This is a genomic window from Bifidobacterium sp. MSTE12 (assembly GCF_000513015.1).
Classification (GTDB): domain Bacteria; phylum Actinomycetota; class Actinomycetes; order Actinomycetales; family Bifidobacteriaceae; genus Bifidobacterium; species Bifidobacterium dentium.
In genome coordinates this window covers 57,672-173,014 of the sequence record NZ_AZYA01000037.1, presented here as the reverse complement: position 1 = coordinate 173,014, position 115,343 = coordinate 57,672, and the positions used below count along the sequence as shown (strand labels likewise).

At 56.8% G+C, this 115,343-nt stretch carries 95 protein-coding genes, 1 tRNA gene, 1 pseudogene, 1 CRISPR repeat array and 1 riboswitch (2 of these 99 cut by a window edge); of the genes and pseudogenes, 67 read left to right on the top strand and 30 right to left on the bottom strand.

Annotated elements, in window-relative coordinates; all coding sequences use genetic code 11:
• Positions 1-1,398 carry the 3' portion of an ABC transporter ATP-binding protein gene (locus tag HMPREF1494_RS09460; protein ID WP_129879815.1) on the top strand. The gene continues 579 nt to the left of window position 1, outside the view, so the window shows 1,398 of its 1,977 coding nt (coding positions 580-1,977); its start codon lies beyond the left edge, outside the window; the stop codon is at positions 1,396-1,398.
• A 283-nt stretch (positions 1,399-1,681) separates the two neighbouring features.
• Here the strand turns inward: HMPREF1494_RS09460 and hxlB are convergent, their stop codons facing one another.
• The 3 genes from hxlB to HMPREF1494_RS09445 all read right to left on the bottom strand — a co-directional run bounded on the left by hxlB (position 1,682) and on the right by HMPREF1494_RS09445 (position 3,905).
• Positions 1,682-2,248: a 6-phospho-3-hexuloisomerase gene (gene hxlB, locus HMPREF1494_RS09455; RefSeq protein ID WP_003844998.1), complete on the bottom strand. Its 567-nt coding sequence runs from the start codon at positions 2,246-2,248 to the stop codon at positions 1,682-1,684.
• Between the two features lie 57 nt (positions 2,249-2,305).
• Complete coding sequence (locus HMPREF1494_RS09450) at positions 2,306-3,013, bottom strand: ribulose-phosphate 3-epimerase (protein WP_034522378.1); 708 nt, start codon at positions 3,011-3,013, stop codon at positions 2,306-2,308.
• Between the two features lie 139 nt (positions 3,014-3,152).
• Positions 3,153-3,905, bottom strand: a complete 753-nt coding sequence (locus HMPREF1494_RS09445; protein ID WP_034522377.1) for a DeoR/GlpR family DNA-binding transcription regulator — start codon at positions 3,903-3,905, stop codon at positions 3,153-3,155.
• 319 nt (positions 3,906-4,224) lie between these two features.
• On the opposite strand from HMPREF1494_RS09445, the gene HMPREF1494_RS09440 reads away from it, so the two are divergent.
• From HMPREF1494_RS09440 to HMPREF1494_RS09425, 4 genes are all read left to right on the top strand, one after another.
• Positions 4,225-4,914 (top strand): D-lyxose/D-mannose family sugar isomerase, encoded by a 690-nt coding sequence (locus tag HMPREF1494_RS09440; RefSeq protein ID WP_003841247.1) that lies wholly within the window; start codon positions 4,225-4,227, stop codon positions 4,912-4,914.
• Positions 4,915-4,994: 80 nt separating this feature from the next.
• A complete protein-coding gene (locus HMPREF1494_RS09435) occupies positions 4,995-5,897 on the top strand; it encodes a carbohydrate kinase family protein (RefSeq protein ID WP_034522374.1) in 903 nt (300 codons plus the stop codon).
• 1 nt (position 5,898) lies between these two features.
• Positions 5,899-6,966 carry an aldose 1-epimerase family protein gene (locus tag HMPREF1494_RS09430; RefSeq protein WP_034522372.1) on the top strand — a complete coding sequence of 356 codons (1,068 nt, stop codon included), beginning with the start codon at positions 5,899-5,901 and terminating at the stop codon, positions 6,964-6,966.
• A 188-nt stretch (positions 6,967-7,154) separates the two neighbouring features.
• Complete coding sequence (locus tag HMPREF1494_RS09425) at positions 7,155-8,591, top strand: sugar porter family MFS transporter (protein ID WP_034522371.1); 1,437 nt, start codon at positions 7,155-7,157, stop codon at positions 8,589-8,591.
• A 538-nt stretch (positions 8,592-9,129) separates the two neighbouring features.
• On the opposite strand, the gene HMPREF1494_RS09420 is transcribed toward HMPREF1494_RS09425, so the two are convergent.
• On the bottom strand, positions 9,130-10,122 hold the full coding sequence (locus tag HMPREF1494_RS09420; RefSeq protein ID WP_034522368.1) for an AraC family transcriptional regulator: 993 nt from the start codon (positions 10,120-10,122) through the stop codon (positions 9,130-9,132).
• Between the two features lie 156 nt (positions 10,123-10,278).
• Between HMPREF1494_RS09420 and HMPREF1494_RS09415 the strand changes: the two genes are divergently transcribed.
• A complete protein-coding gene (locus HMPREF1494_RS09415; RefSeq protein ID WP_003839249.1) occupies positions 10,279-11,514 on the top strand; it encodes an MFS transporter in 1,236 nt (411 codons plus the stop codon).
• A gap of 48 nt (positions 11,515-11,562) precedes the next feature.
• Positions 11,563-12,576 (top strand): LacI family DNA-binding transcriptional regulator, encoded by a 1,014-nt coding sequence (locus HMPREF1494_RS09410; protein WP_003841257.1) that lies wholly within the window; start codon positions 11,563-11,565, stop codon positions 12,574-12,576.
• 24 nt (positions 12,577-12,600) lie between these two features.
• Here the strand turns inward: HMPREF1494_RS09410 and HMPREF1494_RS09405 are convergent, their stop codons facing one another.
• A complete protein-coding gene (locus HMPREF1494_RS09405) occupies positions 12,601-15,711 on the bottom strand; it encodes a glycoside hydrolase family 2 TIM barrel-domain containing protein (RefSeq protein WP_034522366.1) in 3,111 nt (1,036 codons plus the stop codon).
• Between the two features lie 321 nt (positions 15,712-16,032).
• Between HMPREF1494_RS09405 and HMPREF1494_RS09400 the strand changes: the two genes are divergently transcribed.
• The 13 genes from HMPREF1494_RS09400 (at position 16,033) to HMPREF1494_RS09345 (ending at position 36,184) form a co-directional block, all read left to right on the top strand.
• Positions 16,033-17,487 (top strand): glycoside-pentoside-hexuronide (GPH):cation symporter, encoded by a 1,455-nt coding sequence (locus HMPREF1494_RS09400; protein WP_012902382.1) that lies wholly within the window; start codon positions 16,033-16,035, stop codon positions 17,485-17,487.
• 383 nt (positions 17,488-17,870) lie between these two features.
• Positions 17,871-21,197: a mupirocin-resistant isoleucine--tRNA ligase gene (gene ileS, locus HMPREF1494_RS09395; protein ID WP_034522364.1), complete on the top strand. Its 3,327-nt coding sequence runs from the start codon at positions 17,871-17,873 to the stop codon at positions 21,195-21,197.
• Positions 21,198-21,749: 552 nt separating this feature from the next.
• Entirely contained in the window at positions 21,750-22,922 is a 1,173-nt protein-coding gene (locus HMPREF1494_RS09390; RefSeq protein WP_034522361.1) for an ATP-binding protein, read from the top strand.
• 259 nt (positions 22,923-23,181) lie between these two features.
• Complete coding sequence (locus HMPREF1494_RS09385; protein WP_034522359.1) at positions 23,182-25,644, top strand: CRISPR-associated helicase/endonuclease Cas3; 2,463 nt, start codon at positions 23,182-23,184, stop codon at positions 25,642-25,644.
• 15 nt (positions 25,645-25,659) lie between these two features.
• Positions 25,660-26,370, top strand: coding sequence for a type I-C CRISPR-associated protein Cas5c (gene cas5c, locus HMPREF1494_RS09380; protein WP_034522356.1), 711 nt, complete (start codon positions 25,660-25,662; stop codon positions 26,368-26,370).
• Positions 26,367-28,259, top strand: coding sequence for a type I-C CRISPR-associated protein Cas8c/Csd1 (locus HMPREF1494_RS09375; RefSeq protein WP_231495398.1), 1,893 nt, complete (start codon positions 26,367-26,369; stop codon positions 28,257-28,259). Before cas5c ends, HMPREF1494_RS09375 begins: the two co-directional genes overlap by 4 nt.
• Before the next feature lie 33 nt (positions 28,260-28,292).
• A complete protein-coding gene (gene cas7c / locus HMPREF1494_RS09370) occupies positions 28,293-29,138 on the top strand; it encodes a type I-C CRISPR-associated protein Cas7/Csd2 (protein WP_034522353.1) in 846 nt (281 codons plus the stop codon).
• A gap of 35 nt (positions 29,139-29,173) precedes the next feature.
• Positions 29,174-29,851 (top strand): CRISPR-associated protein Cas4, encoded by a 678-nt coding sequence (gene cas4 / locus HMPREF1494_RS11350; protein WP_081724142.1) that lies wholly within the window; start codon positions 29,174-29,176, stop codon positions 29,849-29,851.
• A gap of 14 nt (positions 29,852-29,865) precedes the next feature.
• Entirely contained in the window at positions 29,866-30,897 is a 1,032-nt protein-coding gene (gene cas1c, locus HMPREF1494_RS09365) for a type I-C CRISPR-associated endonuclease Cas1c (protein ID WP_034522350.1), read from the top strand.
• A 6-nt stretch (positions 30,898-30,903) separates the two neighbouring features.
• A complete protein-coding gene (gene cas2 / locus HMPREF1494_RS09360) occupies positions 30,904-31,194 on the top strand; it encodes a CRISPR-associated endonuclease Cas2 (RefSeq protein WP_003839268.1) in 291 nt (96 codons plus the stop codon).
• 249 nt (positions 31,195-31,443) lie between these two features.
• Positions 31,444-35,077: a CRISPR direct-repeat array (repeat unit 33 nt; unit sequence GTCGCTCTCCTCACGGAGAGCGTGGATTGAAAT).
• Between the two features lie 80 nt (positions 35,078-35,157).
• Positions 35,158-35,574, top strand: a complete 417-nt coding sequence (locus HMPREF1494_RS09355; RefSeq protein WP_231495397.1) for a helix-turn-helix transcriptional regulator — start codon at positions 35,158-35,160, stop codon at positions 35,572-35,574.
• A 12-nt stretch (positions 35,575-35,586) separates the two neighbouring features.
• Positions 35,587-35,961: a hypothetical protein gene (locus tag HMPREF1494_RS09350; protein WP_051404753.1), complete on the top strand. Its 375-nt coding sequence runs from the start codon at positions 35,587-35,589 to the stop codon at positions 35,959-35,961.
• 19 nt (positions 35,962-35,980) lie between these two features.
• Positions 35,981-36,184, top strand: coding sequence for a helix-turn-helix transcriptional regulator (locus HMPREF1494_RS09345; RefSeq protein WP_034522345.1), 204 nt, complete (start codon positions 35,981-35,983; stop codon positions 36,182-36,184).
• Between the two features lie 187 nt (positions 36,185-36,371).
• Here the strand turns inward: HMPREF1494_RS09345 and HMPREF1494_RS09340 are convergent, their stop codons facing one another.
• Positions 36,372-36,986 carry an alpha/beta hydrolase gene (locus tag HMPREF1494_RS09340; RefSeq protein WP_034522343.1) on the bottom strand — a complete coding sequence of 205 codons (615 nt, stop codon included), beginning with the start codon at positions 36,984-36,986 and terminating at the stop codon, positions 36,372-36,374.
• 232 nt (positions 36,987-37,218) lie between these two features.
• Between HMPREF1494_RS09340 and HMPREF1494_RS09335 the strand changes: the two genes are divergently transcribed.
• Complete coding sequence (locus tag HMPREF1494_RS09335; protein WP_231495396.1) at positions 37,219-37,869, top strand: DNA-3-methyladenine glycosylase; 651 nt, start codon at positions 37,219-37,221, stop codon at positions 37,867-37,869.
• Positions 37,870-37,945: 76 nt separating this feature from the next.
• Here HMPREF1494_RS09335 and HMPREF1494_RS09330 read toward each other — a convergent pair whose 3' ends face one another.
• On the bottom strand, positions 37,946-38,794 hold the full coding sequence (locus HMPREF1494_RS09330) for a patatin-like phospholipase family protein (RefSeq protein ID WP_034522338.1): 849 nt from the start codon (positions 38,792-38,794) through the stop codon (positions 37,946-37,948).
• A 58-nt stretch (positions 38,795-38,852) separates the two neighbouring features.
• The gene (murI, locus tag HMPREF1494_RS09325) at positions 38,853-39,629 is read right to left on the bottom strand and encodes a glutamate racemase (RefSeq protein WP_034522336.1); all 777 of its coding nucleotides are present in this window, start codon (positions 39,627-39,629) and stop codon (positions 38,853-38,855) included.
• 63 nt (positions 39,630-39,692) lie between these two features.
• On the opposite strand from murI, the gene dapF reads away from it, so the two are divergent.
• On the top strand, positions 39,693-40,592 hold the full coding sequence (gene dapF / locus HMPREF1494_RS09320) for a diaminopimelate epimerase (RefSeq protein WP_034522334.1): 900 nt from the start codon (positions 39,693-39,695) through the stop codon (positions 40,590-40,592).
• 2 nt (positions 40,593-40,594) lie between these two features.
• Here dapF and HMPREF1494_RS09315 read toward each other — a convergent pair whose 3' ends face one another.
• Positions 40,595-41,224, bottom strand: a complete 630-nt coding sequence (locus tag HMPREF1494_RS09315; RefSeq protein ID WP_003841282.1) for a vitamin K epoxide reductase family protein — start codon at positions 41,222-41,224, stop codon at positions 40,595-40,597.
• Positions 41,225-41,308: 84 nt separating this feature from the next.
• Between HMPREF1494_RS09315 and HMPREF1494_RS09310 the strand changes: the two genes are divergently transcribed.
• A complete protein-coding gene (locus HMPREF1494_RS09310; RefSeq protein ID WP_034522331.1) occupies positions 41,309-42,244 on the top strand; it encodes a PHP domain-containing protein in 936 nt (311 codons plus the stop codon).
• A 1-nt stretch (position 42,245) separates the two neighbouring features.
• On the opposite strand, the gene HMPREF1494_RS09305 is transcribed toward HMPREF1494_RS09310, so the two are convergent.
• Both HMPREF1494_RS09305 and HMPREF1494_RS09300 read right to left on the bottom strand, forming a co-directional pair.
• Positions 42,246-42,470, bottom strand: a complete 225-nt coding sequence (locus HMPREF1494_RS09305) for a DUF3107 domain-containing protein (protein WP_003839297.1) — start codon at positions 42,468-42,470, stop codon at positions 42,246-42,248.
• 54 nt (positions 42,471-42,524) lie between these two features.
• A complete protein-coding gene (locus HMPREF1494_RS09300; protein ID WP_034522329.1) occupies positions 42,525-44,057 on the bottom strand; it encodes a phosphotransferase in 1,533 nt (510 codons plus the stop codon).
• Positions 44,058-44,169: 112 nt separating this feature from the next.
• On the opposite strand from HMPREF1494_RS09300, the gene HMPREF1494_RS09295 reads away from it, so the two are divergent.
• On the top strand, positions 44,170-45,678 hold the full coding sequence (locus tag HMPREF1494_RS09295) for an ATP-dependent helicase (protein ID WP_034522326.1): 1,509 nt from the start codon (positions 44,170-44,172) through the stop codon (positions 45,676-45,678).
• A 24-nt stretch (positions 45,679-45,702) separates the two neighbouring features.
• Here the strand turns inward: HMPREF1494_RS09295 and HMPREF1494_RS09290 are convergent, their stop codons facing one another.
• Positions 45,703-47,205: a zinc-dependent metalloprotease gene (locus HMPREF1494_RS09290; RefSeq protein ID WP_034522477.1), complete on the bottom strand. Its 1,503-nt coding sequence runs from the start codon at positions 47,203-47,205 to the stop codon at positions 45,703-45,705.
• A 60-nt stretch (positions 47,206-47,265) separates the two neighbouring features.
• On the opposite strand from HMPREF1494_RS09290, the gene HMPREF1494_RS09285 reads away from it, so the two are divergent.
• Together HMPREF1494_RS09285 and HMPREF1494_RS09280 are read left to right on the top strand one after the other, a co-directional pair.
• Positions 47,266-48,135 (top strand): YlbL family protein, encoded by an 870-nt coding sequence (locus tag HMPREF1494_RS09285; protein ID WP_003839302.1) that lies wholly within the window; start codon positions 47,266-47,268, stop codon positions 48,133-48,135.
• A gap of 100 nt (positions 48,136-48,235) precedes the next feature.
• Complete coding sequence (locus HMPREF1494_RS09280; RefSeq protein WP_003839303.1) at positions 48,236-48,661, top strand: DUF3052 domain-containing protein; 426 nt, start codon at positions 48,236-48,238, stop codon at positions 48,659-48,661.
• Between the two features lie 236 nt (positions 48,662-48,897).
• Here HMPREF1494_RS09280 and HMPREF1494_RS09275 read toward each other — a convergent pair whose 3' ends face one another.
• On the bottom strand, positions 48,898-49,188 hold the full coding sequence (locus HMPREF1494_RS09275; protein WP_003839304.1) for a hypothetical protein: 291 nt from the start codon (positions 49,186-49,188) through the stop codon (positions 48,898-48,900).
• 188 nt (positions 49,189-49,376) lie between these two features.
• Here HMPREF1494_RS09275 and HMPREF1494_RS09270 point away from each other — a divergent pair, with 188 nt between their 5' ends.
• The 6 genes from HMPREF1494_RS09270 (at position 49,377) to HMPREF1494_RS09240 (ending at position 57,314) form a co-directional block, all read left to right on the top strand.
• Positions 49,377-49,757: a winged helix-turn-helix transcriptional regulator gene (locus HMPREF1494_RS09270; RefSeq protein ID WP_003839305.1), complete on the top strand. Its 381-nt coding sequence runs from the start codon at positions 49,377-49,379 to the stop codon at positions 49,755-49,757.
• A 259-nt stretch (positions 49,758-50,016) separates the two neighbouring features.
• On the top strand, positions 50,017-50,640 hold the full coding sequence (locus HMPREF1494_RS09265) for a replication initiator (RefSeq protein WP_129879785.1): 624 nt from the start codon (positions 50,017-50,019) through the stop codon (positions 50,638-50,640).
• Positions 50,641-51,449: 809 nt separating this feature from the next.
• The gene (locus HMPREF1494_RS09255) at positions 51,450-52,118 is read left to right on the top strand and encodes a hypothetical protein (RefSeq protein ID WP_034522322.1); all 669 of its coding nucleotides are present in this window, start codon (positions 51,450-51,452) and stop codon (positions 52,116-52,118) included.
• Positions 52,111-53,631 (top strand): Eco57I restriction-modification methylase domain-containing protein, encoded by a 1,521-nt coding sequence (locus HMPREF1494_RS09250; RefSeq protein WP_034522320.1) that lies wholly within the window; start codon positions 52,111-52,113, stop codon positions 53,629-53,631. The genes HMPREF1494_RS09255 and HMPREF1494_RS09250 overlap by 8 nt, the downstream gene beginning before the upstream one ends.
• A gap of 2 nt (positions 53,632-53,633) precedes the next feature.
• Positions 53,634-56,138: a DEAD/DEAH box helicase gene (locus HMPREF1494_RS09245; RefSeq protein ID WP_034522318.1), complete on the top strand. Its 2,505-nt coding sequence runs from the start codon at positions 53,634-53,636 to the stop codon at positions 56,136-56,138.
• Positions 56,139-56,141: 3 nt separating this feature from the next.
• Complete coding sequence (locus tag HMPREF1494_RS09240) at positions 56,142-57,314, top strand: hypothetical protein (RefSeq protein WP_231495395.1); 1,173 nt, start codon at positions 56,142-56,144, stop codon at positions 57,312-57,314.
• A 170-nt stretch (positions 57,315-57,484) separates the two neighbouring features.
• Here HMPREF1494_RS09240 and HMPREF1494_RS09235 read toward each other — a convergent pair whose 3' ends face one another.
• Complete coding sequence (locus HMPREF1494_RS09235; protein WP_034522315.1) at positions 57,485-58,261, bottom strand: hypothetical protein; 777 nt, start codon at positions 58,259-58,261, stop codon at positions 57,485-57,487.
• A 95-nt stretch (positions 58,262-58,356) separates the two neighbouring features.
• Here HMPREF1494_RS09235 and HMPREF1494_RS11340 point away from each other — a divergent pair, with 95 nt between their 5' ends.
• Positions 58,357-58,542, top strand: a complete 186-nt coding sequence (locus tag HMPREF1494_RS11340) for a tyrosine-type recombinase/integrase (protein ID WP_081724140.1) — start codon at positions 58,357-58,359, stop codon at positions 58,540-58,542.
• Between the two features lie 122 nt (positions 58,543-58,664).
• On the opposite strand, the gene HMPREF1494_RS09230 is transcribed toward HMPREF1494_RS11340, so the two are convergent.
• Positions 58,665-58,738: transfer RNA gene (locus HMPREF1494_RS09230), tRNA-Val, on the bottom strand.
• Positions 58,739-58,925: 187 nt separating this feature from the next.
• Between HMPREF1494_RS09230 and HMPREF1494_RS09225 the strand changes: the two genes are divergently transcribed.
• The 7 genes from HMPREF1494_RS09225 to HMPREF1494_RS09195 all read left to right on the top strand — a co-directional run bounded on the left by HMPREF1494_RS09225 (position 58,926) and on the right by HMPREF1494_RS09195 (position 67,367).
• Complete coding sequence (locus tag HMPREF1494_RS09225) at positions 58,926-60,350, top strand: DivIVA domain-containing protein (RefSeq protein ID WP_034522313.1); 1,425 nt, start codon at positions 58,926-58,928, stop codon at positions 60,348-60,350.
• Between the two features lie 67 nt (positions 60,351-60,417).
• Positions 60,418-61,596: a 1-deoxy-D-xylulose-5-phosphate reductoisomerase gene (dxr, locus tag HMPREF1494_RS09220; protein WP_034522311.1), complete on the top strand. Its 1,179-nt coding sequence runs from the start codon at positions 60,418-60,420 to the stop codon at positions 61,594-61,596.
• Between the two features lie 66 nt (positions 61,597-61,662).
• Positions 61,663-62,850 (top strand): flavodoxin-dependent (E)-4-hydroxy-3-methylbut-2-enyl-diphosphate synthase, encoded by a 1,188-nt coding sequence (ispG, locus tag HMPREF1494_RS09215; RefSeq protein ID WP_034522302.1) that lies wholly within the window; start codon positions 61,663-61,665, stop codon positions 62,848-62,850.
• Between the two features lie 26 nt (positions 62,851-62,876).
• Positions 62,877-64,580: an alpha/beta hydrolase family protein gene (locus HMPREF1494_RS09210; protein WP_034522301.1), complete on the top strand. Its 1,704-nt coding sequence runs from the start codon at positions 62,877-62,879 to the stop codon at positions 64,578-64,580.
• 61 nt (positions 64,581-64,641) lie between these two features.
• On the top strand, positions 64,642-65,370 hold the full coding sequence (recO, locus tag HMPREF1494_RS09205; RefSeq protein ID WP_003839314.1) for a DNA repair protein RecO: 729 nt from the start codon (positions 64,642-64,644) through the stop codon (positions 65,368-65,370).
• Positions 65,371-65,375: 5 nt separating this feature from the next.
• Entirely contained in the window at positions 65,376-66,167 is a 792-nt protein-coding gene (locus HMPREF1494_RS09200; protein ID WP_003839315.1) for an isoprenyl transferase, read from the top strand.
• Between the two features lie 252 nt (positions 66,168-66,419).
• Positions 66,420-67,367: a type IV toxin-antitoxin system AbiEi family antitoxin domain-containing protein gene (locus tag HMPREF1494_RS09195; RefSeq protein ID WP_230454348.1), complete on the top strand. Its 948-nt coding sequence runs from the start codon at positions 66,420-66,422 to the stop codon at positions 67,365-67,367.
• Positions 67,368-67,512: 145 nt separating this feature from the next.
• Here the strand turns inward: HMPREF1494_RS09195 and HMPREF1494_RS09190 are convergent, their stop codons facing one another.
• From HMPREF1494_RS09190 to HMPREF1494_RS09175, 4 genes are all read right to left on the bottom strand, one after another.
• On the bottom strand, positions 67,513-68,781 hold the full coding sequence (locus tag HMPREF1494_RS09190) for a nucleoside hydrolase (protein ID WP_034522472.1): 1,269 nt from the start codon (positions 68,779-68,781) through the stop codon (positions 67,513-67,515).
• Positions 68,782-68,890: 109 nt separating this feature from the next.
• The gene (locus tag HMPREF1494_RS09185; RefSeq protein ID WP_034522298.1) at positions 68,891-69,967 is read right to left on the bottom strand and encodes an ABC transporter substrate-binding protein; all 1,077 of its coding nucleotides are present in this window, start codon (positions 69,965-69,967) and stop codon (positions 68,891-68,893) included.
• 243 nt (positions 69,968-70,210) lie between these two features.
• The gene (locus tag HMPREF1494_RS09180) at positions 70,211-70,984 is read right to left on the bottom strand and encodes an ABC transporter permease (RefSeq protein ID WP_129879813.1); all 774 of its coding nucleotides are present in this window, start codon (positions 70,982-70,984) and stop codon (positions 70,211-70,213) included.
• Positions 70,985-71,352: 368 nt separating this feature from the next.
• Positions 71,353-72,678: a serpin family protein gene (locus HMPREF1494_RS09175; protein WP_034522293.1), complete on the bottom strand. Its 1,326-nt coding sequence runs from the start codon at positions 72,676-72,678 to the stop codon at positions 71,353-71,355.
• Positions 72,679-72,890: 212 nt separating this feature from the next.
• Between HMPREF1494_RS09175 and HMPREF1494_RS09170 the strand changes: the two genes are divergently transcribed.
• Both HMPREF1494_RS09170 and HMPREF1494_RS09165 read left to right on the top strand, forming a co-directional pair.
• Positions 72,891-73,604 (top strand): response regulator transcription factor, encoded by a 714-nt coding sequence (locus tag HMPREF1494_RS09170; protein WP_003841299.1) that lies wholly within the window; start codon positions 72,891-72,893, stop codon positions 73,602-73,604.
• Positions 73,604-74,854: a histidine kinase gene (locus HMPREF1494_RS09165; protein WP_231495394.1), complete on the top strand. Its 1,251-nt coding sequence runs from the start codon at positions 73,604-73,606 to the stop codon at positions 74,852-74,854. The genes HMPREF1494_RS09170 and HMPREF1494_RS09165 overlap by 1 nt, the downstream gene beginning before the upstream one ends.
• A gap of 36 nt (positions 74,855-74,890) precedes the next feature.
• On the opposite strand, the gene HMPREF1494_RS09160 is transcribed toward HMPREF1494_RS09165, so the two are convergent.
• The 7 genes from HMPREF1494_RS09160 to HMPREF1494_RS09130 form a co-directional block, all read right to left on the bottom strand.
• Positions 74,891-76,447 carry a glycoside hydrolase family 32 protein gene (locus tag HMPREF1494_RS09160; protein ID WP_003841301.1) on the bottom strand — a complete coding sequence of 519 codons (1,557 nt, stop codon included), beginning with the start codon at positions 76,445-76,447 and terminating at the stop codon, positions 74,891-74,893.
• A gap of 129 nt (positions 76,448-76,576) precedes the next feature.
• Complete coding sequence (locus tag HMPREF1494_RS09155) at positions 76,577-77,902, bottom strand: MFS transporter (RefSeq protein ID WP_003841302.1); 1,326 nt, start codon at positions 77,900-77,902, stop codon at positions 76,577-76,579.
• 280 nt (positions 77,903-78,182) lie between these two features.
• Positions 78,183-79,226, bottom strand: a complete 1,044-nt coding sequence (locus tag HMPREF1494_RS09150; protein WP_003841303.1) for a LacI family DNA-binding transcriptional regulator — start codon at positions 79,224-79,226, stop codon at positions 78,183-78,185.
• Between the two features lie 75 nt (positions 79,227-79,301).
• On the bottom strand, positions 79,302-79,676 hold the full coding sequence (locus HMPREF1494_RS09145) for a thiamine-binding protein (protein ID WP_003844599.1): 375 nt from the start codon (positions 79,674-79,676) through the stop codon (positions 79,302-79,304).
• Between the two features lie 66 nt (positions 79,677-79,742).
• Positions 79,743-80,585 carry a bifunctional hydroxymethylpyrimidine kinase/phosphomethylpyrimidine kinase gene (thiD, locus tag HMPREF1494_RS09140; RefSeq protein ID WP_034522289.1) on the bottom strand — a complete coding sequence of 281 codons (843 nt, stop codon included), beginning with the start codon at positions 80,583-80,585 and terminating at the stop codon, positions 79,743-79,745.
• 87 nt (positions 80,586-80,672) lie between these two features.
• The gene (gene thiC / locus HMPREF1494_RS09135) at positions 80,673-83,240 is read right to left on the bottom strand and encodes a phosphomethylpyrimidine synthase ThiC (RefSeq protein ID WP_034522286.1); all 2,568 of its coding nucleotides are present in this window, start codon (positions 83,238-83,240) and stop codon (positions 80,673-80,675) included.
• A 171-nt stretch (positions 83,241-83,411) separates the two neighbouring features.
• Entirely contained in the window at positions 83,412-84,320 is a 909-nt protein-coding gene (locus tag HMPREF1494_RS09130) for a hydroxyethylthiazole kinase (protein WP_034522283.1), read from the bottom strand.
• A riboswitch (TPP riboswitch) is annotated at positions 84,312-84,424 on the bottom strand. Its footprint overlaps the gene before it by 9 nt.
• A gap of 43 nt (positions 84,425-84,467) precedes the next feature.
• Between HMPREF1494_RS09130 and HMPREF1494_RS11920 the strand changes: the two are divergent.
• The 9 genes and pseudogenes from HMPREF1494_RS11920 to HMPREF1494_RS09085 form a co-directional block, all read left to right on the top strand.
• Positions 84,468-84,542: pseudogene (locus tag HMPREF1494_RS11920) on the top strand (aldo/keto reductase); the annotation flags it as partial.
• 232 nt (positions 84,543-84,774) lie between these two features.
• Positions 84,775-86,250, top strand: a complete 1,476-nt coding sequence (locus HMPREF1494_RS09120) for a glycine--tRNA ligase (protein WP_003844600.1) — start codon at positions 84,775-84,777, stop codon at positions 86,248-86,250.
• A 9-nt stretch (positions 86,251-86,259) separates the two neighbouring features.
• Complete coding sequence (dusB, locus tag HMPREF1494_RS09115) at positions 86,260-87,489, top strand: tRNA dihydrouridine synthase DusB (RefSeq protein ID WP_003839352.1); 1,230 nt, start codon at positions 86,260-86,262, stop codon at positions 87,487-87,489.
• Positions 87,490-87,637: 148 nt separating this feature from the next.
• Positions 87,638-88,882, top strand: a complete 1,245-nt coding sequence (ftsZ, locus tag HMPREF1494_RS09110) for a cell division protein FtsZ (RefSeq protein WP_034522280.1) — start codon at positions 87,638-87,640, stop codon at positions 88,880-88,882.
• Positions 88,883-88,912: 30 nt separating this feature from the next.
• On the top strand, positions 88,913-89,398 hold the full coding sequence (locus HMPREF1494_RS09105) for a cell division protein SepF (RefSeq protein ID WP_003839355.1): 486 nt from the start codon (positions 88,913-88,915) through the stop codon (positions 89,396-89,398).
• A 114-nt stretch (positions 89,399-89,512) separates the two neighbouring features.
• On the top strand, positions 89,513-89,794 hold the full coding sequence (locus HMPREF1494_RS09100) for a YggT family protein (protein WP_003839357.1): 282 nt from the start codon (positions 89,513-89,515) through the stop codon (positions 89,792-89,794).
• Positions 89,795-89,901: 107 nt separating this feature from the next.
• On the top strand, positions 89,902-91,368 hold the full coding sequence (locus HMPREF1494_RS09095) for a DivIVA domain-containing protein (RefSeq protein WP_003839359.1): 1,467 nt from the start codon (positions 89,902-89,904) through the stop codon (positions 91,366-91,368).
• Positions 91,369-91,389: 21 nt separating this feature from the next.
• The gene (locus HMPREF1494_RS09090; RefSeq protein WP_003839360.1) at positions 91,390-91,917 is read left to right on the top strand and encodes a signal peptidase II; all 528 of its coding nucleotides are present in this window, start codon (positions 91,390-91,392) and stop codon (positions 91,915-91,917) included.
• Positions 91,914-92,852: an RluA family pseudouridine synthase gene (locus tag HMPREF1494_RS09085; RefSeq protein ID WP_034522277.1), complete on the top strand. Its 939-nt coding sequence runs from the start codon at positions 91,914-91,916 to the stop codon at positions 92,850-92,852. Before HMPREF1494_RS09090 ends, HMPREF1494_RS09085 begins: the two co-directional genes overlap by 4 nt.
• Here the strand turns inward: HMPREF1494_RS09085 and HMPREF1494_RS09080 are convergent.
• Positions 92,822-93,061, bottom strand: a complete 240-nt coding sequence (locus tag HMPREF1494_RS09080; RefSeq protein WP_003841315.1) for a hypothetical protein — start codon at positions 93,059-93,061, stop codon at positions 92,822-92,824. The two genes, HMPREF1494_RS09085 and HMPREF1494_RS09080, sit on opposite strands and share 31 nt — an antisense overlap.
• A 250-nt stretch (positions 93,062-93,311) precedes the next feature.
• Here HMPREF1494_RS09080 and dnaE point away from each other — a divergent pair, with 250 nt between their 5' ends.
• Positions 93,312-96,899 (top strand): DNA polymerase III subunit alpha, encoded by a 3,588-nt coding sequence (gene dnaE / locus HMPREF1494_RS09075; RefSeq protein ID WP_034522263.1) that lies wholly within the window; start codon positions 93,312-93,314, stop codon positions 96,897-96,899.
• A 6-nt stretch (positions 96,900-96,905) separates the two neighbouring features.
• Here dnaE and HMPREF1494_RS09070 read toward each other — a convergent pair whose 3' ends face one another.
• Positions 96,906-98,306, bottom strand: a complete 1,401-nt coding sequence (locus tag HMPREF1494_RS09070) for an MFS transporter (RefSeq protein ID WP_034522260.1) — start codon at positions 98,304-98,306, stop codon at positions 96,906-96,908.
• A 216-nt stretch (positions 98,307-98,522) separates the two neighbouring features.
• On the opposite strand from HMPREF1494_RS09070, the gene hisD reads away from it, so the two are divergent.
• From hisD to priA, 6 genes are all read left to right on the top strand, one after another.
• Positions 98,523-99,923, top strand: a complete 1,401-nt coding sequence (gene hisD / locus HMPREF1494_RS09065; protein ID WP_033489041.1) for a histidinol dehydrogenase — start codon at positions 98,523-98,525, stop codon at positions 99,921-99,923.
• Entirely contained in the window at positions 99,920-101,095 is a 1,176-nt protein-coding gene (locus tag HMPREF1494_RS09060; RefSeq protein ID WP_034522258.1) for a histidinol-phosphate transaminase, read from the top strand. The genes hisD and HMPREF1494_RS09060 overlap by 4 nt, the downstream gene beginning before the upstream one ends.
• Before the next feature lie 26 nt (positions 101,096-101,121).
• Entirely contained in the window at positions 101,122-101,721 is a 600-nt protein-coding gene (gene hisB / locus HMPREF1494_RS09055; RefSeq protein WP_003841318.1) for an imidazoleglycerol-phosphate dehydratase HisB, read from the top strand.
• Positions 101,721-102,413, top strand: a complete 693-nt coding sequence (locus tag HMPREF1494_RS09050; protein ID WP_003839373.1) for a hypothetical protein — start codon at positions 101,721-101,723, stop codon at positions 102,411-102,413. Before hisB ends, HMPREF1494_RS09050 begins: the two co-directional genes overlap by 1 nt.
• Positions 102,414-102,454: 41 nt before the next feature.
• Complete coding sequence (gene hisH, locus HMPREF1494_RS09045; protein ID WP_003844594.1) at positions 102,455-103,102, top strand: imidazole glycerol phosphate synthase subunit HisH; 648 nt, start codon at positions 102,455-102,457, stop codon at positions 103,100-103,102.
• A gap of 85 nt (positions 103,103-103,187) precedes the next feature.
• On the top strand, positions 103,188-103,913 hold the full coding sequence (priA, locus tag HMPREF1494_RS09040; RefSeq protein WP_034522255.1) for a bifunctional 1-(5-phosphoribosyl)-5-((5-phosphoribosylamino)methylideneamino)imidazole-4-carboxamide isomerase/phosphoribosylanthranilate isomerase PriA: 726 nt from the start codon (positions 103,188-103,190) through the stop codon (positions 103,911-103,913).
• 17 nt (positions 103,914-103,930) lie between these two features.
• On the opposite strand, the gene eccB is transcribed toward priA, so the two are convergent.
• Positions 103,931-106,468 carry a type VII secretion protein EccB gene (eccB, locus tag HMPREF1494_RS09035; RefSeq protein WP_034522252.1) on the bottom strand — a complete coding sequence of 846 codons (2,538 nt, stop codon included), beginning with the start codon at positions 106,466-106,468 and terminating at the stop codon, positions 103,931-103,933.
• A gap of 34 nt (positions 106,469-106,502) precedes the next feature.
• Complete coding sequence (locus HMPREF1494_RS09030; protein WP_231495393.1) at positions 106,503-107,912, bottom strand: EsaB/YukD family protein; 1,410 nt, start codon at positions 107,910-107,912, stop codon at positions 106,503-106,505.
• Between the two features lie 431 nt (positions 107,913-108,343).
• Between HMPREF1494_RS09030 and HMPREF1494_RS09025 the strand changes: the two genes are divergently transcribed.
• The 9 genes from HMPREF1494_RS09025 to HMPREF1494_RS08985 all read left to right on the top strand — a co-directional run.
• Positions 108,344-108,655, top strand: coding sequence for a WXG100 family type VII secretion target (locus HMPREF1494_RS09025; protein WP_003839382.1), 312 nt, complete (start codon positions 108,344-108,346; stop codon positions 108,653-108,655).
• A gap of 39 nt (positions 108,656-108,694) precedes the next feature.
• The gene (locus HMPREF1494_RS09020) at positions 108,695-108,982 is read left to right on the top strand and encodes a WXG100 family type VII secretion target (RefSeq protein WP_034522248.1); all 288 of its coding nucleotides are present in this window, start codon (positions 108,695-108,697) and stop codon (positions 108,980-108,982) included.
• Between the two features lie 104 nt (positions 108,983-109,086).
• Positions 109,087-109,518, top strand: coding sequence for a hypothetical protein (locus HMPREF1494_RS09015; RefSeq protein WP_003841327.1), 432 nt, complete (start codon positions 109,087-109,089; stop codon positions 109,516-109,518).
• Between the two features lie 49 nt (positions 109,519-109,567).
• On the top strand, positions 109,568-111,205 hold the full coding sequence (locus HMPREF1494_RS09010; RefSeq protein WP_051404751.1) for a S8/S53 family peptidase: 1,638 nt from the start codon (positions 109,568-109,570) through the stop codon (positions 111,203-111,205).
• 51 nt (positions 111,206-111,256) lie between these two features.
• Complete coding sequence (locus HMPREF1494_RS09005; RefSeq protein WP_034522246.1) at positions 111,257-112,693, top strand: hypothetical protein; 1,437 nt, start codon at positions 111,257-111,259, stop codon at positions 112,691-112,693.
• Positions 112,694-112,731: 38 nt separating this feature from the next.
• Positions 112,732-113,850: a hypothetical protein gene (locus tag HMPREF1494_RS09000; protein ID WP_034522243.1), complete on the top strand. Its 1,119-nt coding sequence runs from the start codon at positions 112,732-112,734 to the stop codon at positions 113,848-113,850.
• A 17-nt stretch (positions 113,851-113,867) separates the two neighbouring features.
• Positions 113,868-114,731: a hypothetical protein gene (locus HMPREF1494_RS08995; protein WP_003839391.1), complete on the top strand. Its 864-nt coding sequence runs from the start codon at positions 113,868-113,870 to the stop codon at positions 114,729-114,731.
• A 59-nt stretch (positions 114,732-114,790) separates the two neighbouring features.
• Positions 114,791-115,207, top strand: a complete 417-nt coding sequence (locus HMPREF1494_RS08990) for a hypothetical protein (RefSeq protein ID WP_003839393.1) — start codon at positions 114,791-114,793, stop codon at positions 115,205-115,207.
• Positions 115,194-115,343 carry the 5' end (the start) of a hypothetical protein gene (locus HMPREF1494_RS08985; protein ID WP_231495392.1) on the top strand. The gene runs 1,056 nt beyond the window's last position, so only the first 150 of its 1,206 coding nucleotides appear in the window; the start codon lies at positions 115,194-115,196; the stop codon falls past the right edge of the window. Before HMPREF1494_RS08990 ends, HMPREF1494_RS08985 begins: the two co-directional genes overlap by 14 nt.

Genomic DNA, 115,343 nt, shown 5'->3' with positions numbered 1-115,343 from the left:
TACTTCGTCAAGCAGCAGATCGAAATCGGCGACGTGAACGCATTCGTGGAGGAATCCGTCAACGGGCAGAAGGTCATCAAGGTCTTCAACCATGAGGATGCCACGCAAAAGGACTTCGATGAAAAGAACGAGCGACTGTTCGAAGCCTCCGCCGAAGCGAACACATGGGGCAACGTGACCATGCCGATCGTGGGCAACATGGGCTACATGCTGTATATCCTGCTTGCCGTTCTCGGTGGGGTCATGGCGCTGTCGGGCGTCGGCAACTTCGGCCTGTCCGGATTCGGTACGCTCACCTTGGGTACGCTGATTTCATTGCTGACCCTGTCCCGAGCCTTCATCAATCCGCTCGGACAGGTCTCCATGCAGTTCAACATGGTGATGATGGCGCTCGCCGGCGCATCCCGCATCTTCCAGCTTATGGACGAAAAGCCGGAAGACGATGGCGGTTCCGTGACGCTCGTCAACGTGGAGCTCGCCTCCGACGGTCGCACCATGACCGAAGTCGATCACGAAACCGGTCACTGGGCTTGGAAGCGTGAGGAAGGCGATGACGGCACCCGTTCGCTCAAGGCCGCACATGCGTTGAGTCCGCGCGCCGCGGAAGTGGCGATGAAGGCTCGCGAAAACGCGATCACCTCGCCGGATGGTCGCTTGACCCTGCTGCAGGGCGACGTGCGCTTTACCGACGTGACCTTCGGGTATAACCCCGACAAGCCGGTGCTGCACGACATCACCTGGTTTGCGAAACCCGGTCAGAAAGTCGCCTTGGTCGGCGCGACCGGTGCCGGCAAGACCACGGTGACCAACCTGATCAATCGCTTCTATGACATTCAGGAAGGCATGATCCTGTACGACGGTATCTCCGTCAAGGGCATCCGCAAGCCGGATCTGCGCCGTTCCCTCGGCATCGTGCTGCAGGATGTGAATCTGTTCACCGGTACCGTGATGGACAACATACGGTACGGACGACTCGACGCCACCGATGAGGAATGCATCGAAGCCGCACGCCTGACCAATGCCGACGGCTTCATCCGCATGTTGCCGAATGGATACCAGACCGTGCTCGAGGGTGATGGTTCCGGCCTGTCGCAGGGCCAGCGCCAGCTGATCTCCATCGCACGTGCCGCCGTGGCCGATCCGCCGGCGATGATTCTCGATGAGGCGACCTCGTCCATCGATACCCGTACCGAGGAAGTGGTGCAGGCCGGCATGGACAACCTCATGAAGGGGCGTACCGTGTTCGTGATCGCTCACCGACTGTCCACCGTGCGCAATTCCGATGTGATCATGGTGCTCGATCACGGTCGCATCATCGAGCGCGGCTCGCATGATGAGCTTATTGCGCTCAAGGGCGAGTACTACCAGCTGTACACGGGAGCCGTGGAACTGGAGTAGGAACCGCAATGAAATGGCTGTGACCGCCGAGTGTGGTCACAGCCATTTTGCGTTTGGGACTTGCTTATGTTATTGGTTGCGAGGTTCTGCTTGTTGGATAACGGGCTGATTCTCGCAGGCTAGGACCTTTCCCCGGGTGATTTGGGGCCGTGGCTGTTGGGTAACCATTCGGTTCTCGCAGATTCGGCCCTTTTTAGTGCCGGTTTGAGGCCCTGCCTGTTGGGTAATACGCCGGTTCTCGCGGATTAGAGCCCCCTGGCAACAACCCAAGTCAACAACAAAACTACTCAAGGTTGGCGTGGAACTCCCACAGGGAATCAAGGTCGATGCCTTGTTTGCGCACCAGGCTCATGGCGATCGCGTCGCCGACCAGCAGCAGCGACTGCTCGAACAGGCTGGTCATCGGCTGCTCGCTCGGCTTGGTGCCCGAACCCGGTTTCCCGGCGGCTGGCACATGTACGAACAGGTCGGTGTACTCCTTCATCGGGCAATCCTCGACGATGCCGATACGGGCCACTTTCGCACCGAACGACTTGGCTTTGCCTGCGATGAACAGGGGGAATCCGGTCTTGCCGGAACCGGAGCCGACGATGAGCAGGTCCTTGTCGCAGATGGCCGGCTCGGTAATCTGACCGACCATCACGGTGTCGATGCCGAGGTGTGCGAGTCTCTTGGCGATGGCCTCGAGGGCGAGCTCGACACGGCCGACGCCCACGAAGAACACTTTGCGTGCGCCGGTGATCAGATCGGTCAGTTGGTCGATCTGGGTCTCGTCGACGTTGCCCAGTACGTCGGAAAGTTCGTTGATGATGATGCGTTCACATTCGTGGAAAGAGGTTGCGGTGGTCATGATGGTCTCCTTACGTGTGATGTGGGGATTGTGGAATTGAATGTCGTGCAAGGCCGGTTAGCGCATGCGTACCTTTTCGCCGGTGGATTCCTCGTAGGCCGCCATGGTCATGTGCCAGGCCTCTTCGATGTCGGGAGAGCGTTTGAAGATGCCGGTGTTGCCAAGCACGAAGGTGTCGGCGCCGACCTCGCGCATGCGCTTGAAATTCTTCTCATTGCATGATCCGTCGATCTGGATCTCATAGTTCAGTCCGTGCGCGTCGCGGAACTGTGCCAGACGCTCGATCTTCTTCAGTGTTTCGGGAATCAGTGGTTCGCCGGAATAGCCGATTTCCACCGTCATGACGGTCACGAGGTCGATGCGTTCCAGCAGATTCTCCATTTCGGAGAACGAGGTGAGCGGATTGACCGCAATGCCGGCGCCGCAACCATTTTCGCGAACGATGCGTAGCGTACGGAAGGCGTGTGCGCCCAGTGATTCGACATGCGGAGTCAACATGGTGGCCCCTGCGGCGACCAGTTGATCGATCCAATGGTCGATGTCGGTGACCATCATGTGCACTTCCTTGCGCAGCGCGCACAGTGGCATCATCTGCTCGATCCAGGTGGTGCACAGGCCCATGCTGGGGGAGAAGTGGCCGTCCATGATGTCGACATGGTAGGAATCGGCATAGTTGTTCAGCACCTCGACCTGTGCGGCGGGGTTACGGAAATCGCTGCAATACAGCGAAATGGCGAAATGCGGATCGCTGAATGGTGCGGTCATGATGATGTGCTCCTTGTCAATCGTTGACAAAAGTCCGTTGATGTTTGGGGTATTTGGGTGTGTTTGCCCAGAGATGCGACATTGCCGCATCTTGAGGTGTGTGAGAGGTTGGCTCCGGATTATCCGAAGGAATTGCGAATCAGCGGATGATGCGCAATGAGACTCCCATGGCGATGAGTGCGTCGGCGCACTCCGGAGTGCCTTCCGTCACGATGACGTCCAGCGCGTTGCAGTCAGCGATTTTGTAAGTGGAGACATGTCCGAATTTTTCCGGGGTGATTAGGCTCATCACCTTGGTTCCGGCTTGGATCAGCGCACGCTTGGTCTCGGCGGATTCCAGATATGGCGTGGTGATGCCGTGCGAAGGATCGATCGACGAGACGCCGAGCAGTACCAGATCGCAATGCAGTTGCTGCAGCATCGCCAGTGCTGCCGAACCGACGGTTTCCTTGGATTTGTGGTGAATGGTGCCGGTAAGCATATTCACCTCGACGTTGTCGTAGTCGGACATCCATAGGGCCACGGCCGGGCTGTTGGTGATGATGGTTCCCGCGTAGTCGCGTGGAAACGCTTGCGCGGCCAGATAGTTGGTGGAACCACCGTCAATGAAGATGACGCGGTTTTCGGAGATTTCGTTCATCGCCGCCGCTGCCAGCTTCGTTTTGACGTCCTTGCCCAGATCGACTCGATTCTCGAATCGGCTGAGCTCGGTATCCGGTTTCATCGCGCCTCCGTGCACGCGTTGCACCAGTCCTCGGTCATCCAGTTCCTGCAGATCCTTGCGCAAGGTGGCTTCGGTGACGCCAAGCTCCTTGGCGTAATCGGTGACGACGACGCGGCCGTTGGCGTCGATCTTCCTCAAGATCTGCTCTTGGCGTTCGGCTTTCATCATCGTGCAGGCTCCTTGTCGTGTACTGCTGGACCGAGTGTTGTCATCCATCTTAGCAATCACTTTTCGATATTTATCGTTATGGCGGAAAAATCATTTCGTTTCCTTTCGTTTCGTGTTGACAACTATCGTAACCTTGTGTTATGTTGTTGTCAACAGGCAAAACGAAAGAAATCGCAAGTAAAACGAAATCAATCGAAAATGCTTGTTGTTGAGAACGACACGCCGAAAGGCGAACCGCTCGAAAACGAAAAAATACGCCACAATCGAAAATAACAACGGACGCGTAAACGTCACAGTGTATGACAAAGGAGTTTTCGCCATGAAGCGTTCTGAAGTCAATGCGGTCATCAAGCAGTTCGAGGCCCTGCTCGACCAGTACAAGTTCCGGATTCCGCCATACCTGAGCTTCACTCCGGAGGAGTGGGCCGAAAAGGGTCACGAATGGGATGAGATCCGTGATAACGCCCTGGGCTGGGATATCACCGATTACGGTGAAGGTGACTTCGAGCACAAGGGCTTGGCTCTGATCACCTTGCGCAATGGCAATGTGAAGGATCCAAAGTACACCAAGGTGTACGCCGAGAAGATCATGATGAGCATGCCAGGCCAGGTCTCCCCGATGCATTTCCACTGGAACAAGATGGAAGACATCATCGTGCGCGGTGGCGGCACCGCGGTGTTCCACCTGTACAACGCCGACCCGGAGACCGAAGAGAAACTCGACACCCCAGTGCTGGTGTGCCGTGACGGCCGCCGCTACTACGTACCGGCAGGAGAACCGATCGAACTCAACGAGGGCGAATCCCTGACCTTCTATCCGTACACCTATCACGAGTACTACATCAAGGAGGACTCCGTCCCGACCCTCGTGGGCGAGGTGTCCATGTGCAACGACGACAACACCGACAACCGCTTCTACGCGCCGCTCGGCCGCTTCCCGAAGATCGAAGAGGACGAGCCGGCCTATCGTCTGCTCTGCAACGAGTATCCGGCAGCCAAGGAAGACTGAGCTCCCCCATCATTACTGCAGAGGTGCGGCAGCATTGCCGTACCTCTGGCTCAACTCACCCAAAAACAAGGACATCCGCAATGAACGCGCAATCCAAATCCGTGCTCACCATGGGCGAATTGCTGTGGGACATGCTTCCCGACGGCAAGAAGCCGGGCGGCGCGCCAGCCAACTTCGTATACCATGCCGCTCAGAATGGCGTGAAAGCCACCGCCGTCACCGCCGTTGGCGACGATGAACTCGGTCGTGAACTGGTGCAGCTGCTCACCGAACGCGGCGTCAACGTGGCCGCGCAAACCAACGAATACGCAACCGGCATCACCGCCGTCTCCTTGGATGAGAACGGCGTCCCCTCCTATGATGTGGTGCGCGATCGCGCATGGGACCACATCGCCTTCACCGATCAGGTACGCACACTGGTCGAGAATGCCGACGCCATCTGCTACGGCAGCATCGCGGCCCGCGAACCGCACGGTACGCGCGACGCAATCTATGCGATGATCGATGCCGCCGGGCCCGACACCGTGCGCTTCTTCGACATCAACATCCGTTCCGGCTTCGCCGACCATGACGTGCTCGAACGCATGCTGAACGGCGCGACGATTCTCAAGATCAATGATGAAGAACTACCGATCGTGGCGCGACTCTTTGGCATCGACGAACCGGAGTTCAAGGTGCCGTCGCAAACCGAATGCGTCAAGGCCATCAAGGAGATGTTCGATCTCGACGTGGTGATCCTCACCGCCGGCGATTCCTACAGTCTGGTGATGGACGACGAGACCATCTCGATGCTGCCGACGCCGAAGGTCGAGGTCGCCGACACCGTCGGCGCCGGCGATTCCTTCTCCGGAGCGTTCCTCGCATACTGGTTGCGCGGATTCAGCCTGCGTGCCGCTCATGAGCGTGCGATAGAGGTGTCGGCGTTCGTATGCACCCAGCAAGGTGCATGGCCGGAATATCCAGCCCAATTGCAGGAGGACTGAGATGAAGCGTTCCGATATGCTCGCCCACGTCGGCAGCATGCAACAGGCCGCCTATGTTCGTCCGATCGAATACCAGGAAGGTCGTACGCACGGCCTGAAGGCGGTCGAAGTCAAGAACGGGCCACTGCGCTTCATGTCGATGGCCGACAAGGCGCTCGATGTGGCACTGTTCGAATATAAAGGCGAGAATCTCACATTCCTGTCGAAGCCGGGGCTGAACGGTCGCAACCAATTCGACACCAATGGCCAGGAAGCGTTGCGCTCCATCATGGGAGGTTTGTTCTTCACCTGCGGTTTCGAGAACATCTGTGGCCCGTACTCTACGCCGGAAGGCTCGCGATATCCGGCAGGCGACTACCCGATGCATGGCCGTATTCGCACCACGCCAGCCGAACATGTAAGCTCCGACGCCTACTGGGATGGCGACGATTATGTGCTCGAAGTGTCCGGTGAAATGCGTGAGGCGGAGCTATTCGGCGAGAACATGGTGCTACGCCGCCGCATCCGTTCCGTGTACGGCAAGCCGTCTATCACGGTCGAGGATGAGGTGACCAACGAGTCGTTCCGTGAGGAGCCGCTCATGTGGATGTACCACTGCAACTTTGGCTGGCCGTTGCTGGCCGAAGGTGCGCAGGTGGTCATTCCGAGCCGTGGCGCAACCCCGCGTGATGACACCACCGCGGCCGACGTCACGCCATGGAATGAGATCGGTGCGCCCGAAGCCAACAAGCCGGAAAGCGTGTACATCCACGAACTGGCGGCCGATGCGGACGGCGGAAGCTTCGCCGCTGTCGTCAACCGTAAGCTCGGCCTGGGTGTGGTCATCGATTTCAATGTGGCCGATTTCCCGCATTTCATGGAGTGGAAGTCGATGGGTTCCGGTGATTATGTGGTCGGTCTCGAACCCTCGAATTCCAAGGTGTATGGCCGCGGTTGGCATGAGGAACGTGACAATCTGCATATGCTTGCCGCGCAATCCTGCGAACGCAAGACCGTCACCTTCACCGTGCTCGACGGCGTCGAGGCCATCGATGCATTACTGGCCCGTCGCGATGCCCTTCTCTCATAACGAGAGGCAGCGTTACCAATGCTTGCCGGTCTGAACGGGTTTGGATCTCTCTATTGCTCCGTTTGAACCCCGGATACCCCGTTCGGCCGGCATCTCCTCCTCCGATGGGGGAGAATCCCCGAAGGGGGGTATGGGAAGACCCGTCTTCCCATACAATCGCACTATCTTTCAAGGAAGAAGGACCTATCATGTCTTCAGCTGAAGCGAATGTGGCAAAACCGACCACGCTGAGTGAATCAACCATTAAAGCCCACAAATCCGTAGCCCGTCGGCTTGCGCTGATCGCGGCACTCGGCGGTCTGCTCTACGGCTATGACTCCGCCGTCATCAACGGTGCGACCAACGCCATCAAAACCGAATTCGCCACAGGCGACGCGTTGCTCGGTCTTGCCGTTGGATCCGCGCTGATTTCCGGAGGTATCGGTGCGTTGCTTGCCGGTCGTATCGCCGACAAGATCGGCCGCGTGCCGATGATGAAGATCGCCGCCGTGCTGTTTCTGATCTGCTCGATTGGCTGCGCCATCGTGCCGAACATCTTCGTACTGGTCGCCTTCCGTGTATTCGGTGGTTTTGCGGCAGGCGTTGCGGCCATGGTGGCTCCGGTCTACATTGCGGAAATCGCGCCCACCGACGAGCGTGGTGTGCTTGGAGCGTTCCAGCAGCTGGGCATCGTTATTGGCATCTTCATCTCGTTGCTTGTCAACGCGCTGCTCGTGCACATCTCCGGTGGCGCCAGCGTGTTCATGGGGCCGCTCGAAACCTGGCAGTGGATGTTCCTGTGCATGGCCGTGCCATCCGTGCTGTACTTCCTGCTTGCATTGACCATTCCCGAATCGCCGCGTTACTTGGTGGCACAGCATCGTGACGAAGAGGCGGCCGTCGTGCTAGGCCGTATCGGCACCGACCCGGCTCCGATTTCCGACCAGATCGGTCGCATCCGCTATTCCATCGGCATCGACCACAAGCCGTCGTTCCGCGACCTCATCACTCCGGTCGGCCGTTTGAAGCCGATCGTGTGGGTGGCTATCGGCTTCATGATTCTCAACCAGTTCACCGGCATCAACGTCATTTTCTACTATTCCAACACTTTGTGGGGTGCGGTCGGCTTCACCGAGAAGGACTCCTTCACCATCACTGCCATCACGTCGTTGATCAACATCGCCGCGACCATCGGCGGCACGTTCCTGATCGATCGCGTCGGCCGCCGTCCGATGCTATTGGTCGGGTCCATCGGCATGCTCATCACCCAAGGCGGTCTGGCACTGCTCTTCGGTACCGCACCCATGGTCAACGGTGCGCCGCAACTCGCCGGCTTCACTGGTCCGCTTGCCCTTGTGTGCGCCAATGGATTCGTGATTGCGTTCGGCCTGACCTGGGGTACCGTCTCGTGGGCCATGCTCGCCGAAATGTTCCCGAACTCCATGCGTTCCGCCGGCATGTCCGTCGGTACCGCGGTGCAGTATACGTCGAACTTCATCGTCACGGTAAGCTTCCCGGTGTTGTTGGCCTTCAACGTCGGCCTGATTTATGGACTGTTCGCCTTCTTCGCCTTCGTGTCTTTCTTCTTCGTGCTGAAGTTCATGAAGGAGACCAAGGGCGTTGCCCTAGAGGATATGGAAGGCTGATTGCCTGCTCGAGCATCAGGTAGCGTGCTGGCGGCGTTGTGTTGGTTCCTGGCCATGGTCACAACGCCGCCGTGACGTTGTGGTGTGAGTAACGGGCGGTTCCTCGCGGATTGCGGCCGTTTTGTGTCCTGGTTGGGGCTGTGGTCGTTGGGTAACGGGTTGGTTCTCGCAGGTTAGGACCTTTTCCCGGGTGATTTGGGGCCGTGGCTGTTGGGTAACCATTCGGTTCTCGCAGATTCGGCCCTTTTCGGTACCGATTTGAGGCTCTGCCTGTTGAGTGGCACGTTGGTTCTCGCAGCCTGCATCCCATGCTGAACTGTTTGAGGGCACGCCTATTGGATAACGGGCACGCCCCTCTAACCCCGCTTGGAACCTTGCCGGCTGATGCCACCCTTATGACCGGTGGCCTTGAATGGTTTCGTGAATCCTTTGCCTCGGAAGCTCTGCGGGGCAAAGGATTGCTGCTTATCCGGCTTTGGCCAGGTCGACTTATGGAATTGCGCATGCATAAAGGGATATTGTATTTGACGGTCGCCCGTCAGTGCGCTCGCCGCCACTGTTGCGGAGTGAGCCCCGCACGCTTGCGAAATACGCGGATGAAGTAACTGGGCGTCGAAAAACCGCAGGCACGGGCCACTTCGGTCACGTCGGAAGCGGTGCCGGAAAGCATGTGCATGGCCTGCTCGATGCGGTAATCGGTCAGGTATTCATTTGGCGTGCGATTCACATACTCGCGAAATACGATGCAGCATTGGCTGCGGCTCATGGTACCCGCCGCCGCGATGTCGGCCAATGTGATTCGTTCCGGGAAACGCTGATGAATGAAGCCGGTCATGGTCAACGCACTCATCAAATCACGATTATTGGCGGGGGAGTGCGATGCCGAATGATTTGAGGATGGTGATTGCCGGTCCTGTGCCGGCTCCGGTCGTCCGGTCGTCGGATGACCAGACGCTTTCGCCATGCTCTCCCGAACCAACGCCAAAGCCGCCCCGCACAATTGGATCGCCGTTCCAATCGCCTGAATCGTATCGGACTGCGGATTGGCGGCTTCGTCGGCATTCGGCACGTTGAACCGCACGGTATCGTCAATCAGTTGCAGAATGCGCCGATGCCGTGAATCAGTATGATCCAACAGCATGTAATCCGGTGCATCAGGCCCGCACAGCATGTCCAGTTCGGCGCTCGCCGGTCGCCATAATGATTCGAACAGCGAAGGATTCACTACGGCCGCCGGGTAATGGCATTCCTCGCGGGTCGGTGAGAATCCGTAATGCAACCGATTCGAATTGACGAACAGTCCGTCGCCGGTCGGAATGTCGACGATCGCGCCGTTGACGAAGTATTTCATCGACCCGGTGAGCGCATGTACGAACTCCAGGTCGCGATGCCAGTGACAGGCCATGCTGAAGTCGAAGCGGGAGAGCGCATCATTGCGTGTATACAGCGGCAGATCAGGCTGATTGTAGTAGATGCGTTCGGAAAGATCCGAGAATACCGCCAAAGGCTGTAACGGTTGACATTGTTTCATCCGTTCTCGCTTTCGATGGATTTTCCGTTCAATGCAATACGATTTTGCTATTTACAAACGATTCAATGATATCGCATCGTGTGTTCTGAATGCTGATAAATATTACTCTTTTCATGTAAAGAAGAAGATTTTCTACATTGATGGAGAGATACGAATATGGCATCACACCGCTTGTTCACGCTTCCCGTGGCCATTCTGGTCTTTCAGAGTTTTCTGCTCGGTACCAGCGAATTCATCATCGTGGGCGTACTTCCCGACATTGCCTCCGATCTCAACATTGCCGTGACCATGGTGGGTAATCTTGTGGCTATCTTCGCGTTCGTGTATGCGCCGCTCACACCGATTGGCGCCGCGATCTGTTCGAAATTCCAGCGATTCCGTGCACTGATCGCATTGTTGCTTGTATTTCTTGCCGGCAATGTGATCTGCACCTTTGCCGTGAACTATCCGATGCTGCTGCTTGCTCGCGTGGTCACCGCCTCCGTTTCGGGAGTGCTTGTGGCGGTGGCGCTCACCTTCGGACCGGACGTCACGAGTCGTGAAAACCAGCCGAGATACATGTCGTGGGTGTTCTCCGGATTTTCCATCGCCTCCGTGTTCGGCATGCCGATGGGTACGTGGATTGCGGGGTTGGCGGGTTGGCGTACCAGTTTCGTCGTCATCGACGTGTTGACGGTAGTCATGATCGGCGTCATGTTCGTGGTGTTGCCGAAGCGTTCCGTGCCTTCGCAGGTGGGTATTCTCGGCCAATTCAAGCTGTTCTCCGACCGTCGAATCATCCTCGGCGTGCTCACTGTGGTGTTCGGCCTCGCCTCGAGCTATGTGTGGTACACCTACCTGACACCCATGTTTACCAACGAATTGCATGTGCCGGCGGCCTATGTGAGCGTCGCGCTCGTGGCGTTCGGCGCTTGTTGCCTGTGGAGCAACCTGTACAGCGGCAAGCTCGCCACGCGTGGCACCGGCATTTGGCCGCTCGTCGGCATGAGCAAGGCCTACGCATTGCAGTTCGTGTGCATGCTGCTACTTCCCTTTGCCACGGCGAACGCGATGCTTGGATCGGTGTTGCTGGTGGTTCTGGGTCTTACGATCTATCTGCAGAACTCGCCTTCGCAGGTGCTGTATTCATATGTGGCCGAAACCGGCTATCCCGGCTGCGGCACGCTTGCCTCGTCGTTGAACTCCACGTCCTGCAACCTCGGTATTGCGCTCGGTTCCGCAGTTGGTGGCGTGGCCTACGATGCCGCCGGATTGCGTTGGCTCGGTCCTGTCGGTGCCGTGTTCGCCGCATTGGCGGTACTGATGACGGTATTGTTGAAAGTCAATGACGGACGGCGTGCGATAAGATCGCACGATAGGGTGCACTTGATTACCAATCTGATAGGAAGATGAGGTACCCTGATTCGGTAAAGCTTTTACTTCACCGAATGAGGAACATCGATGGCGACCATCAAGGAAATCGCAAGACGGACGGGATTCTCGCAAGCTACGGTATCTCGGTTGCTGAATGGAGATCCCACATTATCCGTCCGCGAGGAGACGCGTCGCAAGATCATTCAGGTCAGCGAGGAACTTGGCTACAGCATGCAGACCAAACGCATCGTGATTCCGCATGAGGTGGCCTTGCTTGACAACGAGGAATCCAATGAGGCGTTGCGTGATTCCTATTTCACTGATCTGCGTGCGGCACTCGAACGCAATGCTGGGCAGCAGCGTATGGAACTGACCGTGTTCCGCAATCTTGACGATATGATTGCCGAAAGTAGCGGATTTGACGGCTTTATGTCGATCGGTGCCGACCGGATCGTCGAAGAGGATCTGGAACGGTTGCATGATGCCATGCCGTATGGCGTGTTCATCGACGTGAATCCAGCGCCGGGTCTGTTTGATTCCGTACAGCCTGATCTGCAGCAGACCGTGCATGATGCCGTTGCGGCTTGTGCGGCGAAGGGAATGAAACGTGTCGGGTTCATTGGCGGCAAAGGCTGCCTGATGAACTTCTATGAGCTGGACGAAGAGAATCGCGCCACCTATTTTCGGCGTGAAGTCAAGCGTTTCGGATTGGACGCCGAGGGTCTGATCTATTCGGATGGCCTGTTTACCGTGGAGAACGGCCGCAGGCTTGGCGAACGGTTCGTGCACGATCACAACGGTGCGCTGCCGGACGCGGTGATCATCGCCGCCGATGTGATTGCGGTCGGCGTATTGCAGGCCTTCAATGCCTCCGGAGTGCTTGTGCCGCGCGACATCAGCGTGATCAGCATCAACAACCAGATGATTGCCCAGCTTACGTCACCGCCTTTGAGCACATTCGCCATCGACCAGAGCGAGCTTGCCCGCGTGGCGATCCTGACTTTGGCGGATGCCATCGCGGGCAAGCGAACCATCCGCCAGCACGCCTATCTGTCGACCTCGTTGGTCGTACGTGACAGCTTCGTGCCGGCGGAACGGTGACTTTCAGCCGTTGTGATGCCGTATTCAGAACAGCTCCAGCATCACATCAAGCGTGAGCGGTCGATCGGCCGGTAGCTGGAACCGCTCATGCACCGGTGCGCCCCACGAATCGTCGCCGCCGACGCCCATCTGCGCTGCAAGCAGACGCAGGAACATGTGACGTGGGGTTGGCAGCTCCTCCTGATGGGTCGCCTCTTCCAGCATCAACGTGCTGTAGGGCAGCAGGCTTGCCGCGAAGTGTTCGTCGCCGGCTTGGCTCACACGCATGCCGTGGCCATGGCGGTCGGTCACCTCAATCCAGCGCAGCCCCTCATGATTGCCGGTTTCCTGCGGCACCAGATACGGTGCGTTGTCTGCTTCGGCAGTGCTCTCGAACACGCCGAGCTTGGCGCCGTGCAGGCGGTCACGATAGGTTTCGGCCGGTCCCAGACCGTAGAAGCGCAGGTTCGAATACTCGACCGGCAGCATCCATTCCATGCCGAACGCCGGTAGCGAAGCCGCTTCGATACCGCCCGGATAGGTGAGGGTCAGATGGATTCGCCCGTCTTCCAGCAGCTCGTAGCGTGCGGTGACCTTCGTGCGTTGCGTGATTGCCAGTTCATACGTGTACGTGCCGACGATCGTATTGCCATCACGGACGATTTCGGTACCGACCGTCTTGGCGTAACGGCCGGCAGCGAACCATTGTGCACGGTCGAAGCCGGAGGCATTGCCGCGGTCGTTGTCGGTCAGAGGACGGAACGTCAGCAGGCTCGGCTTGCGCGAAAGCATTTCATGGCCATCGCGGGTGAAGGAGACGAGTCCTCCCTGTGCCTTGGATAGCAATGCCTCGCGGCCGCCCGCCTTCACGCCGGCGTTCCAGCGTCCGTCGGTGACCGTCACATCATGCGTGTGGCCGTCGGTCACCGCGGCGGCATCGGTGTCGGCGGCATCGTTGAAGACCTGCACATGCTGCCCGAACGTCAGCTCGAATCCGGCCGGAGCCCAGGCGGTGGCCTCGGCCAGCCGCTGATCGACCTCGTACGTCACCTCGATCGAACCATTCGGCAGCTCCTCGTCGCAACGGCTCGCCATCAGATCGGACGCGGCAGGGAATGCAATGTCGAAACGTTCGCTCGCACCGGCCGCCACGTCGAAGCGATAGTCAGCCTGCCAGCGCTCCTCGCCGTTGACCAGCATACGCGCCGTAAATACGTAGTCGGCGGTGGAGACGAACAGATTCTCATTGCGGATCGTCACACCGTGCGCATCCGGCTTGATGTTCACGTTCGCATACAATTGCTTGACTTCCTGCGCCTTGGGGGAGGCAGTGCGGTCCGCGAAGATGATGCCGTCGCCGGAGAATTCGTAATCGTTCGGACGATCGTCCCAGTCGCCACCATACGTCAGGCGTTCGGTGCCGTCCGGCAGACGCTGGAAAAGCGCCTGGTCGATGTAATCCCAGATGAAGCCGCCCTGATACTGCTCGTAACGTTCCAGTTCGGTGTACAGATGCATGCCGCCGACGGAGTTACCCATGGCATGCATGTATTCGCACGAGATATATGGTTTCTTCGGATTGGCTTCGAGATATTCCGCAATTTCCGCCGGCTTGGCATACATGCGGCTTTCCATGTCGGAAATGTCATCGAACTGACGGTTCCAGAACACGCCCTCGTAATGCACCGGACGCAGCGGATCGTTGGCGTGCGCGAAATCGCTCATCGCCTTGAACACCGTACCTGCATACGATTCGTTGCCCAACGACCAGATCACCACGGCCGGATGATTGTAGTCGCGGCGCATCATCGACTCGATGCGGTCCACGCATGCTTCCTGCCATTCGGATTTGCTGCCCGGCACGTTGGTGTCCGGCGTGACCGGGTCGCTCGGTGCGGTCCATGAACCATGCGTCTCGATATTGGTTTCGTCGATCATGTAGATGCCATACTCATCGCACAGCTCGTACCAGCGTTCTTGATTCGGATAGTGTGAGGTGCGCACGGCGTTGATGTTGTGCTGCTTGAAGAACGTGATGTCGTACAGCATGTCTTCCTCGTTCACCGCGCGGCCACGGCGGGCGTCGAACTCATGACGGTTCACGCCTTTGAACATGATGCGCTTGCCGTTGAGCTTCATCACGCCGTTTTCGATGGCGAAATGCCGGAAGCCGATGCGCTCGCGGCTGACTTCGATCACTGTGCCGTCCGCACCGTACAGCGTCAGGTCGAGCGTGTATAGATTCGGCTCTTCCGCACTCCACGGCTTGATGTTCGCGATTACGGCTTCCGTGGTGATCATTTCGTTTACCGGCAGTTGTTCGGACTGCCATGCGATGGTGCCATCGGTTCCGTACAGTGTTGCGACGGCCTTGGAAGCAGCGTCCGCATTGCTGATGGATGCGACGAAGGCGAGCGTCGCATCGCCGGTCGTGGCGTCGAAATCGGGGTCGATTTTCCAATCGCGTACGTGTGCGGCGGGGATGGCGGTGAGTTCGACGCTGCGATACAGTCCGTGCAGGCGCCAGAAGTCCTGGTCTTCGAGCCATGCTGCGCTACTGAATTCGAAGCATGCGACGGCAAGGGTGTTGTGGCCTTCCTGAATGGCATCGGTCACGTCGAATTCACTCGGTGTGAAGGAATCTTCGGCGTAGCCGATGAATGTACCGTTCAGCCACACGTAGATGGCGGTGGATGCGGCGTGGAAGGTGAGCGTGATCTGACGGTTTTCGCGGATGGCACGGGTCACGGATGCGGACGGCGTGAATTCCCTGCGGTACAGCGCCACGTGGTTGTGCTGCGGAATGTTCGGCTGCTGAGGATCCTCATGGCCGTCCCATGGGTATTGCACGTTGACGTATTGCGGTTTCAGCAAGCCCTTGGTTTCCAGATTCGATGGCACTTCGATGGATGAGAATCCGGATTCGGTGCATTGGGTCTGGGCGAAGTCGCTGGGGAATCCGGCTTCGGACATGTCGACGACCTTGACCTGCCATTGGCCATCAAGCCGTTGTTTGAGTCCGGTCGGCTCACCGGCGAGTGGCTTATGGTCGTAGCAATGGTGGCTGGAATGTGCCGGAAGGCGGTTGACCGCGAAAACGGTAGGATCGGTCAGCCACGATTCCTGTGCTTCGGTTGAGGAAAAGATATGCGACATGATCTGCCTGCTCTCTTTCTATAGTGTCACGGCTCTGTGCGAAGGATGTAAAATCCTTTACTGATAAATAGTAACTTTCGTTATCAAAACTCGCAAGTACGTACGTCATATGCGTGGCGTGGTGTGTTCATGTTTGCTTTGATGGTCGAATCAATCGTTGAACACACATGATATGTGGCATTTTCTATCATTATCGAACAAAATGCGACACGCCGGCGAAGTGTAATGATTAGTATCACATTTTACTTAACGAGGGTTAAGGCATATACTGATGCATGAGTCGAAGGAAGACTGCACGGAAACTTCTAAGGAGAAGTAACGATGGAAGAAACCCTCACCGTGGATAAGCAGGGCTCAAACCTGAAATCCCGTATGGCATATGCATTCGGCAACGTTGGCCAGTCTGCGTTCTACAACGCCCTGAGCACATACTTCATCGTGTATGTGACCAGCTCGCTGTTCGCAGGTGTCGACAAAGGCATCGCCACCAAACTCATCGGCATCATCACCAGCCTCGTCGTGATCATCCGCATCGCGGAGATCTTCATCGATCCGCTGCTGGGCAACATCATCGACAACACCAACACCAAGTGGGGCCGTTTCAAGCCGTGGCAGCTCATCGGAGGTACGGTCTCCGCATTGCTGCTCGTCGTGGTGTACACCGGCCTGTTCGGTCTGGTCAATGTCAACACCACTTGGTTCATCGTGCTGTTCGTGGTGGTGTTCATCGTGCTTGACGTGTTCTACTCGTTGCGCGACATCTCATACTGGGGTATGATCCCGGCGCTGTCGAACGACTCCCATGAGCGTTCCACCTATACCGCACTCGGCTCTTTCGGCGGTTCCATCGGCTACAACGGCCTGACCATCATCGTCATCCCGATCGTCACCTACTTCAGCTTCGTGTTCACCGGTAACCGGACGGAAAGCCAGAGTGGTTGGACCTGCTTCGCCATCATCGTGGCCATTCTCGGCATCCTGACCGTATGCTCCGTGGCGTTCGGCACCAAGGAAAGCTCCAGCACGCTGCGTGCCAACGCCGAGGAGAACGGCGGCCCGCTCGCCGCGTTCAAGGCCCTTGCCCAGAACGACCAGTTGCTGTGGGTCGCCCTGAGCTACCTGCTGTACGCCATCGCTAACGTAGCCACCACCGGCGTGCTCATGTACCTGTTCAAGTACATCCTCAACAATTCCAACGCGTACTCCATCGTGGGCGTCATCCCGGTCATCACTGGTCTGATCATGGCTCCGGCATACCCGGTCCTCAACAAGCGCATTCCGCGCCGCTACCTGTATCTCGGCGGTATGGCGCTCATGATCATAGGCTATCTGCTGTTCATCATCGGCTCGTCCAGCCTGCCGATGGTCACCGTCGGACTGGTCTTCTTCTACCTGCCGCAGACCTTCATCCAGATGACCGCCATCCTGTCCCTGACCGACTCCATCGAATACGGCCAGCTGAAGAACGGCAAGCGCAACGAGGCCGTGACCCTGTCCGTGCGCCCGATGCTCGACAAGATTGCGGGTGCCTGCTCCAACGGCATCGTCGGCTTCGTGGCTGTGGCCGCCGGCATGATCGGCAACGCCACTGCCGCCGATATGACCGCCTCCAACATCCATACCTTCCAGATTTGCGCCTTCTATGTGCCGCTGGCCGTGATCGTGCTGAGCCTGCTCGTCTTTCTTTTCAAGGTGAAGATCAGCGAAAAGATGCACGATGACATCGTCAGGCAGCTCGAATCGCAGCTCGCGCAGGGGGAGCCGTCTGAGTCCTGATCGCAACCGGTATGCGATTCGTGGGTTGAGGGAGCCGCATGGTGGACGCCGTGCGGCTCTTTCCGTATGCAACGTTCATACGGCGTGCTAGGCTGAACTGCTGAAACGTATAGCAGTGATCCGTTATCAGCGGGGAGCTTCCGGAAGAACGGCGGCGATTGCAGGGGGCGTAAGTCCGTACAGTGCAATCGCAGGCTTAGTAGAACCGGCGGGATCGGCCCGAACAGCCGAACGCAAGCGGTCGCAATCGCACTGTGCAGTATGCAGGGGATGGCGGCAAGCGAGGTGGTACCGCGGTGGCGGACGTGCGGCAATCGTGCGTAAGTCGTCGTCCTCGTAGGTAGTTAAGAAGAACAGGAAACCTGCCAAACGAGGAGCATACGGTGAGCGAAACCACCAATCATGTGTATCCGAAGGCTGCTGCCGGTGAGCAGAGCGCCAACGTTGCGCCGAACCCCAGCTTCCCGAAGCTGGAGGAGTCCGTGCTTGACTATTGGGAGAAGGACGATACCTTCGCCAAGTCCGTCGAGCGTCGTCCATCCGGAGATCACAGCCAGAATGAATTCGTTTTCTTCGACGGTCCGCCGTTCGCCAATGGTCTGCCGCATTATGGCCATCTGCTGACCGGCTATGCCAAGGATGTGATTCCGCGCTACCAGACCATGAAGGGCCGCAAGGTCAACCGCGTGTTCGGCTGGGATACGCACGGTCTGCCGGCTGAGCTCGAGGCACAGAAGGAACTGGGCATCGACTCCGTCGACCAGATCAAGGAAATCGGCATCGACAAGTTCAACGACGCCTGCCGTGCCTCCGTGCTCAAGTACACCAATGAGTGGAAGGACTACGTGCACCGTCAGGCGCGCTGGGTCGATTTCGAGCATGGCTACAAGACCCTGAACATTCCGTACATGGAATCCGTGATGTGGGCCTTCAAGCAGCTGTATGACAAGGGCTTGGCCTATCAGGGCTACCGTGTGCTGCCGTATTGCCCGAAGGATCAGACGCCGCTTTCCGCACACGAGCTGCGTATGGACGCCGACGTGTACCAGGACCGTCAGGACACCACCGTGTCCGTGGCCGTGAAGCTGCGCGACGAGGAAGACGCCTACGCCGTATTCTGGACCACCACCCCGTGGACCGTTCCGACCAACTTCGCCATCGTGGTCGGCGCCGACATCGACTATGTCGAAGTACGTCCGACCGAAGGCAGGTTCGCCGGCAAGAAATTCTATCTGGGCAAGCCGCTGCTCGGCTCCTATGCCAAGGAGCTTGGCGAGAACTATGAGATCGTGCGCGAGCTCAAGGGTGCCGAGATGGAGGGTTGGCGCTACTATCCGGTCTTCCCGTATTTCGCTGGCGACGAGCATGCCGCCGAGGGTCAGGTTCCGGGGCCGGAAGGCTATCAGATTTTCACCGCCGATTACGTCGATACCGTCGAAGGTACGGGCCTCGTGCATCAGGCTCCGTACGGCGAGGACGATATGAACACGCTCAATGCCAAGGGCATCAAGAGTGTGGACGTGCTTGACGCGGGCTGTAAGTTCACGTCGCTGTGCCCGGATTACGAGGGTCAGTATGTGTTCGATGCGAATCTGCCGATTCTACGTAACCTGCGTGCAGGCGATGGTCCGCTGGCCCGTGTGCCGGAGGACCAGCGCGCGATTCTCTTCCAGGAGAAGAGCTACGTGCACTCCTATCCGCACTGCTGGCGTTGCGCCACCCCGCTGATCTACAAGCCGGTGAGCTCTTGGTTCGTGTCCGTGACCAAGATCAAGGACCGTCTGCTCGAGCTCAACCAGCAGATCAACTGGATTCCGGACAACGTGAAGGATGGGCAGTTCGGCAAGTGGCTTGCCAATGCCCGCGACTGGTCCATCTCTCGTAACCGTTTCTGGGGTTCGCCGATTCCGGTGTGGGTATCCGACGATCCGAAGTATCCGCGCGTCGACGTATATGGCTCGCTTGAGGAGTTGAAGGCCGACTTCGGTGATTATCCGCGCGATCATGAAGGCAATGTCAACATGCATCGCCCGTATATCGACGAACTGACCCGCGTCAACCCGGACGATCCGACCGGCAAGAGCCACATGCGCCGCATCACCGACGTAATGGACTGCTGGTTCGAATCCGGTTCCATGAGCTTCGCCCAGTACCACTATCCGTTCGAGAACAAGGAAACCTTCGAACAGCACTTCCCGTGTGACTACATCGTGGAATACATCGGCCAGACCCGTGGCTGGTTCTATGTGCTGCACATCATGGCCACAGCCCTGTTCGACAAGCCGGCATACAAGAACGTGATCTGCCACGGCATTGTGCTCGGTTCCGACGGTCAGAAGATGTCGAAGCATCTGCGCAACTATCCGGATGTGAACGGCGTGTTCAACGACTTCGGTTCCGACGCTATGCGTTGGTTCCTCATGAGTTCGCCGATCCTGCGTGGCGGCAACCTCATCGTGACCGCCGACGGCATCCGCGATACCGTACGTCAGGTGATGCTGCCGGTGTGGAGCTCCTACTATTTCTTCACCCTGTATGCCAACGCGGCCAATGGCGGTGCCGGTTTCGACGCTCGTTCGCTGCGTGCCGACGAGGTTGCCGCCTTGCCGGAAATGGATCGTTACCTGCTGGCCCGCACCCGCCGTCTGATCGAGAAGACCCAGGCTGCGCTGGATGACTTCCTGATTTCCGACGCCTGCGAAGCTGTGTCCGATTTCATCGACATGCTCACCAACTGGTACATTCGCAACAATCGCGACCGCTTCTGGAACGAGGACGAGAACGCGTTCAATACGCTGTACACCGTGCTTGAGGCATTCATGCGCGTAATCGCCCCGCTTGCTCCGATGGAGGCCGAAGCCGTGTGGCGTGGCCTGACCGGCGGCGAGTCCGTGCATCTGGCCGATTGGCCGTTCCTGGCTGATCCGACTTCTGACGAGGCGACCGAACTTGGTCGCGTGCTGGTGGATGATCCGGCCTTGGTCGATGCTATGGAGAAGGTACGCGAGGTCGTTTCCAGCACGCTGTCCATGCGTAAGGCGAAGCAGATTCGCGTGCGCCAGCCGCTTTCCAAGCTGACTGTGATCGTCTCCGATCCGGATGCCGTTGCTGCCTACGCCGAAATCCTGAAGTCCGAGCTCAACGTCAAGGATGTCGAGCTGTGCACGCTTGAGGATGCCGAATCCCGCGGCCTGAAGATCATCAACGAGCTGCGCGTGAACGCCCGAGTCGCAGGTAAGCGCCTGCGCAAGGACGTGCAGTTCGCCATCAAGGCTTCCAAGTCCGGTGCCTGGCATGTCGATGCTTCTGGCGTACCGGTGTGCGAGACTCCGAACGGCGAGATTGCACTGGAAGAGGGTGAATATGAGCTGATCAACAGCGTGGAGGAGAAGAACGCCGAAGAGGCCGCCAGCTCCGTGTCCGCTGCGTTGCCGACCGGTGGTTTCGTGATTCTCGACACCGAGCTGAATGACGACCTGATTGCCGAAGGCTATGCTCGCGACGTGATCCGTGCCGTGCAGGATGCCCGCAAGGCTGCCGATCTGGAGATCTCCGACCGTATTGCGTTGAAGTTGACCGTTCCGGCGGGTGACGTGGCGAAGGTCGAGCAATTCAAGGACCTTGTGGCTTCCGAAACGCTTGCCACCTCCTTCGAGGTTGTGGCCGGCGCCGAGGGCTCCGAGTTGGCAGTTGAGGTTGCCAAGGCCTGAGCCGGGCTGTGAGGTTTATAACCTCATAATCTAGGCGGTGAGCCGTGTTCCGTGTGGGCGCGACTTGCCGCCTTTCGCATAGGGGCTTCCCATGTATGTATTTGCCGTCTATCTGCATGCCTGTTGGCTGGATTTGTGATTATTCAAACGTGCGGCTACAGTTATGCATTGGCTTTAAGCCCTACGACTTGATTTGTGTTCCGTGCGCATGTTCGGTCATGCATGCGGGAGCAGATCGTTGAGCGAATGGTTCTCAGTACCATCCATGTGAGTCAAGCACACATATGAGAAGCAGTCGCACTGCCGGAAGACGTGGACTATTGCGGATTAATTTCCGTAGTATCCGCCCTTCCGGTTTTCTTTTGTAGATTCTGTTTTTTTGTTGTGGGAACGTTCGGCGAGGTCTGGCATGCGTTGCGGCTCAGTAGGAATTGCATAATAGGAATGGTATAGATTGTAAAGTAGGAAAAGGAAAAATCGTAAAGTAGGAATGGTAGAATTTGTAAAGTAGCAAAACGAAGAATAGTAGGCTAGTGCACTGGAGGGGTTGGAATGTCCATGATTTCAAGAGGTCTGGAACAGGAGCTGCTGCAATCTGCCAGAGAGATGCCAGTACTTACTCTTACAGGGCCGAGGCAGAGTGGCAAGACCACGTTGGTGCGGGCATGTTTCCCTGATTATGAGTATGTGACGTTGGAGAATCCGGATGTACGTAGGGAATTCATGGACGATCCACGATATTTCCTGAAAAGATATTCGAATCACATCATCTTCGACGAAGCGCAGCGAACGCCGGAATTGTTCTCCTATCTGCAGGAGGCCGTTGACCGAACGAACGAACCCGGGCAGTTTGTGTTGACGGGTTCGCAAAACTTCCTGTTAATGAATACTATTTCGCAGACTCTTGCCGGACGGGTGGCGGTACGGTACCTGTTGCCTCTTGCGTATTCGGAACTATTGGAATCAAACGAGACTTGCGATGCCGCGAATTGGATTTTCAAAGGCGGATATCCGCGTTTATACGACGGAGATATCCGAATCGCCAATTTCTATGGCGACTACCTTTCGACATATGTGGAACGGGATGTGCGTAACGAATTAGGTGTGCGCAAGATTGCGGGTTTCGACCGTTTCGTGCATTATGCCGCGCACCAATGCGGAAAGTCATTTAATGCGACGAGTTTTGCTGAAGCATGCGGCATCAGCAGACTGACTGCCAATGATTGGATGTCGGTACTGGAGTCGAGTTTCATTGCGTTCCGTATGTTGCCGTATTACAAGAATTACGGCAAGCAGTTGGTAAAAGCGCCGAAGATGTATTTCTACGATACGGGACTTGCTGCGAATCTGATTGGCTTAGATGCTGCGGACGATTTGCGCAATGGTGAGATGTGGGGAAATATGTTCGAGAACGCCGTTGCGGTGGAGATTGTGAAGCAGTATTACATGCGAGGCAGTGAGCCTAAACTCTACTACTGGCGCGATAATAAGGGTTTGGAGATTGATTTCATTGTCGAAAAAGGTGGTAAGCCTCAATACGTAATCGAGGTGAAGGCCTCCAGTACCTACGACGTGCACGCATGGGCCAACATCGATAAGCTGGCTGACGTCATGGAGGTCGATACGAATCACAGAATTTTGGTATATGGAGGCGAGGAACGGTTCGAGACACGGCATGGGCGTGTTCTGCGACTATGCGATCTATCTGAATTGATGGATGTCTAGCTTCTGCGACTAGACGGCTAGAAGCTTGTTCCGCGATCGTTAGATATGGTCGTGGAACAAGCTCCTTTAATGGTCCCGCACATCAGACACCATTTCAATCCACGTTCATTGCGAACGACTATGGGTGTAAGACCCGTTATTCAGCATACCTGATTCCAAGAATCAAAGAAAAAATTCGGTGTATGATGAGCGGATACTTCAAAAGCTATGCTACACTGAGGATAGCAATTCAGTACATTGCCGATCAAAGGAGCATCGCATGAACTCGAAACAATTGCTTGCACGCAAAGACGCGACTGGAGCTGTACAAACTCTCCGTGATCATTTGCACGGCGCGGGAAAACTGGCGAGAGACTTCGAAGAAGAATTCTCTGCGATATCGTACACTGCTGCTTTGTTGCATGACATCGGAAAAGCTTCAGAAGATTTTCAGGAATATCTGTTATCTGCAAAGGGACATCGCGGTTCTGTAATTCATGCATGGCAGGGAGCTTTTTTAGTTGATGATGCATGTGCCTTATCTTCTGAAAAATCGGCTGCTGAGCAGGCGGTACAAGAGATCACTAGGGAGATACTTGAACTTGCCATTGCTAAACATCATGGTGAGTTGCCGGACTGTTTAGATGTGGATGGACTCTCGACTTTTTTTGACGGTCTTGCTACGGATCGGAAGAATGAAATCAGATTCTCGTATCAAGAAGTTAAGGACAGAATCTCGTATCTTGACCTTGATATTGCTGGTAATTATGACAAAAGTATCAGGGATGTCGAGCATTTCATGCAGAAATTTAATATGGGAGGCATAGCAAATTCAGATAGCTTTTATTTCTATCTTGGGTTATTTGCCAAATATGTGTACTCTCGATTAATTGATGCAGATAGATTAGATGCTGCTTGTTTTGAAGAACGGAGAACATACAGATCCAAATCGATTGATTGGTCATCTTTGATCGATCGTTTCGAAAAGAATATAAGAAAGTTTGATCATACCTCTGAAATCAATAAGATTCGTAATCGAATTTCCGAGCAATGCCGCTTGGAGGGGAAACGAAGTACTGGAATTTATAGATTAGCTGTTCCAACAGGTGGAGGTAAGACACTGGCCTCACTTAATTTTGCTTTACATCATGCAATAGAGACCAATAAAAGACGAATCATATATGTAATTCCATACCTGTCGATTACTTCGCAGACCGTGAAGGTTTTTCGTGAGATTCTCGAGCTGGATGAGGATGATACTGAAACACTACTCGAACACTATTCATCCGCAGGTGGAAGAAAGGATGATGATACATTTACCAATACACAATCCGAATTTGACCAAGAAGAGGATGACGAACAGAATGCAAAAAGAAAACTTGCTACCGAACGTTGGGACAGTCAAATCATTGTGACTACCATGGTCAGATTCTTAGAAACAGTAATGTCCTCTAAGAGTGGCGATCTCCGGAGATTCCACAACATGGCGGATAGCATTATCATATTCGATGAAATTCAATCGCTACCTACGAACGCTATCAATCTTTTCAATGAAGTAGTAAGTTTTCTTTCTAAAATTCTGGGCTCGACTATAGTGCTTTGTTCGGCTACGCAACCGCTTCTTGAACGGACCAGTAGAAAAAACCTATTGTTGGCGGATTGTCCGAATCTTATTGATGATTCTCAAGAATATTTCGAGAAGCTGAGACGTACATGCGTAGTTGCTGCAACAGAAATGAAAAACTGTGACGAGTTAGCTGAAATAATTTATGAGAAGGCAAAGGAAAACGGCAATTGCTTAGCTATTGTTAATCTTAAATCTGAGGCGAGAATAATATATCAGTGTCTTAAAACATTGAATGGAGACAATCACTTTAAAATTATTCATTTGAGTACTTCAATGTGTGGTCAGCATAGGACAGATAAGCTTGAACTCGTCCGGCAATTGACTAGTATCGATAAAGGAACGCCAGTAATTTGCATAAGTACACAGCTTATTGAGGCGGGAGTAGATGTTTCGTTTTCTTGCGTTATTCGTGCCATGGCAGGCCTCGATAGCATTCTACAAGCTGCTGGTCGTTGCAATCGAAATGGCGAGTCAAAATCGCCGAAAAAAGTTTATGTATTTGGAATCAAGGATGAGAAAGGGCTGAGTTATTTACCTGATATCAAAATGGGAAAGGAGATTACCGAGCGAATGGTTCGGGAGCATCCTGACGAAGATCTTCTTTCCAATGAAATGCTGTTGGAATATTACCAGCTGTTCTTCGAAGGCATACAATCCGGTAACGATAATGGATTTGGAATTATGGATTATCCAATTCCAGGAAAGCAGAACCTATATGCGTACGATTTACTTTCCTGTAATCGTGCAGCAAGAGGTCAGTATGTCAATAGCTCGGGGACGCAATACTTGAAGGTATATGCTCAAGCATTTAAAACTGTTGGGAATCGATTCCGTGTCATTCCCAATCAGAATCATAATGTCGTGGTACATTATGGACGTGTAGAGAAGCACATGGAGCGACTTTCAAGGGGGAATTTAAGAGAGCAATTTGCGGCGCTTCGACAGTTGCAAGATTACTCGGTGTCATTATTTGATAATGAGTACCGCAGTCTGGATGAGCGAGGAGCAATTACTCTGGAAAATGAGGATTTTGGTATCTACATGTTGAACAAAGATTATTACAAGGAAGAATATGGTGTTGTGACGGAGACAGAGATGTCTTTACTCTACATCTGAAAGTGAGCATTTCTTATGAAGAAATATAAAAATTCCATTGAATATGAGGTTTCAGGGTCGTATGCCCTATTCTCGGAGGCAGTGACTAGGATTGGTGGTGAAAAATACTCCTACCAAGTACCTACCTATCAGGCATTAAAGGGCATGACGGAAAGCATCTACTGGAAGCCTACAATTACATGGGTCATTGATGCAGTTCGCGTGATGAATAAAATACAGACTGAAGGAAAAGGAATCCGTCCAATCAAGATGAGCGGAGGAAACGACCTATCCTATTACACATATCTCAAAGATGTGAGATATCAAGTTTTAGCTCATTTTGAGTGGAACGAACAGAGACCGGATCTTACCGATGATCGAGATGAGAACAAACATTATCAAATTGCGCAACGTTCAGTAAATCAAGGTGGACGCAGGGATGTATTTCTTGGAACCAGAGAATGCCAAGGATATGTGGAACCTTGTGCGTTCGGCGAAAATATCGGATTTTATGATGATTACGGACAATGGAATCTTGGTTATATGTTCCATGGGTTCACTTATCCGGATGAGAATCCAAAACATGATTTGGTGGCGAGGTTCTGGGCTCCGACAATGAGGAACGGAGTCATTGAATTCGATCGTCCCGATTCGGCAAATCTTGATTGCCGGATTATCCGCGAGAATCAAACGGTTAAATCATTTAAGAGTGGCGAAAACTTCAGAATACTGGAAGGAGATGAATGATGAGTCTGTGGTCCAGCTTACTTGAGACGTATGATGAAGTACAGAACGCTTCGGGGCGTGGACATCAAGGCTACGGCAATGGCGATGAGGCGAAAAAAATCCTATTACCGCTTGATCATATGTCTATGCCTGGCCAGTTGCGTGTGATTCTGAAATCCGATGGCTGTCTTGAGAGTATAAAAAAGGAAGCAGTTGCATGGACAATGATTATTCCTTGTACCGAGGAATCGATGGGAAGAACCAGTAAACCTGTTCCTCACCCATTATGTGATCAGCTGCAATATGTGGATAAAGTCTGCGATGCTAAGAGAACTTGTATGTATCTGGACCAACTTGCAAAATGGAAAGGCGATGACGAGAAATTAAATGCGATTTACCGGTATGTATCTGAGCATAGTATTAGCAAAGATGCGATACAATACGGTATACAGTTGACCGGTAAAGACGAGAAAATTGGTGTATGTTTCGAGGTCGAGATACCTGGGAAAGCGTGTCGCCCGGTTGCCGATGATCCAGAAATTAGGAATCGATGGATTGAATTCCAGCAGAGAGAGCATGCTTGGGCTGGTACCGATATCTTTGGGAGAGATTTTTACTCACAGGCTTCAAACTATCCTAAGAACATCGTCAGCACTGCGGGAAACGCGAAACTCATCTCGGCAAATGACAATACGAATTTCACTTATAGAGGGCGTTTTGGGAATAGGGATGAGGCATTGAGAATTGACTCGGAGACTTCTCAAAAGATTCATTCCACACTGCGTTGGCTTGTAAACAACCATGCAACGATTACGGATACGCAAGCCATCATCATCTGGGCGGTAAAGAAACCTGAAGAGAACGTAGTGAATCCCGAGCTAAATTTCGCTGAGACTCTTAGCCATATGCTGTTGAATAGCGAATCAGAACAACATGATGTGGTGCAAGATGCGCTTATAGCAACAGATATGAACTACGCGAAGAGATTTCGTGCGTTACTGCGGGGGTATGGCAGTCCGGATTTTTTGCAGAAGCATGCAAACAAGATGGCGATAGTCATTCTTGATGCTGCGACATCCGGACGACTAAGTGTTACGTTCTATCGTGAATTACGAGAAAACGAGTATCTTGAAAACATTTTAAAATGGCATACGGATACAGCGTGGCCTTTGACTTATTTTGAACGAAATCAAAATGGAGACAAAACATCCTTCAAACGAACCCCTTATATAGGGGCACCGTCTTTCGTCGATATCATCAATTGCACATACGATGCTTCAGATCGTAGTAGCAAGAGCTACAAAAGATATGCTAAATACATGAAGAAGAGGCTTATCGAATGTATGTTCGGTGATCGAGCTCTACCTATTTCGATTTTAAACGCTGCATTCCATAAAGTAACTAGACCGATAAGCTATAACGAAGGCGATTTAGTCTGGGAGCGTGATTTTGAAATTGCATGCAGTCTGTGGAAGAAGCATTTCAATGATGAAGCAAAGAGGCATCATGATAGTAAGGAGGTATCCATGGAATTGAATTTGGAGCGAAAGGATCGTGACTATTTATATGGTCGACTTTTAGCTCTGGCTGATTATTTTGAGCGGGGTGTGCTACTGAAACAGCAAGTAGATCGTCCTACAAATGCGGTGAAGTTGATGAGCAACTTTATCGCAAAACCATATTCAACATGGGGAGCCTTATGGAAACAATTGATCCCGTATTTGAAGACCATGAATGGAGCTGAATGGTTCCAGTCCGGAATCGATGATGTTATGGCTCTTTTTGAGGAGGGTGATTTTGAGGATAATAAGACACTGTCTCCTCTATTCCTCTTGGGATATTCTTCTCAGCGCCGCTCTTTGAGAAACCCAACACGACTGCACAAAGACGAATCAGATAAGCAGAACTAAGAATTAAAACTATACAGATTAAGGAAGAAAAACATGACTAACTTGAAAAACAAGATTGATTTCGCAGTGGTTTTCTCTGCAGAGAACGCGAATCCTAATGGTGATCCGTTGAATGGGAATCGCCCCCGTACTACGTCGGATGGCTTTGGTGAGGTTTCTGATGTGGCCTTGAAGCGTAAGATTCGTAATCGCTTGCAGGATGCTGGAGAATCTATTTTTGTACAGATGGATGAGCGTTCTGATGATGGGGCCAAGTCTCTGTCTGAACGCTTTAATACCTACCTGAAGACCCTATCGAAAGATGAGCAAAAAACAAAGGATATTGTTTTTCACAAAGTCTGTGAACACTGGTTGGATGTTCGGGCTTTCGGACAGGTCTTTGCGTTCAAGAAAGCTAAAGATGTCGACGAGGTTTCTCTTAGTGTACGAGGTCCGGTGTCGATCCAACCGGCTTTCTCTACTCTGCCTATAGCCATCGATGATGTGCAGATTACGAAGTCTGTGAACAGCGAGACGACGGATACGGGTAAGAAATCATCAGATACTATGGGCATGAAGTATCGTGTTTCTGGGCGTGCCGTATATACAACATTTGGGAGCATCAGTCCTCAGCTGGCGGAAAGAACTGGCTTCTCTGAGGAAGATGCACGAAAGATTAAGGAAGCATTGATTTCCTTATTTGAGAATGATGAAAGTTCAGCGCGGCCTTCAGGTTCGATGGAAGTAACTAACGTCGTCTGGTTCGAACACAACTGCAAGGGTGGACAATATTCCTCTGCTAAAGTTCATCGTGCTATTTCTGTGGATTCTGCCGGCGAAATCAGTGTTGACGAGAGTGCTATTCCTGGGCTTCACTTTGAAATCATCGAAGGTCGTTAACCCTAAAGACTGCTTAGAGAAGATGAGAGATTGCCATGACAAGACCAGCTGAATATCCGGAAGAAGATTGGCTGGCCTTGTCTGGCCTACAGCATTTTGCTTTTTGCAAGCGGCAGTGGGCTCTGATTCATATCGAGCAGCTATGGTCGGAAAATTATCTGACCACAGCTGGGCAGCTTGAGCATTCTCGTGTGCACGATTATGAGTCTTCTGAGAGTCGTGGAGACTTGTTAATTATGCGAGATTTGCGAGTATTCTCGAGATCTCTCGGAATCACTGGTGCTTGCGATGTTGTGGAGTTCCATAGGGCTGCAAATGGAATTAAATTGCACGGAAGGGATGGTTTATGGGACCCGTATCCCGTTGAATATAAGCATGGAAAACCTAAGACAAATGATGCTGATCGGTTACAGCTGTGTGCCGAGGCGATGTGCTTGGAGGAAATGCTTGCGTGCACGATTCAAGAAGGTGCTTTGTTTTATCAACGGATAAAACGGCGGGAGAGGATTCCTCTTAATGACGAATTGCGGAATATGGTAAAGAAAGATTTTTTACAGATGCATGACTTGTTTGCTCGTGCTCATACGCCACAAGTGAGACCTACAAAGGCATGCTCAGCATGCTCCTTGCGAAATTGGTGTTTACCCGAGTTAACAAAAACTAGGTCTGCGCAGAAATATATTGATCTCCAAATTAACGGTATGAATTCCTGAATCGAGGCATTGCGATGAAACAGCTTCTCAACACATTATTCGTAATGACCGAAGATGCATACTTAGCACTGGAAAATGACAATGTGGCTGTGCACCAAGAAGATGTGATTCTGGCGAAAATACCGCTTCGTTCCATTGAATCAATACTGTGCTTTTCATATAAGGGAGCATCTCCATCACTTATGGGACGTTGTGGAGAGATGGGCGTTAGCATGTCCTTCTATTCACCAAGAGGGCATTATTATTGTTCAATCATGGGGGAGAAGAATCGTAATGTTCTGTTGAGGAGAGAACAATTCCGTCGAGCAGATAATGAGATGGATGCTCTCCCTGTTGCTAAATCATTTATCATTGGCAAGATTTTTAATGCAAAGTGGGTGCTAGAACGAACGAAACGGGATCATGCTTTGCGAGTGAATGTGGAACGGATTTCTCAGCAAAGTAATCGACTGACACAACAGCTACCAGAAATCCGTCAATGCGATTCCATGGATGCACTGCGTGGCCTAGAGGGGATGGCGGCGAAAGAGTATTTTTATGCTTTTGATGATTTAATTTTGAGAAATAAAGATAACTTTTTCTTTGAGGGGAGAACAAGAAGACCGCCACTTGATCGAATGAATGCATTGTTGTCATTCATTTATTCCGTACTTACCAGTGATTGCTGTGCTGCACTACAGGGAGTGGGACTGGATCCTTACGTGGGTTTTATGCATGTCGATCGGCCCGGACGTGCATCACTTGCCCTAGATTTAGTGGAGGAGTTCCGTCCGGTGATAGCTGATAGATTCGCTTTGACTCTGGTCAATACTGGTGCAATACAGATGAAAGACTTTGAAGAACGCGAAAATGGAAGCGTGTTCCTCTCAGAAACAGGAAGAAAGGCAGTGCTTGGTGCTTGGCAAAGAAAGAAAGCCGAACAAATTGTTCATCCGTATCTACAGGAAAAAATTTCTTGGGGTCTGGTTCCCTATGTACAGGCGCTTTTATTAGCGCGCTTCTTACGCGGGGACATAGATGCTTATCCACCATTTATGTGGAAGTGATAAGACATGATGGTGGTCGTGGCATATGATGTCAATACTGAGACAACTGCGGGGAAGAGACGGTTGCGTAACGTTGCGAAGACATGTATGAAATATGGGCAACGGGTGCAGAATAGCGTATTCGAGTGCTCGGTCACTTCATCGGATTATCTAACTTTAGTAAATGAAGTGATGAAAATCATGGATCAAGAAAAAGATAGCCTGCGCTTATATAAATTAGGGACAAAATATTCTGAGAAGATTGAACATTATGGTGTACAGCGGCATCTTCCTGTAGATGATGTGATGATGATTTAGACGCCGAGGCCTGTCGTTGTGCGAAGTGGAAGCTCTCATCGAATAAGGCAAGCTTCGCACCTGGATGGAACTTGGAATCGAAAAGTAAGTCGATTTTCCTTGGCTGTTTGATAATTTCAGAGAGAAGAATCGTTATTATTTTTTGGTAGAGTGATTAGAATAACGGGTTTTGACTTCAAACCCTGCTACTCTTGAACTTGTACGAAGGATAGATGTTCCACAATGTGAAACATGCTGTCCATCTGTGCAGTCGCTCTCCTCACGGAGAGCGTGGATTGAAATGTATTGAGAATATCGTAGCTATTACTGATTTTGGTCGCTCTCCTCACGGAGAGCGTGGATTGAAATCTTGAACTGGCGTTGCAATTCCGCGATGTCGTCGGTCGCTCTCCTCACGGAGAGCGTGGATTGAAATTCGTCATCTGTCCGGCAAGCGTCGTGAAGACCGCGTCGCTCTCCTCACGGAGAGCGTGGATTGAAATCTCGCCGAAGAGAACTGGTTCCGTCCTTCGGGCGAGTCGCTCTCCTCACGGAGAGCGTGGATTGAAATCGCTTCGGGGCGGTGGAGCTTCAGCAGGGTCTCGTCGCTCTCCTCACGGAGAGCGTGGATTGAAATCTTTCCGGTATATGAAAAGAACCCCTGCAACGCGTGTCGCTCTCCTCACGGAGAGCGTGGATTGAAATTGTTATCGGCGCGGGAAAGCGCGAAAACCGGCGCGTCGCTCTCCTCACGGAGAGCGTGGATTGAAATACCGTGTAGGTCGCGGCATCCGGCGCGACGGCGAGTCGCTCTCCTCACGGAGAGCGTGGATTGAAATCAATACTCCATATGATGCTCGTATCTCGCTCCCGGTCGCTCTCCTCACGGAGAGCGTGGATTGAAATTCGTGAATACGTACTTTCACGTTATTGGCAACCGTCGCTCTCCTCACGGAGAGCGTGGATTGAAATACGTCCACCGGCTTGAACACGTTATCCAAGGAGGTCGCTCTCCTCACGGAGAGCGTGGATTGAAATATTGAGCACGTCGGCAGCGGTGAAATTGGACATGGTCGCTCTCCTCACGGAGAGCGTGGATTGAAATCATCCTCAGAATGCAGACGGTCGAAACGAAATGCGTCGCTCTCCTCACGGAGAGCGTGGATTGAAATTATGATGAAGTACATAAGGCCGTCGATAAGATGTGTCGCTCTCCTCACGGAGAGCGTGGATTGAAATAGCCACGAAGGTGACTTGGTAGCCAAACTGCTGGTCGCTCTCCTCACGGAGAGCGTGGATTGAAATTCCTGAATGGCCGCACCCAGATCGCCGAACATGCGTCGCTCTCCTCACGGAGAGCGTGGATTGAAATCAAGCAGTACCGTCAGAGCCTTGCCAGCCGGAAGGTCGCTCTCCTCACGGAGAGCGTGGATTGAAATATCGCCCGGAACGTCGCCCGAGTGCACATTCAGGTCGCTCTCCTCACGGAGAGCGTGGATTGAAATGATGGTCGGCATGGTGCAGCAGTTGGCGCCGTTGGTCGCTCTCCTCACGGAGAGCGTGGATTGAAATGATGCTACCGCACGCATGCTGACTTTCGACGCCAGTCGCTCTCCTCACGGAGAGCGTGGATTGAAATGTCGAAGAAGATTATGGAGACTTTTGGAAGCGCGTCGCTCTCCTCACGGAGAGCGTGGATTGAAATAACAGCAACGCCCCGCAAATCAACATGAGCGGCGTCGCTCTCCTCACGGAGAGCGTGGATTGAAATAAGGACAAGGTGCAGGCGAACTCCGACGCCATCGTCGCTCTCCTCACGGAGAGCGTGGATTGAAATTCCACCTGATACAGACGGATATACACGTCTGCAGTCGCTCTCCTCACGGAGAGCGTGGATTGAAATATCGAAGTAGACGCGGGTACCGAAAGCTTCGTCCGTCGCTCTCCTCACGGAGAGCGTGGATTGAAATTTCTAGGCATGGTCTGAGCAGTGCGGGGAATATGGTCGCTCTCCTCACGGAGAGCGTGGATTGAAATATTAAGCGCGACTAACGCACAACGAAGTCTTTTGTCGCTCTCCTCACGGAGAGCGTGGATTGAAATGTAATCAGATGGCGGAAATGCAAATACGCAAGGAGTCGCTCTCCTCACGGAGAGCGTGGATTGAAATCTCCAGATCTTCCGCAGAACCGACGACACCGACGGTCGCTCTCCTCACGGAGAGCGTGGATTGAAATAGCGAAGGACTCCGGACAATCCGCCACGCACGCGTCGCTCTCCTCACGGAGAGCGTGGATTGAAATTTCAGGATGTGCATGTGAGTCTCCTTAGTTTCTGTCGCTCTCCTCACGGAGAGCGTGGATTGAAATCACATAGGCGGCAGTCTCAGCATCATCGGGATAGGTCGCTCTCCTCACGGAGAGCGTGGATTGAAATAGGTCAACAGTCACCCGCACCCCCTCCATCGCAGGTCGCTCTCCTCACGGAGAGCGTGGATTGAAATCCCTTCTCCACGACGCCTTGACCCTCTACTCGAGTCGCTCTCCTCACGGAGAGCGTGGATTGAAATATCATCTGCTGTTGCCTTCCAATAAAATAAATGAGTCGCTCTCCTCACGGAGAGCGTGGATTGAAATAAGGTGTTGAGCGAAGCCGTGCGGTTGCGTTGCGTCGCTCTCCTCACGGAGAGCGTGGATTGAAATTTGACAAGGTACGTTTTGAAGACGCAGCCGATGAGTCGCTCTCCTCACGGAGAGCGTGGATTGAAATTTTTTTGAAAGGATAAGGCAATGAGCATTCCACTGTCGCTCTCCTCACGGAGAGCGTGGATTGAAATAAGATGATTGCGCATATATCGCCAAAAAAGCGAGTCGCTCTCCTCACGGAGAGCGTGGATTGAAATCTCTTCCAAGTGGCGTTTTATCGCAATGACCTGTGTCGCTCTCCTCACGGAGAGCGTGGATTGAAATTGGATCCCGAACTACGCCGCACAATATGCGGACCGTCGCTCTCCTCACGGAGAGCGTGGATTGAAATCGACTCTCACAATGGGACAAGAAGACACATGCTTGTCGCTCTCCTCACGGAGAGCGTGGATTGAAATAAAGCCATCCCCATTCACGGGGGTGGCTTTTTTGTCGCTCTCCTCACGGAGAGCGTGGATTGAAATTCTTTCTTACCGGGTACGGGAACGGGAACGGGGCGTCGCTCTCCTCACGGAGAGCGTGGATTGAAATGAGACGGCAACCGTCCGATATTTGCGTTGGGCGGTCGCTCTCCTCACGGAGAGCGTGGATTGAAATATATCGTCATTTTCAGTCCAACTGACCTATGTGGTCGCTCTCCTCACGGAGAGCGTGGATTGAAATCTCATCCAATGCCTCTTCGACCCGGATCGCGTAGTCGCTCTCCTCACGGAGAGCGTGGATTGAAATATGTGCCCAAGGGTCAACTGGCCATACGGGGTCGGTCGCTCTCCTCACGGAGAGCGTGGATTGAAATCGGACAGGTACCGGCATTTGAAGAAACTGCTCAGTCGCTCTCCTCACGGAGAGCGTGGATTGAAATAGCTTGATTTGTCGGTAGTCCGATAATCCAATAAGTCGCTCTCCTCACGGAGAGCGTGGATTGAAATTCATGTTCCATTGCCCTGAGGTTGAGGATAGCCCAGTCGCTCTCCTCACGGAGAGCGTGGATTGAAATATCGATCGCTATTGCGCCACGACGATCGACTTCTGTCGCTCTCCTCACGGAGAGCGTGGATTGAAATTCGAATTCGTCTACTCCGGTAGCCCGTGGGTGCCGGTCGCTCTCCTCACGGAGAGCGTGGATTGAAATAAACGAATACCGGAACCGACATCAATATCATCAGGTCGCTCTCCTCACGGAGAGCGTGGATTGAAATACGTTGGTCTGCCCGTTGAATCCCGACAGGGAGGTCGCTCTCCTCACGGAGAGTGAGATTAAAACATGATGGGAGCGGCCATGGGATTGCGTGAACGGCGTGAGCGTTGCGGGTTGACGTTGCTCCAGTTGGAAGCGTTGACCGGTATCGCCTTCACGCGGTTGAGCACGTTGGAGTGCAATGCGTCCGAGGCTCGCAACATGTATTTGGGTACGGCTCGGCGGATTGCCGACGCGTTGCATTGCAACGTGTTGGACTTGTATCCGGATGAGGATGCGTGGCGTGGCGGCGTGTCCGCCGGTGTGACCGGGTTGAGGAGGATTCGTCGGGAACGGCATTTGACGCAGCGGATGCTGTCAGCCTTGACGGGTATTCCCCAGCCTAATATTTCTTGGTTTGAGACCGGGTATCGTCCCGTGTCTCAGATGTATTTGGATACTGCGCGGCGCCTGTCGGAGGCGTTGCAATGCGACCCTGTTGATTTTCTAATTGATTGAAAGGATATTGTGATGAAGGCTGAGGTTGTTATTGTTACGAGGTTGGAGCGTCATGGCGGGACGATGCTTATTCCTGTTAGGGAGTTGGCTGGCCGGTGTGCGTCCGATTGGGTTGGTTTGGATGACGTGCGTTTCGCGTCGGCCGTGCTGCCTGATGAGGGTTTGCGTGCTGAGTTCGACCGATTGGTGGATGCGGATGAGGATTCGCAACAGGTGTGGGATTCGTTCTATGATCGTGTCCACGAGTTTGCGGCGTCGATGACGTTGGAACGGCTGGTGGACTGGTTCGTGGCGTTGCATGACCCGGCTACGATTCTGAATGTCCACTATGGTGTGGATGGTGTTGAATATCTTGACCCGGAATGCACTATCGGGGATGACGACTGATCTTGAAAGGAATTTCGTCATGGGTTTGAGGGAGTTACGGTTGAAGCGTGGCATGACGCAGCAGCAGCTGGCCGAAAAGCTGGGCGTTACGCAGCAGCATGTCGCCGCTTATGAGAATGGTGTCAATTCCATAAGCAATATGACGTTGGCTAAGGCGTTGCGTATGTGTGATGCCTTGCATGTGGCTAATCCTCGCAAACTGCTTGACGATGACGATAAGTAACGAAGCTTCGACATAAAACACATAAGGCGTAAGTATAATTTTAAATATTCTTGTCTACCACTTCCTTTTCTGTCCATTCCCCAAAGCTCTCTTTCTGCACTTAATTCCGGCGTCACCAGTTATGGCAATCCCAAACATGTACCGTGATTGTAAACAAGTACACGGCTTGCGGCATTCATACCCCCCCTCACAACCCCAGCCACTTACGCAAGTCAGCGATTTCGGCATCGTAGATGCCATGGCCCATGCCGGGATACTCGAAATACGTGAGATTGCCGGTCTGCTCGAGTTTGGCCCGTGCGGTGTGCTGGTCCGTGGCAGGAATCGTGCGATCCTCACGTCCGTAACACAATGCGAACCGTGTGCGGCCGGTAACGGTTGCAGAGCCTTCTTCACCTTTGAACGACGGGCTCATCAGTATCGCGGCGTCAAACAAATCGGGGTGTTCCAACACCATGCGGTACGACAGATAGCCGCCTTGCGAAAAACCGATCAACACTTTACGGAACCGTACGTACGAGGGCGAGCGCAGTAGTTCAATGACGGCGTCGCCAACATCATGGCATTCGCGGCGGCGTTCTTCCGTGGAGCAGCCGTCGGGGTACCAATGATTGTTGCCGATGAACGGTCTGCTGTATGTGCCGCGGAATGACATGTAGTTCGGTTCATGGTCGGAGCCGTCGTAGAGTGCTTCGATGATGCGGATCATTTCGGTTTCGTCGTTGCCGAAACCGTGGAATCCTAGGAACAGCAGGTTGTCGTCACTGCCGAAATCGATGTTCGTCACCGTTCTTATGCGCATATGCGTCTCCCTTGATTCTGAAGATTCCTGATACCATCAGCTTATATGCAGGCCAATGGATGGCGTTCCAACGAATGGCAGTCCAACCGTTACGCATGCGGTCGGCGTAATCGTAGCGCCCGACCTATCATAAAAGCTGTTTCACCACGCGAGGCCGTTCTACGGCAATGCAAAACGTATGAACAAGCGTACGAAAAAACATGCGGAAAGGCGGTGCTGCATGAGGAAGTGTATGGCGTCACAGGATTTCCCGAATGACATATTGTCCGGTTCGGCCGATGAGGCGGCCATTGGATTGCTTGGCTGTCTGTTGATCCGTGAATTCGATGATGGCGGTATTGCGGCCGCCCGCATCGTGGAGACGGAGGCCTACGATCAGAACGATCCGGCAAGTCACGCCTTTCACGGCAGAAGCGAACGCAATGCGGCGCTGTTCGGCCCTTCCGGACGCGCATACGTCTATATCTCCTATGGCATGCATCGCTGTTTCAATGTCAGTGCGGGGGATGACGGCTTCGGCGCGGGAGCGTTGATTCGTGCCGTTGAACCGGTGCGGGGCGTCGAAATCATGCGGGAACGGCGGTTTGCGAATCGAAGTGGCAGCCGCACAACCGTCGGCAATCGCAAGGACGTCGATTTGACGAACGGTCCGGCAAAACTGTGTCAGGCCATGGGCATCGATCTGAAACTGTACGGGCATGACCTGAGCACGGCTCCATTGTATTTGGAACGCAATGCCCTGCTGGAAGGCGAGCGTATCGCAGCGTCCCCGAGAATCGGCATCAGCAAGGCGGCAGAGCGGCTGCGCCGATTCTTCATCGTGGACAATCCTTACGTTACGAAAAGTCCGTTGAACAGACGCAACACATTACTTGCAGGCTGAAGGAACATACTTGCAAACTGAAGGAGAGTCAGAGTCGCCTGCCCGAAGGGTGGCAGGGGAGTGCGGCGTCCGCCCGTCAGCTGTTGAGAAAATCAGAAATGGCTTCGGCTGCGGCGTAGCCGGCGCGATACATGCGTTCCAGTCCTTCGAACGATTTGCTCAACGTGCTCAGTCCGTATAGGCTTTCCGGCGCGAGGATGAGCACACGTCCGTCCCTCTCATACTGTTTGGCCAATGCGACCTCGTCGTTATACGTCCGGTAGCGGTTCAGCAGACGTTCGGCCGCAGCCGGATGAATATGTTTCAGGATTCTGGCCGGCCCGATGTCTTTCTTCTGCTCGCGAAGCACATCCTTTAGCCGGGTGAGGACCACGACCACACGGTCGTAGCCGTCGTCCAGCGCTTTCTGCACCGGCACCGGGTCAGCGATGCCGCCATCGTAATACGGTATGCCGTCGATCACATACGGTTCGCAGGCGACCGGCACGGCGGAAGAGGCCTTCATGATGTCGAAATTGTCGTAGCCGACATCCGACTTGTCGAAATATTTGGCCGAACCGTCTTCCGCATTGCAGGCGACGACGGTGAAACCGGTCGGATTCGCCTCGAAGGCTTCATAGTCGACCGGATATTCGCCGTCATGATTGCTCAGCGTGCTGTACACATAGTCCAGGTTGGCGAAATTGTGATTTCTGATGTAACTGTCGAAGCTGGCATACTCCTTACGGAACGCATACTCCGTGTAAAACTTATGATTGCGTCCATGTTGCCCGGCGATGAAGGAGACCATGTTCGCGCTGCCTGCGGAGACGCCATAGCAGTGGTCGACGCTGATGCCGTCCTCCATCATGCGATCCATCACGCCCGCTCCGAAGATCGCCCGGAAGCCACCGCCAACATCGATCATCGCCGTCTTGTTCGTCATGGATGCCGTCCTTTCGTCCGTTCCCACGACTTTACGCGCGTATTGGGGACATTCGCGTTCAGCGATGAAGAAGGGCTTCGGCTAATTCGGCAATTCGTTCGGAAGTGTCGGAATTGGCGAGTTCGATTCCGCCGACGGCTTGGTCCGGAGCGAGTTTGCCCAATGATTCGAGAACGACGCTCAGGTGACGGACGGTACCCTGGTTGCCATCGATGATCGCAGCGGAATCCGGCAGCAACTCGCGGAAATAATCACGATAAAACACGAAATGCGTGCAGCCAAGCACCACCGAATCAATCGTTGACAGATCATACCGGTCGAAATAATCATGCAATGTGCGCATCACCAGATCATGATCGTCGAGTCGGCCCTGTTCGACGATTTCCACCAAACCGGGGCAAGGCTGCGGGAAAATCGTATGATCCGATTTGAAACGGTCCATCAACACCGCGAATTTCCGTTCGCGCAAGGTGAGCGGCGTCGCCGCGACGATTACGCGCTGCCGTTGCCCCTGCCCGCGCTCGCAGGCGAGTTTCAATGCCGGTTCCATGCCGATGATCGGCACGTCATACGCGTCACGCAAGGCATCCGCAGCCGCGGAAGTGGCGGTATTGCAGGCGATTACGATTGCCTTCGCGCCTTGTTGCACGAAACGCTCGATGATGGCGAACGACAGATCACGCACCTGTTTCGGTGTTTTCGTGCCATACGGGGCGTTGGCGGAGTCGCCGAAGTACAGCACCTGCTCGTTCGGCATACCCTTGCGGATCTCACGTGCCACGGAGATGCCGCCCAAGCCGGAGTCGAACACGCCGATCGGTGCCGTCGAAGTCATGATTCCTCCCATCTTCCCGTCATGACGTCTTCACATAGCCTACCGCGTGTACAGTGAATCGGTATGAGTATCCCCAGCATTGTTTACAAAGCGCACGCCACCGGCAATGATTTCGTGGTCTATGCGGATCCCGACGGCCGATACGAGCCGACCGCCGACGAAGTTCGGTTCCTGTGCGACCGTCATTTCGGCATTGGCGGCGACGGGCTGATCCGCCTTGCGCACCCGCAGGATGTGTCCGACCTGAAGGAGACGCAACTCGCCGACTGCGCCGCAGGCCAAGCCGAATGGTTCATGGATTACCGCAATGCGGACGGCAGCCTGGCCGAAATGTGCGGCAACGGCACGCGTGCGATCACCTTGTTCGCGCAACGGCAAGGGCTCGCCGACCGGCCCGGTGGCGAACCGTTCCGCCTTGGTACGCGCGCCGGCGTGAAGATTCTGACGTCGCTCGGCGAGGTGGAAGGACTCGGCAAGGACGTGTTCCGCGTCGAAATGGGCTCATGGCAGCGAGGCGACGTCGACGGGTACGAGGTGTCGATTCCCGGAACCGCCGGTTCGGCGCGCGGCACGTTCGTGGACATGGGTAACCCGCATGTGGTCGCGGTAATCGAGGATGCGTTCGCCTCGCTACCGACCGTGGAAGAGCTTGACCTGGTCGCCAAGCCGGTGGTCTCGCCCGAGATTCCGACCGACCAGAACGTGGAATTCGTGCGCGTCGACGAGCAGAGCGAAGGCGATGACGAAGGGGAGGCCACCATGCGCGTGAACGAACGCGGTTGCGGCGAAACGCTCTCCTGCGGTACCGGCCTGTGTGCCACGGCGATTACGTTGCGTTCCAAAACCGGCATCGACCATTGGACCATCACGGTTCGCGGCGGCACCCTACGCGTGGACGTGACCGATGATGACGTGACGCTTACGGGCAGCGCCACGATCGTCGGCAAAGTGGAATTGCTGTAAGCTCAGGCGAACAGCATCGGGCCGTCCTTGACGAGGATGATGACGACGAGGGCGACCAGCCAAACGGCGTCGATCATCAGATCGATGTTGAGACGGTAGTATGTACGCACGCCGTCGCGGTTCATTGGCAGCTCCTGCACGACCGCAGTCGCATGCGAGAGCGCCATGAACTGAACGGTCGTGGAAAACATCAGCACCAAGCACCACGGGCACAGTGCGTTGATCACGAACAACGACTGTGAGGTCAGCCAGTACGAATAGGCGAGTGCCGCGAGTCCGCCCAGCCACGTGCAGATCGCGAACCAACGCGGCACGGCGATGCGTGCCAAGCCGATTACGGCAATCGTCACGAACACCGACTCCGCGGCGATGCCGAAGAACGCGTTCGGATAGCTCAATCCTGCGAACTTCACGATTTCCGCCTGCCAGGATTCGGCGACGGTCGAGCATGACAGTACCGCGTTCACATCGCAGTTGAGCTTCTGCCCGGGATTACGAGCCAGTTCGAGCGTCTCGGCCGACAGCACGAACGATACGACCAGTGCAACGGCCGAGGCGAGCAGCATGATCAGATACGTCCAAGTGGCACCATGACGCCACCCGCGTGGCTTGTTGTAGTCGATTTCGCTCATACGTCAATCCTTGTAACGGTCGTTTGCGACACAAACCGGCTGGTTTGCGCCATGTTATGCTGCCAATCAGCTTACGATGGTGATATGACTCACGTTGGTATTGCCGCACCGCCTGTCGTCGGCTGGGATATTCACTGCCATACCGTGTTCTCCGACGGTACGGAAACGCCGCGCACCTTGCTCGAACAGGCGAAATCCCGAGGATTGCAGGGTGTCGCCATCACCGATCACGACACCACCGCCGGCTGGTCGGATGCGCAACAGGCCGCGACATGGGCGGAACTGCCGTTGCTGCGCGGTACGGAAATCACCGCCGACGACAATCGGATCTCCGTACACATGCTGGCATTCCAGTATGATCCCGACAATGCGCAGATTCGTGAGATGTTCGCCAATACGCGGGCTGCGCGATTACGGCGCACCAAGCGCATGGTGGAGCATATCGCCGAGGACTATCCGATTACGTGGCACAGCGTACAGGTTCAGGCGCATGAAGGCATGCGCACCACCATCGGCCGGCCGCATATCGCCGATGCGCTGGTGGCGGCCGGCGTGTATCGAACCCGTTCCGAAGCGTTCGCCGGCGTGGTGAGCACTTCCAGCAAGTACTACATTCCCACGCCTTCGCCGACTACGCATGATGTGGTCGCCGCGGTGAAGGCCGCCGGCGGCGTTACGGTGATCGCCCATGCGGGGGATCTGAGCCGCAACAGGCGGCTGCTGTCCGACGGACAGATCGAAAACCTGATCGCGGAAGGCCTGGATGGTCTGGAAGTGTGGCATCGCGGCAATCCTCCGCAACAGCGTGAACGGTTGCTGGCAATCGCTTCGGCACATGATCTGTTGGTGACCGGCGGTTCGGATTGGCATGGCAAGGGCAAACCGAACGAGCTGGGGGAGAACCTCACCGATGCGGACACCGTGCGTGAGATCGTCCGTCGAGGCGTGCTGCCGCTGTTCGGTGCGTACATGAAAATGCCCGCCGGCAATTTCGCCAACGGGCATCCAAAACGTACATGAATCAGAGATTGCCGAAACCTACGGCATGCTTGGTTTCGGAACCGATGATGGCATAGCCGAGGGATCCGGCCGGCACTACGATGCGGCGGCCCTTGTCATCGGTCAGATTGATGGTCCTGCCATGCTCCACGGCATCGGCGATGGCGGTGTTCACGGCTTCGGCGCTTTCCTCGGTGCTGAAGGTGACGGTGCGTGCCACGTTCTGAATGCCCAATTCGATATCCATGATGCTCCTTGTGAGTAGTGATGATGCACATGCCGTATTGCCCGGCGCTGGCATTTATTGTACCTGCGGATTCCCGCCGGTTGCGTCGGAGACGTCCTGACCGTCGATTCTGGCCTGAGCCTGCTGCATGGTGGCCTCGTCACGCTGCAACAGCGGAATGATCATCGTGGCGGCATCGCTGTGCTCCTGCGGAATCGTCTGCTCGTTGGTGTCGTCATCACCGGCCGGGCCATTGATGACGATAGTGGCGGAAGATGGCATCGTATCATGCAATTCCTTCGCGGAATGCTCCGGAATGAACGTGCTGATCGGCGCCGCCGGACCGTCATCGGCATGCTGGCCGCCAGTGACGTCAAAAGCCTCGGTCGCATCATCGACGGAATCTCCGGAAGCCTGGATTTGTGCGGAGCCGGTTTGATCGAGGTTGCCGGTTACGTCGAACTCACCGGTGGAATCATCCTCGACTTCGGAAGTCGCCTCGATATGACGTTCGCCGGTGACATCGGTTTCGCCGGTATCATCATTGATGAGCGACCGCTGCGCCGCCTCACGACGACGTTCGGATTCATTCAGCAGCGTACCGACGGTGATGGTGCTCGGCGGACGGTCGCCGTTGCGGTCATCCTGCGGACGCGGGGCCGACTGCGTGCGCGTCTTGGCCGTAGCGACGCCCAATTGGTGCGCAAGACGTTCGACCTGCGCCTTGAACTGCATGATCTTGGCGCTATCGGCCTGGTTCAATGCGGAGATGAAATCGCCGACCTGTTCCATCTGCAGCCACAGATTGGCGCGTAGCATGATCAAATCATCCAGACGATTGCCCAACATGCGACCATACGAAGACAGCACCGCATTGCGATGGTTCTCATCAAGTTTGGCGAAGATCCAAGCCAGGTCGCGGGCGGGATCGTTCATCTGCATATCCTGCCAGTTGGTGATCGCAGTGATGGAAGATCCGGAAAACAGGAAATCGCCGTCATGGAAACCGCCATGCACCGGACAGGTGGTAAACGACCACAGGCCGTCGGTCTCAAGAATGTTCGACCAGCTCGTAGTGATTTCCGACGGAACGTGGCCCGCTTGCCGAAGCCTTTTGATCCAAGCGGTCAGCTGGGCGCGAATCTGGCCCGTCGTGAACGCGGGATACTTCGCCTCCTGCAGAAAGGTGGGCCGCAACCGATGGATCGCACCCAAGGCGGTGCCTACGCCGGCACAATCGTCCAGCGTCAGCAAATCCAAGGAACGGGCCTGACCGACATGATGCATGGCGACCATGACCGTGGTGTCCCCAGTGGCGGAACGTTCCAGATCGCCATTGGAAAACGCGATGACGTGATCGAGATCGAAACCCAGACCGGCCAGCTCACGTGCCTGATGCAACGTCTGCGCGGCACGCACACGCCCCGCGAGACGCTTACGGCCAGCCACGGTGTTGGATGCGAAAACATCATACAGTTTGCCGGCGGCGTCCTGGACCACGGCATGATCGATGCCGCAACCCTCGTCGGTCGAATTGGTCTGTTCGCTGCCACGTACGCCCGCCACGGCGATATTCGGCATCGCCGCGCTCGTCAGGGCAGCCATCATGAGTTTGCTTCGTTCGGTCACAAGGTCAACACTAATACACATAAGGCGTAAAGGCGTAAAACAACACCGACTTGCCGACGTTGATGACCTCCATGGCATGCGAGGGTGCACAATGGTGCATATGGACGCATCCGCAGAGACGATTCTTGAAGGGCTGGACGATGCGCAACGGGCCGCGGCCACGACGGTGAACGGACCCGTACGCATCATCGCAGGCGCAGGAGCGGGCAAAACCCGTACCGTCACGCGCCGTATCGCCTATGCATGCGCCACCGGAGAATGGGATCCACGGCGTGCACTCGCCGTGACCTTCTCCGTAAAGGCCGCAGCGGAAATGCGTTCCAGACTGTCGCAACTCGAAGTCGACGGCGCGGTCAAGGCCGCAACGTTCCATTCCGCGGCACTGCATCAAATCCGTCGCGTATGGCCCGACCTGTGCGAAGGACCGTTTCCGCACATCAGCAGACAGCCAAGGGAATTAGTGGCGCGTTCGCTGCGCAGAGTCACCACCATGCAGGTCGATGACGAAACGGTACGCAATCTACAGGCGGAAATCAACTGGTGCAAGATCTCCCTGGTCGCACCGAACGACTACCAACGCGTGTGCGCAGCCACGCATCGACAACCTCCGGCAGGGCTTGAACCCGATCAGTTCACGGACGTGTATCAGGCATACGAAACCGAAAAGACGGCGCGCGGCGAAATCGACTTCGACGACATCCTGCTCATCGCATGCCATGTTCTGGAGAGCTATGACGAGGCATCAGCCGCCATCCGCTCATCCATCGGATGGCTCACCGTCGACGAATACCAGGACGTCTCGCCACTGCAACACCGCCTGCTGACACGATGGCTGAGTGGCAACCGCAACATTTGCGTGGTAGGCGACCCCGCGCAGACCATCTACTCGTTTGCTGGGGCCAGCAGCTACAGTCTGCTCGATTTCGCCGGTGAATTCGGTCCGCTTTCGGCCGATATCAGCCTGAACAGAGACTATCGTTCCACACCGCAGATCGTGAACTACGCCAATCGAGTACTCAAAGCGTCACCGCAGCGGGACGACTATCTTGTACTGCAATCCGGTCGGGAACAAGGCCCGAGGGTCACACAGACCGTATACGCCAGCGATACGGAAGAGGCGCAGGGCGTGGCCATGCGCATAGCCAAACTCGCCTCGCAGGGGGTATCTCCTTCCGACTGTGCGATTCTGACCCGCATCAACGCACAGCAACAGATCCTCTGCAAGGCATTGCAGGAACAGCATCTGCGCTATCGCATTCGCCGGGATAGCGGATGGCAGAACTCCGCGCTCGCCGATGACGCGCAGACGCGTCTGGCCATGTTGGAGGCGTTGGGTGTCGGCTCAGACATGAACGGTGTGACCATCTCCACCATCCATGCCTCCAAAGGCCTGGAATTCAAGCATGTGTTCCTGATCGGCTGTTCCGAAGGACTCCTGCCATACGGTTCGCCGCAGGACGGCGATCAGCTGGAGGAGGAACGACGTCTGCTGTACGTGGGCGTGACTCGCGCCGAAGACACCCTGCATCTGTCGTATGCACGCTCCAAAGACGGCCTCAACGATGGTCGAGGCCGTCGGGTCAGCCGGTTCCTGAGCTGACGTGTCCTGAATTGGCGGAAGGCCTTACTGCTGTTCTTCCCGCTCTCCGCCGTCGCCCTGCTCCTCGTCGAGAAGCTTGCTGAGTTCCGCATCCCAGTCGATGGTGCCGGACTCCGGGGCCGGAGCGTTGTTCTCCGCCTCGCTGTCTGCGGGCGGGTTGGCGGATTCAGCGGGATGGCCGACCTGCGATGCCGCGCCTGTCAACGCGTCGTTACCGGGCAACTGCGGCAGCAGATCCGGATGGGACCATTTCGCGTCGCGAGCCTCGGGGCCTTCCTGTGCTCCGATGCTCTCCCATAGTGTCGCCGCTTCGCGCATGCGCTTCGGTCGTAGCTGCATGCCCAGCAGATTTTCGAAGGTGCGTTCGGCCGGACCGCCGATGGCGCGTTCACGGCGAAGCATCTCGCGAAGCTGCTCGATATGCGGAATGTGGGCCATGCCGGCGCGCCAGACCACGGCGTCAACCCAACCTTCGACCAGAGCCAGCAGCGTCTCCAACGAAGCCATCGCCTGCCGTTGTTCCGGAGTGTCCGGAATGCCGACCTTGGTGAGATTGACTGCATCGGCCATCGATTCCGGATCCATGGTGCCCGCGTCTCGCAGTTGCTCCTCCATGGCATCGAGATCGATATCGATGCCGCGCGCATACTTGCCGATCAACGCTTCAAAACGCGGCATCAGCCACGGCACGGCGGCGAACAGGCGGGCATGGGCCAGCTCCTGCAATGCCAGGAATGCCATGACCTCGTTCACATCGATGTCGAGCGACTTCGCATATTCCACGACATTCTGCGCAATCAACGCGCCGGAAGGATTCTTCAGCAGTGCGATGCCTTGGTCGAAGCTACCGCGCACCTCATGGGACAGATCTCCGGCGGCGCGCCCGAGCTGCATGGCGAAGGACGTGTTGCCGAGCAGTTTCATCAGCTGCTCCGGATCCTTCATGCCTTCCGGAATCGGAATCGGCACCGGTCCGGCGAACATGCCGGCGATTTCACCTTGGACGGCGCCTCCCAGACGGTCGGCGATTACGGAGGCCAGGGCATCGTTCATGGACTGGGCCACAGGCGAGGCAAACTGCGCCCAAGCGTCAATGGTGCCTTCGACCCAGCCTGCACGGGTCAGTACCTGCGTTTCGCCGTGAGCCGGATTGAATTCGCAGGCGGTGTCGAGCCACAGATTCGCCTCGCTGATCGCCTTGCGTGCGATTTCACCGTCGCCGGCACTGACGCTGCCTTCGGAACCGGAGTCGTTCGCCTGCTGCAAAGCCAGCGATTTCGCCAGCTTCACATTGATCGGGCCCTCCTCGACCGTGCGTTGCATGTCACCCATCGTATTGAGACCTCCGGCGGTGAAGGCCTGCATGAGGGACTGCACTTCGGCCGGATTCGGCAGTTTGCTGGGGTCCTGGCTGAGCAGCTGCTCGCGAATCTCATCGGGAAGGTTGGAAAGCTGATTCCAAGCCATTTCACCTTGAATCGGACCAAAGCACTCGATAAGCCACTGGCGGATCGCATTCTCGTCCATGCCGTTCCCTGCTTTCTGCATGTTTTTCTTAAGTTCAGATGCTTCCATACTATGGGAGGTATGCCCAATATGCATGTAACACGTCAACTTCACGCCAAAAGCACACTCAACCGCATCGGCAAGCGCGTGGATGGCTTCTTCGCGGCCCGTTCATGGCGCTATCTCACGGGAATGTTCACCGTGGTCCTGTGTGTGCTGGTGATGGTATTGCCCAGTGCCTATGTGGTCGAAACGCCCGGCCCCACGCAGAACGTGCTTGGCGAGTCCGGTGGCAAGCAGGTCATCGCCGTATCGGGGGTCAAGACCCATAAGGATTCCGGTCAGCTGTTGCTGGTGACCGTCAACGCCTCAGGCGTGCCGGGATATCCCGTCACCAATGCGCAGGCGCTGTGGGGCTGGGCCGATTCTCATACCACGGTGATGCCGCGCGAGGCCGTGGTTCCGGTCGGACAGACTACCGAGGAATACAAGAGCAGCAGCGAAAAGGAAATGACTTCTTCGCAGGATTCCGCCACCACTGCGGCCCTGAACTTCCTCAAAGACAAGGGCTATGACGTCTCACAGGCGAAGGTCACCATGCATGTCGATGATATCGGAGGGCCTTCCGCCGGCATGATGTATTCGTTGGGTCTGATTGACAAAATCTCCGGCGAACGGCTGTCTGGTGGCAACATCATCGCCGGAACGGGCACGATGGATGATCAGGGCAAGGTCGGTGCGATCGGTGGCATCCGCCTGAAGATGCTCGGAGCGAAACGTGACGGGGCCACCTGGTTCCTGGCGCCCGAATCCAATTGCGACGGTGTGGTAGGTCATATTCCCGACGGACTCAATGTGGTGAAGGTCTCGACCCTTGACGAGGCATATCAGGCGTTGATTGCCATCCGCGACGGGAAGGGCTCATCTCTTTCGGGGTGCAAGGCCGAGTAGCGGGTGATCGGATCGTAGAGGCGCAATCCGTGCGGATGCAATCTCGAACAGTGAGCAATTCCAGCGTTCGTAACGTATATGTTCGAGCTGTGTTGGTATATTGGCGAACGTGAACCAAACGGCATCTGATAACGCTGAAGAATTCGGTTTCCAAGCCGGCGACCTGGTACAGGAATGGCTGTGGGACGACGATGTGGACGACTCGATCCGCGCCAAGATCGAGGAACTGACCGGTGAGGAACTGGTCGACGAGGACTATGATTCCGCTGTCGATGGCGTAATCATCTGGTGGCGTGACGGCGACGACGAGGATGAGCTGTCCGATACCATCGTCGACGCGTATGCGGTTCTTGGCGATGATGGCCCGTTGTGGGTGTTGACCCCGAAACCGGGACGTCCGGGCGCCGCAAGCTCAAGCACGGTGCAGTCCGCGGCCAAGACCGCAGGCATGAATGCTGCGACGCCGCTGACCGTAAGCTCCGATTGGAACGGTATCCGGCTGCGCGCCTTCGGCAAAGGCAGATAAGACTTCCGCTCGACACGGGCGGTGTGCGTCAGACGAATGAGCGTCTGCCGCAAGTGCGGCATGCACCGTGAACACGATGCTCCATGGCTTGACTCCAATAGGATTCAAGCCATTTTTCATTGATGGAACAGGTCGGCTTGTCCGTTACGGACGTTTTCTACAATAATTTTGGCCCCTGTAGAGTTCCGTTGCCGGTGACATAGGCAACGGAACTCTACAGGGGCCAAAAGGTATGGTTATGCAACTTCGTAGAAGCGCACATCAGGGTCAGCGGCCCAAGTCGGCTTGAGCCCGACGAAAACATCGTTCTTGAACAAATCGGTTTCGAGGTATGCCTTTGCATGCTCCATGCTGTCGAAACCGTGGATAACCTGAACGTCCTCGTCGCGAATAAGGAGCTCTTTTGTCAGGGCACCTTCGATGGTGTCAAGGAACGGCTGACGATAGTCAGTGTAGACCTTTGCCGCGGCCGGACGGTTTTCCGGATTGATGACCATGGTGATTTCAAGATAAGCTTGCACCTTCATTATGAATCCTTCCGATTATCAGCGTTTTTGCTTGCATTGCACCTTTCCGGATGCGATTCGAGCATATCGTGCTAACTCAGCGAATGGAAGATATAAAGAAGTTTATAAGTTACTTATAAATTTAATAGTAACTATATCCATCAAAGTAATCATGCTATGGTGAAGATGAAAAATCGGGAGGCGTTGAAATGTACCGGAAGAAGATGGAGGCGGACATTAGGTGCCCTTTGGAATATGGGCTTAAAGTGTTCGGCGGTAAATGGAAATCCCGTGTGATCTGTGTGCTGAATGAAAAGGGAGTTCTGAGATACAGTGCCATTCGCAAGGAAATGCTCAATGTTACCGATGCCGTGCTTTCCTCCACATTGAAGGAACTCATCAACGATGGTCTTGTTGCTCGCAAACAATACGATGAGATACCGCCGAGGGTGGAATATTCCTTAACGGACAGAGGAAAATCAGTGGTGCCGATTCTTCAGAATATCTGCAAATGGGCTGGTATTTTTCAACGGGAAAGCAGCGACAATGTGATGGCGCAGTGCCAGAAATGCGATTACAACAGGCAATAGAACAATCTCTTGCCGTAAGGGAATACGTGCCTACGGGGGCAAAATAAAGAATGTTCATTCGCTGATGATTGCAGGAAACCGTGGGCGATGAGGGACTCGAACCCCCGACATCCACCGTGTAAAAAAGAATCTCGCCTGAAAAACCGCTATTTTTCGTGGCTGGGCAGGATACTTTCGTTCGTTTGATGCATGGTTTTCGGATAAGGCCATGACAAAGCCATGACATTTTTGGTGCTCTGCATTCCTTCCAAGATGTGCTATGTCTGTGGAGGAAAATGCTGCTAAATCGAATGGTGAGGCAGCCTCAAAATGGCGGTTCCAGGGCGAGGCATTGGATGCCGTCCCGAACGGAGAGCATCCATGTTCCCACCCTCTTGCCATGTTGAACGTCGAGACCGGTGAGCTGGTGAATGTGCGTTGCGGCACGCGTTCCGAGAAGAAGTGCCCTGGTTGTGCCTGGGTATACAAGAAGGACACCGCGAAGATCCTGCGTAGCGGCTTGCTGGATGATGGCGCGTGCCGTTATTTCTTTCTTACGTTGACGGCTCCTTCTTTCGGTGCGACGCATAATGTGCCGAAGAGAGGGGAGCGGAAGAGGTGCCGTTGTGGTGCTTGGCATGATGCTGAGAAGGACATGGATCTTCGTGGTGTTCCGTTGGATTGCGACGAATACGATTATTCCGGTCAGGCGTATTTCAACTATCGGATTGGCGGGTTGTGGAATACGACGTTGACGCTGCTGCGAAAGTGGTTTCCGGATCTTTGTTTTGCGAAGGTGTATGAGTGGCAGCAGCGCGGCGCTCTGCATGTGCACATTATTCTGAGGATCCCCGCTGCTGATTTTCTCGGCAAGGGTGATGCCGCTTCTCTTCTGATCGGATGATGCGGTGCGATAAGTGTCTTGCAAAGAGGGCTGAGCTTATTGCGGATTTGGAGCAGCGCAGCCTGTCCGAGAAGCGTGAGGCGATCAGAACGGAGATGAGAAGGCGTATCGCTTTGGGAGGGGAGTGCGATGCGGAGATTCCGTTGTATCTCCAGGTGGGTAGGTTCGAGGAGGAACGGAGGCTTTCGGTGAAGGTGAGATTCTACCGGCTGCTCTCCGGCGGTTGCCTGGAGTGCGATTCGCTGCCTCATCGTCGTTGGGGTGCCCGGTCTGGTGTCATGTCCGTGTCCAGACGCACGAGGAAGCGCATGGGCTGGTCTGCTACGGATTTGACCCGAAAATTGTTGGCTGAGAGGCGTCATGTCTACTTCGTCGCATCGATGAATCTTGTCAAGGAGACTGCTCAGCGGATTATTGAGTGTGCCGCTGGATCTACCGTGATGGTTCCTGGCTGATGCTTGTCTAAGCGTCCATGTTGCGGAGACAAGCGGATATGAGCGATATGGAATGTAGGACGGGTGCATGCATTCGTCCTATTTGGCATGCTCCGAGACGGAGTAGGGGTGTATTCGTCTTTTCCGGACATGAGTTGAGTGTTTTGTGTATGTGTGCACCGGAAGACCGACGGCTTTGCTGGCGGTCCAGGAGGTGCAGGTCGGGCGCAAAGCGCCCGACCCTTGATCTAGTAAAGAAAAATTCAAACGATTGCTTGTGGCAGGCATGTTTTTGTTGAATATTGCATGAGTGCCGGAATGGGTTTTAGAAGCGCGTAGGATATAGGCTGTAGTGCAGTGAGCAAGGAGTGGAGAGTGGCGGAAAGGCAGCAGATCAAATCCAAAAAGCGTGTGGAGGAGCGCGGTGAGGTGTTCACCAATGAGCGTGAGGTTAACGCCATGTTGGATATGGTTAAACAGGAGACCGAGCGTATTGACAGCCGTTTTCTCGAGCCCGCGTGCGGTGACGGTAATTTCCTTGCAGAGGTACTGCGTCGCAAACTTGATGTGGTTGGCAAACGATACGGCAAAAGCCAGCTGGAGTACGAACGTTATGCTTTCGTGGCGGTGTCATCTGTCTATGGCGTGGACATCATGCAGGATAACGTAGAGGAATGCCGTGAACGCTTATTCCGCGAGATTGATAGGACTTATACCAGTCGTTTCAAGAATGACGCGAAGGAAGAGTTCCGTGCTGTTATTCGCTATGTGCTCTCCGTGAATATCCTTTGTGGCGACGCTCTCACCTTGACTGACACGGTTGGAGATCCCATCGTGTTTCCGGAATGGTCACTTGTATCAGGCAACAAGGTCAAGCGCCGCGATTACACGTTTGCGTCCCTTCTGGACAAGGTCGAGGCCCAGCCAACGTTCGATATGGTGGAAGACTTTGACGTGGACAAGGATGACCCGGACAAGATCGTCCCTACGCCGATATGCGAATATCCGTTGATGAACTATCTGGAGGTGGTCAAGGATGAGTAATGAGCTGCAATTGGGCAACAAGTTGTACAACCCCGACGTGCTCTCTTGTCTGGCGAACCTTTCTAATGACGAGGTGTTTACGCCGCCTCAGCTCGCCAACAAGGTGCTCGACTTATTGCCTGAGGAAATCTGGCATGACAGTTCCATCACATTCCTCGATCCATTCACCAAGACTGGCGTATTCTTGCGCGAGATTACTAAACGACTGCTCAAGGGGCTTGAGGAAGAGATTCCTGACTTGCAGCAACGTATCGACCACATCCTGAACCATCAGGTATGGGGTATTGCCATCACTGAGTTAACGGCTCTGTTGTCGCGCCGAACCCTATACTGCTCGAAGAAGGCGAACGGCAAATACTCCATTGATGACACGTTCGATACGCCAGATGGATACATTCATTATGAGGCCATTGAACACATGTGGGCAGGCGACAAATGCGTGTACTGCGGTGCTAAACGAGACCAGTATGACCGTAGTAGCGGGCTGGAAAGTTACACTTACGAATTCATTCATACCTATCATCCCGAGAGGATCTTTAACATGCAGTTCGACGTTATTGTCGGTAACCCTCCGTATCAGCTCAGCGACGGTGGGTTCGGCAAGAGTGCGGCTCCAATTTATCAGAAGTTCGTCGAACAAGCGCAGAAGATGAATCCGCGGTATATTTCAATGATTATCCCTTCCCGTTGGTTCGGTGGAGGCAAAGGTCTTAATGATTTTCGAGCATCGATGCTTACGGACAAGCGTATTCGTCAGCTTGTTGATTTTGAGAACGCTAACGACTGCTTCCCTGGGGTGGATCTTGCTGGTGGCGTCTGCTATTTTCTCTGGGATCGAGACCATCCAGGACAGTGCGAAGTAAAGAGCGTGGTCAACGGTGATGAATGTACGTCTGTCAGAGATCTTGACGAGTTCAAGATTTTTGTGAGAAACAGTCGTGCGGTTCCCATCGTCAGAAAGGTGCTTGCATTCAAGGAACCGACCATGGACAAGCAAGTTTCAAGCCGTAAGCCCTTTGGATTGGCGACCAACGTTCGACCGCGCCAGAAAGGGGATCTGATCCTTCATTGGCAGAAAGGGGAAGGTAAATTCCCAAGCACTGAGGTCACCAACGGTAGGCAATGGATTAATAAGTACAAGGTGATAGCTGCATATTCAGCTTATGACCATGCTGGCAATCCTGACAAGAATGGCATGCGAAAGGTGTTTACGAAGATACATGTTCTTCTTCCTAAAACCATTTGCACAGAAACTTACTTGGTAATTGGCGCATTCGATTCTGAAGAAGAAGCGTTGAACTTAAAAGCATATATGGAAACGCGTTTTTTTAGATTCTTGGTTTCCCAGTTCATGTTTTCGCAGCACATTACCCGTGAAGCGTATGCTTTTGTCCCCGTTCAGGACTTTACAAAGGAATGGACGGATGCGAAGCTATACAAGAAGTATGGGATTGACGCCGATGAACAAGCGTTCATCGAGAGTGTCATCCGTCCCATGGATGGGGATAAGTGACCATGGTAGATTCATTCTTTCCGCAGCGTCCGACAATATCTCCAAAAATTTATGCCTACACGATTGATGCTCCCACCCATAAGGGACTTCTAAAAATTGGATACACAGGGCGTGATGTACCTACTCGTGTCAAGGAACAGCTCGGCACGTCTCACGTCAATTACAAAATCGTGTTTGAGAAAAGCTCAATGCGCGAAGACGGATCGGCCTTCGATGATCATGCGGTGCATAAGGTATTAGACCGGCGATTCTCTTGTGAGTTTGGCGAATGGTATCGTTGCACTGTCAAGGATGTGGAGAACGCTGTCGAAGCGGTTAGGGATCGACGTGGATCTGTTACCCAGCGTACGCAAAGTTTCGCTATGAGGCCTGAACAGCGGTGTGCAGTGGAAAAAACTCAGGAGTATTTCGCACAGTTCAGAAAAGACAATCCAGGCAAGCCTCCGCGGTTCCTATGGAATGCGAAGATGCGTTTTGGCAAGACATTCACGAGTTACGAGTTGGCCAAGGCCGAAGGATATAAGCGCGTGCTTATCCTTACCTTCAAACCGGCTGTGGCTGATTCATGGCGGGATGATCTCGAAACGCATAAGGATTTCGAGGGCTGGCAGTTCATTTCCCGTGATACCGAGCTTACCTATGAGACGGCCGACAAGAACCGTCCCATAGTATGCTTCGGCTCATTCCAGGATTTTTTGGGCAAGAACGACATAGGCGGCATCAAAGCCAAGAACGAATGGGTACATGAGATCAATTGGGATCTCGTCATCTTCGATGAATACCACTTCGGTGCATGGCGTGATACTGCGCGAGAACTGTTCGAGGCCGAGGACATCAAGGAACGCAACGACAACCTCAGCAGCGTGGCGGAAATCGTCGGTGACAGCTTCGCCCAAGGTGACGATGATTTTCTTCCCATCACCACCAACGGATACCTGTTTTTATCGGGAACTCCGTTCCGAGCGATAGCCAACGGCGAATTCATTGAGGAACAGATCTTCAATTGGACCTATGCCGACGAGCAGCGAGCCAAAGAAAACTGGCAAGGCCCCGGCGAAAACCCATATGCCGCGCTGCCCCGCGTGGTGCTAATGACCTACCAGATGCCCGATCAGATTCGAGAAATTGCCTCGGGCGGCGAGTTCGATGAATTCGACCTGAATGAGTTCTTTGCAGCCGAAGGTACCGGTGATGATGCGAAATTCAAGCATGAGAGTGATGTACAGAAATGGCTTGATCTGATTCGCGGTAATCTGGCAGAGACTTCCATCGATGAGTTGAGAATGGGTGCCCGTAAACCCCCTATGCCTTATTCGGACTCAAGACTGAAGAATATCCTCACCCACACATTCTGGTTTCTTCCATCGGTCGCATCATGCTACGCGATGGCGAACTTACTGGGCAATCGACAGAACGTCTTTTTCCACGAATACCACGTTAATGTGGCTGCCGGCGCAAACGCTGGCATCGGTCTAGACGCGTTGAAACCCGTTCGCCGTTCGATGTCAGATCCCCTAGAATCCAAATCCATCACATTGTCCTGCGGCAAGCTCACCACCGGCGTGACTGTCAAGCCATGGACCGGCATCTTCATGCTACGTAACTTGAAGAGCCCTGAAACCTATTTCCAAGCGGCATTCCGCGTCCAATCACCATGGACTATGACAAACCCTGACGGACAGCACCCGAATCAAGTCGAAATTCTGAAAAAGGAATGCTATATCTTCGACTTCGCCCCGAATCGTGCATTGCGACAGATTGCCGACTACAGCTGCTCGCTCAACCCGGAGGAAGGAAAGTCGCCTGAAGCCAGCGTCGGTGAATTCATTCATTTCCTACCTGTACTTGCCTATGACGGCAGCAGCATGAAACAGGTCAACGCCACTGACGTGCTGGACATCGCCTCCGCAGGTACGTCCGCTACGCTGCTTGCCAAGCGGTGGGAAAGCGCCCTGTTGGTGAACGTGGACAATCTCACCTTAAAGAAGCTGATGAACAACCAGCAGGCCATGGACGCGTTGATGAGTATCGAAGGATTCCGCAGCCTCAACAACGACCTTGAGACCATCATCAACAAGTCCGAGCATGTCAAAGAACTGAAAAAAGATACCAAGGGCAAGCCCACCCGTGCGGAGAAGAAAGAAATCAGAGATGAAGAGAAGGAATACAAAAACCTACGCAAGCAGGTGCAGGAAAAGCTGATCAAGTTCGCCACCCGTATTCCGATCTTCATGTATCTAACCGACTATCGCGAGCAGACGCTTAAGGATGTCATTACCAAGCTTGAGCCGGAACTGTTTAAGAAGGTCACTGGTTTAACGAAGGACGACTTCGAGCTGCTGCTCAGCCTCAACGTGTTTAACGGCGCCCGTATGAACGACGCCGTGTACAAGTTCAAGCGGTACGAGGATGACAGCCTTTCCTATGCAGGAATAGATAAGCATGAAGGCGAAAAGATTGGTGGGTTCGATACGGTTCTCAACCGTCAAGAGTTCGAGGAGATATAAGACATGGCGCCGAATGGTTTAACTTTTATGGAAAAAGAACCTTTTCTGAGGTTATTCAATCGTGGTGGCTATGTCCTAGATTTCAGCACAGAACGTTTCGATGATTTCACCCAGGAAAGCGTGGATATAAGACTCTGTGAAAAATATGGGTCTTCAAAGGGCCGTTCCCTTGAGATTTTTGCGTCTGATGCCTCTGCTGATCAAGTATGGAAACTGTTTGCCGATTTATTAAAGTATTATGAAAACTTTTTCATTGAAGAGTCGGATGGAACTGAATATGAAATCCTGCATCAAAAATGCAGGCAAATTCTGTCATCACGCATTGCTGAAACAAAGAAAAACAAGGATGATGATGACTCTATGTTCTTCAATGTGATTATTCGGGCCAGCGAATTTTTCCCTGTGGAAAGCGATCGAATATTCGAAGAGACAGACTTAGCTATAGCAGCAAGATTCAAGAACCCAGATGGGACACCTAATTTTGAAATGCTGCAAAAGCTTCCTACTATTACATCGCCTGAGTATACTGACAACAGTTCAACGATTGCTCAAATTGGATATCTCGGAGCTGATTTGTCTCAGCGTCTTAGCTCAGTGGTTGCATCTTTCCCCTCAGTAATGCTAAACCGCATACTTGCGCCAACAGGATGGCGTGGTTCGAGAACTCGTTGGATGGTCTTCAAAGGAGACCCCTATAGGATGCTCGGTGATTTGAGAAGTAACTATAATCCTGTGCAAAGTGAAGCAGTACTTAAATTTCCGTCTGTTCCTATTAAGGATAATCGAATTGCAGTAATGATGCCTTTTAATCCTGCATATCTAAATCCCTTGGAAGATCCTGTTTATAGGGCGATATGGAATGCGGCAGATCAACTCGGATATGAATGTAGACGTGTGGATGAGATTAAAACTCCTACAGATATCACTCAGGATATTCTTAGACTCATAGAAAGTTCCAGGGTTGTTATCGCTGATTTGAGTGGAGCTAATCCCAATGTATATTATGAAATGGGACTGGCTCACGCTAGAGGTAGAATTGTGATTCCGATTTCGAACAGCAAGGAAAGACTTCCGTTCGACAACAGGCAAATTCGCACTATTTTCTTCCACGATGACGATGAATATAGTTTACAGGGACTTACGAAGAGCATAATAGCCACTTTAGAAAAACTATAAAAACACCGGTGACTATAGGTATTTTTTGAAGCTGATTGGAGAATTGTCAGATATTCAGTCTTTGAAAACTTCATCAGTTTCTTGCTAATCTGCTCACTGATTAACTCTACTCAAGAAAGCAGGTAGTGCCCGAAAGGTTGAGCATGGCCTTCCATGGCCTATGTCGGGCACTACCAAAGTTGATCAAAATGGTCCGCAGGGCGATTCGGCGGCGGTCCCTTTCGGGTTATTTTCCTATTTAATAAAAACGGATACAGGTAAGAGAATCTGCGAAGACTAAGCCTTTCTCCGTATAGCTCTTCCCAAAGGTCACCCTCCCAGACCGTGACCGTGCCTGTATCGAGCGGTGCGTCCTTCCCGATAATTCCTGACATTTTGATTTCAGTCGGTTTGATACATGTAAACCATTTTCCATAATTGAATGGGATGGTGACCGAATCGATGACATGATCAGCGTTTCTTTCCCTAGCTATCAATGTGATTTGACTAGGAATGGAATCCATCGTGCTGATGGAAGTGTCGATTCGCATAGTGATGTCGAGATTCGAGTGACCTACGTAGTTCACTAACTGGAAAAGCGTTTCTGAATCGTCATGGGTCCAATGGTTGTATGCTCTTGAAAATGATTGATCGTAATAGCAGCGGGAGAAGAGTGAATCTTGGGTGTTCTTTTCGAGCTGTGAGTAAAAACTAAGCGTTGCTTCTTTCCTCATGTATTCGAGCAACGTATGGCTCAGGCATTCAAGGAATTGCGAAACATTGTCAAGTGTAAGGGAGTCATCTGTGTTTGCCTGATAGTGGCTGTACAAGGTTTTGAAAGCTTCTTCGTATTGTTCGGTTGGAAAGATGGATTCGGTATATTCTCGATGCAACCTAAGTATCCGAAATCCGGCAAGGCGCGTCACGTTCCGGTTGCGGATAAGGCCAAGCCGATAGTTCTGGAACATCTGGAAGGCAAGGATCCTGATGACCTGGTGTTCACCACGCGAAGCGGTGCAAAGCTGAACAAGGGAAACGTAAAGCGGATACGCATTGGAAGGAACTGTCCCAAGGGCGTAGGCTGCACGACTTGCGACACACTGCGGCAACGGAATGGCTCAGACATGGCATTGACGTGCTGACGGTGAAGGAGTGGCTTGGTCATTCGAGTTTGGCCGTGACGCAAAGATATGTCCATTATCTCGGCACGGATGCCGATATTGCCGCCATCAAAAAGCTGAATTGGTGAAAGATAACCGTTGTTGCCATGACAAAAGCCATGACAATTCTCGAATAACAAGAGTTAAGAAAGGAGCCTGAAAGTAGTACAGAGCTCCAAAAACGGCATGACTGGAACGAAAGCATACACTGTGGGCGATGAGGGACTCGAACCCCCGACATTCACCGTGTAAAGGTGGCGCTCTAACCAACTGAGCTAATCGCCCGCAACGCTCTACTGTACCGTATGGTGCGTCGTGCATCGCGTGTCGGGCGAGTCGCGCGAGCCCCGCAGGTATGTTCCGACGTGTTTCGCGTGTTGTTTCCGCGACATTTTGCATGAAATCGCATGGGCGTCGAATCAATCACGTAAAGTGATGACGTTGAATACTGTCTGTAGGAGGTCGATAGCCAATGGCGCAGGAACCTGAAGCCGGTAGGAACGCATCTGGAGTCGCTCGCACCGGAAAGCGCAAGTGGGGGTATGACCCTGCGCAGGTGGACGCTTTTTTGGAGCGTGCGCACATGCTGTATGAGAGCGAAGGCGTTCAGCTGACCCAGCATGACATTCAGAATGTCTCGTTCGATCTGGTGAAGGGCGGCTATGTGATTGCCCAGGTCGACGCGGCTCTGGCCCGTCTGGAACGTGCCGTAGTCGACAAGCAGACCACGTGGGAGATCTCTCAGCATGGCCGGGTGGCCTGGAAGGCCCAGACCGAGGCGCTGTACCGTCAGCTCGACGAACATGCCAAGCGTGCGGCCGGCGAACGTTTCAAATCGGGGGAGCCGAAGACGCCGTCCTACGACCGCAAGCAGGTCGACCGCATCATCGACCAGAGCATGGCGAAAGCCGCTTCCGAACTTGACATCGAAAAGATCTCCCGTGAGGATGCCAAGCATCTCGTCGATCTGAATTCGACGTCCGTCGCCAACGTGATCTTCACGCAACGCAAGGGCAAGCGGGGTTATGACGAACGTCAGGTGGACTATTACCTGAGTTCATGCGTGCAGCTGCTGACCCGTCTGGAGTCATACGCCCGCGTGGCCGATTTCGTGGGCGAGCCCACTGAGACCTTGCAGCAGACGTCGGCCTCCTCCGATGCCAAAGAGACCCAGTTGATCGCTCCGCTGTTCGCCAAGCCTGCGATGACGACGGAACATGACGACGAAACGGCTTCGAAGCCGGGCGAGTCGTTCGATGCGCTTAACAAGGCCGAACGTGAGATTTTCGCGGCCCCGGCCGTCTCTCCCGTCAGCACGCCGGAGGCGGAGACATCGGCGACGCTCCCGCCATCCGTGCCTCCGGTATTCCAACCGTCCGTCACTCGCGCCTCCGTGGAAAACAAGGCCGAGGAAGACGCGAACGCTGAAGCTCCCGTTTCTGATATGCCGCCGAGCTTCGCTCCTGCGGCCCCGGCCTACAAACCGGCTGAGCCCGCTGCCGATTCCTCGCTGGCCGCTTTGGCCCATATGGCTGAATCGACCGACGAGCCGTCCCCGGCCGAAACCTCGTCTGCGCCGTATGTTCCGGATCTGTCCGTCCCAAGCGTGCCACAGGTCAATACCGACGCTCTCGACCTGAGCTCCATGACCTCGTTGTTGGCCGCCCAGCATACGCCGGTTCCTCCGTCCATTGACATTTCGAGCGCTTCCGCACCTTCGGCGGCACCGGCTGAACCCGCCGGAACCGCCACGAAGCCTGAGGCCCCTACTGTGGAGGATGCGGGCAAGACCGAGGAGAAGAAGGACGAATCGAAGGTTTCGCCGCTGTTCCCCGGTGATTCGCATGGCCTGAACGTCGACATTCCCGATCTGTCCTTCCCGACATTCGATGACTGATCGGCAACTGTCGTCGGTCGATCATCGGATTGTCGCATCTATCAACACTGGAGAAAACGCATAGCTTATGCAGACTTCAACAGTCGTAATTCTTGGATCCACCGGTTCCATCGGCACGCAGGGCCTCGACGTCATCTCACGCCATCCCGATCGCTTCGACGTGGTCGGTTTGGCGGCCGGCGGTGCGCATGTGGACCTGCTTGCCCGGCAGGCCGCGCAATTTCACGTTTCAAGCGTGGCCGTGTTCGACGAGCATGCCGTGCAACCGTTGCGTGATGCTCTGGCACAGGCGGGAGCTGCACATGTCGAAGTGACCGCCGGCCCCGAAGCCGTGGTGAATATGGCCGGTTCCGGTGCCGATGTGGTACTCAACGGCATTACCGGTTCGATTGGTCTTGAGCCGTCCATTGCGGCGCTGCGGTCCGGCTCCCAGCTTGCATTGGCGAACAAGGAATCCGTGGTGGCCGGCGGTCACCTGCTGTTCGACGCGCAGGTTCGTGCGCAGCAGATCAACCCGGTCGATTCCGAACATTCCGCCATCTGGCAGTCGCTGCGTTCCGGCACGCATGGCGAGGTGTCCAAACTGGTCGTAACCGCATCCGGCGGTCCGTTCCGCGGTTGGACGCGCAATCAAATGATCGACATCACGCCCGAGCAGGCATTGAACCATCCGACTTGGCATATGGGGCCGGTCGTAACCATCAACTCGTCCACGTTGATGAACAAGGGCTTGGAAGTGATTGAGGCGAGCCGATTGTTCGACGTGCCGCCAAGCCGCATCGAGGTGACCGTGCACCCGCAGTCCATCGTGCATTCGATGGTCGAGTTCCGTGATGGCGCCACCATTGCGCAGGCTTCGCCACCAGACATGAGGCTGCCGATCGCGTTGGGACTCTCCGCTCCGGAACGACTTGGCGATGTCGCTGCGGCCTGTGATTGGACGAAGGCTGCCACATGGACCTTCGAACCGCTTGATGATGAGGCGTTCCCGGCCGTAAACCTTGCACGCCACTGCCTTGAGGCGTCCGAAAAGCATACCGCGGTACTGAACGCGGCCAACGAACAGGCTGTGCATGCCTTCCTGGAGCATCGTCTACCGTACCTTGGCATCGTCGATACCGTCAAAGAGGTGCTTGACGACATGGACCGTGAAATGCGAGGCAATCCGCTGTTCGCATCCGTGGAGGAAATGAGCCAACTCGAACATGAAGCTCGCCGTCGTGCCGACGAACTGATAAATAAGTAGTGGTTTGCTCAGTAGTGGTTTCGTTGGCTCCGCCGACGATGCTTTGACTTACAAGGATTATTGACGATGCCAGAAATCGAAAAGCCGTTCCGCAAGACCGGTGAAGCCGCCATCAGCGAAAGTCCGCTGCACCCGCGCCGCGAATCCCGCCGTATCATGGTGGGGCCGGTGCCTGTCGGCGGTGGAGCGCCGATCTCCGTGCAGTCCATGACCAATACGCTCACAGCCGATGTTCCCGCGACCCTGCAGCAGATCGCTGAACTGACCGCAGCCGGTTGCGACATCGTGCGTGTGGCCGTGCCCAGCCAGGATGATGCCGACGCTTTGCCGGAAATCGTAAGGAAATCGCCGATTCCGATCATCGCCGACATTCACTTTCAAAGCAAATACGTGTTTCAGGCCATCGATGCCGGCTGTGCCGCGGTACGTGTGAATCCGGGCAATATCCGCAAATTCGACGAAGTCGGTCCCTCCATCTGCAAGGCGGCCACCGATGCGGGCATCTCCTTGCGCATCGGCGTGAACGCAGGATCGCTAGACAAGGAACTGTACGCCAAATACGGCGGTCCGACCCCGGAAGCGCTCGTCGCCTCCGCCATGAAAGAAGCCCACATGTTCGAGGACGTCGGCTTCCATGACTTCAAGATCTCCGTAAAACACCATGATGTGATTACCATGGTCGAAACCTACCGTCTGCTTGCCTCCAAAGGCGACTGGCCGTTGCACCTCGGCGTCACCGAGGCAGGTCCGGCATGGCAGGGCACCATCAAGTCGTGTCTCGCGTTCGGCGCGTTGCTGGCGGAGGGTATCGGCGACACGATTCGTGTGTCATTGTCCGCTCCGCCGGTCGAGGAAGTGAAGGTCGGCTGCAAGCTGCTCGAATACATGGGACTGCGGCAACGCAAATTCGACATCATTTCCTGCCCGAGTTGCGGCCGTTCGCAGGTCGATGTGATACAGCTCGCCAATGCCGTGACCGAGGGGCTGAAGGATATCACCGCGCCGATTCGCGTGGCCGTAATGGGCTGCATCGTCAACGGCCCCGGCGAAGCTCGCGAAGCCGATCTGGGCGTGGCGTCAGGCAATGGCAAGGGACAGATTTTCATCAAAGGCAAAGTCATCCAGACCGTGCCGGAAGACCAGATCGTCGAAACCCTGCTCACCAAGGCGCAGGATATCGCCGCACAGATGGAAAGCGACGGTCAGGTGCCGGTCAACGCCACCGGACCGGTGGTCGTACCCATTACGCACTGAAGGTCATCTCAGCCGGAGTCGGTAGAATGAACGGCGTGTCACATCAGGAACGTCAGCTTCAAACCGCTCGCCCGGCGCGGGCATGGTCGCGCGGCAGACGGTTGATGGTAAGCCTGCCCATCTTCATTATTCTGCTGGGTGTTCTGGTTTCCATCTCGAATCTGACCGCGACCACGTGGAATTACGAACCGACCGGACAGACCATCGAAACACTGGCGTCCGATACTGCGATCACCTTCGACGACACGACCGGCAAGGCCGTCGCCCAACAGGGCGACTATGAGGTGAGTCAACGCTACATCACCATCGACGCGAAACAGCCATCCACTGGGGAAATCCAAAAAATCAAAGTGCTCATCCGTGAACCGAAAGGCGCCGGCGGCAATCGGCCCGGCGTAGTTTTCATGCACGGAGCCGGGTACGGAACCTGCGACAATTCCTTCGGCGACATCGCCTACGATCTGTCCTCCGCTGGCTTCGTCACAGCCGTGCTCGACAAGCCGGTGTGGTCCACCAATGATGCGACTCGTGATTATCCGGGATCGGCCGCCATCTACGATCAGGTCATCACATATCTGCGCTCCCTCGACAATGTGAGCGAGACGAAGGTCGGCATTTATGCGACTTCCGAAAGCACATGGATCTCCTCATATCTGCTGCAGCAGGATCATGACGTGGCGTTTCAGGTGCTCCTCAGCCCCATGGTCTACTCGCCACGACATTCGTTGGGATTTCTTGCCGCGCAGGATTTCGCGCTGGTTGGCGCGCATGACGGCTACCAGTCGATCGTGCGTCGCGTCTTCAACATCGATCCGGAACTGTTCGGACTGACCAATTTCGATATCGAGACGCTGGTGCCGCAGGCCTATTCGATACCGACGCTGGTGGCCTACGGTACCAAGGATGTGATGACCGCACAGGTCGAAGGCACCGAAAAAATCGTGGATATGGCGCACAAGGCCGGCAACTGGGACGTGACCGTACGCAGCTACCCGATCGCCAATCATGTGTTGCGCCTGGGGGACGAGGCGAACACCGGCACGCCGTTCGCCGACGACTATGTCAATGATGTGATCAGTTGGGCCGTCGGCACGACGGAAGGTCTGACACAGACCAGTGAACGCGTTGCCGGAACCGAACTGTACCAGTCGATTGCGGTACCGCTCGAGTTGAAGGCGAATCGAGGCCTGACCATCTATCTGGTCGTATTGCATGTCAGCATGCTGTTGTTGCTGCTGGCGATTGCAGTGGTATGGCTGGCGGTGTTGATCCGTAAGATTTGGGCTCGCGCACATCGGCGTCGTTACCGCCTAGGGTTCGCTCATGGTTTCGGCAATGCGCTGGTCACGCTGACCATCGCCACCATGGCCACATTGGTATTGTTCTTCGCGGGCCTGGGCGAAGTGATCATGGGCGTGGTCAAATTGGCATGGGGCAGTGCGCCAGCCGAGAATCCGGGCATGATGTATTGGAGTTGGCCCGTCATCCAGATTGTCTGCGTGGCCGTGGTCTGGGCGTGGTCGCGTGTGTTCATGAGACTGATCGAAGTGGCGGGCAGTCGAGGTCTTGCGCAATGGCCTCCACGTCAAGGCGCCATCAGGGAAATAGTCTCCGGCCGGCAGCCGGTGCTTGCCTCCACACGATTCGGTCGCATATTGTTCTGGCTGACAGCTATCGCCATGCTGGACGTGCTGCTGGTCTTCGCCTTCTGGGGACTGTTCATCTACTGAAGTATCCGCTGGGGCCGGAAGAGACAACGCAGGGCGATTATCCGGAAAGGAGGTGCACATCATGCCGTTGTATCAGGACGAAGGAGTCGTGCTGCGCACGGCAAAACTCGGTGAAGCCGATCGCATCATCACCTTGTTGACGCGCGACCACGGCAAGATCCGTGCCGTTGCCAAAGGCGTGCGCCGTACCAAATCACGGTTCGGCGGGCGTCTGGAACCGTTCATGCGTGTGGATGTGCTGGTAGCCGAAGGCCGCTCCCTTGATGTGATCTCACAGGCCGAATCGATTTCCGCCTATGCCGGACCGATCTGCGCCGACTATGGCGCCTATGCCGCAGCCAATGTGATTGCCGAAACCGCCGACAAACTCGTGGCCGGCGAACACGAGCGTATGACGATGCAGTACCGGCTGGTGTTGGGTGCGTTGAATGCGCTTGCCAAACATGCGCATGATTCGAATGCGATCGGAGACTCCTATGTGATGCGGGCATTGGCACTTGCAGGATGGACTCCGCGCTTGCGTGCCTGCGTGGTCTGCGGAGATCCGATCGATGCCGGAAGGACCTGGTATTTTTCGATTCCAGCCGGTGGCGTGATGTGCTCCGCCGACCACACTCCGGAATCCACGCTGATTCCTTGGAACACACTCTGCCAGATGCAGGCGCTGGTCGACGGCGATTGGGGAGAGTTGGATACGGCACCACTGACCGCCGAAACCCGCCAATTGGTGGAAAAATGGGGCGAGTACTATCTGGAGCGGCCGATTCGTTCGCTGCGCTTGCTAGATTAGCGGGTATGGCTTTTGAGAACGTGGACTACAAGTCGCTTGACATTCCGGCGGCTCCTTTTTCCGATCCGTCGATTATTCCCGATTTCCCGAAGAACAAGGTACCGCGCCATGTGGGCGTAATCATGGACGGCAACGGTCGTTGGGCGCAGCAGCGCGGATTGATCCGCACCGACGGCCATCAGGCCGCCGAACCGGTGGTGTTCGACACCATTGCCGGTGCCATCGAGGCGGGCGTACGCTACTTGTCGCTGTACACGTTCTCCACTGAGAACTGGAAGCGCTCGCCTCAGGAGGTGCGCTTCCTCATGGGCTTCTCGCGCGACATCATCCACCGTCGTGTGGCGCAGATGGACGAGTGGGGCGTACGCGTGCGCTGGTCCGGTCGCCGCCCGAAACTGTGGAAGTCCGTCATCGACGAACTTGAGGTGGCGCAGGAGCGCACCAAGAACAACAAGACCATCGATGTGGTGTTCTGCCTGAATTATGGAGGCCGTGCCGAAATCGCCGACGCCTGTGCAGCCATCGCGCGCGAGGTGCGTGACGGCAGGATTTCCGGCGACCGTGTGACCGAAAAGATGATCGCCGATCACCTGTACAATCCGGACATTCCGGATTGCGATCTGGTGATTCGTACTTCCGGCGAACAGCGCACCTCCAACTTCCTGCCGTGGGAGGCCGCCTACGCCGAACTCGACTTCGTGCCGGAGCTCTTCCCCGACTGCGGCCGTGAGGTGTTGTGGCGTTCCATCAGCCACTATGTTGACCGTGACCGCCGGTTCGGTGGGGTTAAGAAGTAGGATTTCACCAGGCATTTTGGAATCTGCCAGGCATTCTTGGCGGTTCAATCGGACGTTTCCGTGAAATTGGTGGTTCGTTTGGACGAAATTAGGGCCGATTTCGTCCAAACGAGCCACCAATTCCCTGATTTCGTCCGAATGAGTCGCACACGTGTGCCTTAGCCCGGCCCTTCCGACCGCACCGTCAACTTGTCTTGACATGGTCAGGTCGTTTAGACTGCGCAAATGGGTGAAAAAGAAGCGCACTGTTCTTTGAATCTCCTGATTGCGAAGGCGCAGCAGGAGCGACGTTGCATGCGTCCGTTCTGGGATACGGATGTCAAGGTGGTTTCGCGACGTGTCAAGCAAGGCAGTATTGTGCGGGTATATCGCGGTCTATATGCGGTCAAGGAGTATTGGGAGCGTCTTGACCAGCATGAACGGTTGCGACATGTCATCCGTTCGCTGGGGCAATGGCATGAACAATGGTTGTTCTGCGGGGCAAGCGCGGCGGTCATGCACGGTTTGGAATGCTCATACCGGCAGCTGTATCCAATTCATGTCGCAGTGGATCGGTGCCGTCGTTCTAAAAGCCAGGCGAACGTACGGTATCACGTTCTCAATGATCCCGATGCCGTAGTCATTGACGGCGTGCATGTGACGTCAATCCAGCGCACGCTTGTCGATTGCGCCGCGATGATGCCGTTTCGCTACGCGTTGGCACCGATTGATTCCGCGTTGCGTCAGGGAAGAATCACGATCGAGTCGTTGCTGGCGTATGCGGATGCTCTTCCGATGCTGCGCGGCAGGGAACGCATTCGCTCCGTAATCGCCAAGGGCAATGGTGGCAGCGAGAACGGCGGAGAATCGGAATGCCGTGCGGTATTGGATGAGTTGGGATTTCCTGTGCATTGGATTCAGGCTGAGTTTCCCTGCTCGAATCGTCACGGTCATATGCATAGGGTGGATTTCCTGTGGAAACGCGAGGACGGCACGTTGATCGCCGGGGAATTTGATGGGGTACGAAAATATGTGGATCCGTCGATGACCTCGGGACGCACGATTAGGCAGGTTGTCGATGAGGAGCGCGATCGGCAGCGGTGTTTGGGCAAGCAAGGCGTGGACATGATTCGTATGTATTACACGGATTTGGACGATGCTCGAACCCTGACGCGGCGATTGGAGAGTGCGCGTGTGCCAAGGCGGGAATCGTGCGGCTAATTATGGCTGATGGTGGTGTGTTCAGACGTTTCTACGGAATTGGTGGTTTGTTCGGACGAAATCCGGGCTGATTTCGTCCGAACAAACCACCATCTTCCAAATTTCGTCCGAACGAACCACCAAGTGCCGTGCCGGTACAGCCCGACTAAGGCCGGATGCCGTCGATACGGTTCGCGAATTCATCTACGAAGCGTTCGGCATCGACATGCAATGCGACATGGATGCGGGGCGCCTGCGGATTGATCAGGCCCTCCGGATCGCCGACGGTACGGCCGCGCGTACCGTGGAAGTCACCCGTTTTCGTCTCGACCTTCATCGGCAGGTCAAGGCAGCGGACCAACGTCGAATCGACGGCGACGGCTGCGGCGAGCGGATCATGCAGTGGCATGCCTGCGGAAAAGAGGCGTGCGTCGGCCCTGAGATTGGCGGCGATGGAAAAGTCAGCGATATCGGCAAGGAATCGCAGCGTGCCTGGGTCGGATAAGCGATGTGAGCATGCAGCGCCTTCCAAGGATGCCGATGGATCCAGCCTGGCGTGCGCCCGCAGGTCGGCAGTTTTCCTCCAACGTCGAGTGGCCATGCCGCCCAGCAGACACTGGTGCGTTACATCCAAACCGATCATGGTGATATCCGCGCCGGAATGGAACACACGGTCCGCTGCTTCGGGATCTTGGATGATGTTCGTTTCGGCGGTCAGATCCCAACAGTTGCCTTCCTGGGTGAGTGTGCCGCCCATCATCACCAGTCGCAGTCTGCCGGCGATGTCCGGTGCTGCGGTAAGAGCCATATCGACATCGGTTAGTGGGCCGGTGGCCACCACCGTGACGTTACGGCCATATCGGCGGACCGTGTCAATGATGAAGCGCACGCCTTCCGACAGGACAGGGGAGCAAGGGACGTTTGCGGCATCGGGGGAGGAGAAGGTAAGTGAAAACGAGTCAGCGGCAGGATTCGCGTGCGGGTCATGCACGTCATAGCCGCCGACGGAAATCAGCCTGCACATGTCCGATTCGGCCGAATCGGACATGCAAGTGGGTGCGGAAGTGGCCGGAATGTCCGTTTCGCCAGAATCGGACATTCCGGCAAGTGCGGAAGCGTCTGGCCCGAATCCTCCCAATCCGTCCGTGCCGTGGAACTGCGCACAGCCGGCGTCAGGAATGAATGATGCAGCCCAAGATGGATGCGACGATCCGCGCATCACTGGAATGTGCCGGAGCCCCAACCGCTCCAGCACATACTGCGTATTGCGAACGGCCTTTCCCATCGCGACATTGCCGTATGTGCCGACTACGCCGAGCAGGTTGACATCATCGAAAGTCGCAAGATACGCCAAAGCCAAGGCATCGTCGATGCCGGTGTCCACGTCGAGAATCAGTTTGCGGTCGTTCATGGGTTCTTCAGACTGTATGGTCATGCATTCACTGTACCGAATCGATGCCGTAGAAGACGTGCCGAACATGCAGTGTTATCACGCGTGTTCCAAGCGTGTTCCGCATATTCGGCACGAAGGCGCATGTCGTTACCTACTTCAGGAATTCGTCGGTGGCGAGATCATCGGCCTGCGGAGCCTCGTGAATCACCTTGTCGTGCGAATCGGTGTAGGCGTCCTCCTGCGCGAGGAAGTCGAAATACTCCTGCGCACCTTCGGTGTCGTTCGTGCCGAACACGAACGAACCGTCCTTGATTTTGGACGGATCTCCCCAATACTGGCCGTCCACGATCGTCTTCATGCTCTTCTTGACGAATGCGGGCTTGAGATTCGCATCAGGAGCCTCCTTCACAAGGATTTCCGCTGCATCGTCCGGATTGGAATACGCGTATTCGTAGCCCTTCTTGGTGGCCTCGACGAACTTCTTCACCAGATCGGGATTGGAGGATATGGTCTTGTCGCTGGTGATCACACCGATGGTGTCGGCATTGCCGGGCACGCCGTAATCGGGTTCGGTGAAGCAGTTGAGTTTCGGGCCGTACATGTCGGCCTGCACGCCCTCCCAAGTGGCGTAGAAGCCGCCGAAGTCCGCCTTCTTGCTGGACAGGGTCTGGAAGGTGGAGGTGCCGACGGTCACCTTGTCGAAGGTGCCCTTGCCGCCGTCGGTCTGGATCATGCGGCGGATCACCGCGTCGGATTCGTTCGAGCCGAAGGTGGCGAAGGTCTTGCCGTCGAAGTCCTTCGGGGACGTGATCTCAGTGTTGGACGCCAGCGAGCACCAGATGGCGCTCGGCTTCTGCTGCACCTGCATGACCTGCTTGATCTTCGCGCCCTTGACGGCATACATGCTCACATTGGTGAGATTCGACAGCGCGAAGTCGGCCACGCCGTTGTTGACGGCCTGCTCGGCGCCGGCCTGCGCTACGGCTACGATATCCACGTCAAGGCCGACGCTCTTGAAATAGCCCTTGTTCTTAGCCACGTACATGCCGATATGGTTGGTATCCGGAGCCCAGGAAAGCATGAACGTCACCTTGGTCAGGCCATCCGAATCGGTTTGGGCGGAGGTGTCGTTGCTCTGGCCGCATGCGGAGACGCTGAAAACCATGGCCGCAGAGCCCAGTAGTGCGATTGCCTTGCCGGCGAATTTGCTGAAGATGCTGTTCTTCATACGATGTGATTTCCCTTGAATCTTGCTTCTCTACCGTTTTCTAGGGATGTGCTGCGGGCGGAGTTCGGGCAGAAAACGGTACGAAGGGCCCACGCCCTCCGCTCGTCCAATGCCCCCGACGACTCCTTATGTGCCCTATGGATGTACCCAGCGGGCGGCGGAATATGGCCGGTTTGCCACACATTGGCTTAACAGCGTCACCCATTATACGGGTTGGTGTGACGTGTGATGGAACTGAGGGTTTCACTGCTCCGCATCCGGATCCTCGTCGGCGTCGGCGGGGCCGAGGATGATACGTTCGCTCAGGTTCACCAGGCACATGAGCATGCCGGTGATCACGATGATGACCAGTGTGGCCGAGAAGATCAGCGGTGTGCGGAACGAGTTGTATGCCGCCTGCAGCCAGATGCCGAGGCCTTTGCGTGCGCCCAGATATTCCGCGGTCGCGGCGGTGGCGAAAATGTAGGCTGCGGAGACGCGGATGCCGCCATAGATCTGCCGTGCGGCGACGCGCAGCTTCACGTGCCACAGGGTCCACGTCTTCGTCGCACCGCAGGTTAACGCGACATCGGAATAAAATTGCGGCACTGCCTCGAGCCCGCGAATCGTCTGCACCGCGATCGGGAACAGGCCGAAAACCGTCACGATCACGATTTTGCCGGAAATCTCAAAACCGAACCAGATCAGAAACAACGGGGCGATCGAGATCAGCGGCATGGTCTGCGCGGCCGACAGCAGCGGAAACAATGCGGCGTTCGCCGTGCGCGAACAGTACAGGAGAATGCCAATCAGAATGCCGCATGCTACGGCGAACAGGAATCCGACGGTGCCTTCCAATAACGTGACCTGCGTTGCGGGCCAAAGCGTCGGCCAGGTTTCGACGGTGGCCTGTGCGATTTCGCTCGGAGCGGCGATCATCGTGCTCGGCACATGGCCGAGCCGTACCCAAGTCTCCCAGATCACCAGTAGCAACACGATTGCGGCAATTGTGGGAACGCGTCTTGTGCAGATTGTCATGAAGCGATGCAGTGCCGTAATGATGACGGAATCCGAAGTCGCAGGCGCCGTCGCGGAGGCCTTGTTCCCAGCCGAAGGGATGTGTTGAACGCGCGTTTGAGCCATCGTTCACCTTGCTTTCTGCGCCAAAGTGGGCGCCCACGCGACCGGCGGAGGGGAATCAGTAAGGTGAGGAGCCTGCCCGCCCTCCGGTCAGAAAAGTTCATTACCGGCAGACCAGTATAAGTCATGGTGCGGAGTGCATTATCGTGTTTTCGGATGGATTGTGACTTATCTCCAACAGTAAATGGCGGATTTCCACGGAAAGCGGCTTATTCATGATACGTGGGTGTCATGAATAAGCCGCTTTCCGTGGAAATCAGACTGTTTTACAGTTCGGTCACGGCGCCGATGAACAACGGCAGACCGTCAGGGGAGTCGAATTCGTAGAGGAATGGGCGGTCTACATTGAAATCGACGATTTCGACGGGCATCATCGCCAATTCCATATCGATTTGCGTATAAGCCGCGGCCTTGGCCCCAGCCTCCGTCACTTCGATGCGCGTGCCCTGAACGATCGCTCCGATGAACATCTGCGCATCCGACATTCCAGAAAAATCAGCCTTATCCACGTTGAAGGCGTCGGTGACGCCCATCTCTTGCATCGCCTTGATCATTGAATCACTGTCGAACGTACTGTCGATGCTGAACTTCGGCAGGCTTACATTGACTTCGGTATCGCTCTGCGCATTCGATTTGGCGGAGAACGCCTTACGTAATGCGGCGGCGTCACCTCGCAACGCCTTGAACCGTGTGTTGTTGTCCGGTAGCAGAATCTTCATGCGTCCGCCATTGTCAAACGTAAGATCCACGCGTTGCCAGCCGTCGCCTTTCGTGTACGCGTCGACATCATCCGCATGCTGCTCGGTCTCGAAGGTCTTATGCATGAAATCAATGGTGCTCGTCGAACCCTGCAGCGTGTGGAAAGTGGACTTCTTGGTGGATGCCTTGTCGAACGGGTCGCTCCAACGGCCGTCGGCGTAGAGCGTATTGAGAATCGACATGCCGTTATTCTTGGGAGTGTCGATTTCGGGTTTCAACATGCCGCGAGTCTGGTCGCTGATCCATGTGCTCATCGCCTTGTTGGTGTCGTTGTCGAATGCCTTGACGCGCTTGACTTGCGTCCCGAAGATACGTCGTACGGCATCGGTGTAGTCCTTGTTCAGCGTAAGACCGCGACGGGCCCATATCGAGTTCGCCGCATCCAAACGTGACTTGCCGCTGCGTTTGCCGATAATCGACCGGTAGATCGACGTAAGATCGCTGTCACTCAGCTTCTCACTGGCCAGCGCCTGTTGCAGTTGCGACAGCGTATCGCCTTTCGCTCCCTGCGCGGCGACCAGCAACGCCATCTGCAACGAAGCGGGGGAGTAGTTGACGTTCTTCTGCTTGGCAAGGAACTTCACCGCGCTTTCGTAGGCGAACGACCGTGATGACTCCACCGCGGCATCGCTCGCCGCAACTGCCTTTGGCCTGAACAGGTCGGCCACCGTGTAACGTCCGCCCCAAGCGAAATACCAGAATCCCCCCGTCACTACGATTGCGATGGCAAGTACCGCCGCGATGATCGCGATGATGACACGTCTGCCGGCCTTGTTTCGTTGCGCCGACTTCGGTGTGACTATGGTCGTGCCCTTCAGATCGATGCGCTTCATGGCCTGTCCTTTCCTTTACAATATGCCGATATGTCTGGTGTTCGTACCTGGTATGAGACCCGCCTGTCATCTTCGAAATGGCGGATTGCCGTCTGTTGGCTTTCAGCATATCGAACCGTGCGTGGAAGGTCATCTTTTGTCAGAGCCTCAATGACAACTTGCCCGGCATCGTGCATTTCGGATAATGATAGAAACGTAGGAAAGGGCCTGCCGTGACCATTCGAATCGGAATCGTAGACAACGACCCATATGCGCTTACGGTAATGAAAACGTTGATAGAACGGCTTGATGCCGGCTTCGAAGTGATTTGGACCACCGACATAGGTGCGGTGGCGATCAGTCGTTGCGTCAGCACGGCCAAACGTCCGGATGTGCTCGTCACCGATATGGCCATGGCGGGTGCGGACGGTCCGGAAATCAGCCGCGCGATTCGGGCCCGCACCTCACAGGTCGGCATCGTGGGCGTCACCTCCTACACCGTATCGAGCTTCCGGGAGGCGGCGGCCTTCAGCGGCATGCAGGCGCTGGTCGCGAAAACGGATATAGCGAATCTCAGGAACGCCATTTGCGATGCGGCGCAAGGCAAGGCGTATCGAATGCCGATCAAAGCATGTGATGGAGTCGAAGGCGGGCGGACTTCCGAAGCGACGCAGGCGACCAATGGCGAAGCAGTACGGTTCATGGATTTGCAGGATGCCAGCAACTACATAGAGGATCAGCAGTATGCCAGGCAGGGCAAACTGTCGAACAAGGAACGCGAAACGCTTCGACTCTATGCGGATGGGCTGAATACCAAGGAAATCGCGGGGCGAATGGGTGTAAGCGTGGCGACGGTCGCCACCTTCGAACGACGGGCGACCATGAAACTGAACGCACGCTCGAGGGCGCATGCCATCGCGATCTGCATACGGAGGCATGAGTTCTGATGAAGTGGAGGACGGTCGCTCTGATATCACTTGGCGTGGGCTCGGCCGCGGAAGCCATCTGGCATATGCTGATCGGGGAGATCGGGATTCCGCTGGGCTGCTGTGTGCTTCTCGCCACATGCGTAGCGATGCTGATGCTTCGCTTTCCCCTAAGGGCCGCAATGGCGACCGTTGCGATGTGGATCGTCCTATGCCTGGTGGCTGGCGTGACGCCGGTCGGCCTGACTGCGTTGATGTTGGTCTCGTTGGCGGTGATGGCATTCCGGCGTGCGGTCGTCGCCGGCATATGTGCGATGCTTGCGATGGTCGCCTGGCTGATGATGTGCGAAGGCATCGCGCCGCTGATACATGATGCGGACATGCCGTTCATGGCAACGTCTGCATCGTCGCCGGAACGGTCCGCAGTACAAGGGTCCGCTGAAACGGATGATGTCTATGGCGATTCCGGAAGCAGCGGTGATGCGAATGTCGAAATCGTAACGCCATCCGGTTTCCCATGGCAGGTGATGATTATGGTGTGCGTGCTGCCGATTGGATTCGTATTCGGCGGCTATTGCATGCGCCGACGATATGACGGGCAATTGGAACGGATGCGTGCGGAACAGCGGCGGCGGCGTGCCCGTGCGGCGAGAAGCATCCACGATCATGTGTCCAATGATCTGGCCTATCTGGTGTTGCGCATCGACGGCGACATCGCCGAAGGGCATGTTCCCGATGATGCCGAGCTGCGTGAATTGCGGTCCGTCGCGGCGAATGCGCTGACCCATACGCATCGGGTCATTGATCTGATCGAACGGGACGAGGGCTCTCAAGATTCCGGCGATGCGCGGTCTCGCGGCTCGGCGAAGGCGCAACCGATGCGGAATGGAGTGACATTGCGGTCGAAACTGCAGGATATTTCCGAGCTCATGGAACGTAGGCTTACCAAACTGGGCTGTTCCGGAAGGACGATCGTCTCCGGCGAAGGCGAAGTCGCCTGCGATGATCTGATTGCCGGATTCGTGGAGGAGCTGTACGGCAACATCATCAAACATGCCGAACTTTCGGAAGGATATGTGCTGACTGTCGGCATCGAAGACGACGCCGTGCACATAGCGCTTATCGATACTCCTGCCAACCGTGATGCTGATTTGGTGCATGGCAGCGGCTTGGCGCGGTATGGGCGTCTGATCGAGGACCGCGGCGGACATATGGAGATTACGAAATCGCCGGAGGAATGGGCGCTTTCCGCTACCATTCCTCCGGCGTAGGTTCTTCGCTGGACTATGATCCGTGTGGATCGGGATTTACTCCAGACCGATGGACTTCATGTGGTGAAGCTTAAGTGACTTGACTTCAAGTGTGCCGGATTCGGCGACAAGCTTGATGGCGCGCGGTCCTTCGGATGCGTAGCTGAAGGAGCTCATGGCCTGGCGTCCGTCATTCACGTACACTTCGACGCAGCCACGGTCCACATACACACGCAGCTTGAGCTCACCGGAGGCCAGCTCCTCATCGGAAAGCGGTGCGGCGCGGTAGCCGCGGTCGCCTTGTGCGGCGGCCTGACGGTCGATCACCACGCGTCCGATCTGAGCGTCGAATGCCACATACGTGTAGGCGCCGTCCTCGGTGGCATGAATCTTCAGTCCGGCACGTTCGGCGGTGGAGGCGTTGAGATCGATGGTCATTTCGATTTCGACGGCCTCGGCGTCATCGGAGATGGTCTTCTCTCCATTGACGCCCAGCGAGATCGCGCCATGGTCGAACGTGTCCTCGCGCAGACCTTCCATCTCGGCGACCGGAGCGGTGTGCAGATCGCCATCGGCACCCAGCGTGATCTCACGAGGCAGGGTCAGGTTGCCGCACCAGCCGTCGTCCTGCATCGGAATTGGCTCGACGAACGGGCTCATCCAGCCGTAGACGATCTGGCGCTTGCCGTCATTGAACGACTGCGGGGCATAGTAGTTGTGACCCCAGTCCCACAGGCGGAACTCGGTTTCCGGCTGGAAAGCCTCACCCGGGGTCCACGTGCCGATCATGTATCCGGCATTGTTCACGTTCCGGTTCATGAAACCGCTCGGCTTCGCACCCATGGCGGAGAAGCCGATGACCCACTTCTCGTTGCCTTCCGCGTCTCGAATCGGGAAGAAGTCCGGGCATTCAAGCATGAACACGTTCGGATCCGGATGCTCGAACAGCACGCGCTCATAGGTCCAGCGCACCATGTCGTCGGAGGAGAACAGCCACATCTGGCCACGCTTCTCAGCGGAGGAGACGCCAAAGGTCATGTACCATTTGTCGCCGGTCTTCCACACCTTCGGATCACGATAGTGGTGATCCACCTGATCGGTCGGGCAATCGATGATCATGCCGCGCTTGGTAGCGCTGGTCAACTCGTCGTTATCCGGTTCGGCGAGCATCTGCACCTGCCAGTCGCCGCCGGTGTTGTCCACGCCGTTGGCCCAACGATGGCCGGTGTAGTAGAACTTGAGCTCGCCGTCGTCGCCGATCACCGCGGAACCGGAGAACACGCCGTTCTTCTCTTGCTCAAGAGACGGGGCGAACATGACCGGCTCGCGCTTCCAGTTGACCATGTCGGTGGAGGAGACGTGACCCCAGTGCATGGGGCCCCACTGGGTGCCATATGGGTGCAGCTGGTAGAACACGTGCCAGCGACCCTTGTAGTAGCACAGGCCGTTCGGATCGTTGATCCATCCGCCGTTGGAGGCGATGTGGAACTTCGGATACCAGCGGTTGTTGCGCTTGGCGAACATTGCGGCCACGCCCGCTTCGGCTTTGGCCAGCTCTTCGCCATGGTTCGTAAATTCGTTGAGCACCGGTGCGTCCGGGGTGAAGCCAGTCATCGTTGATTGCCTTTCATGAGGGAATGTGATTGATGTGTTTGGTTATGGTGATGATGCCCGAAGCGGCAAAAGGGGAAAACCGCTTCGAGCACCACGTTTCAGGTCGTTCTACGATTCGTGATTTGCGACTCAGGCGTTGGCCTTGGAGGCTTCCATTGCCTTGAGTTGCTTGTCGGTGTAGAACGGATCGCCGCCGACCTCCTGGTCGTCCTTCTTGATGACGAAGGTGCCGTAGACCAGTGCTGCGAGCACGATGGCGGAGATGGTGAAGAAGGTCGGACGGTCGCCCATGGCGTCATGCAGTGCGCCAAGCGGGGTGGAGAAGATCACCTGGCCGACCTGGGAGGCGATCTGGAAGCCCACCATGTACAGGGTCGCCGACAGCTTGGTGTCGAAGTGCAGGGTGAAGTAGCGGAACGCCGGCAGGCAGAACAGCGGGACCTCGATGGAGTGGAACAGCTTGACGATGGACACGGAAATCGGGTCGTGGAACACGCCGCATAGGCCGATGCGCAGGAACATCACGGTTGCGCCGAGCAGCAGGGAGTTGCGAACGCCGATCTTCTTCATGATGATCGGAACCACGCCCATCATGGCGGACTCGAGGAACACCTGGAAGGAGTTCAGGGTGCCGTAGGTGGCGTTGCCGATTTCAGTGGTGGAGAAGAGGGAGGCGTAGTAGTTCGGGAACATCTGCTGGTCGAACACGGTGTAGAAGGTGTTGGTCAGCAGCATGAAGACGATGAGCACCCACAGGGTCGGCATCTTCAGGACGGAGATCATCTCCTTGAAGGACGGGTTGGTCGGCGTGGCGTTCGGATCGGCTTCCTTCTTGAGCTCTACCTTCTGCTCGGACGGAACCCAGAAGGCGTAGACGCACAGCATGCCGAGGCCGCAGATGGAGCCGACCCAGAAGTTGAGCAGCGGGTTGATGTTGAACAGGAAGCCTGCGCACAGCGCCACGATTGCGTAGCCGAAGGAGCCCCAGGCACGGGACTGGCCGTATTCAAAGCCGAACTTACGGGAATAGCGTTCGGTGACCGCCTCGAACAGGGAGCAACCGGCCATGAAGCCTGCGGACAGCACGATGGAGCCGATGAGCACGCCTGCGTAGCGGGTTGCGCCGCCGGCGGTGAGCATCGGGGCATATACGAACTGCACGAACGGGCCGACCAGTGCCGCTACGGCGGAGATGAAGATGACGAGCTTGCGCTTGATGCCAAGCTGGTCCTGAATGGCGCCGTAGGCGAACATGATGACCAAAGTGGCCAGCGAGTTGATGGAGTAGATCTGGCCCTGCTCGGCGGAGGTCATGCCCAGGCCGTGGGTCGGGTCGGTAAGCCACCTGGAGAAGAAGGACCACCAGATGCCCCAGGAGCAGAAGAACATGAAGATGCCAAAGGAGCTCTGCAGATAGGAAGGATTCTTCCATGCAGATCGAGTTGAGCTTGCCATTGATTTCTCTTTTTCTCTTCTTGGTGCCGCTGCCGTGCGACACCGCTGTTATTTGCTGATGTTGTATTGTTTACCGTTCGTCTTCCCAGCTGCCATGTCGGGTGGCGAACTGACTCAAGTGTAACACGTCAATCGATTGACGTAAATCGATTGACGTCAATAATCGCAAAGGATATACACAATTGCCGGAATGAAGCCGAAAGTGGGGTATGCCAATACCACCCTTTCGGCGTGTCGTGAGTATGGTCGATGGCTTGCGTCGGGGTGGGGCGCCGGGGCGTCAGCGGGCCACGGAGCCCTTTTCGATCAGGGCGCAATGAATCTTCGCGGGAATCGGGGCGTCAAGCGGTGGCAGGGGAGATGTGGTTCGCGGCCATTTGGTGGTGTCGACCGGTTTGCCTTCGATCATGGAGATCAGCTTGCAGGCGGCCCAATATCCCATCTCGTAATGAGGCAGTTCCACGGTGGTCAGCTGTGGTTCCAAAGTCTCGGCGAACACACGGTGGTTATCCACGCCAACGACCGAGAGATCCTTGCCTACGGTCAGACCACGGCGGGCGGCGCACTCGTACACATACCAGGCGCGTGCATCGTTGAAACAGAAGAATCCATCGGGATTGCACGTATTGAACAATGCATCCACGGCACGCAAGGCCGGACCATTGTTCAATACGTTACATACCAACGATGCATCGAAACCGTGGTCGGTGCCTTCCAATGCGGCGCGGTAGCCGGCAAGACGACCGTCCTGGGCGATCATGTTCTCGGAGCAGCCGACATAGGCGATACGTTCGCAACCGGCTTCGATCAGACGACTGGTGGCATCGTAGGCGATTTGGAATTCGTCCGGTTCGACGCTGGGGAGTGTGTTGTTCGCGTCGGTGGCATCCACCAGCACGACCGGATAATCGGACAGGCTTTTCGGCACGGTGGCGATGCGGTTCGACATCTTCGAATAGAAGAAGCCGTCCACGCCGTACCGCTTCAGTGCGGCGATCTCGCTTTCCTCGCTGGCCTGTCCGTCGGTGCTGACGGTGATCAGCATATAGCCGTAGGTGCTGGCCGCATCCTGAGCGCCCAGAATGATGCCGCCTGCGTACGGAGTGGTCGCGACCTCTTCGCTGATGAACCCGAGGATGCGGGTCTTGCTGGTACGAAGGCTTCGCGCCAGAGGATTGGGCTTATACCCCAGATCGGTGGCGGTCTGACGAACGCGTTGCGCGATGTCGGGCTTGACACGCCCGACATCGCGTTTATTGAGCACCAGGGAAACGGTGGATACGGACACACCGGTCTTTTCGGCAATTTCCTTCATCGTCGTCATAAGGGCAACACTATACCTTCCCTTATTCCGGAGGATTGCATTTCTTGAGAAAACCGACGGTGTGTCAGTGCCGCATCATTGTTGGTCGCCGGAAAGAATCTCATCGACGAGTTCCTGCTTGGCGTGAATCTGGCCTTCGAATCCGGGACGGATGTCAAGCCTGATCACCACGTCGGTACGGTAGCCCTGTCCGGCGAGCTTCATGGTGGCATCGCGGATCACCTTGAGCACATCGTCGATGTCGCCTTCGATGTTGGTGAACATCGCATTGGTCTCGTTCGGCAGTCCGGATTGGCGAATCACGTCGACCGCCTGCGACACGTAGGTGGATTTTTCCGGACTTGCGCCGGCGGGGGAGATGGCGACGGCGGCCAAGGTGTTGATATACGGCTTGCCGGTTGCCGGGTCGACCGGCACCTCCTGCCGTTCGGCGTTGCGATCAAGGGACATGGTATTCCTTTCTTCGGCTCGTCTTTTCATTATGATTCAGCTTATGCGATGGTTCAGCCCGTACGGTCAGCGCCACCGCCACGCGTGGTCCATCGGGCCGGAGCCATGGCCGAGATCGAGCTGCGCCTCCAAGGCGCCCGTCAGATACAGCTTGGCATGGTCGACGGCGGTCGGCAGATCCTCGCCAAGCGCCAGATGCGATGCGATGGCGGACGACAGCGTGCATCCGGTGCCATGCGTATTCGGATTATCGACGCGATGACCCGTGAACCAGGTCACCCGACCGTTCGGCTCGACCAGCACGTCACTGGCATCCTGTGTGCCATGGCCGCCCTTGACGAGTGCCGCACAGTCGAAATGATCCGCTAGCAGATGCCCTGCCACCGTCATATCGGCGGGTGTGGAGATGCTTTCGCCATTGTCATAGTTGATTGGCTGCGCGCCCTGCGTGACGGCCAGATCGCACAGCGCCTGCGTTTCCGGCATGTTCGGCGTGATCACCGTGGCCAGCGGGAACAGTTGGGAAGTCAGCGCCGCGATGGCGTCATCCTCGATGAGTTTGGCTCCGGAAGTGGCCACCATCACCGGGTCGAGTACGACGTTCGTGGCCTTGTGGAAGGTCAGTCGATCGGCGATCACGTCAATCAGCTCGACGCTGGAGACCATGCCGATCTTCACCGCCAGCGGTGGAATGTCCTCGAACACGGCGTCGATCTGTGCGGCGAGCATGTCTGGTGGGGTATTCGTGACCATGCGCACGCCGGTGGTGTTCTGCGCGGTCAGCGCCGCGATGGCGGTCATGCCGAATACACCGTTGGCGAGCATGGTCTTCAGATCGGCCTGAATGCCCGCGCCGCCGGAGGAATCCGATCCTGCGATGCTCAATACCGGTGGCAATGTGCTGGTCATGAATGCTCCTTTGTTATCTTGTGATTCCCATGGATGAAGCTGTCGTGAAAGGGCCTGGGGATGGTCGGGGAGACCGTTTGCTCTGGCTCATTGCGCGTCGGCCACGAGCTTTTCCTGCGCCTCGGCATTGCCGAACTTCCTGCGGATGTTCTGCGAGATGGCCATCGAACAGAACTTCGGACCGCACATCGAGCAGAAGTGCGCCATCTTCGCCGGTTCGGCGGGCAGGGTGTCGTCATGGAAGGCGATGGCCGTGTCCGGATCGTAGCTCAGATTGAACTGGTCGAGCCAACGGAATTCGAAGCGCGCCTTGCTCATCGCGTTATCGCGGTCGATGGCATGCGGGTGGTGTTTGGCGATGTCGGCTGCATGGCAGGCGATCTTATAGGCGATTACGCCCTGTTTGACATCATCCTTGTTCGGCAGGCCGAGGTGCTCCTTCGGCGTCACATAGCACAGCATGGCGGTGCCGTAGCGGGCGATCTCCACACCGCCGATTGCCGAGGTGATGTGGTCGTAGCCGGGGGCGGTGTCGGTCGTGAGCGGGCCCAACGTATAGAACGGGGCATCCTTGCAGATCGCCTTCTCCATTTCGATGTTCATGCGTACGGTGTCGAACGGAATGTGTCCCGGGCCTTCGATCATCACCTGCACGTCATGCTCCCATGCTCGCTGGGTGAGCTCGCCCAAGGTCATGAGCTCCGCGAACTGCGCCGCGTCGTTGGCATCCGCCAATGAGCCGGGCCGCAGGCCGTCGCCCAGAGAGAACGCCACGTCGTACTTGGCGAAGATCTCGCACAGCTCATCGAAATGCGTATACAGGAAGCTTTCCTGATGATGTTGCAGACACCATTCGGCCATGATCGATCCGCCCCGCGAGACGATGCCCGTCATGCGGTTGGCGGTCATCGGCACGAACCGCAACAGCACGCCGGCGTGGATGGTCATGTAGTCCACGCCCTGCTCGCACTGTTCGATCACGGTGTCGCGGAACAGCTCCCAGCTGAGTTTGGAGGCGTCGTCCTCCACCTTTTCAAGCGCTTGGTACATCGGGACCGTGCCGATCGGCACGGGGGAGTTCCTGAGGATCCATTCGCGGGTGGTGTGGATGTCGTTGCCGGTGGAAAGATCCATCACGGTGTCGGCTCCCCACTTGGTGGCCCATGTGAGTTTCTCCACCTCCTCGTCGATGGAGGAGGTCACTGCGGAATTGCCCATGTTGGCGTTGAGCTTGGTAAGGAATCTCGAGCCGATGATCATCGGCTCGGCCTCGGGATGGTTGATGTTGCACGGCATGACCGCGCGACCTGCGGCCAGTTCGGAACGTACCAGCTCCACGTCGCAGTGCTCGCGTTCGGCAACATAACGCATCTCCGGTGTGATGATGTCGTGACGCGCATACCACATCTGGGTGATCGGATGGTCCTTCGCCTTAAGCGGCTTATGCTGGCGGCCACGCCATTCCTTGGATGCCTTGCCGCGTTTGATGGCGCGTTTGCCGTCATCCTCGAGATTGCGCCGACGGCCCTCGTACTCCTCGACGTCCCCGCGATCGCGGATCCAGTCGAGACGTAGCGGCGCCAGTCCTTCCTTCGGGTCGCACTTGGGACCTTCGGTGTTGTAATCCTTGAACGGCGCGTTCGGGCCTACGCCCGGAGTGTCGGACAACTTGATTTCGGTATATGGCACTTCAAGGTCGTAGGAGCCGAATCGGTTTTCGAAATGCACTGGCGTGGTTTTGCGGACATGCGCCTTGTCGCGCTGCTTGGAGCCGCGGGCGGCGATGTCTACGCGCTGCTGCTTGGCCAGTTTGGAAGAGGCCTTCGCTTCCTTGGCGTTCGTGAACTTCCCGTTGTTGCTCTCCGTCATCTGCGTATCGGTGGTCGTTGCCGTATCCGCCGACTGCACTCGCGGCGCGAAGCCATGCTTCGTTTCCCCGCGTACGGCCTTCCAACGGGTCACCATCTCACGGGTGGCCGCCTCCGGATCGTCCGCACCGGCGATCGCCGACACCACGAACCAGCCGGCCGCCTTCGAACGGGCCAGCATCTCCATGTCATCGGCCGTGACGCCGCCGCCGACCACGACCGGAAAATCGCTCGCCGTGCAGATGGTGTTGATCTGATCCTCGTCGAGCGTATTCCCGGAACCGTCATTGCCGCCTACGGAAGCCTCCGGCTTGGTGGTGGAGACATGCAGCGGTCCGGCGCCGATATAGTCGATGCAGCCATTCGGCAGCTCGTTGATAAGCCTCACCAAGCTTTCGGTCTCGGCGGACAGGCCCACGATGGCTTCCTCGCCAAGCAGCGCGCGGGCTTCACGCGGTTCCATGTCGGTCTGCCCGATATGCACGCCGTCGACCTTGATGCCCTTGTTACGGGCCTGCCAGACCACATCCACACGGTCGTCGATCACGAAGGCCACGGCATCGGACTTGCCGTTGTCTTCGATGATCTGCGCGATGTCCTGTGCCATGAGCGTCAGATCCTTGGCGTCCGTATTCTTGGCACGCAGCTGGATGAAGGTTGCGCCCCCACGCAACGCGTCATCGACCACGTCCGTGATGGGACGGCCCTTGCAGTCCTGCGGGCCGACCACGAAGTACGCGCTCATGTCGAAACAGTCGCGCATCGACGCGTATGGATAATCATTCATTGTTGGTTCCCCCTTGTTTGTGGTAAGTAATCCAGAAGTCTTGTGATGATGTGATGTCAGAACTACCGGTCTGTGCCGCCGTACGTACACGATTTTGCTGTCATCGCACGTTGTCATGCATGATGGCCGGGCATCGAAGGAACGATGCATGCGTGACGTGCGGTGGAATCGTCAGTCCTCGATGATTTCGGAAGCGGCCACCTGCTCGGCGGTCACATTCCACAGGGCATCGAGCAGTGCGACCTGGAAGGATCCCGGTCCATTGGATTCCTGCTCGGCGATTTCGGATGCGCGATTGTAGAGCAACGATGCGGAAATGGCTGCGACCAGCGGTTCGGAGACCGCCAGATACGTTGCGGTCACGCCGCCCAACGAGCAGCCGGCGCCGGTGATCTTCGTCATCATCGCGCTGCCGCCGGGCAGTCGGAAGGTATGCTCGCCGTCGGTCACCAGATCGACGGCGCCGGATACGGCGACGGCACCCTTGCCTGAAGGCGAGTGCTTCGCCAGGTGACGCGCCATGCGCTGGGCGGCCTCGATCGCGGCGTCCACCTCGTCGACGGCCTCCACGCCTGCCGGACGGGTGCCGGAAGTAACGGAGTCGGACGTGGCGAGTCCCCACATCGCGTCGAGTGCGATGATTTCACTGGCGTTGCCGCGCACGATGGTCGGCGGATACATGCGGAAGGATTCGAGAATCGCGGTGCGCGTCTTGCCGATGCCGGCGGCAACCGGGTCAAGCACCCAGGTCTTGCCGTTCTTGTGCAGCTCGTAGGCGATCTGAGGCAGCGCTTCCTTGTAGAACGGCAGGAGCGTGCCCACATTGATGTAGTTCGGTCCTGCGATTTCGGCGGTGTCGACGATGTCATCCGGCAGGAAGCTCATGGCCGCGGTGCCGCCCGCCGCAAGCTGGGCATTGGCTACGAGGTTGATGGTGACGAAATTGGTAAACGACTGCGCCAGCGGCGTTTGCTCACGTACATCGTTGACGGCCTGCGCGATCCGTTCGCGCAGTGCATCTCCGCATAGTGTATCGATAGAGGTGCTATATGAGGTATCGATATATGAGTTGTCACTCATGACGCTGCTCCCTACGTTGGTCCTAACCAACAGGTTCAAAGGGTCAGGCTTGCCGCCTTTCTCAGCTTTCGACCATTCGCCGAAAAGCTCCCCTGCATGTACAAAGTGCTTTTAACCTATACGAGGGTGTTGACAGTGTTGTGCCGCTTCTTCCATCACGACACCCCCGAGGCGGTCGACCGCTTCGTCGGCTACGTCAAAGCGCGTGCGGGCCGCGAGTGAATCGCGGTGAGCATGCTGCGAAAACAAGGCATTCGGGTCAACCGAAATCCTTGCCATTGACCATATGATTGAAGGCATCGCCAACATATGGTTTCATGCGTGTGACGTATGGTCGGGGGAGATCATTCTGCGGTACGGATTCCAGTTAGACAGCCCCGTCTGCTGTCAGTGCATGCCGGTAGGCTGTGCGCTTGTAAAAAGACCCCAAACCGTTCAAACCAGAAGGTGCATTGTGGCTGTATCCAAACTCGATGAAGTCGTATCCCTCGCGAAGCGTCGCGGCTTTGTGTTCCCCGCCGGTGAAATCTACGGCGGAACCCGTTCCGCATGGGATTACGGTCCGCTTGGCGTCGCGCTGAAGGACAATATCAAGCGCGAATGGTGGCGTTCCATGGTCGTCACCCGAGGTGACGTGGTGGGCGTCGACACGTCCATCATCCTCCCGCCGGCCGTGTGGGTGGCTTCCGGCCACGTGTCCGTGTTCAACGACCCGCTGATCGAATGCCTCAACTGCCACAAGCGCCATCGTGCCGACAAGCTTGAGGAGTCCTATGCCGAAAAGCATGGCGACAAGCTGCCGGAGAACGGCCTGAAGGACATCGTGTGCCCGGACTGCGGCACCCGCGGCAACTGGACCGAACCGCGTGACTTCAACATGATGCTGCGCACCCATCTCGGCCCGGTCGAGGACGAGAACTCGCTGCACTACCTGCGTCCGGAAACCGCGCAGGGCATCTTCGTGGACTTCAAGAACGTGATGACTTCCTCGCGTTCCAAGCCGCCGTTCGGCATCGCCAACATGGGCAAGTCCTTCCGTAACGAGATCACCCCGGGCAATTTCATCTTCCGCACCCGTGAGTTCGAGCAGATGGAAATGGAGTTCTTCGTGGCTCCGGGCACTGATGAGGAATGGCACCAGTACTGGATCGATGCCCGCACCCAGTGGTACATCGACCTTGGCGTCAAGCCGGAGAACCTGCGTCACTACGAACATCCGAAGGAGAAGCTGGCCCACTATTCGAAGCGCACCGTCGACATCGAATACAAGTTCGGCTTCCAAGGCTCCGATTGGGGCGAGCTCGAAGGCGTGGCCAACCGTACCGACTTCGATCTGTCCGCCCATGCCAAGCATTCCGGTGAGGATCTGAGCTACTTCAACCAGGCTACCGGCGAGAAGTATGTGCCGTACGTCATCGAGCCGGCCGCCGGCCTGACCCGTTCCCTCATGGCCTTCCTCGTGGACGCCTACGATGTCGACGAGGCGCCGAACACCAAGGGCGGCGTCGACAAGCGCACCGTGCTCCGTCTTGACCCGCGTCTGGCCCCGGTCAAGGCCGCCGTACTGCCGTTGAGCAAGAAGCCGGAATTGCAGTCCGTGGCCCAGAACCTGGCCGCTGACCTGCGTCAGCACGACTGGATGATCGACTACGACGAGGCCGGTGCCATCGGCCGTCGTTACCGCCGTGAGGACGAGATCGGCACCCCGCTATGCGTGACCGTCGACTTCGACACCCTCGACGATCAGGCCGTCACCATTCGTGAACGTGACACCATGCAGCAGGAGCGTGTGGCCCTCGACAAGGTGGCTGATTACGTGGCCGCCCGCATCGGCGAGAAGCACGTCCGTTACCCGCAGGTGCCGGTCGAGATGGGCGGCGAGGCATGGCCCGAGTCCGTCAAGATCGCCGAAGCCGGTGGTCTGTACTAAAGCATTCGTATGCCCGATAGCATTGTGACAGCCTACGAGGAATCCGACGTGCTCGATCCGCGTACCGACGCGGCACGGCCGTCGGTTCCTCCCGTTATCAGACCCGTCGATCTGGGGCCCGTGCATGTCGCCACTCCGGTCGTGCTTTCGCCGATGGCGGGAGTCACCAACTGGCCGTTCCGTGTGATTTGCGAAAGCTACGGTCCGGACGGTCTATATGTGGCCGAGATGATCACCGCGCGTGCATTGGTGGCCCGTAATCCCAAGGCACTGCGGCTGTGCCGTTTCGCTCCCGGCGAGAAAATCCGTTCGCTGCAGCTCTACGGCGTGAATCCGGCGATCGTGGAACAGGCGGCGAAGATCGTTATCGACGAGAACATGGCCGATCATGTCGATCTCAATTTCGGTTGCCCCGTACCCAAGGTGACGCGGCGCGGCGGCGGATCGGCACTGCCTTGGAAGACGGATCTGTTCCGTGAGATCATCCAGCGCGTGGTCAAGGTCTGCGATGCGGCGAATGTGCCGGTGACGGCCAAGATCCGTGTCGGCATCGACCATGAGCACGAGACGTTCCTTGAGGCCGGTCATATCGCGCAGGAGGAAGGTTGCAAGGCCGTGACCCTGCATGCGCGCACCACCGCCGAATACTATGGCGGGCATTCCGATTGGAGCCGTATCGGCGAGTTGGTCGGGGCATTGGACATTCCGGTATTCGGCAACGGTGATGTCTGGGGCGCCAACGATGCATTGGCCATGGTATCCGAGACCGGTTGTGCGGGAGTTGCCATCGGCCGCGGCTGTCAGGGGCGTCCATGGCTGTTCGCGGATATCAAGAATGCATTCGCCGGCAGCGACGAACGCATCGACCCAGCTTTGGGGGACGTTTGTACGGTGATCGAGCGTCACGCCCAGTTGCTGACGGAGTTCTATGATGGCGACGAGCGGATGGCCGTTCATGATCTGAGAAAACATGTCGCGTGGTATCTCAAGGGGTTCCCGGTGGGTGGTTCCACGCGTCGTGCGTTCATGGAATGTGAAAACCTTGAGGATGTTCGCCGAGAGATTGGAAAACTTGATCCTGACATTCGGTTCCCCGAGCGGGTGGTAGACAAACCGAGGGGGCGCGTGCGCTTTGCCAAGAAGGTCCATCTGCCTTACGGATGGTTGGAATCCCGCGAAACAACGCATGCCGAGCGGCAGGCGCTGTTCGGGGACGATCCGATGGATGCGAGCTACTGAACGGCGGATTCCGTCCGGACCTTGGAACGAATGGGAAACGTCGGTGAGATAAAAAAGTCGGCGAAACGCCGGTACACGCCCGGAAAAGTGCGCGTAATATCAGTCCGTCTGCGATAGAGTTATGCGTAAACGTGAGTGACAGGAGACAATGGTGAGCGAGATTGCCCAGACTGACAATTTCAACGACAAGACCAACATCAAGGTCGTCGGTGTCGGTGGAGCCGGCGGTAATGCCGTCAATCGCATGATTGCCGAAGGTCTGCAGAGCGTTGAGTTCATCGCGATCAATACCGATGCAAAGGATCTGCTGCGTTCCGACGCGGACGTCAAGATCTCTTTGAACGATGCCTCGAGCCGTGGCCTCGGCGCAGGAGCCGACCCGGAGAAGGGCGCCAAGGCCGCCCAGGATCATCAGTCCGATATCGAGGAGTCGCTCAAGGGCGCCGACATGGTGTTCGTGACCTGCGGCGAAGGTGGCGGCACCGGTACCGGCGCCAGCCCGATTGTCGCACGTGCCGCGCACCAGCAGGGTGCCTTGACCATCGCCGTGGTGACTCGACCGTTCAGCTTCGAAGGACCTCAGCGTGCGGCTTCCGCTGCTCTAGGCATCGAGAATCTGCGCAAGGAGGTCGATGCGCTGATCGTGATTCCCAACGATCGACTGCTTGAGCTGTCCGACCGCACGATCGGCATCGTCGACGCCTTCAAGACCGCCGACACCGCACTCCTGGCAGGTGTGCAGGGCATCACCGATCTGATCACCGCCAACTCTTACATTCATGTCGACTTCAACGATGTCAACGCCATTCTGCGCGGTGCCGGCACGGCGCTGTTCGGCATCGGTTCCGCACGGGGCGAGGACCGCGCCACCCAGGCCGCCGAAATCGCCATCAGCTCGCCGTTGCTGGAAGAGAGCATCGAGGGTGCTCATGGCGCGCTCATCAACATCGCGGGCCCGACCGACATCAAACTGCAGGAAGCTGCGGCAGCCACCGAATTGGTACGCAAAGCCATCCATCCGGAAGCCCAGATCATCTGGGGTCTGTCCCTGGACGACGCCTATGGCGACGAGGTGCGCATTACCGTTATCGCGGCGGGCTTCGACGCCAACTCCAAAAAGACAGAGCCGGCCGTCGCCGAGGACAAGCCGCAACCGCAGGCATCTGCCACGGTGCCGGTTTCCGCGTTGAGCGTAGGTGCTCCCCAGCAGCAGCCGCAGGTGCAACCTCAGCCGGTGCAAACTCCGGCGGCACCGCAGGTGCAGCCGCTATCGAGCTATATTCCATCCACCCCGGAACCGGGTGCCCCCCAGTCGTTCGACCAGACCACCGAACATGAAGTGGTCTCCCCGAACGATCCGGGTGATCTCGATATTCCGGATTTCCTGCGCTAGACTTGACGCGTACAGGCGAAAGGAACATTCATGGCAGGATTCATGAAGAGTGCGATGTCCTATCTGGGCATGTCCGACGTGGCTGAGGATGACGATGACTTCACCGACGAAGCCGACGGCACCGAAACCTCATTCGACTCCGACCACTCGGTGACACCCCTGGCTTCGACACCTACCACGTCTTCTGCCTCCGCAGCTTCGTCTCGTGAGCAAAGCAATCCGTTTCAGGGGGGTCGTGTGAGCCGTATTACGACGATTCATCCGAAGTCCTATGAAGACGCTCAGCTGGTTGGCCGTGCCATCCGTGACGGCATTCCGGTGGTGCTGAACCTGACCGGTGTGGCCGAGTCCGTGGCCTACCGCATCGTGGACTTTTCGGCAGGTGTGGTGTTCGGGGTGCGCGGTTCCATCGAACGTGTCACTCCGCGTGTGTTCCTGCTGAGCCCGGCCCAGGTGAACATCAAGGTGGAGGAGCCGCAGGCTCCGAGTGCCGCCCACGATCTTTTCGCCGACTGACATCCTTCATTCACCTCTCGCCGTCCGCAGGCCTTGTGGCGGCGAGAGGCGGTCGGAATGCATGCAACGCATTCATGCAGCCTATTCTCATGTGATGTTGCTAGGGTGGGTCGCATGATATTGTCTTTGATCGGTCAGATTGTCCATCTGCTTGTTAACGCGTATATTTTCGTACTGTTTGTGCGCATGATTCTTGACTGGGTGTCGGTACTGTCACCGACTTGGCGCCCCAGCGGCATCATCTCCTCACTGATCGGCGCCGTCTATCAGTTGACGGAGCCGCCGCTGCGTTGGTTGCGGCAATATATTCGGCCCATTCCGATGGGTCCCATCTACTTCGATGTAGCGTTTATCGTACTGTATTTCATTCTCATCGTGATTGATTTCCTCATTTAATATCAGGTGAAACGCCCTTTTTCCGCATGAATCCGCAGGTTCCGTGATAGCATCGGAAGTTGATACAACACAGCGAGGCATCAAGCCCAAAGCGAGGTGTAAGATTTATGGCTCTGTTGACGCCGAAAGATATTAGGGAGCATACCTTCCAAACCGTGCGTTTCAAGGAAGGTTATGACGTTGATGAAGTCGACGATTTCCTCGATCAGGTAACTGAGACCGTTGAGGCCTTGGGCAAGCAGGCGGTCGCCGTCGGTCAGGCCACGCAGTCTCTTGGTCCGGATGTCGCGGGGCTCAACTCCAAGATTTCCGAGCTTAATGCCCAGGTGCAGTCCCTGCAGCAGGAGAATGCGACGCTGAAGTCCGCCTCCGAGCAGGCCGCCGGTGCCGGGGATCAGGCCGCACAGGCCGCACAGGTCGCCGCCGCCAAGCTCACGGAGGCTGAGGAAAGCAACCGTGCGTTGTCCGCTCAGAACGAACAGCTTAAGGATCAGGTGGATCGTCTGGCCGCTCAGGTGGATCAGCTCACCGCTCAGGCCGCGGAAGCCGCAGGTCAGGCCGATCTTGGCGAGCAGCTCAACGCCGTGCAGCATGAGCGTGATGAGTTCCGCGCCCGTACCGAAGACCTGTCCCGCCAGCTGGCTTCCGCTCAGCAGCAGGTCGTCGTGGCCCAGCAGCAGGCCGAGCAGATCAAGAACCTGTCCCAGCAGCTTGAGGAATCCAAGCAGCGTGAGGCTCAGTTGCGCGACCAGGTCTCCAAGGTCGAGCCGAGCACCGAGACCGGCAGCCTGCAGAAGATCGCCGGCGCCGCGGCCGCAGCCTCCACCGAGCCGGAGCGCGCCACCGCCATGCTGACCCTGGCCATGCAGCTGCACGACCAGTATGTCGACAAGGGCAAGGCCAAGGCCAAGGAGATTACCGAGCTGAGCCAGCGCAAGTACGATGAGCTCATCGGCAAGGCCAACGATTACTCCAACCGTACCCGCTCCGAAGCCGACGAGTACAACAAGAACACGCATGCCAATGCGGACTCCTATTCCGAAGACACCCGTTCCGATGCCGACGCCTACGCAGCCAAGACCCGTCAGGATGCCGACACCTACATGCAGGATCGTCACAACGAGGCCGACCAGTATATGGCCGAGAAGACCGAAGAGGGCAATGCGTACCTGAATCGGAAGAAGAACGAAGGCGACGCCTACGTTGCCCAGAAGACCCAGGAAGGCGATCAGTATCTGTCCGACAGGCAGAACGAGGGCAACTCCTACGTTGCGCAGAAGACCAATGAGGCCGACCAGTACTTCTCCACGAAGCACTCCGAGGCCGACACCTATGAGTCCGAAGTGCAGCGTCGCGCCGCCGACTATGACGCCAAGACCCGTTCCGCCGCCGACGATTACGCACAGCAGGTGCGTGACAACCTTGAATCCCAGTCCAAGGTCATCGAAGGCAATATTCAGGGCCTTAAGCAGTTCGAAACCGAATACCGCGCGCGTCTTACCGAGTTCCTCGGTCAGCTCGTATCCCAGGTGTCCGATACGAACAACTACAGCCAGGTCGATCAGAACAACTGAGATTAGGCTGTGTCTGACATTGTGACGAATGAACAAGGACGGCTGCGCACCCGCGTGGCCGTCTTTGCGTGTGTTGCCGTTATCGCGCTGGCGCTCGATCAGATCACCAAGGCATGGGCCCAACATGCCTTGGCCGATGGGCGGACCATGCGCGTGATTCCCGGGATTCTCTCATTCACGCTGGTGCATAATCCGGGTGCCTCGCTCGGTATGGGTTCCCATATGACATGGTTGATCTCCCTGTTGGCCATCGTGGCCTGCGCGGTGCTGATCGTATTGACCTTGCGTACCATCTCCATGAAATGGACCGTGATATTCGCCTTGGCGTTCGCTGGGGCGTTGGGCAATCTCATCGATCGCGTCGTCTATGCCGAAGGCTTCCTTAACGGCAAGGTGGTCGACTTTCTGAACTACGGATGGTCCGTCGGCAATGTCGCCGACATCTTTCTGATGATTGCCGGAATCGCCGCCGTGCTGTTGCTTCTGCTCGGCGAGCCGTTCAGTCAGAAGGAGCTTGACGAGCAGAACGCCGAGGCGAATGCCGCATGAGCCGGTTGGTTCCAGCGCCCGACGCGCTCGTCGGAAAGCGTTTTGACGTGGCCGTGGCCAAGATGCTCGGCATCTCACGAGCCAAAGCCGCGGACCTGATCGAGACCGGCCAGGCTCGTGTACTCGGCCGTGACATCGCCAAATCGTCGAGCCTGCAGGCGGGGGAGACCGTTGAATTCGACATCGTCGAGGAACGTTCCGAGCCGGAACCGATCGCTCATGACATGGCCGTGGTCTACGAAGACGATGACGTGGTCGTGGTCGACAAGCCGGTAGGCGTGGCCGCGCATGCTTCCGTCGGCTGGACCGGACCGACCGTACTCGGCAGTCTGCTTGACCGTGGCGTACGCATCACGTCGTACGGCGCGGCAGGCCGTCAAGGCATCGTCTCCCGGCTTGACGTCGGCACCTCCGGGCTCATGCTGGTATGCAAATCCGAGCTTGCCTATGTGGAAATGCGTCGACAGTTCGCCGAACATGAAGTCGTCAAAACCTATCATGCGCTGGTGCAGGGCAACCTCAAGGAAGACAAGGCCACCATCGAGGCGCCGATCGGCCGCGCGAAGGTCTCCGATTTTCGGTTCTGCGTAACGCCAGCCGGCAAGGAGGCCATCACCCATTGGGACGTGATGGAACGCTTCGGCGAAGCGACGCTCGTCTCCGTGAATCTGGAAACCGGACGTACGCACCAGATCCGCGTGCATTTCTCATCCATCGGACATCCGTTGGTGGGGGATCCCATGTACGGCGCCAATCCGCAGCTGAGCGAGACACTCGGATTGGAACGGCAGTGGCTGCACGCCATGCAGCTCGAATTCCGTCATCCGCGTACTCATGTGTGGACCACCGTCCGGTCGCATTATCCCGTCGACCTGCAGCATGCGCTTGATGTGATGCGCAATCGTCATCGTGACGCGAATCCGACGAGGAACTGAATCACGAACAATACGATTGCGGCCAGCAGACAGATCGGACAGGTCGCGACCATCATGCATACCGCAATCAGGACCAACGAGTCCAACGGATCATAGCTGCCTCGCTGCAGATACAGCATTCCCGCAACGATCGCCACGGCCAACAGCATGGCCACGATCAGACAGATCAGGGAAACGAAACGCAATGTACGGCGGGTTTTCGCGGTCATGGCACTCCTTTGTTCGCAAGATGCGGATACCGTTTGGTTGCGACGCTAACGGGTGCAAAGGCGTATGTCCAGCGCAACCAGGGGGTTGTGGACGCACCAAACGGGTTATCCACAGGCTCCGGGAGTGTCGCAAGCGACGGGCCGCGTGCGGCGACCACGGTGACGAGGTACGCGTGTCGGTTGTTTCGATGCGGTGAATTGCGGCTCTCGGCGTAGTCGGCCGTCAGGAATCATAGGTAGATTGGAGAGCATGGCTACTTCCGGAAACTTCGTGCAACTGCATAACCATACGCACTATTCGCTGCTCGACGGCGCTTCGAAGATACCGGATCTGGTCAAACGCGCCAAGGAACTGAACATGCCGGCCGTCGGCATCACGGATCATGGCAACATGCATGGCGCCTATGAGATGTGGAGCACCGCAGTCAATGCGGGCATCAAGCCAATCATCGGCATCGAAGCCTATGTCACGCCGGAAACCGCACGCCAGGACCCGACCCGAGTGAGCTGGGATACCAACTGGAACCCGGATCTTGACCCGAACCATCGCAAACGCAACCCCAACGACGTGTCCGGCGGCGGCCTGATCACGCATCTGACCATGTGGGCGGAGACCGACGAAGGCCTCGTGAACCTCATGAAAGCCTCGACCGACGCGAACCTGGAAGGGCGTGTCATGCGTTACCCGCGCATGGACAAGGAGATCCTATCCAAGTATTCCAAGGGGATCATAGCCTCATCCGGTTGCCCTTCGGGCATCATCCAAACCCGATTACTGCTCGGTCAATTCGATGAGGCACTACGTGCGGCGGGGGAGCTGCAGGACATCTTCGGCCGAGACAACTTCTACATCGAATTCATGGACCACGGGCTGAATATCGAAAGACAGGTGACCGACGGGCTGCTTGACATCGCCAAAAAGCTCAATGCGCCGTTGCTGGCGACCAACGATTCCCATTACGTGCGTGCGGAGGATGCCGGCGCGCAGGACGCCATGCTGTGCATCAACTCCGGCTCCACCCTCGACGAGCCGGGACGATTCAAGTTCGACGGTACCGGCTACTACCTGAAATCCGCCGAAGAGATGCGTGAACTGTTCAAGGACCTTCCCGAGGCATGCGACAATACGCTGGAGATCGCCGAACGCTGCAACGTGATGTTCGACGATCATGAGGATGGCGCCTTCATGCCTCAATTCGACTGCCCCGAAGGATGGGACGAGACCTCGCTGTTCCTGAAGAAGGTCGAAGAGGGCCTGGAAAAGCGTTATGACGGCAATCCGCCGATCGAGGTGCTCAAGCAGGCCGACTACGAATGCGGCGTAATATGCCAGATGCAGTTCTGCGGTTACTTCCTTGTCGTGGCCGACTACATCAACTGGGCCAAGACGCACGGTGTGATGGTGGGGCCTGGCCGTGGTTCCGCTGCAGGCGCCATGGTGGCATACGCCATGGGCATCACCGAACTCGACCCGATCCAGCACGGTCTGATTTTCGAACGCTTCCTCAATCCGGAGCGAGTCTCCCTGCCTGATATCGACGTGGATTTCGATCCGGACGGCCGCGGCCGCGTACTCGACTATGTCGGCGAGAAATACGGTCGTGACAAGGTGGCGCAATGCGTGATCTACGGCACCATCAAAACCAAGCAGGCCTTGAAGGATTCCGCACGCATCATGGGCTTCGACTTTTCCATGGGCGAGCGCGTGACCAAGGCGTTGCCACCGGCGCAGACGGGCGGCAAGGACATCCCGTTGCACGATATCTTCGATCCGACCTCGAAACGCTATGCCGAAGCGCGTGAGTTCCGGGAGCTGTACGATTCCGATCCGGATGCCAAGCGTGTGACCGATGAGGCGATGGGCATCGAGGGTCTGATTCGTCAGACCGGTGTGCATGCCTGCGCCACCATCATGGGTAGTGAGCCGATTACCAACACCTCGCCGCTATTGGAACGTACCGACGGTACCGTCACCACTACGCTCGAATATCACACATGCGAAACGCTGGGTCTGGTCAAGATGGACTTCCTCGGGCTCTCCAACTTGACGGTGATTCGTGACACCCTGAACAACATCGAGGCGAACGGCAAGGACCGCATCGACCATACCAGGATTCCTTTGGATGACAAGGCCACGTACGAGTTGCTGTCGCGAGGCGACACCCTTGGCGTGTTCCAGCTCGATTCCGACGGCATGCGCTCGCTGCTGAAAACGTTGAAGCCCAGCAACTTCAACGATATCTCCGCGTTGATCGCCTTGTACCGGCCGGGCCCTATGGATATGGATTCGCATACCAACTATGCGAAGCGTAAGAACGGCCTGCAGAAGATCACGCCGATTCATCCCGAAGTGGCCGAACCGCTCAAGGAGGTGCTTGACGAGACCTATGGTCTGATCGTGTACCAGGAGCAGGTGCAGTCGGCCGCGCGAATTCTGGCGGGTTACTCTTTGGGTAAGGCAGATGTGTTGCGCCGAGCCATGGGCAAGAAGAAGCCGGAAGTGTTGGCCAAGGAGAAAATCCCGTTCTTTGCGGGCATGAAGGAGCATGGCTACTCGCAGGAGGCGGCCCAGGCCGTGTGGGACATTCTGGTGCCGTTCTCGGGGTATGCGTTCAACAAGGCGCATTCCGCCGCATACGGTTTGATCTCCTATTGGACCGCGTATCTGAAGACGCACTATCCGGTGGAATTCATGGCCGCCCTATTGCAGGGCGCCAGCACCAATAAGGACAAGACCGCACTGTATCTCGGCGAGGCGCGGCGCATGGGCATTCAGGTGCTGTCTCCGGATGTGAATGAGTCGGTATTCGAATATTCGGCGGTCGGCGATGTCGTGCGATTCGGTCTCGGTGCCATCCGCAATGTCGGCAGGAACGCCGTCGATGACATCATCAAGGAGCGCGAGAGCGGTCATGGCAAGTATGTGAACTTCCCGGATTTCGTGCGTCGCGTGCCGTTGAGTGCCTTGAACCGTCGTCTGGTGGAATCGTTGATCAAGGCCGGAGCCTTCGATTCGGTCGATCCGAACCGTCGTGCGCTGTTCACCATTCATGAGGCTGCCATCAATTCGGTGGTGGGCATCAAGCGCAAGCAGGCGGAAGGCCAGTTCGATCTGTTCTCCGATCTGGATGATTCGGCCGAACAAGACGGCATGGGAGACGCCATGGTGAGCGTGCCGGATGTGGAGGAATGGGATAAGAAGACCAAGCTCAACTTCGAGCGTGAGATGCTGGGACTGTATGTGTCCGACCATCCGTTGAGCGGCATGCAGTCGGTGTTGTCGAGTCTGCGTGAGATGTCGATCGCGCATCTTATCGATCGCGCCGGAACCATGCCTGACGGGCAGCAGGTCACGGTAGCCGGGCTGATTACGAATGTGGACCGTCGCGTATCGAAGAAGGGCAATCCTTGGGCGATCGTCACCATCGAGGATTTGGAAAGCTCCATCCAGTGCATGTTCTTCGGCAAGGTATATGAAGCGGCCGCGCCGGAACTGGCGGTCGATACCGTAGTGCAGATCCGGGGCCAAGTCGAGCGGCGCGACGAAACCGTGAGTCTGCGTGCCACGGAATTCCAGGTACCGACCTTGGAGGCGGAGGATGAGAGGCCGCTCGTGATCACGCTGCCGCAGGTTGCACTGAACCGTGATCATGTGATGCGGCTCGGGCGGATTCTGAACGACCATCCCGGCTATTGCGAGGTGAGACTTGCCATCATGGACGATCAGGGCAACGCCAAGGTGCTGACCTTCGGCGATCGCTTCCGCGTGAAGCGGGACACCTCCCTGTTCGCCGAGATCAAGATTCTTTTCGGTCCCAGCTCCCTGCCCATGGCCTGAATGAGGTCAGCGGGCCTCTTCGAGGATGTTGCCTTCGGCGTCGATGTGCGGTGCGCCGTTGGCGATGCACTTGGCGACCACGCCCTTGGCCATACCGGCCGAAGCGATCAGCGCCACACCCATGAATACCGAGCAGACGATGCCGATGACCCATGCCGGTGTGAACGAGAGCGCCGCATCGAAGGCGATACCGGAGACGATCGCGCCGACGATGCCGCCAAGTGCGGTGGCGGAAATCGCAATGCCGGTCAGCTTGCCGACATCACGGCGGCCGTATTCGTGTGCAATCATGATGGATGGACCGATCGTGGCGGTGCAGGTGCCGATGCCGTAGAAGACCGCGGCGAGAATCGGCCCCCAATTCGTGGACGGGAAGCACAGGAACAGGCAGGCGAGCAGGCAGGAGACGGAGCCGACAAGCACGCCACCCACCATGCCGAAACGGTCGAAAATCCAACCCAGTACGACCTTGGCGACCAACACCACACCCATGTACAGCGACATGATGTAGCCGGCCCAAACCACGCTATGGCCACCGGTGACCACCTCAGTGCCGTTGTTGTTCACGGACGTCATGTTGGAGACCATGTTCACGGAAACCGCGCCATTGATGATGCCGACGAACAGGAAGCCGAGTACCAGCAACCAGAATCCGGCATGCTTGCGAAGCACCTTCCAGCCCACGGCCACGTTCACTTCGGACAGTGAGTGCCCGCTCTTGCGTTCGGCCTCTTTGATCTCCTCGTCACTCAGTTCGGCGCCAAGCGGCAGCAGACCCTTCTCGCTCGGCTTGGTGCGGAAGAAGATGACCGGAATCGGCAGTGCCGCGACCAAGCAGATCATGCCGAGTACGACATAGGCGGTACGCCATCCGTAATTGGCGATGACGGTGCTGGCGATCGGGGAAAGGATCATGCCACCGAAGCCGGAGCCGCACAGGGCCGCGGATACGGCCAGACCACGCTTGAGATTGAACCAGTTGGTCACCACGACGGAGATGAACAGACGTACGCCGGAAGTGATCAGCGTGCCGGAGATCGCCGCAAGCGCGTAGATCTGCCATGCGGAGGTGACGGCGGAATATCCGAACAGCAGCAACGCGGAGAGGATTACCAGGAAGGAGGCGATCTGGCGTGCGCCGAGCTTATCGATGAGCGCACCCATGAACAGCGTCGCCACGATGGAGATCAGTGATGCAAGCGACGTGCCGGTGTTGTACTGGCCGATGGTCATGTGCAGATCGGAGACGATATGCGCCTGGAACAGTGAGGAGCAGTTCACGAATGTTGTGTAGCAGGTGCACATCATCAGGAAACCGCCGATGACGATCCACCACCCGTAGAAGAACTTCGGTTTGGTGACCGTGGTGTTTTCGGGTGCCGTCGATGCGGGTGACGCTTGGGACATGGCGGTTCTCCTTGCCGTCGTAATCACTGTTGATTGCTATGCAAACTAGCATCGCCATGTAACGCCGCCGCCGTAACACATCGTGGCATGACCACCCTTATGATCATGGGGTCCGGGGTGGTCGGCCGCGCTCATGGGGCGGGAATGTCTCACAATGCGGCTGAACGTGAGATTTCTGACAGGTCTCGTGACCCGACGTTGTTACGATGGGGCGTTATGAGCGAAGAAAACTATATGCGAATCATTGATCTGCGTGGTAGGAAGCTGACCCGAGCCGAAATGCTGGATGCTATGCCGCGTGCGGAGATGGGCACCAACGAGGCCACTGAACTCGTGCAGCCGATTCTCGACGACGTGAAGGCCCGCGGCGCTGCGGCCCTTCGCGATTTCGCGGAGAAGTTCGACCATATTCGCCCCGAGAACCTGCGCGTGCCTGTCGAGGTCATGAAGGCCGCCGTCGACGAACTCGACCCGGAGGTGCGTGCCGCCATCGAGGAGTCCGTGCGCCGTTCTCGCGCCGTATCAGCCTCCCAAGTACCGGCCCCGTTCCACACCGATCTGGCCGAAGGAGCCCGTGTGTCCGAGCGCTGGATTCCGGTGCAGCGCGTCGGCCTGTATGTGCCGGGCGGCAAAGCCGTGTATCCGAGCTCCGTCATCATGAACGTGGTGCCGGCACAGGCCGCAGGCGTCGAATCCCTCGCCATCGCGACCCCGCCGAGCCGCAACAATGCCGACGGTCTTCCCGACAAGACCATTCTCGCCACCTGCTCCATCCTTGGCGTAGATGAAGTCTATGCGGTCGGCGGTGCCCAGGCCGTGGCCATGTTCGCCTACGGTGCCAAGGGCTCCGAGCCGCAGGACGGTGAGATCCTGTGCGATCCGGTCGACAAGATCACCGGTCCGGGCAACATTTTCGTGGCTACCGCCAAGCGTATGGTCTCCGGCATCGTCGGCATTGACGCCGTCGCAGGTCCGACCGAAATCGCCATCATCGCCGACGGGGGTGCCAATCCGAGCTGGCTTGCCGCCGATCTGATCGGCCAGGCCGAACACGACGAGCTTGCCGGCTCCGTGCTCATCACCGACAGCGAGGATATCGCCGCCAAGGTGCAGGAGAATCTCAAGTACCGTGTGCCGCGCACCGAGCACGCCGAACGTGTCGAAACGTCGCTGCGCGGTCGTCAGTCCGGCATCATCCTCACCGACGGCATCGAACAATCCATCGACGCGGCCAATGCATACGCGGCCGAGCACCTCGAAATCCAGACCGCCGATCCGGATGCCGTCATCGCCAAGATCCGCAATGCCGGTGCCATCTTCCGCGGCCCGTATTCCCCGGTGCCGCTGGGTGACTACATGTCCGGCTCCAACCATGTGCTGCCGACTTCCGGCACCGCACGTTTCGCCTCCGGCCTCGGTGTACACACCTTCATGAAGCCGGTCGAAGTCATCGAATACGACGAACAGGGCCTGAAGACCCTTGCCGCCCGTGTGAATGCCTTCGCCGTTTCCGAAGATCTGCCGGCGCACGGTGAATGCGTGCTCAGCCGTTTCATTGACGATCCGTACGACAAGGCGACCATCACGGAACAGGAAGAACGGGCGGGCCTGCGATGAGCGAAACCTCCAGCAATGCGATTCCGGCATATCTGCCGCTGCGCAACGACCTGATCGGTGAGGAACCGTATGGTGCTCCGCAGCTTGACGTACCGGTATGCCTCAACGTCAACGAGAACCCGTATGCGCCGGAACCGGCCGTGGTCGAAAGCATCGCGCAGCGTGTCAAGGAGATCGCCCCGACGCTCAACCGCTATCCGGATCGCGAGCATATCGCGTTGCGTCAGGCGTTCTGCGACTACCTCAAGAAGGAATCCGGCGTCGATCTGGTCGTGGATCAGCTGTGGGGCGCCAACGGGTCCAATGAGATCATGCTGCAGCTGTTCCAGGCTTTCGGAGGTCCGGGACGCATTGCCCTGGGCTGCGATCCAACGTATTCCATGTATCCGGAATATGCGCGTGACACCTTCACCCGGTGGAAGGTCGCACACCGCAATGCGGATTTCTCACTGAACGCCGAAAACGTCATTGAGGCCATTCATGACGTCAAGCCGGCCATGATCGTGCTTACCAGCCCGAACAATCCGACCGGCACGCCTCTTGCGATGGATGATCTGAAACGTATTCTCGAGGCGGCCAAGACCGCAGAGGTCGTCGGGGCCGCCGAAGGCGTGCATCCGGTGGTCGTGGTGGATGAGGCCTATGTTGAGTTCCGCGATCCGGGCACGCCGACCGCGCTCGAACTCATCGACGAATACGAAAACCTCGCCGTGAGCCGTACCATGAGCAAGGCCTTCGCCTTCGCGGGTGCACGTGTCGGTTATCTCGCGGCCAGCAAGGGCATCATCGACTGCGTGCGTATCGTGCGCATGCCGTATCACCTGTCCGCAGTAACCCAGGCGGCGGCCTTGGCGGCCTTCGACCATACCGATGAGCAGCTCAGCCGTGTGTCTCACCTGCGCGAAATCCGCAATGCCACCGCCGCATGGCTTCGCGAGCAGACCTACAAGGGTCGGCCGCTCGAAACCGCTGCAACGCAGTCCAACTTCATTCTCTTCGGCGGTCATTTCGACAATCGCGAACGCGTTTTCGACGAACTGCTCAAACGTGGCGTACTCATCCGCGTGGTCGGCCCCGACGGTTGGATGCGCGTATGCATGGGTACCGACAAGGAGATGGCGCGTTTCCGCGAAGCGTTGGTCGAAGTGCTGCGTATTGTGGAACAGGACTGAACCATACCAATAAAGGAGTCGCAACCATGGCGCGTACCGCAACCATCGTTCGTGAGACCAGCGAATCCAAGGTTGAACTGAGCCTGAATCTCGACGGCACCGGCAAAACCGACATCGACACGTCGGTGCCGTTCTATAACCATATGATGACCGCGCTCGGCAAGCATTCGCTGATTGATCTGACCATCAAGGCGACCGGTGATACCGACATCGACGCGCATCACACCGTGGAAGACATCGCCATCGTATTTGGCGAGGCGTTGAAGCAGGCGCTTGGCGACAAGCGTGGCATCCGTCGCTTCGCCGATGCCACCGTGCCGTTGGATGAGGCGCTGGCCAAGGCGGTAGTCGACATCTCCGGCCGACCGTACTGTGTGTGCAGCGGCGAGCCGGAAGGCTTCGAATATTGTATGATCGGAGGCCATTTCACGGGTTCGCTCGTGCGCCACGTCATGGAATCCATCGCCAACCACGCCGGCATCTGCCTGCATCTGCAGGTGCTTGCCGGTCGTGATCCCCATCATATTGCCGAAGCCGAATTCAAGGCACTGGCACGTGCGTTGCGTTTTGCCATCGAACCGGATCCACGTGTGGACGGCATCCCCAGCACCAAAGGTGCTCTGTGATGAGCGACAAGGATTTGAATCCGGACGATTTCAACGCCGATGACATGCATTTCAGCGAGGAGGAGCTGGAAGCCGCCATGGCAGGATTCGAACGCGAGTTCAACGAAGCCGAAGCGGCCAAGCAGCGGGAATCGCAAGCGGAAAAGACCGATGACGACAGCGATGCCGCCGACGTGCTGAATGCGGCGCAATCCTCCCTCCAATTCGAGGATGAGCTGCAAGGTCTGCTCGGCAATCGTGCGAAGACGGCGGTGATCATAACTCGGCTGACCTCGCCGCAACTGCTTGCCGCCTTCTGCCAGATTTCTGACATCTCCGCGCAATGCGTCGGCTCCGAGCAAGGCGCCGTCGCCATACTGCGCAATCTGGATGGCGACGGTCCCGAGGCGGCCGCCAGGGACATCACCACGGTGGTGGCCGGTATGCCGGTGATCCTCGCGGTGAACCGTGCGGACAAGCTTGAGGCGACACTGTATGTGGAGGGCGAATCCGGCCAGACCTTCGCGCCGCCGGTGCTGTTCACCTCCACCGCATCGTTCGTGGAAGACCTCATGCTCGGTATCACCGATCTGGATGGTCTCAAGGATTCCGGTCTCACCATTGTGGATTCGGCTGACCTTGACCGTGACGATGCCATGAAGGTCATCGCCGAGCATACGAGATTCGGACGCGGCGGTGCCGCCATCGAATAGCTTTTCGGACAACCGGACCAATCGAACAAAGGAGAATGCCCATGACTTCCGTTGTGGTTTTCGACTATGGTTTCGGCAACGTGCGCTCCATGGTGCGTGCGTTGGCCAATCTTGACATTGATGTGACGCTCACCTCCGACCATCGGCAGGCGCTGGAGGCAGACGGTCTCGTGGTGCCGGGCGTGGGTGCCTTCGCGGCCTGCATGGAAGGCCTCAGAAGCGTCGGAGGCGATATGGTAATCAAAGATCGCCTCCGTGCCGGCCATCCCGTGCTCGGCGTATGCGTGGGCGAACAGATCATGTTCGAACGTGGTATGGAACATGGTGATGGCGAGCCCGGTCTTGGCCTGATCAGGGGAGACGTGGAATTGCTCGACGCCGACGTGGTGCCGCACATGGGTTGGGATACCGTCGAAGCTCCGGAAGGCTCCGTACTGATGAAGGGCGTGGAACACGAACGGTTCTACTTCGTGCATTCCTTTGCCGCAATGGGTGCCGCACCGGCCGACATGTCGACCGACCAGATCGATTTCGGCGGCGCCGAGGAACATGTGACCTGGTGCACCTATGGTCGCAGCCGTTTCGTCGCCGCCTACGAACGCGGGCCCCTGTTCGCCACGCAATTCCATCCGGAGAAGTCCGCCGAAGCCGGTGCACAACTGTTGCGCAATTGGATCGCGACATTCTGATTGTCCATTCGATCGTCGGTGATTTTCCGTGTTCTCCTTACCGTCGCCGACTGTAGAACGCTGATTTGAGAAAAGAGGTAATGACATGTCTTTGACGTTGCTCCCCGCAGTCGATGTTCGTGACGGCAAGGCCGTGCGCCTGCGTCAGGGTGAATCCGGTTCCGAAACCGACTACGGCTCCCCGTTGGAAGCCGCCCGCACATGGGTGGAGTCCGGAGCGCAGTGGATTCATCTGGTCGACCTCGACGCGGCCTTCGGCACGGGCGATAACCGCGATCAGTTGAGCGCCATCGTCAGGGAGCTTGGCGATAAGGTCAATATCGAAATGTCCGGCGGCGTGCGCGATGACGCCTCGCTTGACGCGGCCCTCGAAGCCGGCGCGGCCCGCGTGAACATCGGCACCGCGGCGCTTGAGAATCCGGATTGGACCGCATCCGTGATCGGCAAGTACGGCGATCGTGTGGCCGTCGGCCTTGACGTTCGAGGCCATACCCTTGCCGCCCGCGGTTGGGTGAAGGAAGGCGGAGACCTGTTCGAGACCATGAAGTTCCTCGACGCCGCCGGTTGCTCGCGGTACGTGGTCACCGATGTGGCGCGCGACGGCATGATGAGCGGTCCGAACATCGAGCTGCTGCGTGAGGTCGCTGAGCGCACCGATGCCAAGGTCACCGCATCCGGCGGTATTTCCACACTCGATGATTTGCGCAATATCAAGGAACTCGCCGAGCTTGGCGTCGATTCCGCGATTCTCGGCAAATCGCTCTACGCCCGTGCCTTCAGCCTTGAGGAAGCGCTCGAAGTCGCACGGTAGGCATCGGCCTGAACACGCTACTTCTTGGCTGTACGTCTGCGCATCGCGAGCAGCCAGGAAGTAGCGCACATGCAGAGCACCGTCACGGTGGTGACGCCGGCAATGATTTTCATGGTGGCGTCCGAGTCGTGTCGTCTGTGCAGTATGAGCGGCTTGTCCGACGATGCCGTGCCGCCGTGCCGCATTGCCGCTTCGCCGTTGAGCCGTGGACCGCGCAGAGTGTCGGATAGGGACAGTGCCAAGGCGTTCTGCGGATCCATGATGCCCCATCCGATGGTGGTGTTGCGCTGATCGGAATGAGGACGATTCGCCGAGACGAGGATGCGCTGCCTCCACTGGGCCGGTGTCTCACTTGGGTATCGTGCGGCGATCAGTGCCGCTTCGGCGCTCACATAGGCGGTAGCGAAGCTTGTGGATGAGGCGTCCGTAGCGAACACGCAATCCACGCCTCCCGGGATGGTCGATGCCGTCATCATGCCCGGTGCCGCAACGTCCACCTGATCACCGTGCACGGAATCCTCAGTGACGTTCAAGTCGGTGTTCAGCGCGGTGACGCCGACGACCTCGCCGTAAGCCGCGGGGTAGCGTGCACCGTCCTTGGTACTGGTGGAAGTCAGCCGGTTGCCGGCGCTGGCGACAATGAGGCTCCCATGCGATTCCGCATATTGCACGGCCTGTCTCATCTGCGGAATGTCACGGGTGTCGCTTAACGAGATGTTGATGATCTGCGCATGATGGTCGACTGCGTATATTATGGCCTGACTGACCGTTTCCATGGATGGTGCGCCCGTTTGCCGACCATTTTCCTCACGGATGTTCTCGAATACCCGGATCGGTAGAATGGTGGCCTCCGGTGCGAGTCCTTGCACCGAGGATCCCTGTACGTTGCGGGCGGCGATGATGCCGGCCACGGCGGTGCCGTGACTGTAGGTGTCGGTCGTGCCGTTGGTGGGATCTTCCTGAAGGTAGCTGACACCTGGAACCACGGCGTCTTTGAGATGAGGATTGTCCACATCCACACCCGAATCGATGACTGCGACGGTTACGCCTTTGCCGGTGGATTGTTGATGCAGGGTGTCAGGATCGAACAGATCATTGGTCCACGGGCGTTGCGTGATGTAGTTCTCGACACCCGCCTGGCACTGCTCCTGCCCGTCCGCGACGGCGGCGTCGACCGACATGCCTTTCGATTCGGCGGAAACGGTCGGAGCCGAGCCTGCCGCCGCGGTGGTGAGTTGCACGCCTTGGGGGAACACGTCGATCCATGCGCGCGGAATGGTGCGAACGTCATTGCCGGAATAGCCGAGCCGCTTGAGTATTTCCTCGGAGGCCTCGGGGACGGGGTAAGCCGTACCCGTGGAGTCGATGGCGAATACGGTTCCTTTGTCAGAGGTTCCTATCGCCGCCCGGACCAATGCTCCCGCTCCGTCTCGCATGGTTACGGAATCGGAATGACTGCCGTCTGTGGAAGCTCCATAATCGCCGGTGACGGCCAGTTGCGCATGCGATGGGGTCGCCTTACCGGAGGAATGCAACGGATATACGGCGCACGCCGATGACCTGCCTTGCGCCGAAACGAGTGCGTCGACCGGCCAGGTGTCGGGAATCACCGATGTCGCGGAATTGGAGAAGTACTGGAAATCGGTGGCGCTGAGCGTACGTGGCTGCGTGAGGCGTTCCGGTTTTCCGATGATGTACAGACCGTAGGTGAAATCGCTGAGGGCGGACAGGGATCCGTCCGGCATCACGACGTATCTGGTCTGTCTGGCATCCCCCTGTTGCTGTACCACACCGCCGACCGTCACATCGACGCCATGCACGCCGATAATCTCACCTTCATTGTGCAGGGCGATGGGTTCCATGGCATCGCCCTGCTCGAACAGGTTGATCCACTGCGTGGTGGCGGTGATGACGGCCGTCTGCGGTATGCCAAGCGCTCTCAGATAGGCGTCACGTGACGTCGGTTCGGAGGGGAGTTGGTATCGATGGGATCCGGTGACCAGATAGTCGATGCCATCCACGGAAGCGACTATGGCCTCGCGTGAGGTCTGTTTTCTCGCATTGGCGTTGCTGACGGTCGTGTCGAGACCATGCTCGGAAGTGCAGCTGCGGATGGATCCGGTGATCAGATTGTCACGGTCCGGCAATGAGTCCGGTGCGCCGAGAATGCCTATGGTGGAACCGATGGGAATGCCCTTGAGCTGGTCATCGGCAACGGTGAGCACTTTGAAATCGGATGAGGGGATCAACAATCGTGCGCTGATGGCGTTGATGACGGGATGCAGCGTGCCGTGGGAGCTGACATAGCGTGCCGCAGAGCCTTTGGCCACGATGAGTTTGTTGTTCTCCCAACCGGATGGCAGCGAAGGGCTGATGATGCCGTAGAACATGCTGATGAGCATGGCGATGATGGTAAGGCCCACACCGACTATCACCGGAGTCTGGTTCTTCTTCGGCATCAGCTCCACGCCGTCCGGAATGCCACTGGTGAATGCGGTGACCAGACGACGCCGTGAATAGCTTTGCGCTTCGGAAAGATCCTTCTTATCTGCCATGACAACATCCTTTATGCGGCAAGAGCGACGAATATCACAGGGTGATCGCCAGATAGGCGAGTGGCGGAAGCATCATGATGCATAGGGTTTCCGCTGTATCGGCCATGCGGGTGGCGAATAGCGACCGTCTGCGTGTGACATGCGTGAACACGATGGTCGCCAAAGCGCAACACAGCATCAGCATGGTCAGGGGAATGCTGAATTCCGGATGCATGCGCACGCTCATCAGGCCGGTGCATATGATGCCAAGACCTGCGGCGCTTACGGTAACGCACATCTCACGCAACGTATGAATCTGGCGCGAGTCAAGCAGCATGGCGAGGAATGCGACCAGGCAGATCACCGCCCCGAGTGGTGTACTGAGAGAGTTGAGCAATGGCATGGCGATGAGTAGCATCGTGGCGACGCTCACCCGTCCGATGAACAGCATGGTGGAGCCGGTAATGTAGCGTTGTTTGACCTCGGCGTAATCGATCGGTTCCGGCAGGGCGAAGATTTCCGCATCGCTATGAGGGCTTTGCACGCTGATGCGGGCGAACGACAGACACATCCAAGGCAGTGCATTCGCAGCCAAGGCGGCGAACATCGTCGCAATGATCCAGATGTTCGCCATCCATGAAGGCAGCAATGTGGAAAGTATGCCCGGAATGGCCGCCAACAGGCCGATGATGATCGGAATGAAGCCATAGGGTCGTGTGCTAGGGGCGGCGACGGCCATCAGGCATCCCGAAACCAGCAGTCCTGCACTGGCTCCGACCAGCGGCAACGTGTGAAACGCCTGATCCGGTACGAGGTACGAAGCCAGTTGATAGCCTCCCACCGCGGCGAAAACGCTTGCGGTCAGTCCGATGACGGTGGCCTGTACGGTCATGGTCTTGCCGTGCAGCAATGCAGCCAAGGCGATCAGTACTACGGAAAAGCCGATGCCAAGCGCGGCGTTCCATATCGAAACGGGAAACAATGCCAGCCAGCCGGCACTGATGGCGAGCATGCCCACGCTGATGAGCAATGAGGTGAGCGTGGTGTGATCCTTGGTCCAAGGACGGTAGACCCGTTGCACACTCGCGCCGACGGCTTCGACCACGTCGTCATACACGATGTCCGTGTCGACTGACGCGCCGGGCTCCAGCGTAAGTACGCTCCGATCGGATACATGCTGTTCCGCGAAAGTTCGTGAGGGGGAGAGCGGTTCCCCGTCAGCGGTAATCAATCGGTATCCGCCATACACGATGGAGGGGTCCAGTACGCCGAGCCTGCGGGCGATGTCCGGAAGAAGATCCGCAACGATCGGTCCGTCCGAGACCGTGAGCGTAATGGTACGGGTGTTATAGGCGATCGTCAGTCGCAGCATGTTCGCACTGGGAACGTGCGGTAGGGGAATGGGGGCCGCCGATCGTGGACGGACAGGGGGATCATACGGCATTGCACCCGCTTTGAAATTCATATCTTCTATCTTTTCTCTCGCAAAATTCCGTATGTGACAAATCTATATTTATGACTACTGATGTGAAATAATATAGACTCCTTCTGTAAAAATCCACCGAGGATGACTCTTGATGAAAGTACGGGGGTATATCGCATATGCTGCCGAAAACTTTTAATCAATCATGCAAATGATGTAAAGATTTTTTTGGGACGACAAAAAACGCGGAAGACGTACGGTTAAGAGATTGTGTTGTAATTGAGAATTTAGCTATATTCGGATAGGCATATTTGATATAAAAGGGGTTTCTTTTATGGAAAGTACGGAGGTATACAATTGCGAAATCCGTAGACTTAAATTACTCTGAGAAGAGTCGTTGCATTGATGAGGGCATTGCTGTCATCCAGTGTGACGCGAATAAAGAATGGTTCTCTACGGGAGGGAAACGAAACATGGCGGAAAAAATCAGAGCAGAGGAAGGCGCCATTGAAAAGGGCGCCGCTGCGGTTGAAAACGCACGACTCGGCATCGATAACCGCATTAAGGATATCGAGTCGAAGATGGCTGAACTTGGCTCATTCTGGAGCGGCGATGCCGCCAACTCCTTCAACACGCTGATGATGAGCTGGCAGGAGAAGGCCAGCGCCCTGAACCGCATTCTTAACGATCTGCGCGATAATCTGCGCGGCACCGCCAAGGATCAGGCCGCGAACGAGGAAGACAACCAATCCCGCACGTCCAAGTTGCAGTCCCTGCTGGGCTGAAGGACGAGAAACATAGACAAGCTGTAAGGAGAAACAACAATGGTGAGCTTTTTTTCCGTTCGTCCCGAGCAGGTGGATGTTCTTTCCGCCGATATCGCCAATGATGCCAAAGGCATCGCTCAAGAACTCGACAATCTCGACACCCAGGTGAAGTCCTTGATCGAGCAATGGGATGGTGCGGCCCGTGAGGCATACCATCAGGCCCAGCGTGATTGGAACGGCAAATTGCAGGAGATGAACCAGATTCTGGGGCAGATCTCTCAGGCGACCTCGCAGATCGCCCAGCAGTATGTCGAGTCCGACGCCCGTTCCGCGGGACGCTTCTAAAACATCGGGATTCGGTGAGGTCGGGACATCCCCGCACAGGGTGGGGCATCCCGACCTCACCGCCTCGTATGCAATCGATGACATGATGGGAAGAAGGGGAACAGATGGTTGAAAAAGTCAGCCTGCAGCCTGAAACGGTGCAAACCCAGGCGAAAGATTTGAACGACATGGGAGAGGATGTACGGGACGCCGATGCCCAATGGAAGGGTGCGACGCGCGGAAACGCCAACTTCTTCGAACAGATGCTTGAGAAGGATCTCAAGCGGTCCGCTCAGGCGTTCCGGCAATCCAGGGAGCGTCTTCACGAGGCGGTGCAGGAGTATGCACAGCGGCTGAGCACCACTGTGGACATCTTCACCAAAACCGAGGAATCACAGATGGATGCCATCAATGACGCCCAAGCCAAGGTGGCGGCGGCGCCGTCCGCGGATTCCACCGGACATGCTTCGGCATCCGGGATGGCGAAAATCATCACGTTGGATGAGTCCTCTTCGGACGGCGGGTCGGTGTCCGCCGGTTCGTCGTCTTCCGAGTAGGGGTGGTGCTGTGATGGTGCGGTTCGGGCGTCGGGGGCGGTTGCCCGGTATGGTGTCGGCGTTGACGTCCTGCCTGCTGTGCGCGGGCCTGTGCGCGGGATTGTGCGCGCGGACGGCGGCGGCGGACGGGACGGTCGACTGGCGCATCGAGGACATGGGCGTGCGCGACGCGTGGGATGCCGGACTGACGGGCAAGGGCGTGAAGGTCGCGGTGATCGACGACCAGGTCGTGCGGGACTATCCGGCCCTGGCGGACGCGGACGTGACGTACAGGCTGGCGCTCTCGCATGGCGACTCGTGCCACGACGTATACGACAAGAACCGGGTCATGTCGAAGCGGGACATGACGCTGGGCACTGCCGACGGGTTCAACATGACCCATGGCACCCACATGGTCGCCCTGATCGTGGGCAACGGGAAGGGCTATGACGGCGGCGCCGGCATCCAGGGCATCGCGCCGGACGCGTCGGTGATCGCCTACCCGTATAACTTCGCCATTACCGGCTCGCTCGGCGGATTCTCGAACTTCGATGCCTGCGTGGATGCCGACGGGAACAGTGTCGACCAGCTCGTATCCAGTGTCACCGACGCGGTGGATTCGGGCGCGCGCATCATCAACATGTCGTTCCTGGACGCGGCGGACTGGGACTATTACCGGGCGGCCCTGCATGCGCTGCGCCATGGCGTGATCTTGGTGAGCGCAAGGGACAACTCCACCGAAGCGGGCCTGTACGACCTGGTGGGCGAGCCGACCTCCAACAATTATTTTCCCGGGACGGTGACCGTCAACTCCCTGGCGCGGGACGGCACGGTGTCGGCCACATCGGATGTCATGGACGGCAACGTGTCGATCCTGAGCCCCGGGGCCGACACGCTCGTATACGGCTTCACCAACCGGCGCGAGCTCTCCCTCGGCGATGGCGGCACGTCGACCGCGGCGGCCGACCTGACGGGGTATCTGACGTTGGCGGTGCAGAAGTGGCCTGAGGCGACGGGCAACCAGATCCTGCAGTCCTTGGTGCGCAATACGAAGGGTAACGATTCGGGCGAGGCACGGCTGGACGAGGAGCATCGCACGGGGTTCGGCGCGGTGGACCTGCCGCGCCTGCTGTCGGTCGACCCGACGGGCTATCCGGACGTGAACCCGCTGCTGGAGTGGGCGGTCAAAGCCAGCGAACGGCACGAGGAGACCAAGGGCATGTACACGGAGCATCCCGATTGGACGGACGCCACGTTCGCGGAGAGCGACCCGTTCTCCCCGAGCGGCGAGAAAGTCACCTGCACGACGGCGTGCACACTGGTCGGCCGGGAGTACCGGCGCCAGGCACGGGCGTGGCGGAAGGTGGAGCAGTGTCGCAGGGACGGCGGTTCGGATTGCATGCGCTGGTCGGCGACCGCCACCGCCGACCAGGCGGACAGGCAGGCGGACGCGGACGCGGATGCGGGTTCGTCGGCGTTGCCGGGATGGGTGGTGCCGGTGGCCGGCGTGGCCGCGCTGGTGGTGGTCGGCGGAATCGTGGCGGCCGTGGTGGCGCGGCGTCGTGCCCGTGGCCGGCGCCGGCCACCGCAGGGGCCGGCCGCCGCAGTGGGTGGCGGGCCGGCGTATCCGTCCGGGGTCCCGCCGGTGCGGTATCCGCCGTCCGCCGGCCCGCCGGCCCAACAGCCGCCATTGCCGCCACGACGGTAGGCCAATCGTAATTGAACAACATCTGGAAAACGCATTCAGGAAAGGACGAATATGGCCTTTAAGGAAAAATCAACGGGCAAAAGCAACTATGAGGAACTGCTGTCGATGATTGCGCGGACGACCCAGTGGGAGTTCCCGGATGAGATCACACGGTTCTGCGATGCGATGGACAAGGCCTCCGACGCATTGAGGCGTGCTGGGACCGTACTGCAGGAGGATGGCGTGTTCGAATGCAGCGCTCGTGACACCGCATTGGCATGTTCCGACCGGATCGTCCAAAATATCAGCGATGCCGATTTCACCACCCAGGCGAAGCGAATCCGGCAGCGTATCGAAACGTTCAACGATGTCATTTGCGAGGCGCAGAACGTTCGTCTTCCCGGTGACAAGTTGAGCAAGGAATCCGAGCAGGCCATCATGAACGCCACCGAGCCGATGGACTGGATCGTGCCGGGACTTGGCACCGTGACGGGGGTTATGGGGATCGCCGGTGCGAATTTGATCTCCCGGATGCTTGCCAGCAACCGAGAAGAGGAGGCGAAAAAAGAATACAAGCGACTGATAGGAAAGGTCCGAGGCGGAGTGCCTCGGGTTGATTCTTTTCACGCGGTTGATGTGAATGGGATCTGGCCGGCTCCCTCCACCGATGGCTCCAAGGACAAGGCAATCGGGGATTCCCCCCTTACCAATGGGTCGAACAACAAGGGATCGGGCGGTGGCCTGTCCACCATCGGTGCCGCAGGTGCGGGTGTCGGCGGCGGTACCGCTGCCGCAGGCGTGGCCGCAAAGGGCGCCGTTTCGGATTCCGCCAATGCCTCCGCCACGGCTTCGAATGCCGGCCTGTCCACCGCCGGTATGTCGGGTGGGACGGGCCGTTCCAATGTGCCGGGATTCGATGGAGTCGGAAGCGGTTCCCGCTCGGACGGGCTGGTGTACGATCCGGCGACCGGCAGGTGGGCCTACCGCAAGGACCACATGTCGGTCGATGGCGGCATGGACGGTCTGAACGGTGCGGGCTCGCTGCATGGTGGCCTGGGGCGTACGGCGATGGCGGCCAGCGCCGGCGTGGGAGTCGGCAGCACCTTGGCTGCGGGGCGTCTCGCGGGCTCGGGTTCGTCCATGGGTGTACTCAGCGGTGGTGCCGGCGGCGCCGGCGGTGCGGGGTTGGCCTCGCTGAGCGGTGCTGGCATGGGATCGTATTATGCGAACGAGCCGGTGCGGGCAACCGCCGTATCCTCATCGATCAAGGGCGCCACCGGCATGGCAGCGGGTCTGCCGAGAACCGGGTCGGCATCTTCCGCGGAGGCGGCTTCCACGCGTGGCATGACTCCGGCGATGATGGGTGCCGGGCGTGGTGCCTCTTCGAGCAAAGGTGACAAGCGCCATAACACGTTGGGGTATATCGCACCGACGATTGAAGACGACGACGAATTCATTCCCAAGCCGCTCGCAGCGATGGCAGGCCATCGCAAGCGCTCGGGCGAGTGACCGAAACCACTGGAAGAGAGAGGAAGGGGAAACCGCTTATGGCATCACAATGCATACTTTACAATCCTGACGATCTGGCTAAAACGGCGCAGGCATACCAGGAAGCCTCCAACGGGTTTGCTACGGCGAAATCCGCATTCGTGAAGACCGGAGCCGGCAACCCCGGCTTTGGTTTGTTCATGATGGCGTTATATCCTCCATATATTGCGTGCAAGATTGCGACGCAAGGGTATCTGGGCAATATCGGGCAGATGGCGGAAAAGCTGTCCACGGCGTTGCAAGGCGCATCGGAAGACAGTCAGCAGGTCGAATGCAAGTGCCAGGACCGGATCGATAACCTGCAAAAGCAGATTGATGAACACGGCGAACGCCTTACGGCACTCGAGAACAAGCAACATGACAGCGACGTCATTGGCGGTGGTGCAGGCGGTACCGGCACCGTTGGTGGCGGTGACTCGGCCGATTCTTCCGGCGCCTCCGGAATGCACAGCATTTCGACACCGGCACAGGGGTCGTCAGCGGATACCTCGACGGGCGAAACCGACGATGCGCGGACTTCATATGCTCCGATCGCCACCGCGAACGGGGCCGGTTCCGGTACACGGCAAGGTGCGGGAGCGGCCGATGCCGTGCAGCCGACCGACCAGAAGACCAAGGACACCATCAACACCGTCGGCATCGATACCAATGGTGACGCCAAGGATGATTATTCCCTGAACCTTACGGGGGGTGACATCCATGCGACGGTATTGGAGGACGGTTCCATCAAACTGTCCAAACGGGACTCCGCATCCGTGCCGATGCCTCCCGGGACCAACGCGGGGAAATCCGGCTCCTTCAGCATCGATGCCGACCACGATGGCAAGGATGATGTTTCCATGACTCCCGATGCGGGTGCGGACGCCCGCATCAGCATATTCGACAAGGACGACTCCAAATATGCGGCCATCGATTTCGACAATGATGGCGACTATGACGCCGCGGTGCGCATCGGCGACTCCGAGATGGCGCGTGAGGCCATGCGTAAGGAGACGGAGGAATCGGTGTGGCGGTCCATCGCGGCCAAGGATCCGCTAGGCAGAACAGCCGACGAATTGAAATCGCTGTATCAGGACCGCGACATCGTGGAGCTGCCTCAGCGCAGTGAGATCAAATAGAAAGGAGGCGTCGTATCATGACTGATTCCTCATCGGAGCCAACATACTCATGGGCGAAAAGGGTAAACGACAATAAGGGACTTTTCGAATCCGCCGGAGCGATCGCAAAGCAGGCTTTGGAATCGTCTCAACAGGTTTCGGCGGCGGGATCGGCTGCCGAAAAGGGCCTGACGGAGAAGATTCATGGTGGTTTCGCCAAGGCGCGCATTGCCATTACGGCGGTTGACGCGTTATGCAAAGCCATCTTCGGATACAGTCCCGTCGATGAGTGGATCAAGAAGCCGTTCTTCGGTGATTGGGATGATCTGCGTGCCACCGCCAACCAATGGCGGGCGTTGGCCGAATCGCTGAGTGCGCTGCAAAGTGCCGTGCGCAACGTCTCCTCCAATGTCGATGAGACGTCCTGGTCCGGCAAGGCGGCCGATCTGTTCGTCATTCGTAACAATAGCCTTGCGGAGACTGCCGGCAAGGGGCCGCAGCCGTGCCTCGAAGTGGCGCAGGCGCTGGAGGCCCTGGCGGATGAGGTCGATGGAACGTTCGACATGGTCATGGACGGAATCGAACTGCTTATCGAACTGCTGGCCGCGGATGCCGCCGAATTCAGCATACCGGTTGTGGGACCGCTCGTCGGAACCGCCCAAGCTGCGGTCGATGTCGGGGTGGCGATTGACTTTGCCGTGAAAGTGACGGAATATATCGCCACGTTGTTGGGAGCCATCGCCGATTTCGTCGGGGTTGCATCCACCATGGTGAATCTGACGAGCGAATCCCAGTCGGCATTGGACCAGTTCGGTACCGGAAGCGGCGGTGCCAGTGGCGGCAGCGCCACCGCTGGCGGCGGTGGCGGCTTTGGCGGCGGCGGTGGCGGCGGCGCATGGTAGGGCCGCTCGTGTAATGCCGATATTCATGCCATGTAATTGCACAATATAGAAGGAGCGCCATGGGAAACGTGGATATTGAAATTTTCATGCAACGTCTGGATGCGATTTCCGCTCGACGCAAAGCGATGCAATCCGAGCTTGCCCGAGAGAGGCATCGCGTCGACGAACTGATCGCCGAACGCAGGAAGAACATCGAGGAGCGGCGTCGCAAAGGCGACAACGGTCGTGCTTGGCAGGTGCTGCAGCAGCGCATCGACATGGGCGAAACCTGTGAGAGCGACATTCTTTCGGGCATCGACAAGTCCCCGGAGGCGCGTGAGGTGCGCGGGTATGCCGGCAAGCTGGCGGGCTATATGCGCGATTATGTTGAGGATGTGGATGATCCGGACAACGAAGCCGCTCAGGGACGCGTCAAACTGGACGAACAGATGAAGCGTCTGCATGATCTGGAATCGCGACTGAATGCCCAGGCATGATGGTGGTGCGGCATCCGCACCATCCGCGGAATCCGTCAGGCGGGGCGGTCATGACGGCGCGCGGCCGGTAGTGCAGCGGAGCCTGGATGGTGTGGCTCTCGCCAGTGCCGCATTGTTCGGTTTCGTCGCGGTCGTC

Coding starts and splice junctions, on each gene's coding strand:
- hxlB (WP_003844998.1), bottom strand. CDS start 2,248: ATGACCACCGCAACCTCTTTCCACGAATGTGAACGCATCATCATCAAC.
- HMPREF1494_RS09450 (WP_034522378.1), bottom strand. CDS start 3,013: ATGACCGCACCATTCAGCGATCCGCATTTCGCCATTTCGCTGTATTGC.
- HMPREF1494_RS09445 (WP_034522377.1), bottom strand. CDS start 3,905: ATGATGAAAGCCGAACGCCAAGAGCAGATCTTGAGGAAGATCGACGCC.
- HMPREF1494_RS09440 (WP_003841247.1), top strand. CDS start 4,225: ATGAAGCGTTCTGAAGTCAATGCGGTCATCAAGCAGTTCGAGGCCCTG.
- HMPREF1494_RS09435 (WP_034522374.1), top strand. CDS start 4,995: ATGAACGCGCAATCCAAATCCGTGCTCACCATGGGCGAATTGCTGTGG.
- HMPREF1494_RS09430 (WP_034522372.1), top strand. CDS start 5,899: ATGAAGCGTTCCGATATGCTCGCCCACGTCGGCAGCATGCAACAGGCC.
- HMPREF1494_RS09425 (WP_034522371.1), top strand. CDS start 7,155: ATGTCTTCAGCTGAAGCGAATGTGGCAAAACCGACCACGCTGAGTGAA.
- HMPREF1494_RS09420 (WP_034522368.1), bottom strand. CDS start 10,122: ATGAAACAATGTCAACCGTTACAGCCTTTGGCGGTATTCTCGGATCTT.
- HMPREF1494_RS09415 (WP_003839249.1), top strand. CDS start 10,279: ATGGCATCACACCGCTTGTTCACGCTTCCCGTGGCCATTCTGGTCTTT.
- HMPREF1494_RS09410 (WP_003841257.1), top strand. CDS start 11,563: ATGGCGACCATCAAGGAAATCGCAAGACGGACGGGATTCTCGCAAGCT.
- HMPREF1494_RS09405 (WP_034522366.1), bottom strand. CDS start 15,711: ATGTCGCATATCTTTTCCTCAACCGAAGCACAGGAATCGTGGCTGACC.
- HMPREF1494_RS09400 (WP_012902382.1), top strand. CDS start 16,033: ATGGAAGAAACCCTCACCGTGGATAAGCAGGGCTCAAACCTGAAATCC.
- HMPREF1494_RS09390 (WP_034522361.1), top strand. CDS start 21,750: ATGTCCATGATTTCAAGAGGTCTGGAACAGGAGCTGCTGCAATCTGCC.
- HMPREF1494_RS09385 (WP_034522359.1), top strand. CDS start 23,182: ATGAACTCGAAACAATTGCTTGCACGCAAAGACGCGACTGGAGCTGTA.
- cas5c (WP_034522356.1), top strand. CDS start 25,660: ATGAAGAAATATAAAAATTCCATTGAATATGAGGTTTCAGGGTCGTAT.
- HMPREF1494_RS09375 (WP_231495398.1), top strand. CDS start 26,367: ATGATGAGTCTGTGGTCCAGCTTACTTGAGACGTATGATGAAGTACAG.
- cas7c (WP_034522353.1), top strand. CDS start 28,293: ATGACTAACTTGAAAAACAAGATTGATTTCGCAGTGGTTTTCTCTGCA.
- cas4 (WP_081724142.1), top strand. CDS start 29,174: ATGACAAGACCAGCTGAATATCCGGAAGAAGATTGGCTGGCCTTGTCT.
- cas1c (WP_034522350.1), top strand. CDS start 29,866: ATGAAACAGCTTCTCAACACATTATTCGTAATGACCGAAGATGCATAC.
- cas2 (WP_003839268.1), top strand. CDS start 30,904: ATGATGGTGGTCGTGGCATATGATGTCAATACTGAGACAACTGCGGGG.
- HMPREF1494_RS09355 (WP_231495397.1), top strand. CDS start 35,158: ATGGGATTGCGTGAACGGCGTGAGCGTTGCGGGTTGACGTTGCTCCAG.
- HMPREF1494_RS09350 (WP_051404753.1), top strand. CDS start 35,587: ATGAAGGCTGAGGTTGTTATTGTTACGAGGTTGGAGCGTCATGGCGGG.
- HMPREF1494_RS09345 (WP_034522345.1), top strand. CDS start 35,981: ATGGGTTTGAGGGAGTTACGGTTGAAGCGTGGCATGACGCAGCAGCAG.
- HMPREF1494_RS09340 (WP_034522343.1), bottom strand. CDS start 36,986: ATGCGCATAAGAACGGTGACGAACATCGATTTCGGCAGTGACGACAAC.
- HMPREF1494_RS09335 (WP_231495396.1), top strand. CDS start 37,219: ATGGCGTCACAGGATTTCCCGAATGACATATTGTCCGGTTCGGCCGAT.
- HMPREF1494_RS09330 (WP_034522338.1), bottom strand. CDS start 38,794: ATGACGAACAAGACGGCGATGATCGATGTTGGCGGTGGCTTCCGGGCG.
- murI (WP_034522336.1), bottom strand. CDS start 39,629: ATGACTTCGACGGCACCGATCGGCGTGTTCGACTCCGGCTTGGGCGGC.
- dapF (WP_034522334.1), top strand. CDS start 39,693: ATGAGTATCCCCAGCATTGTTTACAAAGCGCACGCCACCGGCAATGAT.
- HMPREF1494_RS09315 (WP_003841282.1), bottom strand. CDS start 41,224: ATGAGCGAAATCGACTACAACAAGCCACGCGGGTGGCGTCATGGTGCC.
- HMPREF1494_RS09310 (WP_034522331.1), top strand. CDS start 41,309: ATGACTCACGTTGGTATTGCCGCACCGCCTGTCGTCGGCTGGGATATT.
- HMPREF1494_RS09305 (WP_003839297.1), bottom strand. CDS start 42,470: ATGGATATCGAATTGGGCATTCAGAACGTGGCACGCACCGTCACCTTC.
- HMPREF1494_RS09300 (WP_034522329.1), bottom strand. CDS start 44,057: ATGATGGCTGCCCTGACGAGCGCGGCGATGCCGAATATCGCCGTGGCG.
- HMPREF1494_RS09295 (WP_034522326.1), top strand. CDS start 44,170: ATGGTGCATATGGACGCATCCGCAGAGACGATTCTTGAAGGGCTGGAC.
- HMPREF1494_RS09290 (WP_034522477.1), bottom strand. CDS start 47,205: ATGGACGAGAATGCGATCCGCCAGTGGCTTATCGAGTGCTTTGGTCCG.
- HMPREF1494_RS09285 (WP_003839302.1), top strand. CDS start 47,266: ATGCCCAATATGCATGTAACACGTCAACTTCACGCCAAAAGCACACTC.
- HMPREF1494_RS09275 (WP_003839304.1), bottom strand. CDS start 49,188: ATGAAGGTGCAAGCTTATCTTGAAATCACCATGGTCATCAATCCGGAA.
- HMPREF1494_RS09270 (WP_003839305.1), top strand. CDS start 49,377: ATGTACCGGAAGAAGATGGAGGCGGACATTAGGTGCCCTTTGGAATAT.
- HMPREF1494_RS09265 (WP_129879785.1), top strand. CDS start 50,017: ATGTCTGTGGAGGAAAATGCTGCTAAATCGAATGGTGAGGCAGCCTCA.
- HMPREF1494_RS09250 (WP_034522320.1), top strand. CDS start 52,111: ATGAGTAATGAGCTGCAATTGGGCAACAAGTTGTACAACCCCGACGTG.
- HMPREF1494_RS09245 (WP_034522318.1), top strand. CDS start 53,634: ATGGTAGATTCATTCTTTCCGCAGCGTCCGACAATATCTCCAAAAATT.
- HMPREF1494_RS09240 (WP_231495395.1), top strand. CDS start 56,142: ATGGCGCCGAATGGTTTAACTTTTATGGAAAAAGAACCTTTTCTGAGG.
- HMPREF1494_RS09235 (WP_034522315.1), bottom strand. CDS start 58,261: ATGTTCCAGAACTATCGGCTTGGCCTTATCCGCAACCGGAACGTGACG.
- HMPREF1494_RS09225 (WP_034522313.1), top strand. CDS start 58,926: ATGGCGCAGGAACCTGAAGCCGGTAGGAACGCATCTGGAGTCGCTCGC.
- dxr (WP_034522311.1), top strand. CDS start 60,418: ATGCAGACTTCAACAGTCGTAATTCTTGGATCCACCGGTTCCATCGGC.
- ispG (WP_034522302.1), top strand. CDS start 61,663: ATGCCAGAAATCGAAAAGCCGTTCCGCAAGACCGGTGAAGCCGCCATC.
- HMPREF1494_RS09210 (WP_034522301.1), top strand. CDS start 62,877: ATGAACGGCGTGTCACATCAGGAACGTCAGCTTCAAACCGCTCGCCCG.
- recO (WP_003839314.1), top strand. CDS start 64,642: ATGCCGTTGTATCAGGACGAAGGAGTCGTGCTGCGCACGGCAAAACTC.
- HMPREF1494_RS09200 (WP_003839315.1), top strand. CDS start 65,376: ATGGCTTTTGAGAACGTGGACTACAAGTCGCTTGACATTCCGGCGGCT.
- HMPREF1494_RS09190 (WP_034522472.1), bottom strand. CDS start 68,781: ATGACCATACAGTCTGAAGAACCCATGAACGACCGCAAACTGATTCTC.
- HMPREF1494_RS09185 (WP_034522298.1), bottom strand. CDS start 69,967: ATGAAGAACAGCATCTTCAGCAAATTCGCCGGCAAGGCAATCGCACTA.
- HMPREF1494_RS09180 (WP_129879813.1), bottom strand. CDS start 70,984: ATGACAATCTGCACAAGACGCGTTCCCACAATTGCCGCAATCGTGTTG.
- HMPREF1494_RS09175 (WP_034522293.1), bottom strand. CDS start 72,678: ATGAAGCGCATCGATCTGAAGGGCACGACCATAGTCACACCGAAGTCG.
- HMPREF1494_RS09165 (WP_231495394.1), top strand. CDS start 73,604: ATGAAGTGGAGGACGGTCGCTCTGATATCACTTGGCGTGGGCTCGGCC.
- HMPREF1494_RS09160 (WP_003841301.1), bottom strand. CDS start 76,447: ATGACTGGCTTCACCCCGGACGCACCGGTGCTCAACGAATTTACGAAC.
- HMPREF1494_RS09155 (WP_003841302.1), bottom strand. CDS start 77,902: ATGGCAAGCTCAACTCGATCTGCATGGAAGAATCCTTCCTATCTGCAG.
- HMPREF1494_RS09150 (WP_003841303.1), bottom strand. CDS start 79,226: ATGACGACGATGAAGGAAATTGCCGAAAAGACCGGTGTGTCCGTATCC.
- HMPREF1494_RS09145 (WP_003844599.1), bottom strand. CDS start 79,676: ATGTCCCTTGATCGCAACGCCGAACGGCAGGAGGTGCCGGTCGACCCG.
- thiD (WP_034522289.1), bottom strand. CDS start 80,585: ATGACCAGCACATTGCCACCGGTATTGAGCATCGCAGGATCGGATTCC.
- thiC (WP_034522286.1), bottom strand. CDS start 83,240: ATGAATGATTATCCATACGCGTCGATGCGCGACTGTTTCGACATGAGC.
- HMPREF1494_RS09130 (WP_034522283.1), bottom strand. CDS start 84,320: ATGAGTGACAACTCATATATCGATACCTCATATAGCACCTCTATCGAT.
- dusB (WP_003839352.1), top strand. CDS start 86,260: ATGCCCGATAGCATTGTGACAGCCTACGAGGAATCCGACGTGCTCGAT.
- ftsZ (WP_034522280.1), top strand. CDS start 87,638: ATGGTGAGCGAGATTGCCCAGACTGACAATTTCAACGACAAGACCAAC.
- HMPREF1494_RS09105 (WP_003839355.1), top strand. CDS start 88,913: ATGGCAGGATTCATGAAGAGTGCGATGTCCTATCTGGGCATGTCCGAC.
- HMPREF1494_RS09100 (WP_003839357.1), top strand. CDS start 89,513: ATGATATTGTCTTTGATCGGTCAGATTGTCCATCTGCTTGTTAACGCG.
- HMPREF1494_RS09095 (WP_003839359.1), top strand. CDS start 89,902: ATGGCTCTGTTGACGCCGAAAGATATTAGGGAGCATACCTTCCAAACC.
- HMPREF1494_RS09085 (WP_034522277.1), top strand. CDS start 91,914: ATGAGCCGGTTGGTTCCAGCGCCCGACGCGCTCGTCGGAAAGCGTTTT.
- HMPREF1494_RS09080 (WP_003841315.1), bottom strand. CDS start 93,061: ATGACCGCGAAAACCCGCCGTACATTGCGTTTCGTTTCCCTGATCTGT.
- dnaE (WP_034522263.1), top strand. CDS start 93,312: ATGGCTACTTCCGGAAACTTCGTGCAACTGCATAACCATACGCACTAT.
- HMPREF1494_RS09070 (WP_034522260.1), bottom strand. CDS start 98,306: ATGTCCCAAGCGTCACCCGCATCGACGGCACCCGAAAACACCACGGTC.
- hisD (WP_033489041.1), top strand. CDS start 98,523: ATGAGCGAAGAAAACTATATGCGAATCATTGATCTGCGTGGTAGGAAG.
- HMPREF1494_RS09060 (WP_034522258.1), top strand. CDS start 99,920: ATGAGCGAAACCTCCAGCAATGCGATTCCGGCATATCTGCCGCTGCGC.
- hisB (WP_003841318.1), top strand. CDS start 101,122: ATGGCGCGTACCGCAACCATCGTTCGTGAGACCAGCGAATCCAAGGTT.
- HMPREF1494_RS09050 (WP_003839373.1), top strand. CDS start 101,721: ATGAGCGACAAGGATTTGAATCCGGACGATTTCAACGCCGATGACATG.
- hisH (WP_003844594.1), top strand. CDS start 102,455: ATGACTTCCGTTGTGGTTTTCGACTATGGTTTCGGCAACGTGCGCTCC.
- priA (WP_034522255.1), top strand. CDS start 103,188: ATGTCTTTGACGTTGCTCCCCGCAGTCGATGTTCGTGACGGCAAGGCC.
- eccB (WP_034522252.1), bottom strand. CDS start 106,468: ATGGCAGATAAGAAGGATCTTTCCGAAGCGCAAAGCTATTCACGGCGT.
- HMPREF1494_RS09030 (WP_231495393.1), bottom strand. CDS start 107,912: ATGAATTTCAAAGCGGGTGCAATGCCGTATGATCCCCCTGTCCGTCCA.
- HMPREF1494_RS09025 (WP_003839382.1), top strand. CDS start 108,344: ATGGCGGAAAAAATCAGAGCAGAGGAAGGCGCCATTGAAAAGGGCGCC.
- HMPREF1494_RS09020 (WP_034522248.1), top strand. CDS start 108,695: ATGGTGAGCTTTTTTTCCGTTCGTCCCGAGCAGGTGGATGTTCTTTCC.
- HMPREF1494_RS09015 (WP_003841327.1), top strand. CDS start 109,087: ATGGTTGAAAAAGTCAGCCTGCAGCCTGAAACGGTGCAAACCCAGGCG.
- HMPREF1494_RS09010 (WP_051404751.1), top strand. CDS start 109,568: ATGGTGTCGGCGTTGACGTCCTGCCTGCTGTGCGCGGGCCTGTGCGCG.
- HMPREF1494_RS09005 (WP_034522246.1), top strand. CDS start 111,257: ATGGCCTTTAAGGAAAAATCAACGGGCAAAAGCAACTATGAGGAACTG.
- HMPREF1494_RS09000 (WP_034522243.1), top strand. CDS start 112,732: ATGGCATCACAATGCATACTTTACAATCCTGACGATCTGGCTAAAACG.
- HMPREF1494_RS08995 (WP_003839391.1), top strand. CDS start 113,868: ATGACTGATTCCTCATCGGAGCCAACATACTCATGGGCGAAAAGGGTA.
- HMPREF1494_RS08990 (WP_003839393.1), top strand. CDS start 114,791: ATGGGAAACGTGGATATTGAAATTTTCATGCAACGTCTGGATGCGATT.